This window comes from Caulobacter sp. 1776, from assembly GCF_040545685.1.
Lineage (GTDB): Bacteria > Pseudomonadota > Alphaproteobacteria > Caulobacterales > Caulobacteraceae > Caulobacter.
In genome coordinates this window covers 558056-670006 of record NZ_JBEPMI010000002.1, presented here as the reverse complement: position 1 = coordinate 670006, position 111951 = coordinate 558056, and the positions used below count along the sequence as shown (strand labels likewise).

Annotated in this window: 107 protein-coding genes, 4 pseudogenes and 1 riboswitch (2 of these 112 only partly in view); of the genes and pseudogenes, 65 read left to right on the top strand and 46 right to left on the bottom strand. The window is 67.9% G+C overall.

Annotated features, from left to right (window positions below; translation table 11 throughout):
• The 3 genes in view from xdhB to guaD are tightly spaced (each overlapping or abutting the next) and all read left to right on the top strand, a layout consistent with a single transcriptional unit that may run on beyond the window.
• On the top strand, positions 1-226 hold the 3' portion of the coding sequence (gene xdhB, locus ABIC66_RS08560) for a xanthine dehydrogenase molybdopterin binding subunit (protein ID WP_354069367.1). Its footprint begins 2114 nt before the window's first position; 226 of the gene's 2340 nt are visible here — the last part of the coding sequence; its start codon lies off the left edge, out of view; the stop codon is at positions 224-226.
• The gene (xdhC, locus tag ABIC66_RS08555; RefSeq protein WP_354069365.1) at positions 219-1235 is read left to right on the top strand and encodes a xanthine dehydrogenase accessory protein XdhC; all 1017 of its coding nucleotides are present in this window, start codon (positions 219-221) and stop codon (positions 1233-1235) included. The genes xdhB and xdhC overlap by 8 nt, the downstream gene beginning before the upstream one ends.
• Positions 1222-2505: a guanine deaminase gene (guaD, locus tag ABIC66_RS08550; protein ID WP_354069364.1), complete on the top strand. Its 1284-nt coding sequence runs from the start codon at positions 1222-1224 to the stop codon at positions 2503-2505. Before xdhC ends, guaD begins: the two co-directional genes overlap by 14 nt.
• A 151-nt stretch (positions 2506-2656) precedes the next feature.
• On the opposite strand, the gene ABIC66_RS08545 is transcribed toward guaD, so the two are convergent.
• The 4 genes from ABIC66_RS08545 to ABIC66_RS08530 are packed head-to-tail and all read right to left on the bottom strand — an operon-like array spanning position 2657 to position 5661.
• A complete protein-coding gene (locus tag ABIC66_RS08545; protein ID WP_354069363.1) occupies positions 2657-3628 on the bottom strand; it encodes a nucleoside hydrolase in 972 nt (323 codons plus the stop codon).
• A 10-nt stretch (positions 3629-3638) separates the two neighbouring features.
• Positions 3639-4055: an oxalurate catabolism protein HpxZ gene (gene hpxZ / locus ABIC66_RS08540; protein WP_354069361.1), complete on the bottom strand. Its 417-nt coding sequence runs from the start codon at positions 4053-4055 to the stop codon at positions 3639-3641.
• Positions 4052-5446, bottom strand: coding sequence for an AtzE family amidohydrolase (locus ABIC66_RS08535; protein WP_354069359.1), 1395 nt, complete (start codon positions 5444-5446; stop codon positions 4052-4054). The genes hpxZ and ABIC66_RS08535 overlap by 4 nt, the downstream gene beginning before the upstream one ends.
• Positions 5443-5661 (bottom strand): hypothetical protein, encoded by a 219-nt coding sequence (locus ABIC66_RS08530; protein WP_354069357.1) that lies wholly within the window; start codon positions 5659-5661, stop codon positions 5443-5445. Before ABIC66_RS08530 ends, ABIC66_RS08535 begins: the two co-directional genes overlap by 4 nt.
• 221 nt (positions 5662-5882) lie before the next feature.
• Here ABIC66_RS08530 and ABIC66_RS08525 point away from each other — a divergent pair, with 221 nt between their 5' ends.
• The 4 genes from ABIC66_RS08525 (at position 5883) to ABIC66_RS08510 (ending at position 11560) form a co-directional block, all read left to right on the top strand.
• The gene (locus ABIC66_RS08525; protein WP_354069355.1) at positions 5883-6836 is read left to right on the top strand and encodes an acetamidase/formamidase family protein; all 954 of its coding nucleotides are present in this window, start codon (positions 5883-5885) and stop codon (positions 6834-6836) included.
• A gap of 147 nt (positions 6837-6983) precedes the next feature.
• Positions 6984-7127: a hypothetical protein gene (locus tag ABIC66_RS08520; protein ID WP_354069354.1), complete on the top strand. Its 144-nt coding sequence runs from the start codon at positions 6984-6986 to the stop codon at positions 7125-7127.
• Positions 7128-7381: 254 nt separating this feature from the next.
• Entirely contained in the window at positions 7382-10723 is a 3342-nt protein-coding gene (locus ABIC66_RS08515) for a hypothetical protein (protein WP_354069352.1), read from the top strand.
• A 117-nt stretch (positions 10724-10840) separates the two neighbouring features.
• On the top strand, positions 10841-11560 hold the full coding sequence (locus ABIC66_RS08510; protein WP_354069350.1) for a YceI family protein: 720 nt from the start codon (positions 10841-10843) through the stop codon (positions 11558-11560).
• A 3-nt stretch (positions 11561-11563) separates the two neighbouring features.
• Here the strand turns inward: ABIC66_RS08510 and ABIC66_RS08505 are convergent, their stop codons facing one another.
• The 7 genes and pseudogenes from ABIC66_RS08505 to ABIC66_RS08475 all read right to left on the bottom strand — a co-directional run bounded on the left by ABIC66_RS08505 (position 11564) and on the right by ABIC66_RS08475 (position 17491).
• Entirely contained in the window at positions 11564-12250 is a 687-nt protein-coding gene (locus ABIC66_RS08505; RefSeq protein ID WP_354069349.1) for a TetR/AcrR family transcriptional regulator, read from the bottom strand.
• Positions 12247-13434, bottom strand: coding sequence for a urate hydroxylase PuuD (locus ABIC66_RS08500; protein WP_354069347.1), 1188 nt, complete (start codon positions 13432-13434; stop codon positions 12247-12249). Before ABIC66_RS08500 ends, ABIC66_RS08505 begins: the two co-directional genes overlap by 4 nt.
• Entirely contained in the window at positions 13434-13958 is a 525-nt protein-coding gene (uraD, locus tag ABIC66_RS08495; RefSeq protein ID WP_354069345.1) for a 2-oxo-4-hydroxy-4-carboxy-5-ureidoimidazoline decarboxylase, read from the bottom strand. Before uraD ends, ABIC66_RS08500 begins: the two co-directional genes overlap by 1 nt.
• 18 nt (positions 13959-13976) lie before the next feature.
• A pseudogene (locus ABIC66_RS08490) lies at positions 13977-14062 on the bottom strand (hypothetical protein); the annotation flags it as partial.
• A 47-nt stretch (positions 14063-14109) separates the two neighbouring features.
• Complete coding sequence (gene puuE / locus ABIC66_RS08485; protein WP_354069344.1) at positions 14110-15024, bottom strand: allantoinase PuuE; 915 nt, start codon at positions 15022-15024, stop codon at positions 14110-14112.
• Positions 15021-16241, bottom strand: coding sequence for a pyridoxal-phosphate-dependent aminotransferase family protein (locus ABIC66_RS08480; RefSeq protein ID WP_354069342.1), 1221 nt, complete (start codon positions 16239-16241; stop codon positions 15021-15023). The genes puuE and ABIC66_RS08480 overlap by 4 nt, the downstream gene beginning before the upstream one ends.
• Positions 16238-17491 carry an allantoate amidohydrolase gene (locus tag ABIC66_RS08475; protein ID WP_354069340.1) on the bottom strand — a complete coding sequence of 418 codons (1254 nt, stop codon included), beginning with the start codon at positions 17489-17491 and terminating at the stop codon, positions 16238-16240. Before ABIC66_RS08475 ends, ABIC66_RS08480 begins: the two co-directional genes overlap by 4 nt.
• Before the next feature lie 261 nt (positions 17492-17752).
• On the opposite strand from ABIC66_RS08475, the gene ABIC66_RS08470 reads away from it, so the two are divergent.
• The gene (locus tag ABIC66_RS08470) at positions 17753-18139 is read left to right on the top strand and encodes an EF-Tu C-terminal domain-related protein (RefSeq protein ID WP_354069339.1); all 387 of its coding nucleotides are present in this window, start codon (positions 17753-17755) and stop codon (positions 18137-18139) included.
• Here ABIC66_RS08470 and trmFO read toward each other — a convergent pair.
• Complete coding sequence (trmFO, locus tag ABIC66_RS08465) at positions 18136-19539, bottom strand: methylenetetrahydrofolate--tRNA-(uracil(54)-C(5))-methyltransferase (FADH(2)-oxidizing) TrmFO (protein WP_354069337.1); 1404 nt, start codon at positions 19537-19539, stop codon at positions 18136-18138. The two genes, ABIC66_RS08470 and trmFO, sit on opposite strands and share 4 nt — an antisense overlap.
• Before the next feature lie 96 nt (positions 19540-19635).
• Between trmFO and ABIC66_RS08460 the strand changes: the two genes are divergently transcribed.
• The 4 genes and pseudogenes from ABIC66_RS08460 to ABIC66_RS08445 form a co-directional block, all read left to right on the top strand.
• Positions 19636-20574 (top strand): hypothetical protein, encoded by a 939-nt coding sequence (locus ABIC66_RS08460; protein ID WP_354069335.1) that lies wholly within the window; start codon positions 19636-19638, stop codon positions 20572-20574.
• 202 nt (positions 20575-20776) lie between these two features.
• On the top strand, positions 20777-21538 hold the full coding sequence (locus ABIC66_RS08455; RefSeq protein WP_354069334.1) for a hypothetical protein: 762 nt from the start codon (positions 20777-20779) through the stop codon (positions 21536-21538).
• Positions 21539-22423, top strand: a complete 885-nt coding sequence (locus ABIC66_RS08450; protein ID WP_354069333.1) for a hypothetical protein — start codon at positions 21539-21541, stop codon at positions 22421-22423.
• Between the two features lie 31 nt (positions 22424-22454).
• Positions 22455-22579, top strand: a pseudogene (locus ABIC66_RS08445) (hypothetical protein); the annotation flags it as partial.
• Positions 22580-22592: 13 nt separating this feature from the next.
• On the opposite strand, the gene ABIC66_RS08440 reads toward ABIC66_RS08445, so the two are convergent.
• The gene (locus ABIC66_RS08440; RefSeq protein WP_354069332.1) at positions 22593-23207 is read right to left on the bottom strand and encodes a glutathione S-transferase family protein; all 615 of its coding nucleotides are present in this window, start codon (positions 23205-23207) and stop codon (positions 22593-22595) included.
• 170 nt (positions 23208-23377) lie between these two features.
• Between ABIC66_RS08440 and ABIC66_RS08435 the strand changes: the two genes are divergently transcribed.
• Positions 23378-24286 (top strand): hypothetical protein, encoded by a 909-nt coding sequence (locus tag ABIC66_RS08435; protein ID WP_354069330.1) that lies wholly within the window; start codon positions 23378-23380, stop codon positions 24284-24286.
• Positions 24287-24531: 245 nt separating this feature from the next.
• Here the strand turns inward: ABIC66_RS08435 and uvrA are convergent, their stop codons facing one another.
• Together uvrA and ABIC66_RS08425 are read right to left on the bottom strand one after the other, a co-directional pair.
• Positions 24532-27441: an excinuclease ABC subunit UvrA gene (gene uvrA / locus ABIC66_RS08430; protein ID WP_354069329.1), complete on the bottom strand. Its 2910-nt coding sequence runs from the start codon at positions 27439-27441 to the stop codon at positions 24532-24534.
• A 183-nt stretch (positions 27442-27624) separates the two neighbouring features.
• Complete coding sequence (locus ABIC66_RS08425; RefSeq protein WP_354069327.1) at positions 27625-28305, bottom strand: DUF1223 domain-containing protein; 681 nt, start codon at positions 28303-28305, stop codon at positions 27625-27627.
• Between the two features lie 209 nt (positions 28306-28514).
• On the opposite strand from ABIC66_RS08425, the gene ABIC66_RS08420 reads away from it, so the two are divergent.
• On the top strand, positions 28515-28673 hold the full coding sequence (locus ABIC66_RS08420; RefSeq protein ID WP_354069326.1) for a hypothetical protein: 159 nt from the start codon (positions 28515-28517) through the stop codon (positions 28671-28673).
• 4 nt (positions 28674-28677) lie between these two features.
• Here the strand turns inward: ABIC66_RS08420 and ABIC66_RS08415 are convergent, their stop codons facing one another.
• Positions 28678-29142: a DUF1203 domain-containing protein gene (locus ABIC66_RS08415; protein WP_354069324.1), complete on the bottom strand. Its 465-nt coding sequence runs from the start codon at positions 29140-29142 to the stop codon at positions 28678-28680.
• 134 nt (positions 29143-29276) lie between these two features.
• Here ABIC66_RS08415 and ABIC66_RS08410 point away from each other — a divergent pair, with 134 nt between their 5' ends.
• The 4 genes from ABIC66_RS08410 to ABIC66_RS08395 are packed head-to-tail and all read left to right on the top strand — an operon-like array spanning position 29277 to position 32922.
• Entirely contained in the window at positions 29277-29390 is a 114-nt protein-coding gene (locus ABIC66_RS08410; RefSeq protein ID WP_354069323.1) for a hypothetical protein, read from the top strand.
• Positions 29347-30954 (top strand): ABC-F family ATP-binding cassette domain-containing protein, encoded by a 1608-nt coding sequence (locus ABIC66_RS08405; RefSeq protein WP_354069322.1) that lies wholly within the window; start codon positions 29347-29349, stop codon positions 30952-30954. The genes ABIC66_RS08410 and ABIC66_RS08405 overlap by 44 nt, the downstream gene beginning before the upstream one ends.
• A gap of 33 nt (positions 30955-30987) precedes the next feature.
• Positions 30988-32274, top strand: a complete 1287-nt coding sequence (locus ABIC66_RS08400; RefSeq protein ID WP_354069320.1) for a DUF3422 domain-containing protein — start codon at positions 30988-30990, stop codon at positions 32272-32274.
• 15 nt (positions 32275-32289) lie between these two features.
• Positions 32290-32922, top strand: a complete 633-nt coding sequence (locus ABIC66_RS08395) for a class I SAM-dependent methyltransferase (RefSeq protein WP_354069318.1) — start codon at positions 32290-32292, stop codon at positions 32920-32922.
• Here ABIC66_RS08395 and ABIC66_RS08390 read toward each other — a convergent pair.
• Genes ABIC66_RS08390 through ABIC66_RS08380 form a run of 3 tightly spaced genes read right to left on the bottom strand, consistent with a single transcriptional unit; the run spans position 32919 to position 34834 of the window.
• Complete coding sequence (locus ABIC66_RS08390) at positions 32919-33368, bottom strand: flagellar basal body protein (protein WP_354069317.1); 450 nt, start codon at positions 33366-33368, stop codon at positions 32919-32921. The two genes, ABIC66_RS08395 and ABIC66_RS08390, sit on opposite strands and share 4 nt — an antisense overlap.
• A 6-nt stretch (positions 33369-33374) precedes the next feature.
• Positions 33375-33722: a rod-binding protein gene (locus ABIC66_RS08385; protein WP_354069315.1), complete on the bottom strand. Its 348-nt coding sequence runs from the start codon at positions 33720-33722 to the stop codon at positions 33375-33377.
• A complete protein-coding gene (locus tag ABIC66_RS08380) occupies positions 33722-34834 on the bottom strand; it encodes a flagellar basal body P-ring protein FlgI (protein WP_354069313.1) in 1113 nt (370 codons plus the stop codon). The genes ABIC66_RS08385 and ABIC66_RS08380 overlap by 1 nt, the downstream gene beginning before the upstream one ends.
• Before the next feature lie 232 nt (positions 34835-35066).
• Between ABIC66_RS08380 and fliX the strand changes: the two genes are divergently transcribed.
• Positions 35067-35501 carry a flagellar assembly regulator FliX gene (gene fliX / locus ABIC66_RS08375; protein ID WP_354069311.1) on the top strand — a complete coding sequence of 145 codons (435 nt, stop codon included), beginning with the start codon at positions 35067-35069 and terminating at the stop codon, positions 35499-35501.
• A gap of 212 nt (positions 35502-35713) precedes the next feature.
• Positions 35714-36142 carry an RNA polymerase-binding protein DksA gene (dksA, locus tag ABIC66_RS08370; RefSeq protein ID WP_354069407.1) on the top strand — a complete coding sequence of 143 codons (429 nt, stop codon included), beginning with the start codon at positions 35714-35716 and terminating at the stop codon, positions 36140-36142.
• Between the two features lie 123 nt (positions 36143-36265).
• On the opposite strand, the gene ABIC66_RS08365 is transcribed toward dksA, so the two are convergent.
• Positions 36266-36448: a DUF5808 domain-containing protein gene (locus tag ABIC66_RS08365; RefSeq protein ID WP_354069309.1), complete on the bottom strand. Its 183-nt coding sequence runs from the start codon at positions 36446-36448 to the stop codon at positions 36266-36268.
• An 88-nt stretch (positions 36449-36536) separates the two neighbouring features.
• Positions 36537-37553 carry a sensor histidine kinase gene (locus tag ABIC66_RS08360; protein ID WP_354069307.1) on the bottom strand — a complete coding sequence of 339 codons (1017 nt, stop codon included), beginning with the start codon at positions 37551-37553 and terminating at the stop codon, positions 36537-36539.
• Between the two features lie 136 nt (positions 37554-37689).
• Between ABIC66_RS08360 and ABIC66_RS08355 the strand changes: the two genes are divergently transcribed.
• On the top strand, positions 37690-38121 hold the full coding sequence (locus tag ABIC66_RS08355; protein WP_354069305.1) for a thioredoxin domain-containing protein: 432 nt from the start codon (positions 37690-37692) through the stop codon (positions 38119-38121).
• Positions 38122-38233: 112 nt separating this feature from the next.
• Here the strand turns inward: ABIC66_RS08355 and ABIC66_RS08350 are convergent, their stop codons facing one another.
• Positions 38234-39118: a LysR family transcriptional regulator gene (locus ABIC66_RS08350; protein WP_354069303.1), complete on the bottom strand. Its 885-nt coding sequence runs from the start codon at positions 39116-39118 to the stop codon at positions 38234-38236.
• Positions 39119-39227: 109 nt separating this feature from the next.
• On the opposite strand from ABIC66_RS08350, the gene speB reads away from it, so the two are divergent.
• Entirely contained in the window at positions 39228-40034 is an 807-nt protein-coding gene (gene speB, locus ABIC66_RS08345) for an agmatinase (RefSeq protein WP_354069301.1), read from the top strand.
• Positions 40035-40141: 107 nt separating this feature from the next.
• Here the strand turns inward: speB and ABIC66_RS08340 are convergent, their stop codons facing one another.
• From ABIC66_RS08340 to ABIC66_RS08330, 3 genes are all read right to left on the bottom strand, one after another.
• Positions 40142-40273, bottom strand: coding sequence for a hypothetical protein (locus tag ABIC66_RS08340; protein WP_354069299.1), 132 nt, complete (start codon positions 40271-40273; stop codon positions 40142-40144).
• A gap of 2 nt (positions 40274-40275) precedes the next feature.
• Positions 40276-40635, bottom strand: coding sequence for a DUF6481 family protein (locus ABIC66_RS08335; RefSeq protein ID WP_354069297.1), 360 nt, complete (start codon positions 40633-40635; stop codon positions 40276-40278).
• Positions 40636-40719: 84 nt separating this feature from the next.
• Positions 40720-40932, bottom strand: a complete 213-nt coding sequence (locus tag ABIC66_RS08330) for a cold-shock protein (RefSeq protein ID WP_354069295.1) — start codon at positions 40930-40932, stop codon at positions 40720-40722.
• A 264-nt stretch (positions 40933-41196) separates the two neighbouring features.
• On the opposite strand from ABIC66_RS08330, the gene ABIC66_RS08325 reads away from it, so the two are divergent.
• The 4 genes from ABIC66_RS08325 to ABIC66_RS08310 all read left to right on the top strand — a co-directional run bounded on the left by ABIC66_RS08325 (position 41197) and on the right by ABIC66_RS08310 (position 44766).
• Complete coding sequence (locus tag ABIC66_RS08325; protein ID WP_354069293.1) at positions 41197-41466, top strand: hypothetical protein; 270 nt, start codon at positions 41197-41199, stop codon at positions 41464-41466.
• 98 nt (positions 41467-41564) lie between these two features.
• Positions 41565-42737, top strand: coding sequence for a putative lipid II flippase FtsW (gene ftsW / locus ABIC66_RS08320; protein ID WP_354069291.1), 1173 nt, complete (start codon positions 41565-41567; stop codon positions 42735-42737).
• 1 nt (position 42738) lies between these two features.
• Positions 42739-43824, top strand: coding sequence for an undecaprenyldiphospho-muramoylpentapeptide beta-N-acetylglucosaminyltransferase (gene murG / locus ABIC66_RS08315; RefSeq protein WP_354069289.1), 1086 nt, complete (start codon positions 42739-42741; stop codon positions 43822-43824).
• Positions 43825-44427: 603 nt separating this feature from the next.
• The gene (locus ABIC66_RS08310) at positions 44428-44766 is read left to right on the top strand and encodes a hypothetical protein (protein WP_354069287.1); all 339 of its coding nucleotides are present in this window, start codon (positions 44428-44430) and stop codon (positions 44764-44766) included.
• A gap of 78 nt (positions 44767-44844) precedes the next feature.
• Here ABIC66_RS08310 and ABIC66_RS08305 read toward each other — a convergent pair whose 3' ends face one another.
• Positions 44845-45354, bottom strand: coding sequence for a hypothetical protein (locus ABIC66_RS08305; RefSeq protein WP_354069285.1), 510 nt, complete (start codon positions 45352-45354; stop codon positions 44845-44847).
• Here ABIC66_RS08305 and murC point away from each other — a divergent pair.
• The 7 genes from murC (at position 45353) to ftsZ (ending at position 54504) form a co-directional block, all read left to right on the top strand.
• Positions 45353-46771 (top strand): UDP-N-acetylmuramate--L-alanine ligase, encoded by a 1419-nt coding sequence (gene murC, locus ABIC66_RS08300; protein ID WP_354069283.1) that lies wholly within the window; start codon positions 45353-45355, stop codon positions 46769-46771. The two genes, ABIC66_RS08305 and murC, sit on opposite strands and share 2 nt — an antisense overlap.
• A gap of 11 nt (positions 46772-46782) precedes the next feature.
• Complete coding sequence (gene murB, locus ABIC66_RS08295) at positions 46783-47685, top strand: UDP-N-acetylmuramate dehydrogenase (protein WP_354069281.1); 903 nt, start codon at positions 46783-46785, stop codon at positions 47683-47685.
• Positions 47686-47767: 82 nt separating this feature from the next.
• Positions 47768-49171 (top strand): M28 family peptidase, encoded by a 1404-nt coding sequence (locus tag ABIC66_RS08290; protein ID WP_354069279.1) that lies wholly within the window; start codon positions 47768-47770, stop codon positions 49169-49171.
• 225 nt (positions 49172-49396) lie between these two features.
• Complete coding sequence (locus tag ABIC66_RS08280) at positions 49397-50353, top strand: D-alanine--D-alanine ligase (protein ID WP_354069277.1); 957 nt, start codon at positions 49397-49399, stop codon at positions 50351-50353.
• Positions 50322-51230, top strand: a complete 909-nt coding sequence (gene ftsQ, locus ABIC66_RS08275) for a cell division protein FtsQ (protein ID WP_354069275.1) — start codon at positions 50322-50324, stop codon at positions 51228-51230. The genes ABIC66_RS08280 and ftsQ overlap by 32 nt, the downstream gene beginning before the upstream one ends.
• A 31-nt stretch (positions 51231-51261) precedes the next feature.
• Positions 51262-52587, top strand: a complete 1326-nt coding sequence (ftsA, locus tag ABIC66_RS08270) for a cell division protein FtsA (RefSeq protein WP_354069405.1) — start codon at positions 51262-51264, stop codon at positions 52585-52587.
• A 375-nt stretch (positions 52588-52962) separates the two neighbouring features.
• A complete protein-coding gene (gene ftsZ, locus ABIC66_RS08265; protein ID WP_354069273.1) occupies positions 52963-54504 on the top strand; it encodes a cell division protein FtsZ in 1542 nt (513 codons plus the stop codon).
• An 87-nt stretch (positions 54505-54591) separates the two neighbouring features.
• Here ftsZ and ABIC66_RS08260 read toward each other — a convergent pair whose 3' ends face one another.
• The 4 genes from ABIC66_RS08260 to ABIC66_RS08245 all read right to left on the bottom strand — a co-directional run bounded on the left by ABIC66_RS08260 (position 54592) and on the right by ABIC66_RS08245 (position 58991).
• Positions 54592-56304: a response regulator gene (locus ABIC66_RS08260; RefSeq protein WP_354069271.1), complete on the bottom strand. Its 1713-nt coding sequence runs from the start codon at positions 56302-56304 to the stop codon at positions 54592-54594.
• A complete protein-coding gene (locus ABIC66_RS08255) occupies positions 56301-57803 on the bottom strand; it encodes an ATPase domain-containing protein (RefSeq protein WP_354069269.1) in 1503 nt (500 codons plus the stop codon). Before ABIC66_RS08255 ends, ABIC66_RS08260 begins: the two co-directional genes overlap by 4 nt.
• A 73-nt stretch (positions 57804-57876) precedes the next feature.
• Entirely contained in the window at positions 57877-58776 is a 900-nt protein-coding gene (locus ABIC66_RS08250) for an SPFH domain-containing protein (RefSeq protein ID WP_354069267.1), read from the bottom strand.
• Positions 58773-58991: a hypothetical protein gene (locus ABIC66_RS08245; protein ID WP_354069265.1), complete on the bottom strand. Its 219-nt coding sequence runs from the start codon at positions 58989-58991 to the stop codon at positions 58773-58775. The genes ABIC66_RS08250 and ABIC66_RS08245 overlap by 4 nt, the downstream gene beginning before the upstream one ends.
• A 133-nt stretch (positions 58992-59124) precedes the next feature.
• Here ABIC66_RS08245 and ABIC66_RS08240 point away from each other — a divergent pair, with 133 nt between their 5' ends.
• From ABIC66_RS08240 to ABIC66_RS08215, 6 genes are all read left to right on the top strand, one after another.
• Positions 59125-59592 carry an Lrp/AsnC family transcriptional regulator gene (locus tag ABIC66_RS08240; RefSeq protein ID WP_354069263.1) on the top strand — a complete coding sequence of 156 codons (468 nt, stop codon included), beginning with the start codon at positions 59125-59127 and terminating at the stop codon, positions 59590-59592.
• A gap of 134 nt (positions 59593-59726) precedes the next feature.
• The gene (locus tag ABIC66_RS08235) at positions 59727-60917 is read left to right on the top strand and encodes an amino acid aminotransferase (RefSeq protein WP_354069261.1); all 1191 of its coding nucleotides are present in this window, start codon (positions 59727-59729) and stop codon (positions 60915-60917) included.
• Entirely contained in the window at positions 60914-61987 is a 1074-nt protein-coding gene (gene hppD, locus ABIC66_RS08230) for a 4-hydroxyphenylpyruvate dioxygenase (protein WP_354069260.1), read from the top strand. The genes ABIC66_RS08235 and hppD overlap by 4 nt, the downstream gene beginning before the upstream one ends.
• A 137-nt stretch (positions 61988-62124) precedes the next feature.
• Positions 62125-63405, top strand: a complete 1281-nt coding sequence (hmgA, locus tag ABIC66_RS08225; RefSeq protein WP_354069258.1) for a homogentisate 1,2-dioxygenase — start codon at positions 62125-62127, stop codon at positions 63403-63405.
• Between the two features lie 42 nt (positions 63406-63447).
• Positions 63448-64455 carry a fumarylacetoacetate hydrolase family protein gene (locus tag ABIC66_RS08220; protein ID WP_354069257.1) on the top strand — a complete coding sequence of 336 codons (1008 nt, stop codon included), beginning with the start codon at positions 63448-63450 and terminating at the stop codon, positions 64453-64455.
• Positions 64452-64829: a Rieske (2Fe-2S) protein gene (locus ABIC66_RS08215; protein ID WP_354069255.1), complete on the top strand. Its 378-nt coding sequence runs from the start codon at positions 64452-64454 to the stop codon at positions 64827-64829. The genes ABIC66_RS08220 and ABIC66_RS08215 overlap by 4 nt, the downstream gene beginning before the upstream one ends.
• A 15-nt stretch (positions 64830-64844) precedes the next feature.
• Here the strand turns inward: ABIC66_RS08215 and ABIC66_RS08210 are convergent, their stop codons facing one another.
• The 4 genes from ABIC66_RS08210 to ABIC66_RS08195 form a co-directional block, all read right to left on the bottom strand.
• On the bottom strand, positions 64845-65432 hold the full coding sequence (locus tag ABIC66_RS08210) for a cation efflux transmembrane domain-containing protein (RefSeq protein ID WP_354069253.1): 588 nt from the start codon (positions 65430-65432) through the stop codon (positions 64845-64847).
• A gap of 211 nt (positions 65433-65643) precedes the next feature.
• Positions 65644-66126 (bottom strand): RidA family protein, encoded by a 483-nt coding sequence (locus ABIC66_RS08205; protein ID WP_354069252.1) that lies wholly within the window; start codon positions 66124-66126, stop codon positions 65644-65646.
• Between the two features lie 41 nt (positions 66127-66167).
• Positions 66168-66575 (bottom strand): c-type cytochrome, encoded by a 408-nt coding sequence (locus ABIC66_RS08200; protein ID WP_354069251.1) that lies wholly within the window; start codon positions 66573-66575, stop codon positions 66168-66170.
• Between the two features lie 15 nt (positions 66576-66590).
• Positions 66591-68192: a flavin monoamine oxidase family protein gene (locus ABIC66_RS08195; protein ID WP_354069249.1), complete on the bottom strand. Its 1602-nt coding sequence runs from the start codon at positions 68190-68192 to the stop codon at positions 66591-66593.
• A 270-nt stretch (positions 68193-68462) separates the two neighbouring features.
• Here ABIC66_RS08195 and ABIC66_RS08190 point away from each other — a divergent pair, with 270 nt between their 5' ends.
• The gene (locus ABIC66_RS08190) at positions 68463-69020 is read left to right on the top strand and encodes a GNAT family N-acetyltransferase (RefSeq protein ID WP_354069248.1); all 558 of its coding nucleotides are present in this window, start codon (positions 68463-68465) and stop codon (positions 69018-69020) included.
• Between the two features lie 59 nt (positions 69021-69079).
• On the opposite strand, the gene ABIC66_RS08185 is transcribed toward ABIC66_RS08190, so the two are convergent.
• Both ABIC66_RS08185 and ABIC66_RS08180 read right to left on the bottom strand, forming a co-directional pair.
• Complete coding sequence (locus tag ABIC66_RS08185) at positions 69080-71605, bottom strand: TonB-dependent receptor plug domain-containing protein (protein ID WP_354069246.1); 2526 nt, start codon at positions 71603-71605, stop codon at positions 69080-69082.
• 297 nt (positions 71606-71902) lie between these two features.
• On the bottom strand, positions 71903-72253 hold the full coding sequence (locus ABIC66_RS08180) for a hypothetical protein (RefSeq protein WP_354069245.1): 351 nt from the start codon (positions 72251-72253) through the stop codon (positions 71903-71905).
• Between the two features lie 81 nt (positions 72254-72334).
• On the opposite strand from ABIC66_RS08180, the gene ABIC66_RS08175 reads away from it, so the two are divergent.
• The 6 genes from ABIC66_RS08175 (at position 72335) to ABIC66_RS08150 (ending at position 80515) form a co-directional block, all read left to right on the top strand.
• Positions 72335-73318: a helix-turn-helix transcriptional regulator gene (locus ABIC66_RS08175; protein ID WP_354069243.1), complete on the top strand. Its 984-nt coding sequence runs from the start codon at positions 72335-72337 to the stop codon at positions 73316-73318.
• 8 nt (positions 73319-73326) lie between these two features.
• Entirely contained in the window at positions 73327-74160 is an 834-nt protein-coding gene (rlmJ, locus tag ABIC66_RS08170) for a 23S rRNA (adenine(2030)-N(6))-methyltransferase RlmJ (protein ID WP_354069242.1), read from the top strand.
• A gap of 1 nt (position 74161) precedes the next feature.
• A complete protein-coding gene (gene chrA, locus ABIC66_RS08165; RefSeq protein ID WP_354069240.1) occupies positions 74162-75445 on the top strand; it encodes a chromate efflux transporter in 1284 nt (427 codons plus the stop codon).
• Between the two features lie 101 nt (positions 75446-75546).
• Positions 75547-76281, top strand: coding sequence for a phasin PhaH (gene phaH, locus ABIC66_RS08160; protein ID WP_354069239.1), 735 nt, complete (start codon positions 75547-75549; stop codon positions 76279-76281).
• 349 nt (positions 76282-76630) lie between these two features.
• Positions 76631-79642: a TonB-dependent receptor plug domain-containing protein gene (locus ABIC66_RS08155; RefSeq protein ID WP_354069237.1), complete on the top strand. Its 3012-nt coding sequence runs from the start codon at positions 76631-76633 to the stop codon at positions 79640-79642.
• Between the two features lie 87 nt (positions 79643-79729).
• Complete coding sequence (locus tag ABIC66_RS08150; protein WP_354069235.1) at positions 79730-80515, top strand: hypothetical protein; 786 nt, start codon at positions 79730-79732, stop codon at positions 80513-80515.
• A gap of 14 nt (positions 80516-80529) precedes the next feature.
• On the opposite strand, the gene ABIC66_RS08145 is transcribed toward ABIC66_RS08150, so the two are convergent.
• A complete protein-coding gene (locus ABIC66_RS08145; protein ID WP_354069233.1) occupies positions 80530-80847 on the bottom strand; it encodes a heavy metal-binding domain-containing protein in 318 nt (105 codons plus the stop codon).
• 180 nt (positions 80848-81027) lie between these two features.
• On the opposite strand from ABIC66_RS08145, the gene ABIC66_RS08140 reads away from it, so the two are divergent.
• Positions 81028-81492: a DUF4112 domain-containing protein gene (locus tag ABIC66_RS08140; protein WP_354069403.1), complete on the top strand. Its 465-nt coding sequence runs from the start codon at positions 81028-81030 to the stop codon at positions 81490-81492.
• A 36-nt stretch (positions 81493-81528) separates the two neighbouring features.
• Positions 81529-81990, top strand: a complete 462-nt coding sequence (locus ABIC66_RS08135) for a DUF4112 domain-containing protein (protein WP_354069231.1) — start codon at positions 81529-81531, stop codon at positions 81988-81990.
• Between the two features lie 7 nt (positions 81991-81997).
• Here ABIC66_RS08135 and scpA read toward each other — a convergent pair whose 3' ends face one another.
• Positions 81998-84151 (bottom strand): methylmalonyl-CoA mutase, encoded by a 2154-nt coding sequence (gene scpA, locus ABIC66_RS08130; RefSeq protein ID WP_354069230.1) that lies wholly within the window; start codon positions 84149-84151, stop codon positions 81998-82000.
• Positions 84152-84154: 3 nt separating this feature from the next.
• On the bottom strand, positions 84155-85540 hold the full coding sequence (locus ABIC66_RS08125) for a methylmalonyl-CoA mutase family protein (RefSeq protein ID WP_354069401.1): 1386 nt from the start codon (positions 85538-85540) through the stop codon (positions 84155-84157).
• Positions 85541-85774: 234 nt separating this feature from the next.
• On the opposite strand from ABIC66_RS08125, the gene ABIC66_RS08120 reads away from it, so the two are divergent.
• The 6 genes and pseudogenes from ABIC66_RS08120 to ABIC66_RS08100 all read left to right on the top strand — a co-directional run bounded on the left by ABIC66_RS08120 (position 85775) and on the right by ABIC66_RS08100 (position 92656).
• Positions 85775-86782 (top strand): NAD(P)H-dependent flavin oxidoreductase, encoded by a 1008-nt coding sequence (locus ABIC66_RS08120; protein WP_354069229.1) that lies wholly within the window; start codon positions 85775-85777, stop codon positions 86780-86782.
• A 106-nt stretch (positions 86783-86888) separates the two neighbouring features.
• Positions 86889-87629, top strand: a complete 741-nt coding sequence (locus ABIC66_RS08115) for a DUF2793 domain-containing protein (RefSeq protein ID WP_354069399.1) — start codon at positions 86889-86891, stop codon at positions 87627-87629.
• A gap of 33 nt (positions 87630-87662) precedes the next feature.
• Positions 87663-87774: riboswitch (yybP-ykoY riboswitch) on the top strand.
• A gap of 87 nt (positions 87775-87861) precedes the next feature.
• Positions 87862-88437, top strand: coding sequence for a TMEM165/GDT1 family protein (locus ABIC66_RS08110; protein WP_354069227.1), 576 nt, complete (start codon positions 87862-87864; stop codon positions 88435-88437).
• A pseudogene (locus ABIC66_RS24185) lies at positions 88438-88516 on the top strand (hypothetical protein); the annotation flags it as partial.
• Positions 88517-88595: 79 nt separating this feature from the next.
• Entirely contained in the window at positions 88596-92186 is a 3591-nt protein-coding gene (locus ABIC66_RS08105) for a hydantoinase B/oxoprolinase family protein (protein ID WP_354069225.1), read from the top strand.
• On the top strand, positions 92183-92656 hold the full coding sequence (locus ABIC66_RS08100; RefSeq protein ID WP_502910329.1) for a low molecular weight protein-tyrosine-phosphatase: 474 nt from the start codon (positions 92183-92185) through the stop codon (positions 92654-92656). Before ABIC66_RS08105 ends, ABIC66_RS08100 begins: the two co-directional genes overlap by 4 nt.
• Positions 92657-92774: 118 nt before the next feature.
• On the opposite strand, the gene ABIC66_RS08095 is transcribed toward ABIC66_RS08100, so the two are convergent.
• The 4 genes from ABIC66_RS08095 to ABIC66_RS08080 all read right to left on the bottom strand — a co-directional run bounded on the left by ABIC66_RS08095 (position 92775) and on the right by ABIC66_RS08080 (position 95128).
• A complete protein-coding gene (locus ABIC66_RS08095; RefSeq protein ID WP_354069221.1) occupies positions 92775-93260 on the bottom strand; it encodes a hypothetical protein in 486 nt (161 codons plus the stop codon).
• Between the two features lie 142 nt (positions 93261-93402).
• Positions 93403-94041, bottom strand: a complete 639-nt coding sequence (locus tag ABIC66_RS08090) for a DUF1190 domain-containing protein (RefSeq protein WP_354069219.1) — start codon at positions 94039-94041, stop codon at positions 93403-93405.
• Between the two features lie 10 nt (positions 94042-94051).
• Positions 94052-94465: a DUF350 domain-containing protein gene (locus tag ABIC66_RS08085; protein WP_354069218.1), complete on the bottom strand. Its 414-nt coding sequence runs from the start codon at positions 94463-94465 to the stop codon at positions 94052-94054.
• A 15-nt stretch (positions 94466-94480) separates the two neighbouring features.
• Positions 94481-95128 carry a YjfK family protein gene (locus tag ABIC66_RS08080; protein ID WP_354069216.1) on the bottom strand — a complete coding sequence of 216 codons (648 nt, stop codon included), beginning with the start codon at positions 95126-95128 and terminating at the stop codon, positions 94481-94483.
• Between the two features lie 156 nt (positions 95129-95284).
• On the opposite strand from ABIC66_RS08080, the gene ABIC66_RS08075 reads away from it, so the two are divergent.
• From ABIC66_RS08075 to ABIC66_RS08055, 5 genes and pseudogenes are all read left to right on the top strand, one after another.
• Positions 95285-95956 carry a YjfI family protein gene (locus tag ABIC66_RS08075; RefSeq protein WP_354069215.1) on the top strand — a complete coding sequence of 224 codons (672 nt, stop codon included), beginning with the start codon at positions 95285-95287 and terminating at the stop codon, positions 95954-95956.
• Positions 95957-95981: 25 nt separating this feature from the next.
• A complete protein-coding gene (locus ABIC66_RS08070) occupies positions 95982-96740 on the top strand; it encodes a PspA/IM30 family protein (protein WP_354069213.1) in 759 nt (252 codons plus the stop codon).
• Positions 96740-97903 (top strand): glutathionylspermidine synthase family protein, encoded by a 1164-nt coding sequence (locus tag ABIC66_RS08065; RefSeq protein WP_354069212.1) that lies wholly within the window; start codon positions 96740-96742, stop codon positions 97901-97903. Before ABIC66_RS08070 ends, ABIC66_RS08065 begins: the two co-directional genes overlap by 1 nt.
• 118 nt (positions 97904-98021) lie before the next feature.
• Positions 98022-99332: a pectate lyase gene (gene pelA / locus ABIC66_RS08060; protein WP_354069211.1), complete on the top strand. Its 1311-nt coding sequence runs from the start codon at positions 98022-98024 to the stop codon at positions 99330-99332.
• Positions 99333-99364: 32 nt separating this feature from the next.
• Positions 99365-99436 (top strand): annotated as a pseudogene (locus ABIC66_RS08055) (hypothetical protein); the annotation flags it as partial.
• Between the two features lie 41 nt (positions 99437-99477).
• Here ABIC66_RS08055 and ABIC66_RS08050 read toward each other — a convergent pair.
• Complete coding sequence (locus ABIC66_RS08050; RefSeq protein ID WP_354069209.1) at positions 99478-100215, bottom strand: copper homeostasis protein CutC; 738 nt, start codon at positions 100213-100215, stop codon at positions 99478-99480.
• Between the two features lie 55 nt (positions 100216-100270).
• Between ABIC66_RS08050 and ABIC66_RS08045 the strand changes: the two genes are divergently transcribed.
• The 4 genes from ABIC66_RS08045 to ABIC66_RS08030 all read left to right on the top strand — a co-directional run bounded on the left by ABIC66_RS08045 (position 100271) and on the right by ABIC66_RS08030 (position 105864).
• Positions 100271-101314, top strand: coding sequence for a glycosylasparaginase (locus ABIC66_RS08045; RefSeq protein ID WP_354069208.1), 1044 nt, complete (start codon positions 100271-100273; stop codon positions 101312-101314).
• A 62-nt stretch (positions 101315-101376) separates the two neighbouring features.
• Complete coding sequence (locus tag ABIC66_RS08040; RefSeq protein WP_354069206.1) at positions 101377-102240, top strand: dienelactone hydrolase family protein; 864 nt, start codon at positions 101377-101379, stop codon at positions 102238-102240.
• 8 nt (positions 102241-102248) lie between these two features.
• On the top strand, positions 102249-104228 hold the full coding sequence (locus ABIC66_RS08035; protein ID WP_354069205.1) for a TonB-dependent receptor: 1980 nt from the start codon (positions 102249-102251) through the stop codon (positions 104226-104228).
• A 130-nt stretch (positions 104229-104358) separates the two neighbouring features.
• The gene (locus ABIC66_RS08030) at positions 104359-105864 is read left to right on the top strand and encodes a GH39 family glycosyl hydrolase (RefSeq protein ID WP_354069397.1); all 1506 of its coding nucleotides are present in this window, start codon (positions 104359-104361) and stop codon (positions 105862-105864) included.
• Here ABIC66_RS08030 and ABIC66_RS08025 read toward each other — a convergent pair.
• Positions 105861-107207: a sigma-54-dependent transcriptional regulator gene (locus ABIC66_RS08025; RefSeq protein ID WP_354069203.1), complete on the bottom strand. Its 1347-nt coding sequence runs from the start codon at positions 107205-107207 to the stop codon at positions 105861-105863. The genes ABIC66_RS08030 and ABIC66_RS08025 overlap by 4 nt on opposite strands.
• A 2-nt stretch (positions 107208-107209) precedes the next feature.
• Positions 107210-109045 (bottom strand): sensor histidine kinase, encoded by a 1836-nt coding sequence (locus ABIC66_RS08020; protein WP_354069201.1) that lies wholly within the window; start codon positions 109043-109045, stop codon positions 107210-107212.
• 243 nt (positions 109046-109288) lie between these two features.
• Between ABIC66_RS08020 and ABIC66_RS08015 the strand changes: the two genes are divergently transcribed.
• Positions 109289-110644: a dicarboxylate/amino acid:cation symporter gene (locus ABIC66_RS08015; RefSeq protein ID WP_502910328.1), complete on the top strand. Its 1356-nt coding sequence runs from the start codon at positions 109289-109291 to the stop codon at positions 110642-110644.
• Between the two features lie 56 nt (positions 110645-110700).
• On the top strand, positions 110701-111951 hold the 5' end (the start) of the coding sequence (locus ABIC66_RS08010; RefSeq protein WP_354069199.1) for a TonB-dependent receptor plug domain-containing protein. The gene runs 1818 nt beyond the window's last position; 1251 of the gene's 3069 nt are visible here — the first part of the coding sequence; its start codon is at positions 110701-110703; its stop codon lies off the right edge, out of view.

Genomic DNA, 111951 nt, shown 5'->3' with positions numbered 1-111951 from the left:
GGACGTCCGCCTCTGGAAGGCCGGCCGCAATGTCGAGGCGACGGTGCACCGCTCCAAGGCCGTCGGCGAGCCGCCGCTGATGCTGGCGATCTCGGTCTATTCGGCGATCAACCACGCGGTGGCCAGCGTGGGGGACTATCGGGTGTTCCCACAATTGGACGCACCGGCGACCCCCGAGGCGATCCTGATGGCGTGCGAGGATGTGCGGAGGAGGGTCCGTGCGTAACTGGGCCCGCGCCGCGCTCGCTCGCCTTGACGCGCATGACGAGGCCGCCCTGGTCACGGTCCTCGCCACCGAGGGCTCGGCCCCGCGCGAGGCCGGGACCAAGATGGTCGTCTGGCGCGATGGCCAGTCGGGCACGATCGGCGGCGGCAATCTGGAATACCGCGTCGCCGACCAGGCGCGACGGATGCTGGACGGCGGCCAGGCCCACTTCGCGATCCAGGACTATCCGCTGGGCCCGCTGCTGGCCCAATGCTGTGGCGGTCGGGTGCGCCTGTTCTTGGAGCGGCTGAACGACAACAGCCGCGACTGGCTGACAGAAGCGGCCAAGCGGATGGACGCGGCCCAGCCGTTCGAGGTCCGCACCCGCTTCGATCCCGGCCTGCTGACCAAGGTGGTCGCGCCGATCCTGGCTACCGACGCCGAAGGGCCGGCGGTCGTGTTCGGTGAGGCCCCGGCCACCGCGCGCGGCGCGCGTCCGGCGCTCGGCGACGTGATGGTCGAGCGCGCCGACGCCCCGCGCCCGCCGCTGCTGCTGTTCGGCGCCGGCCACGTCGGCCAGGCGATCGCCAAGGCCTTCGAGCCGCTGCCCTTTCGGCTCTTCTGGTACGACAGCCGGCCGGAGACCGCCGAGATCGCCGGTGTCCGCGTCGCCGAACCCGCCGAGATGGCCGCCGCGGCCATGGGCGCCGGCCCCGACGCCTACGGCCTGGTCCTGACCCACGACCACGCCCTCGACTACGCCCTGGTCTCGGCCGGCCTGGCGGGCGGCGGGTTTTCATACTTCGGGGTCATAGGTTCGAAGACCAAGCGCGCCCGTTTCATGAGCCGGTTACGCGATGATGGTTTCTCGGAAGCCGTGCTGACCCGCCTGACCTGTCCCATCGGCCTGCCGCATTTGAAGAGCAAGGCGCCGGAGGTGATCGCGGTCTCGGTGGCGGCCGACCTCTTGATGCGCCAGGAAGCGGCGCGGATCCGCAACGACGAAAGCATCGCTAGTGCAAGCCTATAGGGCGTCGATCCTCCACCTGCTGGATGATCCGACCAAGAACGCGGAGGCGGTCGCCTTCCACGACGACGGCCTGTTGCTGGTCGAGAACAGCCGCGTGGCCGCTTGCGGCAGCTATGCGGAGCTGTCGCCTCGGCTGGGCGGCGAGGAGCCGCACGACCTGACCGGCCATCTGATCACGCCGGGCTTCGTGGATACCCATATCCACTTCCCGCAGGTCGATGTGATCGCCGCCCACGGCAAGCAGCTGCTGGACTGGCTGGAACAGCACACCTTCCCGGCCGAGAAGGCGTTCGCCGACCCCAAGCACGCGACCGACACCGCCGCCTTCTTCATCGACGAGTTGCTGCGCAACGGCACGACCACGGCCCTGGTGTTCGGCTCGGTGCACAAGGTCTCGGTCGACGCCCTGTTCGCCGAGGCCTTCGCGCGCGACATGCGGCTGATCGCCGGCAAGTCGCTGATGGATCGCAACGCGCCGGAGGGCCTGACCGACACCGTCGAGAGCAGCCGCGCCGACATGGAGCAGTTGATCGCCGACTGGCACGGCAAGGGGCGGCTGGGCTACGCGGTCACGCCGCGCTTCGCGATCAGCTGCAGCGACGAACAGCTGGCCATGGCCGGCGAGGTGCTGGCCGCGCATCCCGACGTGTGGATGCAGACCCACCTCTCCGAGAACCTCCACGAGATCAAGGAGACGGCCAGGCTCTTCCCCAAGGCCAACGACTATCTGGACGTCTACGACCGCTTCGGCCTGCTGCGCCAGCGCTCGGTCTTCGCCCACTGCGTCCACCTGAAGGGCGAGGCGTTCCAGCGGATGGCGGCCAAGGGCGGGGCGGTGGCGTTCTGCCCGACCTCGAACCTGTTCCTGGGCTCGGGCCTGTTCCCGCTGGAGGAGGCCTGCGCCCTGGGCGTCAAGGTCGGCATGGGCACCGACGTCGGGGCCGGCACGACCTTCTCGATCCTCCACACCCTGGGCGAGGCCTACAAGGTGGGCCAGTTGCGCGGCGACGCGCTGGACCCGTTCCACGCGCTGTACTTGGCGACCCTGGGTGGGGCGCGAGCGCTGGATCTGGGCGATCGGATCGGCAATCTGGCGCCAGGCAAGGAGGCTGACTTCGTGGTGCTCGACCTGGCCGCGACGCCGCTGATGGCGCGACGTCTGGCGGGGGCCAAAAGCCTGGAGGATCGGCTGTTCGCGCTGACCGTGCTGGGGGACGACCGGGTGGTGGCTCGAACCTATCTGGCGGGCGTGGAGCGGTGGCGGAAGTAGCGCCTAGCACGCAAAATCGACCGTCATCCCGCGACTTGTTCGCGAGACCCATTTGTCCGCCGCACGGGCGGAGCTAGCTCACGCGCTCACGTGACAGCTGAACCATGGGTCCCGCGCATAAAGCGCGGGATGACGGGTTTTGGATGAGAACCTAAGCCGCCCCCATCGTCTCCGCATACAGCTTCAACAACCGCGCCCCATCGACGGCCACCGTCGCGGCCTGGATCGGCTGGTCGTCCCAGGCCGAGGGGCCGAACAGTTCGCCTTCGACCTTCTGGCAGGTCTGGCCAAGGGCCACGCCCTCGGTGACCACGCGCACCGAGCCGCGCCGCACCGTGAACAGGGTCGGGTCGATCACGAACGCCACCGCCGCCGCGTCATGCACGCAGCAGCCGACGATGCCGTCGCGACCGCCGTAGAAGGCGGCGTAGGGCTTGGAGATTTCGTTGAGGAACACGCCGGCGTCGCCGCCCGACGCGGCCAGGGCTTCCATGTACTCCGGCGACATCACCACCTGAGTGGTCACGTCCAGGCTGACGGCGGCCAGGTTCCAGGGGGCGGTGAACACCTGGTCGGCCGCCTCCGGGTCGTTCCAGATATTGGCCTCGGCCACCGGGGTGACGTTGCCCGGCTTGCCGGCCACGCCGAACGCGCCGCCCATGATCACCACGGCCTTCAGCAGGGTCGCGACCTCGGGATCGGCCTTCAGGGCGAGAGCCAGGTTGGTCAGCGGTCCGACGGCGCACAGCACCACCTCGCCCGGATACTGGCGGGCCAGGTCGATGATCGCCTGGTGGGCCGGCTTGGCTTCCGGCTGGCCGGGAACCAGCCCCGTCAGCTCCACATCGCCCAGGCCGTTCTCGCCGTGCACGAAGGTCGGCGACGGGTTGCGCGGCCGGGTCAGCGGTTTGTCGGTTCCCTTATAGACCGGCGCCGACAGGCCAAAGCGCTGCTTCAGATAGAGTGCGTTGCGCGTCGTGGTCTCGATGTCGGAATTGCCGAAGACGGTCGTCACCGCGATCAGGTCGAGGGCGGGGCTCGCCTCGATGAACAGCAGCGCCATGGCGTCGTCGATGCCGGGATCGGTGTCGAAGATGATCTTGGTCGGGGTCGCAGTCGTCATGGGGCGGGCTCTAGCGCTTTTCTTCTTGTGACGCGAGGCGTTGGTCGGCGCCGCCCTGCATCAGCGAAACGTGGGCCGAGGCGACCTTCCAGCCGTCCTCGACGCGGATCCAGGTTTGGCTCTGGCGGCCGATCTTGCCGCTGTCGTCGCGGCGGAATTCGACATTGGCGATCGCGAAGTCGGTCCCGAAGGTGGTGATCTCGGTCCGCAATCGCGTGCGCGGCGGCGAGCCGCCTGCTCGGCCGAGGCGGAAGGCGGCGATCTCGGCGAAGCCCCACAGGTTCTCGGCGACGCCCAGCCGCACCGTGTGCGGCGAATTCCAGAAGGCGCCGTCCAGGGCCTCGACGTCATTGGTCATCAGCGCCGTCTCGTAGGCGTCGACCAGGGCGGTGACCTGCGCCAGCACGGCGGGATCGTTGACGATCATAGGGCGCCTTTCGGAGGATGGGCGGCCACGACGCCGGCGCGCTGCAGGCGCGCGGCGGCGGCGAAGGCCAGGTCCTCGCGCCAGGCCGGGGCGATGATCTGCACGCCGATCGGCAACTGGCCCGGCCGGTTCACCGGCGCGGCCAGCACTGGCAGGCCGATATAGCTGATCGGCTGGGTGAAGGCGCCGAGGTTCTTGCGCACCGAGACGGGAACTCCGTCCATCTCCATGGTCGCCTGGCCGATCGGCGGGGCGGGGCAGACGGACGACGGGGCCAGCAGGATGTCGTAGCGCTGGAACGCCTCGCGGACCTCGTCGCGAAAAATCGTACGATAGCGTTGCGCCGCCTTGTGGACGCCCTCCGGCAGCAGGGCGCCGGCCAATAGACGATCGCGGACGGCCGGATCGTAGTCCATGGCCCGGGCGGCCAGGTCGTCGTGATGCAGTTCGCCGCCCTCGAAGGCGGTCAGGCTGAACGCGGCGGCGCGCGCGGCCTGGGCGCCCGCGAGTTGAACGATGTCGTCGGCCTTCAGCGCCACGGCCACGCGGCCCAAGGCCTCCAGCACCTCGGGGAACGCGCCCTGCTGGAACCAGCCGCCCAGCACGCCGACCCGCAGGGGCTGGTCCGCGAGCGCCTCGAGACGATCGCTCAGCGGCTCGGCCTCGCGGACGCAGATCGTGTCGCCCTGCGGATCGGCGCCCTGCAGGACGTCATAGGCCAAGGCCAGGTCCTCGACCGACCGCGCGAACGGGCCGACATGGTCCAGGCTCTCGACGAATGGGAAAACGCCCTGGCGTGACAGGCGGCCATAGGTGGGCTTCAGGCCGAACACGCCGCACAGGCTGGCGGGAATGCGGATCGAGCCATTGGTGTCCGAACCCAGGGTCAGCGGAACCAGGCCCGCCGCCACGGCCCCCGCCGAGCCGCCCGACGAGCCGCCGGCGATCCGGGTCGGGTCGTGCGGATTGCGCACCGGCCCGTCGTGGGCGTTCTCGGTGACGAAGCCGTAGGCGAACTCGTCCATGTTCAGCGCGCCGATCAGGATCGCGCCGGCGGCGGTCAGGCGCTCGACCAAGGTCGCGTCATGGGCGGGCGGCGCGGCCTCGCGGCGAATCTTGGAGCCGGCCAGGGTCGGCAGGCCCTCGATGTCGAACAGGTTCTTGACCGCGAACGGCACGCCCGCCAGGGGACCCACGGGGCGACTGGCGGCCAGGTCGGCGTCGACCGCGTCGGCGCGCGCCAGGGCGCGGTCGGCGGTCACGGCGGTGAAGGCGTTGATGCCGCCGTCCAGCCGCGCCACGCGCGACAGGGTGGCCTCGGTCACGGCGCGGGCGGTGACGTGGCCGGCGCGGACCTCGCCGGCGATCTCGACGACGCTGCAGAAGCTCACGGTTCGAACCTCTCCGGGATCTCGCCGGCGTGCTCGGCCAGCGCCGCGACGAACAGGGCGCTCTGGGCGCGGAGCAGGGCGACGTTGTCGATCACGCCGGGCAGGATGGCGGGCGGAAGGGTCAGCTCGCGCTCGGCGGCGCGCGCGGCGGTCCAGGGACCGATCTCGGCGTCCTTCAGGTCGAGAAAGCCTTGCGTTTCCGCGTCCAACGCCATGCTGGCCAAGCTCCATAAGTAAGAAAAAACTTCATACACCGGGGTTCGCCGGATGCGCCAGCCCCGCTTAGTGTCGTGACCTATTCCGCCCAAGCCCGCGCCACTCCGCGCACAGATCGCCCGTCGAGCGGGCAGGCGAGGAGGATCGCCGCCGCCAGCGACCGCCGAACCTTGGTTCGCGCCCGCGTCGGCGCGAGATGATCAGGTAAGGAAAGGCTTACTTGATGGCGCATCACCACCTGGCTTCGGCCCCCGACACCGTCCGCTTCGGCATGTTCGACGCGGCGTTCGATCCCGTGCTGACGGTGAACTCGGGCGACAGCGTCACCTTCGAATGCGTCTCGGGTGGCGTCGAGGTGATGCCGCCGCCGGGTTCGCCCTACGCCGTGCCCACCGCTCTCCGGGCGATCCACGACAGCAACCCGGCGCGGATCGGCCCGCACATCCTGACCGGCCCCGTCGCCATCGCCGGCGCCGAGCCGGGCGACATGCTGGAAGTCCGCATCGAGGCGGTCGAGCCGAACAACGACTGGGGCTACTGCGCCGTGCGGCCCTTGGCCGGCACGCTGCCCGAGGACTTCCCCGACCGCTATGTCAGCCACATCGCCGTCGACCGGGCGCGCGGAGTCTGCAAGCCGGACTGGGGCCCGGAGCTGCCGCTGGCGCCGTTCTTCGGCACCATGGGCGTGGCCCCGCCGGCCAAGTACGGTCGGCTCTCCAGCCGCGAGCCGCGCGAGCACGGCGGCAACATGGACAACAAGGAACTGGTCGCCGGCTCGACCCTCTATCTGCCGGTGTGGGTGTCGGGCGCCAACTTCTCGGTCGGCGACGGCCACGGCCGTCAGGGCGACGGCGAGGTCTGCGTCAACGCGCTGGAGATGGGCCTGACCGGGACCTTCACCTTCGTGCTGCACAAGGCGGCCGACGCGGGCGCCTTCGCCTGGCCCCGCGCCGAAACCCCGACCCACGACATCCTGATGGGCTTCAACGAGGACCTCGACTTGGCCATGAAGCAAGCCCTGCGCCAGACGATCGACTTCATCACGGCCCGTTCGGCCCTGACGCGTGTCCAGGCCTATCAGTTCTGCTCTCTCGCCGTGGACTTCCGCGTGACCCAGACGGTCAACGGCGAGAAGGGCGTCCATGCCCTGCTGCGTAAGGGCCTGCTGTTCTGACCGGCGATCAATGTTAACCTATGGTTGCCTTTTATAATTATCGCCTAATGGAAGAAAAATTCACTTGAGATCCATCTTGGGTTGATCGCGAATGCGCCCGCCCCGATCCGGGGCTGGAGGGTCTGTGCGCTCTTCGCTGATTCCGGCGTGCGCTATGTGGCCATGCAGATGGGCGGGGACGTCTTCCTCTACGCCGATACCGGCGACGAGGGGACGACCTACGACCAGCTCGTCATCCTGACCGGAACCAACCTCTCGTCCATCGACGCCGGCTCGATCCTGGGACTCTAGGACTACCTCCGCGCGTGGCGTCGCGACGGTCCGAAGCAACCAAACTTACGGATCGCCGCGACGCCATCGAAACGAGTCGCGACGTTTATCAACCCTTTTCCCCGTAAGGATTTCCTGTGTCGAACCGGCACAGTTCCCGTGCGACGCGACGGATTTCATCGTTAATATTCCCGTTATGACTGAAAGCGGTTCGGCCCCGCTCTTGCACTCCCTAGATCACGCTGAGGTTGCGGCATGGTCAGGGGAACTCGAAAATGGAACTGCAAGGCACGCAGGGCGCCGACGTCCTAGTTGGCGGCGCGGACAACGACACCCTCTACGGCTATGCCGGCAACGATACGCTGAAGGGCGGGGCGGGCGACGACGTGCTCGCTGGCAACGACGGCAATGACATCCTGCAAGGCGGCGACGGCGACGACTACCTGCTGGGCGGGGCGGGCAACGACACCCTCGACGGCGGCGCCGGCAACGACTGGGCGGCCTACGAGGACGCCACGGCCGGCGTGAAGGTCGACCTCAACATCACCACGACCCAAAACACCCTCGGCGGCGGGACCGACAAGCTGATCGGCATCGAGAATGTCTACGGCTCGGACTTCAACGACACCCTGATCGGCAACGCCGAGGCCAACATGATGGTCGGCGGCCTGGGCAACGACAGCGTATCGGGCGGCAAGGGCGACGACACCCTGTGGGGCTCGGCCGGCGCCGACATCCTGGATGGCGGCGATGGCGACGACTACCTGGTCGGCGGCGCCGGCGACGACGCGATCAAGGGCGGCGCGGGCTGGGACTGGGCCTCGTACGAGGACGCCACGGCCGGCGTGAGCGTCGACCTGAACAAGACCACGGCTCAGAACACCGGCGGCGCGGGGACCGACACCCTGACCGGGATCGAACACCTCTACGGCACGAAGTTCGACGACACCCTGACCGGCGACGCCAAGGACAACTTCCTGTGGGGCGACGCGGGGAACGACAAGCTCTACGGCGGCGCCGGCGACGACCACCTGTCGGGCGGCGCGGGCGTCAATGTCATCGACGGCGGAGATGGGTTCGACACGGTCGATTATGCGTTCAGCGACGTGGGCGTCTCGATCAATCTGCAACCCGCCGTGCCTCCCCTCTTCAGCGGGCCCTTAAGCCTTGACGTCATCACGTCGATCGAGGCGGCGATGGGCTCGGCCTTTGACGACGTCATCATCGGCAACACGTCCGAGAACTACCTGTTCGGCGACGCTGGCGACGACGTGCTCCAGGCCGTGGGCGGAAACGACACGCTGGATGGCGGCGACGGCGACGACTACCTGTTCGGCAGCAATGCGGGCGGCGACCTGCTGATCGGCGGCAGGGGCGACGACGTCCTGTCGGTGTCCACCGGCCTGACCATCCTCGACGGCGGCGAGGGCATCGACACGCTGCAGATCGCTCCGGCCATGGCCGACACCTTCAAGGGCTACAAGGTCGACCTGCGGATCACGGGCGAACAGGAGATCACCGTCGGCGTACGCGTCCAGATGAGCGGCGTCGAGAACATCACGGGTGGCGCGGGCAACGACATTCTCATCGGCGACGCCAAGGACAATGTCTTGATGGGCGGCTCGGCCGGCGACGACACCCTGGACGGTGGCGCGGGTTCCGACACGGTCAAGTATCTCGATGACGGCAAGCTGGGCTCGGTGATCATCGATCTGGGCAAGAGTGTCCAAGTGCTGACCGATGGTCGCGGGACCGACACCTTGATCTCGATCGAGAACGTGATCGGCACGTCGGGGAACGACCAGATCACCGGCAACGCCGCGGCTAACCACCTGCAAGGCGGCGACGGCAATGACTGGCTCGAGGCGATCGGCGGCAACGACCTTCTGGAAGGGGGCTACGGCAACGATACGCTGATCGCCACGCGAGAAGGCGTTTCCAGCGACCGTCTATTCGGCGGCGCGGGCGACGACCAACTGGTCACGAACAAGTCTGGGGCGATGCTGGACGGCGGCGAGGGCGACGATCGTTTCAACGTCTCGCACTTCGCCAACCTTGTCGGAACCGTCGTGATCGACGGCGGCGCGGGCAATGACACGCTCGACATGCGCGGCGCCTACGGTCCCATCGCGGACCTGACGATCAGCCTGGCCGCCCAAGGGCGCCAGGATGTCGGCCAGGGTCAGTACCTCGACATCAAGGGCGTTGAGAACATCCTGGGCGGTTCGGGCAACGATCACCTGACCGGCGACGCGGGCGACAACCTGCTGGCCGGGGGCGCGGGCGACGATGTCCTGGATGGCGGCGCGGGTGTCGATATCGCCAGCTACGACGACTACAATTTCCAGACCGCCGTGAAGGTCGACCTGCGCAACGCCGTGCAGTCCGACTTAGGGGGCCGGGGAACCGACACCCTGAACTCCATCGAGGGCGTGCGCGGCACCGGCTACAACGACACGCTGATCGGCAACGACCAGGACAATATCTTCATCGGCGGCGCCGGCGACGACGTTATCGATGGCGGCGCGGGCAATGACACGATCAGCTTCATGGACGGCTTCGATGGCGATGTATGGGTCGACTTGGGCAAGTCGGAGCAGGTCCTGTACAACGGGCGCGGTACCGATACCCTGATCTCGATCGAAAACGTGATCGGCGGGAAGGGCACCAACGTCCTTATCGGCAACAGCGTGGTCAACCACTTGGTCGGCGGCGACAAGTGGGACGCGCTTTACGCTGTGGGCGGCGGCGACCTGCTGGAAGGCGGAGGCGGCAACGACATCTTCCACGCCAGTGAGACGGCGGGCGGCGACCGCATGTCCGGCGGCGCGGGCGACGACACCTTCTTCGGCTGGACTTTCGCGGTGACCATGGACGGCGGTGACGGCAACGACCTGTTCTATGTCGAGCGGACCCCCCAGATGGTGGGGACGGTCGTAATCGACGGCGGCGCCGGCCTCGACACACTGAACCTCGGTAACGGCCACACCTATTACGCCGATGCGACCTTTGACCTTCGCATCACCACGGCCCAGGATGTGGCCGAGGGGCAGATGGTGCAGGCCAGGAATGTCGAGAACCTAGTCGGCGGCTTCACCAACGACCGCCTGACCGGTGACGACAACGCCAACGTCATAGATGGCGCCAACGGCAACGATACGCTGAGCGGCCTGGACGGCAACGATACCCTGCTCGGCGGCCAGGGAGCCGACACCCTGACAGGCGGCAAGGGCCAGGACATCTTGAACGGCGGCGCCGGCAACGACATCTTCAAGTTCGCCACCGGCGACTCGGTCGCCACGAACAATTTCGGCGACGGTGCCGACGTGATCCAGGACTTCACGGCAGGCGACAAGCTGGCCTTCGCCGAGGATTTCACGCACGACGTCAGCCTGGTCCAGGGCACGGCGACCAGCTACGCGGACGCCCTGACCATGAGCATGGTGACGATCAACAGCTCCGGCACGGCGACCCGATTGGCCGCCTATCAAGTCGGTACGGACGTCTTCGTGTTCGTCGGCCATTCGGACGCGACCGGCGGGCACCTGGACAATGTGGTCAAGCTGACGGGCGTCAATGTCGAGACGCTGCCCATGACGATCTTCATGACCGCCTGACGCGGACCTCTCCCGCAACCTCCACCGCATCCCTACGTTGACGTTACGTCGGCGTAGGGGCTTGCTGCTCCCGTCGGGCGCCCGGCTTCCAAGTCCGGGGTCATTGGAGGGAAGCGTATGAAATCAATCCTGCCCGTCGTCGCCTTGCTGGCGCTGGCCGCCTGTTCGCCCCAACCCGCCGACAAAAAGACCGAGGCGCCCGCCGCCGCGGCGCCGACGGCGACCGCGCCCAAGCCGCCCAAGGCCGACATCCCGGCCGGCGACTACACCCTGGACAAGCACCACGCGACCCTGGTGTTCCGGGTCGATCACCTGGGCTTCTCGCACTACACGGCCGCCTTCGCCGACTTCGACGCCAAGCTGCATTTCGACCAGAACAACGCCGCGGCCAGCACGTTGGAGGCGACGATCAATCCGAAGTCGCTGACCCTGCCGGCCCCGCCCGAGGGCTTCCTGGCCGAGCTGACCGGCCCGCAGTGGCTGAACGCGACGACCTATCCGGCCATCACCTTCAAGTCGACCAAGGTCGAGACGACCGGCCCCGACACCGGCAAGGTGACCGGCGACCTGACCCTGCACGGCGTCACCAAGCCGGTGACCTTGGACGTGACCTACAATGGCGGCTATGCCGGTCACCCGATGGATCCGCACGCCCGCGTCGGCTTCTCGGCCAAGGGCAGCTTCAAGCGTTCGGACTTCGGAATGGCGTTCGGCGTGCCCGCGCCGGGTACGACCATGGGCGTCGGCGACGAGGTCCAGGTGACGATCGAGGCCGAGTTCAGCGGCCCGGCGCTGGCGACCGCCCCGGCCGCGCCCGCCGAACCGCCGAAGTCCTAAGCGTTAGCGCGCCCCGCGCGTGAGATAGCCTTCGAGCAAGGCCAGGGCGTGGTCCAGCCGCGCCCTGCGCCACTCGGGGGCGCTCATGTCGGTGTCCAGGGTCGCCGACAGCGAATAGCCGTTGGCCAGGTGAAAGCGGCTCATGGCGGCGATGGTCACATAGATCTGCACCGGATCCAGGTTGGGGCCGAACAGGCCGCGATCCTGACCGCTCTTGATCAGCTTCTCGATCGTGCGACGCAGCGGGAAGGCGGTCTCGGTGACCACCCGCGACTGGGCCGCGAACTTGCCGTGCTGCAGGTTCTCGTTGCGCAGCAAGCCCTCGAAGCGGGGGTTCTTCTCGAAATAGTCGAACGTGAAGCGCTGCAGTTCGAGGAAGCCCTCGAGCGGCTTGTCGAAGTCGATCTTCAGCTCGGCCTCGCGGGCCCGCAGGTCCATATAGGCGCTTTCGAGGACGGCCATGTACAGGCCCTTCTTGTCCCCGAAGTAGTGGTACAGCATCCGGATGTTGCACTTGGCGGCCTTGACGATCCGCTCGATGCGCGCCCCCGCGAAACCGGCCTGGGCGAACTCCTTCAGGGCCGCGGCGAGGATCGCCTTGCGGGTGCGTTCGGCGTTGCGCTTGCGCGGCGCCCCCGAAGCGTCATTGGCGGCGTCGGTCTTGGTCGCGTCCAGAACGGCGTCGGTCACGGGATCTTGGCTCCCTGTTTGATCCAGGCGCCCAGCTGGGCGCGCTCCTCTTCGGTCATGCCGGTCTCGTTGCCAAGGGGCATGCTGGTCGAAGCGACCGCGCGCTCGTGGATTTTCGGCGCATAGGTCTGGATATGCTCAGGCGTGTCGAAGGTCGCGCCAAGCGGCGGCGCCGAGAAGCCGGCGTGGGTGGGCGAGGCGGCGTGGCACATGACGCAGTGCTTCTGGACGATGGCCTGGGCGGTGGCGAAGGGGATCGGGCCCTCGACCTTGATCTCGTCCTTGGGCTTCGTGCTGGCGACCACCGTGGCGGCGAACACCAGCATCGCCCCGTAGAACAGGAAGTCGTGCCGGATCTTGCCGTGGTGCTTGAGCAGGAAGAACTGCCGGATCGAGATCCCGCCGGCGCTGATCATCGCCAGCAGCAGCCAGCTCAGCGGATGGCCCGTGACCAGCGGATAGTGGTTGCTGATCATGATGAAGATGACCGGCAGGGTCATGTAGGTGTTGTGGACCGAGCGCTGCTTGCCCATCGCGCCCAGGCGCGGGTCGACTTCGCGGCCCGCCAACATGTCGGCGACGATCTTGCGCTGGTTGGGGATGATCACCAGGAAGACGTTGGCGACCATGGCCGTGCCGATGATCGCGCCGACGTGGATGAAGGCGCCGCGGTCGCTGAACAGCTTGGACAGAAAATAGGCCGCCGCGGTCAGCGCGCCGAACCAGACGAGGCCGAACCAGAGGCCGCGCTGGCCCAGGGGTGAGCGACACAGCGCCTCGTAGACGGCTAGGCCGCCGAAGATGAAGCCCAGGCCCGTGGCGATGGCGGCGGGCTGGCTGAAGGCGTGCTTGGCCGTGTCGATCAGATAGACCGGCGCCTGCCAGTAGTAGAGCACGATCAGCAGGACGAAGCCCGACAGCCAGGTGGTGTAGGCCTCCCATTTGAACCAGTGCAGGTGGTCGGGCATGTGGGCCGGGGCCACCATGTACTTCTGGGAATGGTAGAAGCCGCCGCCATGCACGGCCCACAGCTCGCCCTTGACGCCGTCCTTTTCAGGCACGGGCGGGCGCAGGTTGTTGTCCAGCCAGACGAAGTAGAACGACGCGCCGATCCAGGCGACGCCGGCGATCACGTGCAGCCAACGCAGGGAGAGGTTCAGCCAGCCGGGAAGGTCGTAGTCCATCAGTCCGTCACCGCGTCGAGCAGTCTAAGCTTCGAGATCAGGCCGATCTGCTGGATCGCCTCGGCGATCTCGGTCGTCTCGTCGTTGGCGAGGCGCGCCTGCATGGCCGCCAGGATCGAGGCCTTGTCGTTCAGGCGCACGGCGATGATGAAGGGAAAGCCGAAGCGCGCGTTGTAGGCGGCGTTCAGCTGGTGGAAGCGCTCGAACTCCTGCGGCGTCAGCTTGTCGAGGCCGGCGCTGGCCTGTTCGGCGTTGCTCTCGGCGGTCAGCTGCTTGGCGATCGCGGCCTTGCCGGCCAGTTCCGGGTGGGCGCGGATCAGGGCCAGCTTGTCGGCGGTGGTCGCGGCGTCGAGCACGGCCATCATCGCGTCGTGCATCGCCTCGACGCTGGCGAACGGCCGCTCGTCCCAGGCGCGCTCGACGACCCAGGGCGACAGCTCGAACGCAAAGCCCAGGGCGGTGGCGAAGCCCGTCCGGTTCATGCTGTTCAGGATTTTCAGCGAGAGGGGGGGAGCCGAACTCACGCGTTCACCTCACTAAATGCCGTCATCCCGCGCTTCATGCGCGGGACCCATCTGTCCGTCGCAGGTGCGGAGAAGATCACTCTCTCACGTGAAAGCTGAACCATGGGTCCCGCGCATGAAGCGCGGGATGACGGCAAAGAGTTGGAAGCGTTCATTTGACGCTTCCGCTGTACGGATGCGTCGCGATCCAGTGCCTGGCGATGTCGATGCGCTTGGCCACCCAGACCCTGTCGTGCTGGGTCACGTGGTCGAGGAACCGTCGCAGCGCGCCGATGCGGCCGGGCTTGCCGACCACGCGGCAGTGCAGGCCGACGCTCATCATCTTCGGCGCGGTCTCGCCTTCCAGATAGAGGGCGTCGAACGCGTCGCGCAGATAGGTGAAGAACTGCTCGCCGGTGTTGAAGCCCTGGGCCGCCGTGAAGCGCATGTCGTTGGCTTCCAGGGTGTACGGCACGATCAGCTGGGCGCGGCCGTGCTGATCGTCCCAGTACGGCAGATCGTCGGCGTAGCTGTCGGCGTCGTAGACGAAACCGCCTTCCTCGGCGACCAGGCGGGCGGTATTGGGGCTGGTGCGGCCCTGGTACCAGCCCAGCGGTCGCTCGCCCGTCAGGCGCTTCTGGATCTCGATCGCCCGCTGGATATGCTCCAGCTCCTGCTCGGGCGTGAAGTGCTGATAGTCGATCCAGCGATAGCCATGGGTGGCGATCTCCCAACCCGATTTCATCATCGCCTCGACGGCGTCCGGGTGGCGCTCCATGGCCTGGGCGACGCCGAACACGGTCAGCGGCAGGCCGTACTCCTCGAACAGTCGCCGGATCCGCCAGAAGCCGGCCCGCGAGCCGTATTCGTAGAGGCTCTCCATTGACATGTTGCGCATGCCCTGGATGGGCTGGGCGCCGACCATCTCCGACAGGAAGAACTCGCTGACCGGATCGCCGTGCAGGATCGACCGCTCGGCGCCTTCCTCGTAGTTCAGCACGAACTGCACGGCCACGCGGGCGCCGTTCGGCCAGTGGGCCTGAGGCGGATGCTCGCCATAACCGATCAGATCGCGGGGATAGGTCATCCGAACACCTTCGCCGCCGCGTCGACGCCGGCGCCGGCCGGAGCGCCGAAGCCTTCCCAGCGCAACACCGCCTCCAGCGCCGCCAGGGTCTGCAGCACCGCATGCTTGCGGGCGTTCACGCCCATGGTTCCGATCCGCCAGATCTTGCCGGCCAGGGGACCGAAGGCCGCGCCGATCTCGATCTCGAAGTCTGTGCGCATCCGCGCCTTGACCCGGTCGTAGTCGACGCCGCTGGGCGTGATCACGCCGGTGACGTTGGTCATCTTGTGGGCTTGGTCGCCATAGACCGTCAGGCCCAGCGCCTCGATCCCGGCGGCCATGGCCGCGCCGGCTTGGGCGTGGCGGGCGAAGCGGGTCTCCAGGCCTTCCTCCAGCACGATCCGCGCGCACTCGCGGGCGGCGAACAGCATGCTGGCCGCCTCGGTGTGGTGGTTCAGGCGTTTCTCGGACCAGTAGTCCATGATCATCGCCAGGTCGAAGTAGTTGGAGGCGATCCGCCGGCCGTTGCCGATGGTCCCAGGGCCGGCCAGACCCTTCTCGACATGGCGGCGGGAAAAGATGTGATCGGCGGCGCGGTCGCTGATCGTGATCGGGGCCGAGCCCGAGGGGCCGCCCATGCACTTTTGCAAGCCGGCGGTGACGATGTCCGCCCGCCAGTTATCCACAGGCACGCTCATGCCGCCGAGAGTCGCGGTGGCGTCGACATAGAGCAGGGCGTCGTGGCGACGGCAGATCTCGCCGATGGCCTCGATCGGCTGGGCGATGGTGGTCGAGGTGTCGCCATGCACGCAGGCGACCAGGCGCGGCTTGACCCGCGCCACGGCGTCCTCGACGGCCTGCGGATCGACGACTTGGCCCCATGGACCCTCGACGAAGGTGACCTTGGCGTCGCAGCGCTCGGCGATCTCGGCCAGCAGCAGGCCGAAGCGTCCGGCATTGACCACCACCACGTCATCGCCCGGCGCCAGGGTCGAGACCAGCGCCGCCTCGATGCCGGCCCGCGAGGTGCCATCGATCAGGAACGTCCAGCGGTTCGACGTCTGGAAGACGCCGCGATACAGCGCCATGACCTCGTTCATGTAGCCGGTGAACTCGGGGTCGAACTGGCCCAGCAGCTGCACCGACATGGCCCGCAGCACGCGCGGGTGCACGTTGATCGGGCCGGGGCCCATCAGCAGGCGGGCGGGGTGGTCGAGCTCTTTAAACGTGTCGGTCATGCGCGTTCGCGTCGTTCTAGCTTGTCGATGAAATGGAGCATGGCTTGGGCCGCCAGGGCGCAGTCGGCCTCGGTGACGGCTTCGGCCGGGTTGTGGCTGATCCCGCCTTCGCAGCGGATGAACAGCATGGCGACCGGGCAGAGCTCGGCCATCACCATGGCGTCGTGACCCGCGCCCGAGGGCAATCGGCGGGCGGGCAGGGATAGGTCGGCGAGAGCTTCGTCCAGCAGGTCCATCAGCGCCGGATCGCAGGGGCTTTCGGCCAGGGCCTGCATCAGGTGGATCTCGACCTGGAGGCCCCTCGCGGCGACGATCGCGTGGATCTCGGCGCAGACCGCGTCGACGGCCGTGTCTCGGGTCGCCGAGGTCTCGGCGCGGATGTCCATCGAGAACTCGACCGCGCCGGGGATGACGTTGAACGCGCCGGGCAGCGCGGTCATGCGGCCGACCGTGCCGACCAGACCATCGGTCCCGGCGCGGCAGATCCGCTCCAGCGCCAGCATGCACTCGGCGGCGGCGGGACCTGGGTCCTTGCGCAGGTTCATCGGGGTGGTGCCGGCATGGCCGGCGGTCCCGATGATCTTGACCATCAACCGCTTCTGGGCGGCGATGGCGGTGACGACGCCCAGGGCCAGACCTTCGGCCTCCAGCACCGGACCCTGCTCGATATGCGCCTCGAGGAAGGCCAGCACGTCCTCGGGCTTGCGCGCGGCGCTGGCGACATCGGCCGGATCGCCGCCGAACGCGGCCAGGGCCTCGGCGACGGTGACGCCCTCGGCGTCCTTCATGTCCAGGGCGGTGGTGTCCAGGACCCCGGCGATGGCCCGGCTGCAGCTCATCGAGGCGGGGAAGCGCGAGCCTTCCTCGTCGCCGAACGCCACGACCTCGATCGCGAATGGCAGGCGGCGACCGGCGCGGCTCAGCGCCTCGACCACGTCGATCCCGAGCGTGATCCCCAGAGGGCCGTCGTAGCGCCCGCCGTTGCGGACGCTGTCGATGTGCGAACCGATGATCAGGGCCTTGGCGCCCGGCGTCTCGCCCTCGTAGCGGCCGATCAGGTTGGCGGCGGCGTCGCGGCGCACGCTCATGCCGGCCGCCCGCATCCAGTCGGTCAGCGTGGCCAGGGCGGCCTCGTGGGCGGACGTCAGGAACCGACGCGTCAGCTGGCCCTCGACCTCGCTGTAGGGCGCGACGCCCAGCAGGTCGCAGCGCGCCTTGGCCCGAGCCCCCATGTCGACCGCTTCGCTCACCTTCGATTCGACCCCCGCATCACGACCGTCGAGACATCCGCGATAGCAGGAGAGACCCGGCAGGCCTTGCTTCGCAACCGTTCCACGCGCTCAATCACGCGCCGGCGCCTCGACAAGCGCCATCCGCGAACGGCGGCGCCTACGGCTAAGTCATAAACTACTTACTTAGCGCCGGCGAGTGGCGAGGGCGCGGCGAAAACCTCTTCTCCTCGGCGGCGCGATACGGCAGCTTCTCCATCGGCGGGGCGATCGGAGATGACGATGACGCCTGTATTCCGTGGCCTGGTCCTGGCGACCCTGATCACCGTTCCAGCCTTCGCGAGGGCGAGCGCGGCGACGCTGCCGGCCGGCGCCTCGATCCCGGCCAGGATCACCCTTCTGTCGCTGAATGGGCCGGTCGGCCGCCAGAACCCGTTCTACCGAGGCTATCGCCCGACGTTCGTGTTCGGCGGCGCCAAGGCCGAGGTGATGTGCGACATCGATCTGCCGGGCGCGCGCGAAAAGGTCGAGCCAGGCGAGACCGTCGAGGTCCTCCTGCGGTGCATCGAGCCCGTTTCCATCGACGCCGGCGCGCCAGCCTTCATCTTCCGCGAGGGCGGCCGCAAGGTCGGCGTGGGCGAACTCGAGCTCCCGCGGGCTGACCGCTAGGCCTGCAGCCAGGCGTCGAGATCCTTCAACGCTCGCACGCTCATCAGGCGCTTCTTGGCGCGGCCGCGCTCCTTGAGCGGGATCTTCTTGCCGTCCTCGTTGACCTTGGGGGCCTCCAGCGGCGGCAGCAGGCCGTAGTTGATGTTCATCGGCTGGAAGGAACCTCCATCGAGGTGGCCGCCGGTGATGTGCTGGACCAGCGCGCCCAGGGCGGTGGTTTCCGGCGGCGCCGCGATCGACGCGCCCTTGCGGTCGGCGGCGGCGAAGCGGCCGGTCAACAGGCCCATGGCCGCGCTCTCGACATAGCCCTCGACGCCAGTCACCTGGCCGGCGAAGCGCAGGCGCGGCTGGACCTTCATGCGCAGCGACTTGTCCAGCAGCTTGGGCGAGTTGATGAAGGTGTTGCGGTGCAGGCCGCCCAGGCGCGCGAACTGGGCGTTCTCCAGGCCCGGAATCATCCGGAAGGTTTCGGCCTGGACGCCGTGCTTCAGCTTGGTCTGGAAGCCGACCATGTTCCACAGCGTGCCCAGGGCGTTGTCCTGGCGCAGCTGGACGATGGCGTAGGCCTTGACCAGCGGATCGCGCGGGTTGGTCAGGCCCACCGGCTTCATCGGGCCATGCCGCAGGGTCTCGCGGCCGCGCTCGGCCATCACCTCGATCGGCAGGCAGCCGTCGAAATAGGGAACGTTCTCCCACTCCTTGAACTCGGACTTGGGGCCTTCCAGCAGGGCGTCGATGAAGGACTCGTACTGTTCCTTGTTCATCGGGCAGTTGATGTAGGCGGCCGCGTCGCCGCCGGGGCCTTCCTTGTCGTAGCGCGACTGGCGCCAGGCGATGTCCATGTTGATTGAGTCGAAGTGGATGATCGGCGCGATGGCGTCGAAGAACGACAGCTGGCCTTCGCCCGAAAGCTCCAGGATCGCCTCGGCCAGGGCCGGCGAGGTCAGGGGACCAGTGGCGACGATGACATTGTCCCACCCATTTGTTTCATCGGCCGCCGGCGGCAGGCCGGCGATCTCCTCGCGGACGATGGTGACCAACGGATGAGCTTCGAGGCGGCGGGTGACCTCGCCCGAGAAGCCGTCGCGGTCCACGGCCAAGGCGCCGCCCGCCGGCACTTGGTGCTGGTCGGCGCAGGCCATGATCAGGCTGTCGCAGCGGCGCATCTCGGCATGCAGCAGGCCGACGGCGTTGAATTGCCAGTCGTCCGAGCGGAACGAGTTGGAGCAGACCATCTCGGCCAGGCCGTCGGTCTGGTGGGCGTCGGTGGTGACGCCCTCCCTACGCATCTCGTGCAGGATCACCGGCACGCCGCTCTGGGCGATCTGCCAGGCGGCCTCGGAGCCGGCCAGGCCTCCACCAATGACGTGGACGGGTTTCAGGGTCGAATTCGTGGTCATGGGGCGCCCTATACCCCCGGCTGTCGCTCGGCGAAACCTGGTGTAGGCTGTCGTCATGGGCCGGGCCCTGCGCGCCTGGCTATCCTGGGAGGGGACATGGCGAGGTTTTCCGTGACCGAGGCGGCGACGGCCGGCTTCGGCGTGATCGGTCGCAAGCCTTTAGCGGTGGTGGGCTGGGCGATCGCCCTGGTGCTGGCGCTGATGGTTCCGGCCGTCCTTTGCTTCCTGGCCATGGGGCCGGAGTTCCAGAAGCTGATCCAGCTGGCCATGACCCAGCGCGGCGCCGACCCCAGCCCCGAGATGATGCAGCAGATGATGCGGGCCCAGTCGGGCATGACGGCGCTGAACCTGCTGTTCTGGCTGTGGTCCTCGTTCGTGAAAGCCGTGTTCTGCGCGGCGGTGTTCCGCGCCGTCCTGGCGCCCGGCCAGTCGGCCTGGGCCTATCTGCGAGTCGGCTCGCGCGAGATGTGGCTGACCCTGCTGCTGCTCGTGGAGCAGGTGCTGGCGATGATCGCCGTCTTCGTGATCGTGCTCCTGGTGGCGGTGCTGGCCGCCATCGTCGCGCTCGGCGGCGGCGAGAGCGGCCGTATGGCGGCGATCGCCACGGCCTGCGTCGGCGCGCTGGTCGCGTTCGGCGTCATGCTGTGGGTGGCGCTGCGGCTGTCGATGGCCGCGCCGATGACCTTCGTCGACAACCAGTTCCGGCTGTTCGAATCCTGGAGCCTGACCAAGGGCCAGGGCGGGCGGCTACTGGGCGTGGTCCTGCTGATCGTCGTCTTCGTGCTGGGTCTGGAGATCCTGGTCGGCGGCGTGGTGGTCGGTATCGCTGTGGCGGCCGGCGGCTCGCTGGCGGCGCTGCATGGCCAAGGCGGGCTCGAGGCCTTCATGGCCCGGCCGCCGATCGACCTGCTGCGCGATCTCTGGCCGTGGCTGGCGGCGTTCGGAACGATCGCGGCGCTGTTCAGCGCCGTGGTCCAGGCGCTGTTCTACGCGCCGTGGGCGGTCATCCACCGGGCTTTGACGACGGAAGCGTAGCGCCTGTCCGTTTCTGATGGAAACATCAGAAACGGATAAACAGGCTCTATCTCAAACCTTTAGAGCGTGGCGGGCGCCGAAACCGCTCACACTTTCAACTGCCGCGCTCTAGCGCCGCCATCGCCAGAACCGCGGCGAGGTCCTAGATTGCGCGAGACCGCCCGACTCACCGGTGAGACGGGCGCAGCAGGGACTTGATCAGATGGCGGACGGATCGGCGGGAGTCGGCGCAACCTTGCGCGCGGGCCTTTCCGACGTGGCGAGCGCGGCGCGCGACTGCTGGGGCGCCCTGGCGTTCGCGGTGGTGCTCAGCGTGATGGCCAGCGTCCTGCCGCCAGGCGCGCGTTTCGTCGCCGCCTTGCTGGCCGGCGTGATCGCCCAGGGCGCTCTGCTCCGCCGCGCCTTCGGTCGTCAGGCGGGTTTCAAAGGTCTGCGCTGGGGCCGAGACGAGTGGCGGCTGCTGGCCGCCCAGCTGATGATCCTGGCCCTGATGCTGTTGATCGGCGCGATCCTGATGGTCGTCGTCGGCGGCGTCGCCCTGGGCGTGGCCCGCACCGCCGCCCCCGGTTTCGATCCTGGCACGATCAACGGCTGGAAGGCCGCCTTCGCCAGCGCCGGTCCGGCCGGCTTCGTCCTGACCCTGGCGCCGTTGGCCAGCCTGGCGATCCTGATCTGGCTGGGTCTGCGCCTGTCGCTGTCGGCGCCAGCCACGGTCGAGCAGTCCGGCGTGCGGGTGCTGAGCGCCTTCCCGCTGACGAAGGGCCGCGTCCCGGCCCTGTTCTTGATCGGCCTGGCCATCGCCGTGCCAGTGGCGCTGCTCAGCGCGGTGCTGAGCCTGGCGCAAGGCCAGGGCCCCGCCGTCGCCGCCGTGCTGGCGGTCTGCACCTATTTCTACGCCATGCCGGCCTGGACCGGATCGCTGGCCCATTTCTACCGCCACAGCGCGGTCTCGCAGGACGCCTAGATGTCTGTTCGCCCCGTCGACGCCGCCCTCGAGGGCCTTCGCACCATGCGGCGCAAGCCGTTGCCGGTGCTGGCCTGGGCGACCTTCTCGCTGGTCATGCTGCCGATCCTGGGCCTGGCGGCCAAGATCCTGCTGGGCGAGGAGGGGCGCGCCGCCCTGGCCGGGCGCGGTTCGTCGGCCGATCCGCGCGAGATCCTCGACCTCGTCACCCATCTGGGCGGGGTGATGGTGCTGCTGATCGCTCTGGCCCTGGTGCTGGGCTCGGTGCTGCAGGCGGCGATCATCCGCGCGGTGATCGAGCCCCAGAACGACCGCTTCGCCTATTTGCGCCTGGGCAAGGAGGAGCTCCAGCTGCTGGTGGTTTCATTGATCACCTGGGCGGCGGCCCTGGGCGTCACGGTGATCCCGTCCGGCGCGGTGGTGCTGGGGACGTCCCTGCTGTCCGGCGCCGCGGCCGGCTGGTTCGCCACCCTGGGCGCGCTGGCCGTGATCGGCCTGTCGCTTTGGGTGGCCGTACGCCTGTCACTGCTGGGCCCGCACGCCTTCTCGCATCACCACATCGACATCCGCGAGGCCTGGGTCCAGACCCATGGCCAGTTCTTCCGCCTGCTGGGTATGTACGTCCTGGCCATCATCCTCAGCGCCCTGGTCTCGCTGATCGGGGCGACCCTGTCGAGCATCGTCGCCAATGTGATCGGCGGCGGCGTCGAGTCGACGAACGGCGACGTGGTGGCCAGCCATCCGCGCCTGATCCTGACCCTGCTGGCCAATCTGTTGCTGGCCCCGGTCTTCCTGACCCTGCAGACCGTGATCCTGGTCGCGGCCCCGGCCAAGGCCTTCGCCCATCTGAACCAGGACGAGATCGACGCGGGCCTGCACGACTAAATTCGCGCGTCGGCGGTCGCCTCGAAGCGCCTCAACGTGTCATCCCGGCCGTAGCGCAGCGGAGAGCCGGGACCCAGGGGCGACCGCATTGCGCTTGGTCCCTGGGTCCCGGATAGCGCTGCGCGCTTCCGGGATGACACGGAATTTACGGTCTAAGCAGCGAGAAGCCCTAAGCCCCCGCGCTGGGCCGCGCCGCCATGCGTTCGCGCCAGGCGATCACGTGCTTGGCCTCCGACGGCGTCGAAAGGCCCGTGAAGTCGGCGAAGTCCAGGGTGGTCTGGCCGGCGATGTCGGCGATCGTATAGGTGTCGCCAACCAGATACGGGCGGCCATCGGCCAGTTCGCGGTCCAACCACATCTGGATCTTGGCGACGACTTCGCGGTTCGACTCGCCGAACTCCTTGTTCTGTTGTAGCAGATGCGCCGTGAACGGATGGGCGTGACGCCAGAACATGCCGACCGGCACGGTCAGGCGAAACTCGATCCGGCGGGTCCACATCTCGACCTGGGCCTGCTCCAGCGCCGTGACGCCGAACATCGGCGGATCCGGATGTAGCACCTCGAAATAGCGGCAGATGGCGACCGTCTCGCTGATCGTGGTCCCGTCGTCCAGCTCGAGGACCGGCACCTGGCCCAGGCTGTTGCGGGCCAGGTGTTCGGGGGACTTGTGGCCGCCCTGACGCATGCCGATCGGGATCTCGGGCACGCTGAGGCCCTTCTCGGCCAGAAAGATCCGCACGCGGCGCGGATTGGGCGCCGGCATGGCCTCGCCATAGAGCTTCATCGTTCCCTCCCGGATCGCGGCGCGCTCGGGCGGCTCGCTTTTCAAACGGATGTTAGAATTATGCCGCACCCCACCGCAACCCCATATGAAAAAGCCGCGTTGCGCCCTGTCGAAGCGGCGCGAACCTTGTTAGGCCTACCGCCTGTCCGCCATCTGACGAGCCTGTTCCCATGTCCAAGTTTTCCGCCTCCGACGCGGCCTTCTCCGGCTTTCGCCTGGTGCGGGAGAACCTGAAGACCGTCGCCATCTGGGCGGGCCTCATGACGGTGCTGTCGATCCTGTCCAACACGGTGGCGATTCAGTTCTTCGGCCCCAAGCTGGGGGCCTTTCTCAACTACATTTCCGACAACAGCTCGCCCGACCCCGATGAGCTGATGCGTCGGATGGCCGACCTGGCCCCAATGATGCTGTGGTCGCTGCCCTACAGCCTGCTGGTCAACGGCGTGATCTTCGCGGCCCTGAACCGTCTCGTGCTGCGCCATCAAGACAGCCGCCTGGCCTATCTGCGCCTGGGCATGGACGAGGTGCGCCAGGCCGCCGTGTGGCTGCTGGCCAGCCTGGTGCTGATGGGCGTGCTGTTCCTGGGTTCGGCCCTGTCGGGTTTCCTGGCCGGGTTGGGCGGGCCGACCGGCGCGTTCCTGGCCCTGCTGTGCGCCGTCGGATCGCTCGGCGCGATGGTCTATTTGGCCGTGCGCCTGTCGTTCGCCTCGGCCGCGACCTTCGAGACCGGAAGGATCACCCTGTTCCGATCGCTGCCCGAGACCAAGGGCCAGTTCTGGCCGCTGCTCGGCGCTTATCTGCTGGCCGGGGTGATGAGCGTGATCGTTATCCTGCTGATCTGGATGATCGTCTACGCGATCGGTCTGGTCGCCTCGGGCGACTTCGCCGCCACGGGTAAGATGATGCGGGCCGACACCAGCTCGCTGAAGGCCTATTTCACGCCGGCCGGCATCGTCCAGGCGTTGTTCTCCGGCGTGTTCTCGGTGCTAACGACCCTGATCGTGTTCGGCCCCGCGCCGTCGATCTATCGCGAGCTCAAGGAAGGCCGGGCCGGGGGCTCGGCCGACGGCGGCTGGTAGGTTCAGCGCTCTCGCGAACTCAAACACCCCCGGAGATTGCTCTCCGGGGGTGTCTGTGTTTGGGCAAAGAACGTCGCCTTCCTCGCCCTTGTGGCGAGGACCCATGGTTCCGCCAGGCTCGACGATGATCAGCAGGCTCCGCCAGCGTGGACGAGCGCCGTCTAGCACAATGCCTGCCGAACCCTGGGCCCTAGGCACAAGGCCTAGGGAGGCAAGGTGAGGGAGCTTTCGAGGAATTCCGAACCCTAAGCCCGCTTGGCCTTCTTCAGTTCGGCCACCCGCGCCTTGCGGCGTTCCTCGTGGCGGTCGAGGATGTCCTTGAGGTAGCGGCCGGTCCAGCTGGCTTCGACCTTGGCCACGTCCTGGGGCGAGCCGGTGGCGACGATCTCGCCCCCGCCGTCGCCGCCCTCGGGGCCGAAGTCGATCAGCCAGTCGGCGGTCTTCACCACGTCCAGGTTATGCTCGATGACCACCACGGTGTTGCCCTGGTCGGCCAGCTCATGCAGCACCTCGAGCAGCTTCTTGGTGTCCTCGAAGTGCAGGCCGGTGGTCGGCTCGTCGAGGATGTACAGCGTCCGGCCGGTGGCCCGACGCGACAGCTCCTTGCTGAGCTTCACCCGCTGGGCCTCGCCGCCGGACAGGGTCGTGGCCTGCTGGCCGACCTTGATGTAGCTGAGGCCGACGCGCTTCAGCGTCTCCATCTTGTCGCGGATCGGCGGCACGGCCTTGAAGAAGTCGGCGGCCTCCTCGACGGTCATGTCCAGGACGTCGGCGATCGTCTTGCCCTTGAACACCACGTCCAGGGTCTCGCGGTTGTAGCGCTTGCCCTTGCAGATATCGCAGGTGACGTAGACGTCGGGCAGGAAGTGCATCTCGATCTTGATGACGCCGTCGCCCTGGCAAGCCTCGCAGCGGCCGCCCTTGACGTTGAAGCTGAAGCGACCGGGGCCATAGCCGCGAGCCTTGCTCTCCGGCAGGCCGGCGAACCAGTCGCGGATCGGACCAAAGGCGCCGGTATAGGTCGCCGGGTTCGAGCGCGGGGTGCGGCCGATCGGGCTCTGGTCGATATCGATGACCTTGTCGAACTGCTCCAGGCCCTCGATCCGTTCGTGCGGCGCCGGGGCGTCGCTGGCGTTGTTCAGGCGGCGCGCGGCGGCCTTGTAGAGGGTCTCGATCGTGAAGGTCGACTTGCCGCCGCCCGACACGCCGGTGATGCAGGTGAAGGTGCCGACTGGAATCTCGGCCGTGACGTTCTTCAGGTTGTTGCCGGTCGCGCCAACGACCTTCAGCACCTTCTTCTTGCTGATCGGGCGACGCTCTTCCGGCACCTCGATTTCGCGAACGCCGGTCAGATACTGGCCGGTGACGCTGTTGGGATTGGCCATGATCTCGGCCGGCTTGCCCTGGGCGACGATCTCGCCGCCGTGGACGCCGGCGGCCGGGCCCATGTCGATCACGTAGTCGGCGGTGAGGATGGCCTCTTCGTCGTGCTCGACGACCAGCACCGAATTGCCCAGATCGCGCAGGCCCTGCAGCGAGGTCAGCAGGCGGGTGTTGTCGCGCTGGTGCAGGCCGATCGACGGCTCGTCCAGCACATACAGCACGCCCGTCAGGCCCGAGCCGATCTGGCTGGCCAGCCGGATGCGCTGGCTCTCGCCGCCGGACAGGGTGCCCGAGCCGCGCGACAGGTTCAGATAGTCGAGGCCGACATCGACCAGGAACCGCAGGCGATCATTGATCTCCTTCAGGATCCGCCGGGCGATCTCCATCTGCTTGTCGGTCAGCTGACCTTCCAGGCCGGCGAACCAGTCGCGGGCCGGGCGAATGGCCAGCATCGAGACCTCGGCGATGTCCATGCCGGCGATCTTCACGGCCAGGGCTTCCGGCTTCAGGCGCTTGCCGTGGCAGGTCTCGCAGGGCGTGTCGGACTGGTAGCGGCCCAATTCCTCGCGCACCCAGCTCGAGTCCGTCTCGCGCCAGCGGCGTTCCAGGTTCGGCAGCACGCCTTCGAAGGGCTTCTCGACCTCGTACTTGCGGGCGTTGTCGTCGTAGACGAACTTGATCTTCGTCCCCTTCGACCCGTTCAGCACCACGTCGCGCGCGTCCGGCGACAGCTTGTGCCACGGCTCGTCCATCGAGAAGCCGTAGTGGCGGGCCAGGGCCTGCAGGGTCTGGGTGTAGAGCGGCGACGGACCCCGCGCCCATGGCGCGACCGCGCCCTTGTGCAGGCTCTTGTCCTTGTCCGGAATGACCAGGTCGGCGTCGAAGGCCAGCTTGGCGCCCAGGCCGTCGCAGACCGGGCAGGCGCCGGCCGGATTGTTGAACGAGAACAGGCGCGGCTCGATCTCGGCGATCGTGAAGCCGCTGACCGGACAGGCGAAGCGTTCCGAGAACAGGATCCGCCTCGGCTCGGTCTCGCCTTCTTCGATATTGGCGAACTCGGCGACGGCCAAGCCATCGGCCAGACGCAGGGCCTGCTCGATGGAGTCGGCCAGGCGCTGCTCCATGTCGGGCTTGGTGACCACGCGGTCCACGACAACGTCGATGTCGTGCTTGAATTTCTTGTCGAGGATCGGCGCATCCTCGATCGGATAGTATTCGCCGTCGATCTTCAGCCGCTGGAAGCCGGCCTTCTGCCACTCGGCGATCTCCTTCTTGTACTCGCCCTTGCGGTCGCGAACGACTGGGGCCAGCAGATAGAGGCGCGTGCCTTCGGGCAGGGCGGTGATCTTGTCGACCATCTGGCTGATGGTCTGGCTCTCGATCGGCAGGCCGGTGGCGGGCGAGTAGGGGACCCCGACCCGCGCCCACAGCAGGCGCATGTAGTCGTGGATCTCGGTCACCGTGCCGACGGTCGAGCGCGGGTTGCGCGACGTCGTCTTCTGCTCGATCGAGATCGCGGGCGACAGGCCCTCAATCAGGTCGACGTCGGGCTTGCTCATCAGCTCCAGGAACTGACGCGCATAGGCCGACAGGCTTTCCACATAGCGGCGCTGGCCCTCGGCATAGATCGTGTCGAAGGCCAGGGACGACTTGCCCGAGCCCGACAGGCCGGTCAGCACGACCAGCTCGCCACGCGGGATGTCGACGCTGACGTCCTTCAGATTGTGCTCACGGGCGCCGCGAACGCGGATGAAGTTCAGTTGCTCAGCCATGTTTTCCGGAACGTTGGACCGCGACATTGGTCGCAGCGCAGCGGCTATATGTAGGGCTCAGGGCGCGAATTAACACAAGAACAAGATGCGAACAAATGTCGCGCGCGAGAGGCGCCGTTTCTGCTGACAGTGGATGTCAGCAACCCGCCTCTCGTAGGGCGCCGCTCGGCCGGGTAACGAGCCTTAATCCAACCGCGCCGCGGCCAGGATCGGGCCGCCGTCCGGCGCCTGGACCAGCACCGCCGTGCGATACGCGGGGTCGGGCGAAGCCGGCGGGGTGAAGCTGACGGCCGCGCCGTTCCAGGCGCCCAGGCGGGTCAGCTGCCGGACGATGTCGCGGTGGGGCAGGGTCTTGCCGCCGTTCTCGCCGCGCTGGATGGACACCCGCTGCACGCGCGGGTCGTAGCGCACCAGCCAGACGTCCGCGGGCCGGTTCGGCGTGCGGCCGGCGGCGATCTGGACACTGCCCGAGGCGCTGGCGATGCGGGTCTCGTTGACCGGGCGGGCGTTGCGCAAAGCGCTGTCCACCTGGCGCGGATCCATACCGACGACGCTGTCACGCCCTTCGATCACCATCTCGGGCGTGCCCAGCTGGACGCCCAGCGCCCGGGCATAGGCGCGCTGGCGGTCGGTATAGGCCTTGGTGGCGAAGGTGTCCTTCCAGCCCAGCTGATCCCAGTAGGTGACGCCGAAGCTCAGGGCCAGCACATCGGGGCGGCCGGCGATGGCGTTGAGATTGGCGTTGGCCGGCGGGCAGGACGAGCAGCCCTGGCTCTGGAACAGCTCGATCACGACGGGTCGGTCAGCGGCGACGGCCGGGGTGGCGGCGGACAGCAGAGCGAGGGCGGCGAACACGGGCTTCATCGGAAACCTCCGAGGGTACTGGAGGTGATTACGAAGCGCGCAAGGTCGAGGTTACAGGGGCGCGCGACGAAAAAGCGACGAACCCGCTTCTCCCCGCCCACCTTGGCCGTTGAGACTCGTTAAACCCTGTTTGGAAGCGGGTTCTTCAGTCCACGCATGATCTAACCGCCACGATCGGGCGGGGGCTCGACCTACTAAGGGACCGAGCCATGGCCAAGAAGGCCGCCAGCGAAAAGCAGGAAGCCAAGCAGGACGCGTTCGACGCGCTGAAGGGGCCCAAGCAGCGCTCGATCATCATCGACATGATGGTGTTCTGCGGCGGGATCGGCTCGCTGGTCTGGGTCCTGCGCGAGATGGCGGCCTCCTAGGCCCTCAAGCCCTGTCGATCCGCGCGGCGTAGCAGCCCCACTTGGCGTAGTGGGCGTGCAGATAGGCGATCTGCGGATCCTCGAACAGCGTCGCGATCAGGGCGTCGGCCTGGGCGCCCTCGACGATGTCGGCGGCGCGCATCATGCCGTCCCGGTCGAAGGCGCGCAGGGCCAGCAGGCGACGGCGCAGGGCGGGCGGCATCTCGTCGACCGTAGCGACCGGCTCGACCCCTTCGCGCACGAAGATCGCGTGGCTGGCGCGGAACGGCGTCGGCGCGGACTGGTGCTCGTAGTTGACCAGGATCAGGGTCTCGCCCGGCTTGGCGTCGTCCAGGCTGACGCGGCAGGGAAAGCCCAGCGGCGCGTCGGCGACGACGCGGCGGGCGCCGTGGGCGACCAGCGTTTCGTCGTCCATCGAAAACAGCGGTGCGAACGGCTCGGCGGGCAGGCTGGTGACGGCGTAGGTCATGGGGGAACTCCTCTGTCGCCACTGTTGTCGCGCCGCGGAGCGTCTGGCGACACCCGATCCTTGCGGTTGCCGTTTGCGGCGGCTCCGCTTGCTCAACTGGGCCCACGGGCGTAGAAGCCGCCCCTTCCCATTCAATGGAGGCCGCCATGATCAGCAAGCCGGAAGACCGCTTCGTCCTTCCCGTTTCCCTGACCGTGGGGTCGCATGTCCTTCGTCACTCTGGACGCCGTTTCCGCTGCCACGCCTGACGGCCGAATCCTCTTCGACAATCTGAACCTTTCCATCGGGGCCGAGCGCATCGGCCTGGTGGGCCGCAACGGCGTGGGCAAGAGCACCTTGCTGGCGCTGACCGCTGGCCTGCGTCCGCCGCTGGCCGGCACGGTGGCGCGCGCCGGAACCGTCGCCACCCTGGACCAGACACCGGACCTGTCGCCCGGCGCGCGGCTGGTCGACCTGCTGGGCGTCGGGTCCGACTGGGATCGCCTGGCCCGCATCGAACGCGGCGAGAGCGACGAGGCCGACCTCTCCGACGCCGACTGGGACCTGCCCGCGCGGCTGGACCAGGCCCTGGCCGATGTCGGGCTTTCCGGCCTGGATCCCGAGCGGTCGGCCAGGGCGCTGTCCGGCGGCCAGGCGACGCGGGCCGGCCTGGCGCGGCTGCTGATCGCCCGGCCCGACGTCCTGCTGCTGGACGAGCCGACCAACAATCTCGACGCCGAGGCGCGCGAGATCGTCGGGCGGGTGCTGACCCGCTGGCGCGGCGGGGCGGTGGTGGTCAGCCACGACCGAAGCCTGCTGCGCGGCATGGACCGGATCGTCGAGCTCTCGTCCCTGGGCGCGCGATCGTACGGCGGCGGCTGGGACCTCTATGCCGAGCGCAAGGCCCTGGAGGCCGAGGCCGCTCAGCGCGACCTGGACCACGCCGAACGCGAGGTCCGCCGTGTCGCCCGCGAGGCCCAGGTCGCCCGCGAGCGCAAGGAGCGCCGCGACGCCGCCGGCAGGCGCTTCGCCGACCGGGGCGGCACGCCCAAGATCGTGCTGGGCATGATGGCTGAGCGGGCCCAGAACAGCGGCGCGCGCGAGGGCAAGCTCGCCGACAAGCTGGCGACCCAGGCCAGCGAGGCGAAAGCCTCCGCCGAGGCCCGCGTCGAGCGCGCGCGGCCCCTGGGCTTCGACCTGCCGTCCAGCGGTCTGCCGGAGGGGCGCGGCGTGCTGGCCTTCGATGAGGTCGCCTTCGCTTGGCCGAACGGGGCGCCGGTGATCGAGGGCCTGTCGTTCCGGATCGCCGGGCCCGAACGGGTCGCCGTCTCCGGTCCGAACGGAGCGGGCAAGACGACCCTGATCCGCCTGGCGACAGGCGACCTCACACCGACGGCGGGCGAGGTGAAGCTGTCCGTCCCCGTCGCCCTGCTGGACCAGCGGGCGGCGCTGCTGGACGACGACGAGACCATTCTCGAGAACTTCCGACGCCTGAACGCGAAGGCCAGCGTCAACGACGCGCACGCGGCCCTGGCCCGGTTCCTGTTTCGCAACACCGCCGCCCACCAGGTCGCCGGAACCTTGAGCGGCGGCGAGCGCTTGCGGGCGGCCCTGGCCTGCGTGCTGTGCGCCGCCGTCCCGCCGCAGCTGCTGATCCTGGACGAGCCGACCAACCACCTGGACTTGGCTTCGATCGAGGCCGTCGAGGCGGCGCTGTCCGGCTATGACGGGGCGCTGCTGGTGGTCAGTCACGACACCGACTTCCTGGCCGGGATCGGCGTGGACCGGACGATCGCGCTCAAACCTCGTGACGGCGTCAAGGATGTCCGCTAATTCTATGTGACCGGTAACATAAGGCTCGATCCGATGACCCGGCAACGCAGGGAAGACGAGATGGACGGCGGTCGGGACCACCCGCTTCGGGTGACATTGAGCGAGTTGATGCACTTGCGGGCGCTGCCTTTGGACCGGGCGCCGGTCCGCCTGCGCCAGTGGGTCTATCTGGTCGAGGCCGAGGATCGCGCGCAGGAGGCGGCCTTCGTCGCGCTGTTCGCGCCGGGCCAGGATCCCGCCGCTGGCCGGGTCGTCGTCGCTAACGACGACGGCGGCTGGCTGTGGGAGCGCCACCAGGAGTTCTCGACCTGGACCTGGTTCGGCTATGGAGCGTTGGGACGCGAGCTCGGTTTCGAGCCCTTGCCCGAGGAGAGCTTCTTCTGGCTCGACGGCGCGCCGGGCCAGGTGTTTCGGGGCGTGGAGATCTCGGTCTCGGCCCCGGGGGCGAAGCCGCCGACGGATGCGGCCTTGGGCCGCCACATCGATCTGCAGCGCTGCGTCTCGTGCGAGGCGTTCGACGGCGCCGCGCGGATCTGGACCGACTTCCGCCTGCGCGAGGGCGGGACGGGACGCATCCATGTCCACAATGTCAGCCTGGCCAATGACGAGGTCTCGCGGCTGGTCCAGACCCTGCTGGAGATCGGCAACTATCGGAAGCTGGCCCTGATCGGCTTTCCGCCGGCCCGCGAGCTGCTGGCCTGGCTGGATGGGGCCGAGGCGCGGCTGGCGGCCATCACCAGCGGCCTGGCCGCCGGCGAGGACAGCCAGAGCGTCCTCGCCCATCTCCTGGCCCTGTCGGCCGAGGTCGAGCTGAGGGCGGCCAGGAGCCGGTTCCGGCGTGGCGCGACGGAGTCCTATCACCGCCTGACCATGGATCGGCTGGAGGCTCTGCGCGAGCGACGCGTGGCCGGCCATTCGACCATGAGCGAGTTCATCGCCCGCCGCCTGCTGCCCGCCATGCGCACGCGCGAGGCGGCCGACCGGCGCCTGGACGACCTGTCGCTGCGCGTGGCCCGCAGCGGCGACCTACTGCGCACCAAGCTGGGCCTGGCCCAGGACCGCCAGAACCAGGAGACCCTGCGCGGCATGGACGCCAGCCTGCAGCTGCAGACCAAGCTTCAGGGCTTGGTCGAAGGGCTGTCGATCTTCGCGGTCGGCTATTACGTGCTGGGGCTGCTGGGCTATCTGCTGAAGCCGTGGCTGCATAACTGGCCGGGCGGCGCCGAGCGGGTGCTGTCGGCCCTGGTCCCGCTGGTGCTGATCGCGGTGGCCGCCAGCCTGCACCGGCGCAAGAAGCGGTTGATCGACGGGGCGGAGTAGAGGCTTAGTCCGCGCTTGGACCTTGAAGCCTTCATCCAAGACCGCCTGCCGCTGGAGCCCGCGCCCGGCGTCCCGGAGATCCGCCTACATCGGGCCGGACCTCGCAGCGGGCTGATGCGCTTGGCGGACGCCGATCCGGACTTCGGTTCGCCCTATTGGGCGCGGCCCTGGGGCGGTGGATTGGCCTTGGCGCGGCACGTCCTGGACCATCCGGAAGTCGTCGCCGGCAAGCGCGTGCTCGACCTCGGCGCGGGCTCGGGCCTGGTGGCCATCGCCGCCGCCTTGGCTGGGGCGGGGGAGGTGAGCGCGGCCGATGTCGACCCCTATGCGGTGAGGGCCACCCGCCTGAACGCCGCCGCCAACGGCGTCGCGGTCGAGGCGATCCACGACGACCTTACCGCCGCCGAGCCGCCGGACGTCGATCTGATCCTGGTGGGAGACCTGTTCTACGATCCGGATCTGGCGGCGAGGGTCTCGGGCTTCCTGGCGCGCTGCCTGGCGAGCGGGATCGAGGTGCTGATCGGCGACCCCTGGCGCACAGCCCTGCCGACCGACCGCCTGGGGGTCGTGGCCGAGTATCCGGTAGCCGACTACGGCGACCCCGACGGCGCGACGCGGGCCGCGGCGGTGTTCGCGTTGAAGGCTTAGGCTTTCCGGTTCAGCGTGATCGCCGAGCCGACCTGCGGGCGGTCGTTGATCATCGCGCCGGCGCCGTAGGTGGTGGCCGGGGCGGCGCGTTGGTTGGCGATTTCCTGGGCCACGGCGTGGACCAGGCCCTCGGTCACCGTCTTGGCGGCGCTTACAGCGCGCGCCTGGCGGGCCAGGACGGCGTCGAAGGCCTCGGTGGCGCGCATCAGGCGCTGGCGCAGTTCGGGCCGGGCCATCTCGACCAGGGCGACATTGGCCCGCACTCGCATCGACTCGTGCCGATAGACATTGGCCAGCTTGGCGGTCTCTTCGACGTACTGCGCCGCCTCGTGCGGGCGGTGGGTCTCGAAGGCGTTGGCTTCCTTGGCGATCAGGTCGGTCAGGCGTTCGGTCAGCAGGATCAGCTGATGGACGCGATCGTCGGCGTCGACGGCGGCGATGGCCATGGCGGGTTACTCCTTCAGACCCTGAAGCTTCAGCATTTCGCGCTGGATGGTCGAGGCCAGGCCGATGCCGCCGGCCTGGGTGACCTGCTTGGACATCGCATCGGTCAGCACCGACTTGAACATCGCCTCGCCCTGGCCGCCGCCGAACGGTTCGGAGGTTTTCACGCCCTCGAACATTTGCTGCATCATCACGTTCATGAACGAGGACTCGAAGTCCTTGGCCGTCTGGCCGATCTTGGCGCGCTTGGCCTTTTCCTCGGCCGACATCACGACCTGCTTGCCAGCCACTTGGGCGGCGGCGGCGACCGCGTCGATCTTCGAGGCGACGTTGGTCAGGGCGGAGAGGGCGCTCATCACATCACCTCGATGTCGGCTTGCAGGGCGCCCGCGGCCTTCACGGCCTGCAGGATCGAGATCATGTCGCGGGGCGTGACGCCCAGGGCGTTGAGGCCGCCGACCAGGCTCTTCAGCGACGGCGAGCCGCCCAGGGTGATCAGCTTCTTGCCCTTCTCCTCGTCGACGCTGACCGTCGATTGCGGGACGACCCGGGTCTGGCCCTGGCTGAACGGGGCCGGCTGGCTGACGGCCGGGTTTTCCTGAACCGAGATGGTCAGGTTGCCCTGGGCGATCGCCACTTGGCTGATGCGGACGTCGTCGCCCATGACGATCACGCCGGCCACTTCGTCGATCACCACCTTGGCCGGGCCGTCGGGCTCGACTTCCAGGTTCTCGATGTTGGTCATGAAGCTGATCATGTCCGTGCCGGGAGGCGGGCGCGTGGCGATGATGGTCGGGTTCTGGGCCTGGGCGCAGCCGGGAAACTTGCCGTTGATCGCGTCGGCGATGCGGCGGGCGGTGGTGAAGTCCGGATTGCGCAGGGTCAGGCGCATGATGTCCATATTGACCATCTGGAAGCCGGTTTCGCGCTCGATGACGCCGCCGCCGGCGATCCGGCCAGCGGTCGGAACGCCCTTGGTGACCGAGCTGCCAGAAGCGCCGCCGGCCGAGACCGAGCCGGTCTGCACGGTGCCTTGGGCGACGGCGTAGGTCTGGCCGTCCGCGCCTTGCAGGCTGGTGACCAGCAGGGTGCCCCCCAGCAGGCTCTTGGCGTCGCCCAGGGTCGAGACGGTGACGTCGACCTTCGAGCCCGAGGCCGAGAACGGCGGCAGGTTGGCGGTGACCATGACGGCCGCGGTGTTCTTGGTGTTCAGATTGCCGTCGCGGACGTTGACGCCCTGGCGCTCCAGCATCGCTTCCAGGCTCTGCTTGGTCATCGGCGCGTTGCGCAGGCTGTCGCCCGAACCGTTCAGGCCGACCACGATGCCGTAGCCGATCAGCTGGTTCTCACGAACGCCCTCGAAGGCGACGATGTCCTTGATCCGCGACTTGGCGAACGCCGGGCCCGCGACCAGGGCGGAAACGGCGGTCAAGGCGATCAGAGCGGTGCGAAAGAATGAACGCGGCATGATAGTCCCGTGGCGGGGAGACGTCCCCGCGCCGCCCCATGCCAGAAGCGGGCCAGTTTCCCGAACGCCCTCAGGGCCTTGTGACTCAAGGGATTCCGGATTCGGCGGTGGTCCGCCCGGCGCCGAACGGCAGATTCTGCCCGGCATTAACCATACTTCAAGCGCCCCATCGGATTATGATCCGGCATGTGAGATGAGTGACTCGCACGCGTAGGCTTTTTGGAGCTGTCGGATGAAGGTTTCCAGCACGGGGGGCGTAGGCGCGACGGGCGCGTCGCGGGCCAAGCCCGCCGGCGGTTCGTCGAGCTTTTCCCTGCCTTCGGTCAACGCCGCCAGCGGCGCGGCCAGCACCGCCTCGGTGGGCGGGCTGTCGGGGGTCGGTTCGGTCGACGCCTTGCTGGCGCTGCAGGAAATGGGCGCGGTCGGCAATCCGCTGGAGCGCAAGCGCCGCGCGGTGCGTCGCGCCGAGCACATCCTGGACCTGCTGGGCGACGTGCGGATCGCGCTGATCGACGGCGACATCTCGCACAGCACCCTGGATCGCCTGTCGAAGGCGATCCGCGAGCAGCGCGAGGCCACAGACGATCCCGGCCTGGAGGGGATCCTCAACGAAATCGAGACGCGAGCGGCGGTCGAATTGGCCAAGCTTCAGGCGCGGGGACGCTGACATGGCGAGGGCGGGGATCAAGAACGTCGTTCGATCCTGCCACGCTTGGCCTTCCCACGCGTTTTACATTTGTCGCCGCCGCGATCGCGGGCCTGGCGTGCGTCTGGCGCGAACTGAACGCGCCACTCACGCGAGGTTCATTGAACGCGGCTCACCTTTTGCTATAAGCACGCAGCCTTCGAGGGCTGAGTTCATTGGGGCGTGAGGCGTTGATGCAGACGGCCACTGTTCTAGCAGAGAAATCGGACTACCGTCCTTCCGAGGACGAGCCTTTTATGAATGATCGGCAGCTTGAGTATTTCAAGAACAAGCTGCTGGCCTGGAAAGAAGAGATCCTCCGCGAATCTCGCGAGACGGTTTCCCATCTCCAGAAAGAAACCGAGAACCACGCCGATCTCGCCGATCGCGCGTCCTCGGAAACCGACCGGGCTCTCGAGCTCCGCACGCGCGACCGCCAACGGAAGCTGATCTCCAAGATCGACCAGGCCCTGCGCCGCGTCGAAGACGGCTCTTACGGCTATTGCGAAGAGACGGGCGAGCCGATCGGCCTGGCCCGGCTGGACGCCCGCCCCACGGCGACGCTCAGCCTGGAAGCCCAGGAACGCCACGAGCGCCGCGAACGCGTCCACCGCGACGACTAAGCGCTTCTTACGGCGACTGATGTGTTTCCGAGCGGCCTTGGGGGAGACCCCGGGGCCGCTTTTGTTTGGGCGCGCGGTTCTGAGGTCGGCTTTCGACCCGTTGTCGGCCTAAGCGGATACCGCTTAAGCAAACGCCTTCGCCAGTATCGCCGCGACGATCGAGCCACCGAGTACGAGCCCGACGATGGGCGCGCGGGGGTGCGCCACATTGATCGTCCACCCCATCACGGGAATACGTTTGGGAACGAGAAGCCGAGGGTCGTCAGGCCCATGGTAAAAGCCGAAACCGTCGTACCAACCGTTCATCTCGACATCTCCGAACCGCCGGATTTTGCCAGACCAAACGTCCGCTAGCCACCCAAACCCGCCACTCAGAACGGCCGTCGAAACGCCCTCACCCCAGCGGCATGAACGCGTCGATCTTGTCCAGCGCCGACAGCGGCGAGCGGATCGAGCAGCGCAGGCCTTCGGCGCGGTATTCCACCGCGACCGCGCCGCCCAGCTCGTTGGGCAGGGCCATTTCGACGATCCGCGAGCCGAAGCCGCGGCGCTCGGGTTGACGCACGGGCGGGCCGCCGCGCTCGGCCCATTCGATATAGAGCTCACCGCCGTCTTCGATCGACCAGCGGATGTCGACGTGGCCGGCGGGCGCGGAGAGGGCGCCATATTTCAGGGCGTTGATCGCCAGCTCGTGGAAGGCCAGGGCCATGACCACGGCCGGCTTGGGCGAGACCTTCAGATCCTCGCCGGTGATGGTCAACTGGCCGGGATTGGAGCGGTAGGGGGTCACCGAGCCGTCGACGATCTGGCGAAGGCTGGCCGCCGACCAGTTCTGGTCGGTCAGCACGTTGTGAGTCGCGGCGATGGCCATCAACCGGCCCTCCAGCGCGTCGCGCACCGAGGGCTCGACCCCGGCGTTGCGCAGCGACTGCTTGGCGATCGACTGCACGGTGGCCAGGGTGTTCTTGACCCGATGGTTCAGCTCGTTGACCAGCAGCTGGCGGTGCGCCTCGGCGGTCCGTTCGCCCGTGACATCGCGCGAGGTGGCCAGGACCCGGGTGACCTGGCCGTTCTCCAGGATCGGCGAGACGGTGGTGTCCCACCAGCGCGGATGGCCCTTGGCCGTGGGGCAGAAGGCGCGAAAGGCGACGGCGTTCCCGGCCTGGGCGGCCCGCAGCGCCTGCTCGACGGTGTCGCGGCTCTCGGGCGGCCACATATCGGGCCAATAGCGCCGCCGGTTGCGCCCGTCGAAATCCTCGATCTCGAACAGCGACTTGCCCTGGGCGTTCATATACTCGATGACGCCGTCGGCGCTGATGACGCGAATACAGTCCTGGCTGGCCTCGACGACACTGAGGAAATAGACCCCGGCGCCCTCTAGAACGGTCTTGTCAGATCCCTCGTCGGCCACCACTTGCCCCTGTCACCATGGCCATGATCACCGGCTGGCGAACGAATTCAAGCTGCGCCATTCGTCTTTCGCGGGAACATGCTTAAGGCGAGGCGTGTTCGCGATGAACGGTGAAGCGGCGAAGGAGGCTCGATCCATGTCCCAGGTCGTGTGCGTGGCGTGCGGCGCCGGCAATCGCCTGCCGCAGGATCGCGACCCGTTGTCGGCCAAGTGCGGGCGTTGCAAGGCGGCCCTGTTCACCGGCGCGCCGACGGCGGTGACCGGCGCGGACCTCGATCGCCATCGCCGCCTGACCCGAGGCGTCGCTCTGCTGCTGGACGTCTGGGCGCCGTGGTGCGGGCCGTGCCGGACCATGGCGCCGAGCTTCGAGGCCGCCGCCCGCCAGCTGGAACCGGCCGCGCGGTTGTTGAAACTGGATTCCGAGGCCGAGGGCGCGGCGGCTGGCGCGTTGAACGTCAGCAGCATCCCCACCCTGATCCTGTTCAAGGATGGCGCGTCGATCGCGCGACAGGCCGGGGCGATGAGCACCGCCCAGATTGTCGACTGGACCGGGCGGGCCCTGGGTTAGGGCGGATCGACATTCATCGACGTCGAGAGGCTCTTCGTCTTCCAAGCCCGCTCATCCCCGCTTTCGCGAGGATGAGCGAATTTTTGATAGCCAATCCCGATGTCGATCCGCCCTAGGCCGTCAGCGCCGCGATCAGCGCCTTCACCCGCGCCGTGTTCGCCAGGGTGGAGCGGGTCACGGCCTGGATACGCCGGGTCAGGGTCAAGTCCGCGACGGGCCGGCCGACGACGCCCTCCGCGCCCGAGAACGCGAGGGCCATCTCCGGCGCGAAGCCGACGCCCAGGCCCGCCGCTACCATCCGCAGCATCAGATCATAGTCGTCGATCGTGTGGACGATGCGTGGGGAAAAGCCGGCCAGGGCGCAGGCGCGCTCGGCCAGACGATGGTCGTCCGATTGTCGCGAGCCGACGATCCAGTCGGCGTCCGCCAGGTCGCGCAGGTTGACCGGCCCTTCGCCCGCCCGATCGATGGGCACGGCCAGCAAGACAGGCTCTTCCAGGATCGGAAAGGCCGACAGCCCTGCGGCGTCGCCACGCGGCGTCAGGCTGTAGGCGAAGTCGATCACCAGATCGCGGCGGCCCTCGCGCACGGCCTCCAGGGAGTCGATCGGCTCTTCCTCGCGGATCGTCACGCGCAGGCCAGGCCAGCGGGCGCGCAAATCCAGCATGGCAGGCAGCAGCCGGGCCTTGGCGAAGCTGGGGAAGGTCGCGACCTCCAGATCGCCGTCGGGGACGTCGCGGCCGGCGCGGAGATCGAGCTCCGCGGCTTCGACGGCCTGCATGATGGTCTCGGCATGGGCGGCCAGGCGCCGGCCCTCGGCGGTCAGGCGTACGCGGCGACCGATACGCTCCAGCAACGGGGCGCGGGCCTCGCGCTCAAGGATCGCCAGTTGCTGCGACACGGCCGAGGAGGTCTGACCCAGGGTGTCGGCCACGGCGGTCATGGTCCCGAGGCGAGCTAGGTCGCGCAGCAGGCGCAGGCGGGCGAGGTCGAGCATGGCGCGGCACATCTCGTAGAAAATCTTACATTTACCCTTAGCTCATCGAAGTGGAGCTAACAAAGCGTCAGCCGTAAACGCGGGCCTCCACGTTTCTTCGAGGCTCCGAATGACCACCATCTCCCTGCTGGGCGCACCCCACGACGACTATTCCTCCCACCTGAAGGGCGCGGCCGCCGCGCCGGGGCCGATCCGCGAGGCGCTGTGGTCGGAGGCCTATGGTTTGGTCAGTGAAACGCGCGTCGACCTCGGCCAGCCTGGTCGATTGGTCGATCATGGCGACGTGATCTTTGGCGAGGGCATCGATCCCTGGGACGCCATCGAGGCGCGTGTCGGCGAAGTGCTACAGGCTGGCCATCCGCTGATCTGCCTGGGGGGCGACCACGCGGTCAGCCATCCGATCCTGCGGGCCGTCCGCCGGCGCCATCCGCGCCTGACCATCGTGCACATAGACGCTCACAGCGATCTCTACGACGTCTACCAGGGCAATCCGCGCTCGCACGCCTGCCCGTTCGCGCGGATCATGGAGGAGGGGCTGGCCGATCGGTTGATCCAGATCGGCATCCGCTGCGTGAACCCGCACCACGACGCCCAGATCGCCCGGTTCGGCGTCGAGGTGGTCGAGGCCTACCTGTGGCGGCGCAGCCTGCCGCTGAGGCTCGATGGCCCGGTCTATATTTCGCTGGATCTGGACGCCCTGGACCCGGCCTTCGCGCCGGGTGTCTCGCACCCGGAGCCGGGCGGTCTGTCGACGCGGCAGGTGATCGACATCATCCAGGCCATCGACCAGCCGATCGTCGGCGCGGACATCGTCGAATACAATCCCAGTCGCGACGTGAACGGCCTGACGGCCGGGGTCGTCGCCAAGCTGCTGAAGGAGGTCGCCGGGATGATGGTCCGGACGAACGCGTCCTAGAGCCTGTCCATTTCTGATGGAAACACCGGAACGGATAAACAGGCTCTATCTCAAACCTTTAGGGCGTGGCGGGCGCCGAAACCGCTCACACGTTCGGCTGCCACGCTCTAGGTGTTGTCGTCCGACGGTTGATCGTCGACGGGCGCGGGGCGTTTGGCGGCGGCCTTTTCAGCGGCCTTGGCCGCCTTCTGGCGCTCGCGTTCCTTGCGCTCGAAATCGTAGTTGGGTTTGCGGGCCATCCTTAGGAGCGCGCCTTGCGGGCGGCGTAGCGGGCGTCCCGCTTGGCCTTGGCTTCGGCGTTCGAGAGCGCCTTGCGCTCCTTGCGTTCGCCGCGCTTGGCCGTCAGGGCGTCGGCGGCGAGGGCGGCCTCGGCGTCGACGATCGCCTGGGCGCTATCGGCGGCGGCTTGCCGAGCGGCGGCCTTGGCGAGGGATCGGTCTGTCCGCACCTGAGTCAATTCGGCGGCGCGCATCGCGGCGCGTTCGGCGAATTGCGGATCGACGCGGGTCGCTTGCGGCTTGAACTTGGCCAACAGGGCCGCCTTGGCGTCCGCGGCCGTCTTCTGGCGCTGCGTGTGGCCGATGTCTTGAGATGGATTCATGGTCGCTTTCGTTTCCGGTCGCGCGAGGCGATCGGCGAAAAGGGGGAGACCGGCCCGGACGATCCGTCCGAGCCGGATCGATCCTTAGGCGGCGGCGGTCAGCTGGCCGGCCGACATCTTGCCGCTGCGCTGATCGCGCTCGAGCTCGAAGTTGACCTTCTGGCCTTCGTCCAGCGAGCCGAGGCCCGAGCGTTCGACGGCCGAGATGTGCACGAAGACGTCAGCGCCGCCGTCGTTGGGTTGAATGAAGCCAAAGCCCTTGGTGGAGTTGAACCACTTCACGGTGCCGGTAGCCATGGATGTATTCCTTGCATGATAGGAGACGCGCAGCCCGAGACGAGCCGCGTGATCAAATTTTCGGAGAGGATTTGGAGAGGCTCGGGGCTCGATCCGAAGAGCAAGCATGGAGAGCGGCCGAACCAGTTCGATATTCGATGAAATATACCATGCGCCGTCCCGCGACAAACGGCAAGCGGTTTTCGAATATTATTCTACATCGGCCGATATTATCCTGTAGCAATAAGGCATGACGTCCAGTTTTACGCCGTTTATCTGATGCCCATGGCCAAGATTCAGAAGATTCCACGGACCGGAAATGGCGCGCTGACCGTGGCGCGCGAGCAGGAAGCGGTGCTCTTCTCGCTGCTGGTCACCAATGGGCCCGCCGGGCGCAAGGCGGGCAAGGGCAGCCTCACCGGCGAGCCCGAGGTCCTGCGGCAGGCGTTCCGAGCCGGCGACTGTCGTCTGACCTTGGACGACGGCGTGGCGCTGAACATCGCCGTGGTCGCCCATACCGACGGCGGCGACACGGCCTATTTCGAGCTGCGCTAGGGGGCGATCGCGGGTCTGACCGCGCTTTTCGACGCATGTCCACGGGCTTATAATGGCCCAGCAAGCTTTGATTAACCCTGCGGTCCGACTCTCCGGCCATGGCTTCCAACGCGACACACGCCTTTGCCCGCACCGACCGCACCGCGCTCGGCATCTGGTGGTGGACGACCGATCGCTGGCTGCTGGGCGCGACCGCCCTGCTGGTGACCCTGGGGATGCTGCTGTCGTTCGCCTCCAGCCCGGCGGCGGCCCAGCGGATCGGCATCGACGACCAGTTCCACTTCGCTTTGCGCCAGTGCGTGTTCGCCAGCGGCGCGGCGGTGATCCTGCTGACGACCTCGATGCTGTCGCCCAAGGGGATCCGGCGGGCGGCGTTCTTCATCTATCTGGCGGCGATCGCCATCATGATCGCCCTGCCGTTCATCGGCCACAACGCCAAGGGCGCCACCCGCTGGCTGCAGTTCGGCGGCTTCACCCTGCAGCCGTCCGAGTTCATGAAGCCAGCCCTGATCGTGCTGGTCTCTTGGATGTTCTCCGAAGGCCAAAAGGGTGAAGGTGTGCCGGGCGTATCGATCGCCTTCCTGCTCTATTTCATCGCCGTGGCCCTGCTGCTGATCCAGCCCGACGTCGGCCAGACCGTGCTGATCACCATCGCTTTCGGGGCCGCCTTCTGGATGGCCGGGGTGCCGATCTCGTGGATCATGGGCCTGGGCGCGGTCGCCCTGGCCGGCCTGGGCTCGACCTATTTCCTGTTCGATCACGTGCACGCCCGCGTGCAGAAGTTCCTCAGCCCCGACCAGGCCGACACCCATCAGATCACCCGCGCCGCCGAGGCCATCCGGGCCGGCGGCCTGTTCGGGCGAGGCCCGGGCGAGGGGGTCATGAAGCGCCACGTGCCCGACCTGCACACCGACTTCATCTATTCGGTGGCGGCCGAGGAATACGGCCTGATTTTCTCGTGGGCCCTGATCGGCCTGTTCGCCTTCGTGGTGGTGCGCGGCCTCTACAAGGCGATGAAGCTGAACGACTCGTTCGAGCAGGTCGCGGCGGCCGGTCTGTTCGTCCTCCTGGGCCAGCAGGCCATCATTAACATCGCGGTGAACTTGAACATGATCCCGACCAAGGGCATGACGCTTCCGTTCATCAGTTACGGGGGCTCTTCCATGCTCGCGATGGGTTTGACGCTGGGCATGGCCCTGGCCTTGGTGCGCAAGCGCCCCGGCGCCTACGGGGCGAGCGGCGAGTTCGGCCTCGACGGCGCTTTCGCCTGACATGAGCAAGCTGGCCGTCGTCGCCGCCGGAGGAACCGGCGGCCACATGTTCCCCGCCCAGGCCCTGGCCGAGGTCTTGGCCGCGCGCGGCTGGCGCGTCGTGCTGGCCACGGACGACCGCGGCGCGCTCTACGCCGACAAGTTCCCCGCCGAGGAGCGGCTGGCCCTGTCGGCCGCCACCGCCAAGGCCAACGACCCTCTGGGCATGGTCAAGGCCGGCTTCGTCGTCATGCAGGGCGTGATGGAAGCCCGCGCGGCCTTCAAGCGTCTGGACCCGGCCGTGGTCGTCGGCTTTGGCGGCTATCCCGCCCTGCCGGCCCTGCTGGGCGCGCTGAGCCAGAAACGCCCGACGGTGATCCACGAGCAGAACGCGGTCCTGGGCCGCGTGAACCGCTTCCTGGCCCCGCGCGTCGATGAAGTCGCCTGCGCCTTCCCGACCCTGCGGATGGCCAAGCCCGCTGTGCAGGCCAGGGCGCATGTGGTCGGCAACCCCGTGCGTCCGCCGGTGCGCGCGCTCTACGACGTGCCCTACATCGCGCCGGAAGTGCAGCTGCGCATCCTGGTCACCGGCGGCAGCCAGGGCGCGCGCCTGCTGTCCGAACTGATCCCCGAGGCGATCGCCAAGCTGCCCGAGGAACTGCGCTCGCGCCTCAAGGTCTTCCAGCAAGCCCGCGCCGAAAGCATGGAAGGCGCGCGCAAGATCTATCGCAACGCCATGGTCGACTGCGAGGTCGCCCCGTTCTTCCGCGACATGGCCGGCTATCTGCGCCAGTCGCACCTGGTCATCGGCCGCTCGGGCGCCTCGACCTGCACCGAGCTGGCCGTGGCCGGCCGGCCCTCGATCCTGGTGCCGCTGAAGATCGCCGCCGACGACCACCAGCGCTTCAACGCCAAGCTCCTTGAAGAGGCGGGCGGCGCGGCCGTGTGCCTCGAGGACGAGCTGACGGTCGACGCCATGGCCGGCGCGCTCAACGCGCTGCTGAAGGACCCCGAGCGCCTGGGCCGGATGGCGGCGGGCGCGCGGAGCGTGGCCAAGCCGAACGCGGCTGAGGAGCTGGCGGACCTGGTGGAGAAGACGGCGCGGTAGGATGTGCGTTGCTGTTTTGTTCTTGTCGAGCTAAGGTTCTATAACCTGGGAAAGTCGAAGCAAAACGGGAATTGACCGCCGCCCTATCCCCGTTGTGCGGGCTACGTCGGCGAGGCCGAAGGCGCGGCGGTTGTTCACGCCTGCTGGTCAGGCGGCCCGCCGCCTAGTGAGCCATCCGAAACCGCGCTCGGCGCTCGTGCCATTGGGCTGCCGGCGGTGGGCGCTGGGATTGCACTGAGCCGTGCGTTCGGCGAGTTCGATCAACAGACAACCGGTCGGGACAAGACGCCGTTCCTGAAACTACCGGCAGGAAAGTTGGACCTTCGCGTCACCTCGGACGCCCGCCCAAAGGCCTCAGGAAACTGGCGTGGGCGCGCATACTCTCCGAGGGAACGTGGACGCATTGATGACGAATGCGGCGACCTGGAGCGCGAAGATCAGATCAAGTGCGCCACCTATGCAGCGATGTACGCCCGGGCGAAAGCTGATCGCAAGCGCATAGCCCGCATTTGCTACTCAACGGCGGCAGAACGGTGGTCCGAATGTAAGAAGAACGGTGGAGTGGCTGGCGTTAATACGCCCTTGTTTACAGGAGCTCGCTAGATGGACGGTGAGTACGTCTACTTCTCCGAACATCTTGTTCGTTATGAAGACCAGGATGGCGAGGAGCAAGAATTCGCCATCACGTTCGAATTCGGCTCTGACCATGAAGTCGAGGCCGACGGCGACGTGATCCTCGCCATGCGAACAGGCCGTGCACGGTTCGAATTCCTTGGCGACTCCTTTTCAGTTAGGGCTCTTGGTGAGAATGAGGTCCAACTCGTCTATCGCCTGATGAAGATTTGCGGCAGCCAACTGCTGTGGGTTTCGGAAAACGGACCCTTCGAGCTCTATCAATACCAACCTGGTGACGCGAAGGACGCGCTGGACTTCTTCAAGTGAAGGGAAGGGCGGTCGCTTCCGCCCCTCTGCATCCAGCCGGCGAATGAAACGGCGGCGTGGGATGAATGGTGCGAGTCTTCAAGGCTCTGCGCCCGTCTCGATCAGCGGCCGCCCGATCTTCACTGCCTCTTCGACGCTCTCCACCACCGCGACCTTCGCGAACGGCTTCCATCCATCACACACCACCTTGGCCACCGCCTCGTCCGCGCCGCCAGCCGGCAACGGCGCGAAGGGGCGCTGGTCGCCGGTCACCGGTCCCTCGCGGCCGCCGGCCCGGATGCCGCCGAACCCCGCATGGGCGATCGTGCGGGCGTCGCAGTCGATGACCTCGTGACGCCAGCCGCCCCAGAATTCTTCGGCCCCGGCCTTGAAGCCGCCCTCGGTGACCTGGAGGACGCGGAGCTTGGCGGTGCGGCCGGTCCACTGAACGCTTCCCAGGTCGACGAACACGGCGAAGCGGCCGACATCGGCCAGGCGCAGCTCAAGCGGGGCCGGAAGCGGGGCTCGGGCTAGGGCGGGCGTCGTCCACAAACTCAGCGCCAGGAGGGCGTTTCGCGGCGCGCGCAAATGGTCTAATCGGCTTTTCATGATCCAGCGTCGACGCCCCGTCCCCTTCGAACTCGGCCCCGTGCACTTCATCGGCATCGGCGGCATAGGCATGTCCGGCATCGCCGAGATCATGCTGCGTATCGGCTACACCGTTCAGGGCAGCGACGCCAAGGCCAGCGCCAACACCGAGCGGCTGGAAAAGCTGGGCGCGCGCATCTTCATCGGCCACGAGGCCAGCCACGTCGAGGGCGCCTCGGCCATCGTCTATTCCACGGCCGTCAAGGCCGACAACCCCGAGATGGTCGCCGGCCGCGACAAGCGCTTGCCCCTGGTGCGCAGGGCCGAGATGCTGGCCGAGCTGATGCGACTGCAGTTCTCGGTCGCCGTCGGCGGCACGCACGGCAAGACCACCACCACCTCGATGGTCGCGGCCCTGTTGGACGCCGGCGCCCTGGACCCGACCGTGGTCAATGGCGGCATCATCAACGCCTACGGCACCAACGCCAAGGTCGGCGAGGGCGACTGGATCGTCGTCGAGGCCGACGAGAGCGACGGCTCGTTCCTGAAACTGAAGTCGACCGTGGCCATCGTCACCAACATCGACGCCGAGCACCTGGACCACTGGGGCGACTTCGACGCGGTGAAGAAGGGCTTCCAGGATTTCATCGAGAACATTCCGTTCTACGGTTTCGCGGCGGTCTGCACCGATCACCCCGAAGTCCAGGCCCTGACCTCGCGGATCGAAAACCGTCGCCTGGTGACCTACGGGACAAACCCGCAGGCCGAGGTGCGGGTCTCGAACATCGAGATGGGTCCCGAGGGCGCGACCTTCGATATCGTGGTGTCGCCGCGCGACGGCCAGGTCGTCCGCTATGACGGCCTGAAGATGCCGATGGCCGGCCACCACAACGTGCTGAACGCCACCGCCGCCGTGGCCGTGGCCCGCGAGCTCGGCGTCGACGCGGAGTCGATCCGCAAGGGCCTGGCCGGCTTCGGCGGGGTCAAGCGCCGCTTCACCACCACGGGCGTGGCAAACGGCATCCGCGTCGTCGACGACTATGGCCACCACCCGGTCGAGATCGCCGCCGTGCTGAAGGCCGCCCGCGCCGTGACGCAGGGCAAGGTGATCGCCGTGGTCCAGCCGCACCGCTTCACCCGCCTGCGCGACCTGATGACCGAGTTCAGCAGCTGCTTCAACGACGCCGACACGGTGATCGTCGCCGACGTTTACACGGCCGGCGAGCAGCCGATCGAGGGCGTCGACCGCGACCACCTGGTCGACGGCCTCAAGAAGTTCGGCCACCGCCGCGCCCTGCCGCTGGAGAGCCCCGCGGCCCTGCCGGCCCTGGTCGCGGCCGAGGCGACCAGCGGCGACCTCGTTGTCCTGCTGGGCGCGGGCGACATCACCTCGTGGTCCTACGCCCTGCCAGGTCAGCTGGAAGCGCTTTCCAAGTGAAGGATGGCGAAGTGAGCTGGAAAAACGACCTTCCCGCCGTCCGGGGCAAGCTGCTGCTTGACGAGGCCCTGGCGCCGTTCACCTGGTTCCGGGTCGGCGGTCCGGCCGACGTGGTGTTCCTGCCGGCCGACGAGCAAGACCTGTCCGACTTCCTGAAGGCCCTGGACCCGACGGTTCCAGTGCAAGCGATCGGCGTCGGCTCGAACCTGCTGGTTCGCGATGGCGGCGTGGAGGGCGTGATCATCCGTCTGGGCAAGGGCTTCAACGGCGTCGAAGCCCTGGGCGACAACCGCATCAAGGCCGGCTCGGCCGTGCCGGACGCCATCCTGGCCCGCAAGGCCGCCGAGGCCGGCATCGCGGGGCTGGAGTTCTATGCCGGCATCCCCGGCACGGTCGGCGGCGCGGTGATCATGAATGCCGGCTGCTACGGCTCCGAGACGGTCAACGTCATCAAGTCGGCCCGGGTGATGAACCGCGCCGGCCAGGTGTCCGAGATCTCTGGAGAGAGCTTCGGCTACACCTACCGCCACAGCGCCCTGATGGGCGCCGATCTGATCGTGCTGGACGCGATCTACGAAGGGACGGCCGACCAACCCGAGGCGATCAAGGCCCGGATGGCCGAAATCACCAGCCGACGCGAGACCACCCAGCCGATCCGCGAGAAGACCGGCGGCTCGACATTCAAAAACCCGCCGGGCCACTCGTCGTGGAAGCTGGTCGACGAGGCCGGTTGGCGGGGAAAACTGTTTGGCGGCGCGATGTTCTCGCCGCTGCACAGCAATTTCCTGATCAACACCGGCGAGGCCACCGCCGCCGACCTGGAAGGCCTGGGCGAGGCGGTCCGCGCCGACGTCCTGGCCAAGACCGGCGTGCAGCTGGACTGGGAGATCAAGCGGATCGGGCGCCTCGCCTAGGGCGCCTGCCATGGTCCTGCTCATTGCTGACTCCCCCTGGCGCGAACCGGTGCTATGACTCCCGCGCCATTGGGGAGAATCCTTGCTCATGTACCGTCGTCTGTTGGCCGCCTCCGCCACCCTCGCTTTGATTTCGGGCGTTGCTCATGCCCAGGACACCAAGACCGCCGAGGGCCTGCGCGACAAGGCGCTGCTGGATCGCACCGCCTGGGAGATCACCGAGGATCTCACCACCAGCATCGGCCCGCGCATCGTCGGCTCGCCGGCCATGGAGCGCGCCAAGGGCTGGGGCGAGGCCAAGCTGAAGGCCCTCGGCTTCACCAACATCAAGGTCGAGCAGTTCGCCAAGTCGTCGTGGACGCGCGGCGAGGAGAGCGCCTGGCTGGTCGGCCCGTATCCGCTGAAGCTGAACATCGTCGGCCTGGGCCGCACCCTGCCGACCCCGGCCGAAGGCATCGAGGCCGACGTCGCGCTGTTTCGCACCTATGCCGAGATGATGGCCGCGCCGGAAGGCTCGCTGAAGGGCAAGATCGCCGTCATCACCCAGCCGATGGTCCGCGCCCAGGACGGCTACGGCTATGGCGTCGCCGGCGTCTCGCGCCGCGCCGGTCCGGCGGAAGCCGCCAAGCGCGGGGCCGTGGCCCTGCTGATCCGCTCGGTCTCGACCTCGGACTCGACCGTGCCGCACACCGGCGTCACCGGCTTTGGCCCCGACGTCGTCACCATCCCGGCCGCCGCCATGGGCGTGCCGGAAGCCGAGCAGCTTGAGCGGCTGGCCAAGAAGGGCCCGCTGCGCATCAAGCTGAAGCTGGCCTCGACCACCGACGCCAATGACGTCGCCTGGAACATCTCGGGCGAGATCAAGGGCTCGGAGAAGCCGGACGAGGTGATCGTTATCGGCGGCCACCTGGACAGCTGGGATGTCGGCACAGGCGCCCTCGACGACGCCACCGGCGTCGCCATCACCACGGCCGCGGCCAAGCTGATCGGCGAGCTGCCCAAGCACCCCAAGCGCTCCATCCGCGTGGTGATGTTCGGCTCGGAAGAGAGCGGCGGCTCGTCGGAAGCCTATGTCGAGGCGCACAAGGCCGAACTGCCCAAGATCGTCCTGGCCGGCGAGAGCGACACCGGCGCCGACCGCATCTATTCGCTGAAGCTGCCGGCCGGCGCCCAGAAGCACCCCATCGCCACCACGGCCGGCAACCTGCTGGCTCCGTTGAAGATCTTCGTGAACCGCGACCCGTCGGCCCACGGCGGTTCGGACATCGAGGGCCTGGAAGCCGCCGGCGTGCCGTCGATCGAGCTGGAGCAGGACGCCTCGCGCTACTTCGACTACCACCACACCATGGACGACACCCTGAACAAGGTGCGTCCGGACGAGCTGGCGCAGAACGTCGCCGCCTGGGCCAGCTTCATCTATCTGGTGGCCGACAGCGACATCGACTTCCGCGCGATGAAGCCGGCGAGCGCGCCCGCGGCGCACTAAGCGCTCGGAGCGCCCCCTCCGTCACGCGGCTTCGCCGCGCGCCACCTCCCCCGTTTCACGGGTGAGGAGAAACGGCCCATCCTCCCTCGTGAAACGGGGGAGGTGGATCGGCGCGAATACGCGACGAGACGGAGGGGGCGCTACAGCGTCTTCCTGTTGGCAGGCGCGCCGAGGCTGACTAGGAGTGGCAGACCATCCAGTCCCCTCCGAAGAGTCACCGCCTCCATGACCCAACCCCTGTCCGGCCGCCACATCGCCGTGCTGCTCGGCGGCCCTTCGTCGGAGCGCGAGGTCAGCCTGGTTTCGGGCCGCGAATGCGCCGATGCGCTGGAGCGGCTGGGGGCGAAGGTCACGCGGATCGACCCCGGCGCGGACATCGCCCAGGCGCTGACCGCGGCCAAGCCGGAGCTCGTCTTCAACGCCCTGCACGGCGAATGGGGCGAGGACGGTTGCGTCCAGGGCGTGCTGGAGACGCTGAAACTACCCTATACCCACTCGGGCGTGCTCGCCTCCGCCCTGGCCATGGACAAGGCCAAGGCCAAGGCCGTGCTGGCGGCCGCCGGCGTGATCGTGCCGGGCGGCGGTCTCTACAACCGACACGATGTCGCGCGCGACCATGTGTTGCAGCCGCCCTATGTCGTGAAGCCCAACGCCGAAGGATCCTCGGTCGGGGTGTTCATCGTCAAGGAAGGCGCCAACCGCCCGCCGGAAGAATTGGCCTCGCCCGCCTGGACTTTCGGCGAGGAGGTGATGGTCGAGCCCTATATCCGCGGGCTGGAATTGGCCGTGGCGGTGATGGGTGAGCCAAAAGGTCCCAGGGCGCTGGCGGTGACGGATATCCGTGCATCCACAGGTTTCTATGACTACGAGGCCAAGTACTCCGAAGGCGGTTCGATCCACGTCCTGCCGGCTCCAATCCCTGATGGCGTAAGGGATCGCGCGATGCGGATGGCCGAATTGGCCCACTCGGCTCTTGGTTGCCAAGGGGTGACCCGGTCCGACCTCCGTTATGACGACATTAACGACATTCTGGTCCTTCTAGAGGTCAACACGCAGCCCGGCATGACACCGACTTCGCTCGTTCCCGAGCAAGCCGACCACGTCGGGATCCCGTTTGACCAGTTAGTTTTGTGGATCGTGGAGGACGCTTATGCCCGCTGTAGTGCGGGGGGGACCGCCTAAGCCTAGGCGACCCCGGGCCGAAGCGCCCGCAAGTCCGAGCAAAGGCAAGCCGGCGCCCAGGGGGGCGCAGCCGGCCGCCAAGCTGCACGCCGCCAAGGGCGTGGGCCTCTCGCCCACGGTGGCCTTGACGGTGGCCGGCGCGGCCCTGGGCCTTGGGCTTGTGGTGATGTTGGCGACGGGACACCGCGCCGAACGGATCGGCGCGTCCATGGTCCATGGCGTCGACAACGGCTTCGCTTCGGCGGGCTTCAAGCTGAAGACCGTCCATATCCGCGGCGCGTCCTCGACGGCCCAGGCCGATATCCTGAAGGCCTCGGGTCTGTACCTGGACCAGCCGACGCTGGGCATGGACCTCGCCGATGTGCGCCAACGGGTGCAGGGCGTGGGCTGGGTCAAGGACGCCAAGGTGGTGCGCATGCTGCCCGACACCGTGCTGATCGCGGTGGAAGAGCGGCCGGCGCTGGCGGTCTGGCAGAACCAGGGCCGCATGAAGGTGATCGACGGCGAAGGCCGGGTGATCAGCGAGGCCGACCCGGCCCGCTTCCCCCAGCTGCCGCTGGTGGTGGGGCAGGGCGCGGACCAGGCGGCCAGCCTGATCCTGCCGGCCGTGGCCTCGCGACCGCGTCTGCGCGACCGTCTGGAAGCGCTGGTGCGGGTGGATGACCGTCGTTGGGATCTTCGACTGAAGGACGGCTCGCTGATCCAGCTGCCGGCCATTGACGAAGAATCCGCGCTGATTCAATTGGATCAGCTCGACCAACGACAGCGAATCCTCGACATGGGTTTCGCGCGGATCGATCTGCGCGACCCCGAAATGGTGGCTGTGAGACCTCGCGACGCGGCGCTGCCTGGGCAGCCAGCCGCGGGCGGGGCGTAGACGACTGAAGAGTGCTGAGGTGACGATAGCGATGTCGCGATTGGAGGAACGGAAGCAGGCACGTGAGGGCCTGAAGGCCACGCTCGTGCGCCAGCCCGCCATCGCGGCCGTCGACCTGGGCGCGTCCAAGGTCACCTGCTTCATCATGAAGGCCGACGGCGTCCACCGCGACAACCGCACCCTGACGACGGCCGGCGTCGGCTATGTCCAGTCGCGCGGCGTCCGCGGCGGCGCGATCGTCAATCTGGACGAGGCCGCGCAAGCGATCGCCCAGGCCGTGGAGCGGGCCGAGACCGTGGCCGGCGTCAACGTCCAGGGCGTCAGCGTCTGCACCGCCGGTGGCCAGCTGGCCAGCAACCGCGTCCACACCCAGGTTTCGCTCGGCGCCCGCCCGATCGGCGACGGCGACCTGTCGCGCGCCATCGCCTCGGCTCTGGCCCAGGTCCGTCTTCCCGGCCGCAAGCCGATCCACCTGCTGCCGATCGCCTGGTCGGTCGACGGCCAGCGCGGCATCCGCGATCCGCGCGCCATGTTCGGCCGCTCGCTGGGCCTGGAGCTACTGGTGGTCTCGGTCAACGAGAACATCTTCCACACCCTGGCCCACTGCGTCGAACGCGCCCACCTCAGCTTCGAGGGCGTGGTCGCCGCGCCGTTCGCCTCGGCCCTTGCGGCCCTGGAAGAGGACGAAATGGACCTGGGCGCGGTCTGCATCGACATGGGCGGCGGTTCGACCTCGGTGGCCGTGTTCAACAACGGCGCCCTGTGCCACGTCGACAGCCTGTCGGTCGGCGGCGGTCACGTCACTCAAGACATCGCGCGCGGCCTGCAGACCTCGGTGGTCGGCGCCGAGCGCATCAAGACCCTGCACGGTTCGGCGATCGCCTCGGCCAACGAGGACCGCGAGATGATCGAGGCCCCGCCGCGCGGCGACGATCCGGGCGCCGGTCCGGTCATCGCGCCCCGCTCGCTGCTCAAGGGCATCATCCAACCCCGCGTCGAGGAAACCTTGGAGCTGCTGCGCGAGCGCCTGAAGGCCTCGGGCGCGCCGGTCGAGCCGGGCGCGGGCATCGTCCTGACCGGCGGCGCCAGCCAGCTGGCCGGCGTGCGCGAAGTCGCCGTCCGCGTGTTCGATCGCCCGGTGCGTCTGGGGCGTCCGCGCCGGGTGCCGCACCTGGCCGACGCCGCCTCGGGTCCCGCCTTCTGCGCCGCCGCCGGCACGCTGCACCGCACGGCCTTCGGTCCGCGCGAGGCGGTCTCGTCCAAGGCGCTGGCCGGCGGCCCGGTCCGTAAGCGTCCGCTCGATCCCAACGCCAGCCCGATGGCCAAGGCGGCCGCGTGGCTGCGTGACAACCTCTAGCTTGAGCAGTCAGCCAAGCTTCGAAGTTTTAAGCGTGATTAACTCTACAGTTTAACCTTATTGGCCCGGTCGAGCTTCTCGGCCGGGCCTTTTGCTGCTGGCCCGCGCCCACATCGGGCAGATTCTACATTCAGCGTCGTTCGGTCGCACGCGCCTGTGGATTCCCGGGGAACCCTTGGTTCGCCTGGAGATTCTGTTGATAGACCACAATTTATCCCACGGCCGCGCTCGACCCGACCACGACTCAGATTATGCAGTTAACTGCCGATTAACGATGGTGGTTGTTCTGTTAACACGATCGTCGAGGCAAACCTGGGCGATGGGTGTCGCCGAGGTCTAGTTCGACGATTTCGGCGTTAAGGACGCGAGGGTCCCATGGCTATTTCTCTTTCCGCGCCGCGTACGACTGAACTGAAGCCGCGTATCGTGGTGTTCGGTGTCGGTGGCGCTGGCGGCAACGCTGTGAACAACATGATCGAGGCGGGCCTCGAGGGTGTCGAGTTCGTGGTGGCCAATACGGACGCACAGCAGCTTCAGTTCGCCAAGACGGACCGCCGCATACAGCTTGGCGTACAGGTCACGCAGGGCCTGGGCGCCGGCGCGCACCCGGAAGTCGGCATGAGCGCCGCTGAAGAGTCGTTCCCGGAGATCGGTGAGCACCTCGACGGCGCGCACATGGTGTTCATCACTGCCGGCATGGGCGGCGGCACCGGCACCGGCGCGGCCCCGATCATCGCCAAGTGCGCTCGCGAGCGCGGCATCCTGACCGTCGGCGTCGTGACCAAGCCCTTCCACTTCGAAGGTCGTCACCGCATGCGCCTGGCCGACAGCGGCATCCAGGAGCTGCAGCGCTACGTCGACACCCTGATCGTCATTCCGAACCAGAACCTGTTCCGCGTCGCCAACGAGCGCACGACCTTCGCCGAAGCGTTCGGCATGGCCGACCAGGTGCTGCACTCGGGCGTTCGCTCGATCACCGACCTGATGGTCCTGCCGGGCCTGATCAACCTCGACTTCGCCGACGTCCGCACGGTCATGACCGAGATGGGCAAGGCGATGATGGGCACCGGCGAAGGCGCTGGCGAAGACCGCGCGCTGATGGCCGCCCAGAACGCCATCGCCAACCCGCTGCTGGACGAAGTCTCGCTGAAGGGCGCCAAGGCCGTTCTGGTCAACGTGACCGGCGGCATGGACATGACCCTGCTGGAAGTCGACGAGGCGGCCAACGCCATCTCGGACCAGGTCGATCCGGAAGCCAACATCATCTTCGGCGCGGCCTTCGACCCGTCGCTGGAAGGCGTGATCCGCGTGTCGGTGGTCGCCACCGGCATGGACGGCGCCTCGATCGCCCAGATCGAGCCGAAGCCGGTCACCCGCAACACCACGACCCAGCCGCTGATCGCCGACACCGCGCGCGCGCCGGCTCCGCAGCCGGAACCGGCTCGCCCCACCGCCCGCTACGAAGCCGCCCGCCCGGCCGAGCGCCCATCGTCGGCCTTCGGGATGCAGCCGGAAGCGACGCCGGCTCCCGAGCCCGAAATCGTCATGGCCGCCCCGCAGCCGGAGCCGGAAGCCGAGCTCTACTACGACGAGCCGGTTGCTGAAGAGCCCCGCATCACCCAGCCGGCCCCCCGGCAGGTGACCCGCATCGTCGACCCGATGGTCGATGACGGCGCTTCGGACGAGCCGCTGTTCCCCGAGAACAACTATTACGAAGAGCGTCGTCCCCAGAAGCAGGGTGGGTTCTTCTCGATGTTCGGAGGCGGTCGCCAGCGCTACGAGCAGCCCTCGGCTCCGCAGCCGCAGGCCCGTTCGACCCAGAGCGCCCGTCCGCAGCTGACCCCGATCGAGACGCCGCAGGCCGACGACGGCGAAGACCTCGAGATCCCGTCCTTCCTGCGCCGCCTGGCCAACTGAAAGACGGACCCTAAGCGGGGACCAGAATGATCCGAGGACGCCCCGGGGAAACCCGGGGCGTTTTTGCATTCGAAGACCGTCGTATCGCTAGGGAGCGACGTCCAACTCGACCGGGGTCTTGCGGCTGAGCGTCAAGGCGTTCGACAGTTTCTCGGCGAGTTCAGCCTGGCGGAACGGTTTGCGGATCAGGCGATCCTCATGCGTGAACGCCAAGGCGTCGGCGCCCGCGTAGCCAGTCGAGAACAGGATCGGGACTTCGGCGCGACGCGTGCTCATTTCCTTGGCCAACGAAGCGCCGTTCATGCCGGGCATCGCGAAGTCCAGGATCACCGCTTCGATATCCGCGCGCGCCTGGAAGGTCTCCAGCGCGGCGCCGCCGCTTCCAGCCTCGACGACCCGATAGCCCAGATCGCGAAGATATCCCGCGGTCACCTGACGGACGGCGTCGTCGTCGTCGACCACCAGGATCAGCGCCTGCGCGCCATGATCCGCCTCGTGACCGTGACGTTCGATCGGCGGCAGGCTGGGAACGGATGCCGCCTTGGGAAGGTAGACGCTGATCGTGGTGCCGTGGCCCACCCGGGTCTGGATCTTCACCCCGCCGCCGGACTGCTTGGCCAGGCCGAACACCTGGCTCAAGCCGAGGCCTGATCCCTTGCCGACCTCCTTGGTCGTGAAAAAGGGCTCGAACGCGCGCGCCAGCACTTCGTCCGTCATCCCCGAGCCGTTGTCGGTCACCGAGACGACGACGAAGCTTCCCGCCGGAGGATCCTCGGGCGCCTGGGGCGGGCCGGTCACGACGTTGCGCGTGCTGATCAGCAGCGAGCCGCCGACGTCCATCGCGTCGCGGGCATTGATGGCCAGGTTCAGGATCACCAGCTCGATCTGCGTGGGATCGATCATCGCCGGCCAGAGGTCGGCCGCGAGATCGGGATCTCGGATCTGGACGCTGCCGCCGATCGTGCTTTGCAGCAGATCGCGCATGCTGCTGACCGTATCGTTCAGGTCGACTGGACGCGGTTCCAGCTTCTGCCGTCGGGAAAAAGCCAGCATCTGCGCGGTCAGCCGCGCGCCGCGCCGCGAGGCTTCGCTCATCAACAAAAGCCGGCGCGTCAGGTCCGGATCATCGATCCGCTTCAGCATCTGCTCGATATTGCCGATGATGACGGTCAGCAGATTGTTGAAATCGTGGGCTACGCCCGAGGTCAGCTGGCCCACCGCTTCGAGACGCTGGGCTTGGCGCAGCGCCGTTTCGACCTTTTCACGCTCCTCGATCTGGTCCGCGAGCTGACGGTTGGCGGCCTCGAGTTCGGCGGTTCGCTCGGCGACGCGGCGCTCCAGTAGGGCTTCGCCGCGACGGATTTCTTCGAGCCGCTCGCGGGCCTCGTACTGGCGGCTGCGCCCGCGCAGGGCGGTGCGGACGGCGCTGACAAGCGTCGTTGGATGGAAGGGCCGCTCCAGGAAGCTGACATTGCCCAAGGTCGCCGACAGGCGCTTGGCGACCGGATTGCGCTCGACGCTGCCGCCGCGCTGGGTGAGCACCAGGAACGGAAAGTCCGACCAGGAGGGCTGGCCCTGAATCCAGCGCGCCAGGGGCGCGAGGTCGGCGTTGCGCAAGGCCTCGTCGACCACGATCGCGAGGCCCGCGCCGTCGTGGATCTCGAGATGCAAGGCTTCCAGGTCCTTGCAGATCGTCACGGCCACCTCGGCCTCGCGCAAGACGGCCGCGGCGATTTCGGCGTCCCGTCCGGCCGGCGCCAGCACCAGGGCGCGCTGGGAATAAGCGCCGCCTTCGCTCATGCCGAGGCGTCGCCCAACAGCCCGCTACCGTGGCCGACGAAGTTCGGAACGCCGCGCAGGATGCCCTGGAACCCCTTCAGAGGATCGCCCAGCGTTAGGCCGCTCGGGCCGATATTGAATTCGCGAATGGTCTTTTCGTGTTCGCCCGAACGTTTCTTGATCACCGAGACGGCGCGGCGAACATCTCCCAGCGCTTCGAAATAGCGCAGGAGAATGACGGTGTCGGCCAGATAGGTGACGTCGACCGGCGCCTTCATCTCGCCGACCAGCCCGTGCTGGGCCACCGTCAAGAAGGTCGAGGCGCCTTGCCGGTTCAGATATTGCAGCAGCTCGTGGATGTGCAGGACCAGGAACTGCTCCTGCGGCATCGCCGCCTGATAGCCGTTCAGACTGTCGATCACGACGGTCTTGATGCGCTGTTCGTTGACGCAGCGGCGAACGCGGGTGGCGAACTCGCCCGGCGAGAGTTCGGCGGCGTCGATCTGCTCGATGACCAGATTGCCGTCGTTCTGCATCGCCTGAAGATCAATGCCGAGCTTGTTCATCCGATCGTAGAGGAGGCCTAGCTCCTCGTCGAAGATGAACAGCGCGGCGCGTTCGCCCCGGGCGACGGCGGCGGCCGCGAAGCTGATGGAAAACAGGGACTTGCCCGTGCCGGCGGGGCCGAGGATCAGCGCGCTCGAGCCGCGTTCGATGCCACCGCCCAACAGAGCGTCCAGTTCCGGCACGCCGCTGGACACGCAGCTGCGGTCGAACGCGGTACGGTGTTCGGACGCGACGATCCGCGGATAGACCTCCAGGCCGCCGGTCTTGATTGTGAAGTCGTGGTAGCCGCCGCGGAACTGACGCCCGCGATATTTGATGATCCGCACCCGCCGGCGCTCGGCTCCATATTCCGGGGCCAGCTCCTGAAGCTGGATGACGCCATGGGCGACGCTATGCACGGTCTTGTCGTTGATGTCGGTCGTCAGGTCATCGAGCAGGAGCACGGTGGCCCCATGCTTGGCGAAATAGTGCTTCAACGCCAGCACCTGGCGGCGGTAGCGCAATGAGCTCTGCGCCAGCAGGCGGATCTCCGAAAGACTGTCGATCACGACCCGGCGCGGCTTCTTGGCCTCCACGGCCTCGAAGATCATCCGGGTCGTTTCGCCGAGCTCCAAGTCGGACGAGTAAAGCAGGCTCTGCTGCTGCTGCTCGTCCAGCAGGCTTTCGGGCGGCACCAGTTCGAAGATGTCGACGCCGTCGAGGGACCAGTTGTGCGACCTCGCCGTCCCGCGCAGCTCGAGCTCGGTCTCCGATAGGGTAATGTAGAGGCCCGTCTCGCCCAGGCGTGCGCCTTCGATCAGAAAGCTCATGGCGGCCGTGGTCTTGCCCGTGCCGGGAGCGCCCTCGAGGAGATAGACGCGGTCGCGTTCCATCCCGCCCGCCAGGACATCGTCAAGGCCCGGTATCCCGAAGCCCGCATCTCGCGTAAGCCCGCCGGCCTGGTGTCCGTCCATCTGTCTCGTCGTCGGTTTTGACCGAATAGCAACGCTCGGAGACGGACTTGGTTACATGGAAGCGCGCAGCGCTTTAGTCGATCTTCACGAACGGGGTCGAGCCGCCGGTGACCTTCGGCAACTCGCCGTTCCACTTCTCGATGGCCAGCTGTTGCAGGACCTGGGGATTGGCGCGCAGGGCCTCGCCCTTGATGCGGATCGACTCGGCCTCGCCGCGGGCCTTGGCGATGGCGGCGTTGGCCAGGGCGGTCTCCTTGGCCTCCAGCGCCTTGGCGGCCAGGGCTTCTTGCTCCAGCTGGGTCTTGGCCTGCATCTGCTGGATGATGGCGGCCGGGTAGCGGATCGAGCCGATCCAGTCGAGCTGCGAGACCGTCACCCCATGGCGGGCCCATTTGCTGGCGACGCGGGCATAGGCCTTCTGGATCACCATCTGGCGGCCGCCGCTGTACAGGGTCTCGACCCCGACCTTCTCGGCCTCGGCGGCGACGGCCGAGCGGACGTCGTTGCGGATGGGCCCGTCCAGCAACTGGTCGAACGACAGGCGATAGGTCTGGTAGAGGTTCGGGGCCGAGGCCGGATTGACCTGCAGGGTCACCGAGATGTCGGCCGTCATCGGCAGGCCGGTGTTGTCCGAGAAGGTGATCTCCTCGTTCTCGTTGCCGCGCTCGTCCTTCTCGCGGGTATAGCTGTAGGTGCGCTGGATCACCGGATATTGGATGATCCGCTCGCCGACGCCCCGGAAGTACCAGCGGGCGGGCAGGGGCTCGGGCGCGACGCCGGCCGACGAGCCCAGGGTGCGGATCTTGACCCCGACATTGCCGGGCTCGACCGTGGTGCTGTGCGACAGCACGCTGCACGAGCCCAACAGCAGGATCAGGACGGCGACCACGCCGACCAGGATCATCTGGCCTTGGCGCTGGAAGGGCGTCTTGAGCTTGCGGGACGGCGAGGCGAAGGGGCTGCTGTCGGTCATTCGGGGTCCTTGATCCTCAGGGTCTTGGAGAGGTCGCGCAGCAGGATGGACGCCAGCTTGCCGAGCGCCAGAACGCCCGCCGCGAAGGCGGCCGGCGCGGCGATCAGGCCAAGATCGGTTCCCGACCCCCACAGCGGGCCGACGATCACGCGCAGCAGAACGATCGCCAGGAACACCCAGCCGATCAGATAGGCCGTGGCCTTGGCGTAGATCACCGGCCCCTCCGCCCGTTGAACTCTCCCTATGGTAGGCCCGTAAGCTGGGCCGGACGCAAGGGGCGTCTCGCGGTCGCGGTGCGTTTGGGTTAGCCTGGCGCCTTCTGCCAACTTTCGCTGAAAACCGGTCACGATGAAGCTCACCCGCGCCGATCGGAAGATCCTTCAGATCCTGCAGGCGGACGGCAAGATCTCGAACGTCGACCTGGCCGAGCGGGTGGGTCTATCGCCCAGCCCCTGCCTGCGGCGGGTCAAGCAACTGGAGGCCTCGGGCCTGATCAGCGGCTATGTCGCGCTGCTGGATCGCCGCAAGGCCAGGCTGGACGTGCTGGCCTATGTCGAGGTCCAGGTCGACCACAAGGAGGGCGCGGCCGAGGCCTTCCAGCAGGCGGTGCTGCGCGAGCCCGAGGTGGTCAGCTGTCATGTGATGACCGGCAATTTCGACTACCTGCTGAAGGTGGCCGTGCCCAACCTCGACGCCTACGCCGATTTCACCATGAAGCGGCTGCTGAAGATGCCGGCGGTGAAGGACATCCGCTCGTCGTTCGTGCTGGAGACGATCAAGGATTCCACGGCGCTGCCATTGGACTATCTGGAATGATCATATTTGGCCGATGCTCCCGAGCTTAGTTGGCAGGATATGACCGAAACCGTACCCATAAACGTCATCATCGCCACGTTCTGACTTCCGTCTGCCGATAAGCTGCCTTCCGTCGATCATTCGCGGAAAGCGCCATGACCTCTTCCTCCGTGTTCGCCGGCCTGACGCCCAAGGCGCCGGACTCCCTGCTGTCACTGATCGGGCTCTACCGCCGCGATCCGCGCGCCGACAAGATCGACCTGGGCGTGGGCGTGTTCCGCGACGACCGGGGCGCGACGCCGGTGCTGGAGTCGGTGAAGGCCGCCGAGCAGCTGCTGCTGAACGGTCAGTCGACCAAGTCGTATCTCGGCCCTGAAGGCGACATCGGCTTTCTGGATCTGCTCAAGCCGATCATCTTCGGCGATCGCGTCAGCCACGAGGTCTTCGCGGTGCAGACGCCTGGCGGCACCGGCGCGGTTCGCCTGGCCTGCGAGCTGCTGCGGGCCGCGCGCCCGGAAATCCGCGTCTTCGTCGGCGCGCCGACCTGGCCCAACCACACCCAGATCTTGGATCAGCTGGGCCTGGAGACGGTCACTTTCCGACACTACGACCAGCGCGCCCAGCGCCTGTGCTTCGACGAGATGATGACGACGCTGGAGACGGCGCGCGCGGGCGACGTCGTCCTGCTGCACGCTTGCTGCCACAACCCGTCCGGCGCCGACTACAGCCTGGACCAATGGCGCGCCATCGCCGAGCTAGTCGGGCGCAAAGGCCTGACGCCGCTGATCGACCTGGCCTATCAGGGCCTGGCGCTTGGCCTCGAGGCCGACGCGGCTGGCGCGCGCCTGGTGCTGAAGGCGGCCGAGGACGGCCTGCTGGCCTATTCCTGCGACAAGAACTTCGGGCTCTATCGCGAACGGGTCGGCGCGCTCTACACCCTGACTCGCGACGCCGCGATCCTGGACCTGGCCGCCAGCAACATCCGGGCCCTGGCGCGCACCAACTGGTCGATGCCGCCCGACCATGGCGCGGCCACGGTGCGGATCATCCTTGAATCCGAGGCCCTGACCGCCATCTGGAAAGCCGAATTGGAAGCCATGCGCAGCCGCGTGGCCGACCTGCGTCAGCGTCTGGCCAAGGCGGTTCCGGCGCTGGCGCCGCTGGCCGGCCAGCACGGTCTCTTCGGGCTGCTGCCTCTGTCTTCCGCCCAGGTCGCCCAGCTGCGCGAGGAGCACGCGATCTACATGGCCGGCTCGGGCCGCATCAATCTGGCCGGCCTGACCGTTGATAACATCGACACGTTCGCGCGGGCGCTCAACGCCTGCCTGCAGGGAGAACCCGCATGACCCTCGTGACTGAACAGAACCCGCTGGGCCTCGACGGCTTCGAGTTCGTCGAGTTCACCAGCCCCGATCCGGCGACGATGAAGGCTCTGATCGAGCAGCTGGGCTTCGTCGCGGCCAGCAAGCACCCGACCAAGCCGGCGACCCGCTACAAGCAGGGCCGCATCAACCTGATCGTCAATGACGACACGAGCGGCCAAGTCGCCGAGTTTCGTAAGGCGCACGGCCCGTCGGCCAATGGCATGGCCTTCCGCGTCGAAAGCGTCGAGCACGCCTATGCCGAGGCGCTGAAGCGCGGCGCCAAGGCGGCCGACGCCTCGCGCTCGCTGCTGGGCGCTGACGCCAAGGTGCTGGAAGGCATCGGCGGGTCCTTGCTCTATCTGGTCGACCGCTACGGCGACGCCGGCACCATCTATGACGGCTGGGAGCAGGTTCCGGGCGCGGCCCTGGCCGAGGCCAAGAACAATGTCGGCCTGGATCTGCTCGACCACCTGACCCACAACGTCAAACGCGGCCAGATGCGCACTTGGTCGACCTTCTACCACCAGGTCTTCGGCTTCGAGGAGCAGAAGTACTTCGACATCAAGGGCCAAGCGACCGGCCTGTTCAGCCAGGCGATGATCGCGCCCGACAAGGCCATCCGCATCCCGCTGAACGAGAGCCAGGACGACAAGAGCCAGATCGAGGAGTTCATCCGCCAGTACAACGGCGAGGGCATCCAGCACCTGGCTCTGACGACCGAGAATATCTACGACACCGTCGAGAAGCTACGCGCCCGGGGCGTTAAGCTGCAGGACACGATCGAGACCTATTACGAGCTGGTCGACAAGCGCGTGCCCGGCCACGGCGAGGACCTGGAGCGGCTGAAGAAGAACCGCATCCTGCTGGACGGCAATGTCGGCGAAGAAGGCCTGTTGCTGCAGATCTTCACCGAGAACCTGTTCGGCCCGATCTTCTTCGAGATCATCCAGCGCAAAGGCAACCAGGGCTTCGGCAACGGCAACTTCCAGGCCCTGTTCGAAAGCATCGAGCTGGACCAGATCCGCCGGGGCGTGATCACGGTCGAGGCTTAGGCTTCTAACCTGTCATCCCGGCCAAGCGCGAAGCGCGCCGAGCCGGGACCGCCGGAAGCGCCGGCGCGTGCGGTGGTCCCGGGTCTGCGCTACGCTCCGCCCGGGATGACACCTTTCAAAGATCCAAGGACCCAACCATGGACCTCCGCTACCAAACCGGCTTCGGCTCCCACTTCGCCACCGAAGCCGTGGCCGGGGCCTTGCCCGTAGGCCAGAACTCGCCACAGCGCGTGCCGTTCGGCCTCTATGCCGAGCAACTGTCGGGCGCGGCCTTCACCGCGCCGCGGCACGAGAACCGCAGGAGCTGGCTCTATCGCCTGCGGCCCAGCGCCGGGCACGGTCCCTACCAGCCCTATGCGCAAGGCAAGCTGGCCAGTGGTCCGTTCGACGGCCCGGTGACGCCCAACCGCCTGCGCTGGGATCCGCTGCCGATCCCGGCGGAACCGACCGACTTCGTCGACGGCCTCGTGACCCTGGCCGGCAATCGTGACGTGGCGACCCAGGCCGGGATCGGCATCTGCGTCTATCTCGCCAACGCCTCGATGCGGAACCGCGTGTTCTATGACGCCGACGGCGAGCTCTTGATCGTGCCGCAGCAGGGCGTGCTGACCCTGGTCACCGAGATGGGCGTGCTGACGGCCGGACCCGGCCATATCGCGGTGATCCCGCGCGGCGTGCGCTTCCGGGTCGAGGTCGACGGCCCGTCGCGCGGCTATGTCTGCGAGAACCACGGCGCGGCGTTCAAGCTGCCGGACCTGGGACCGATCGGCTCCAACGGCTTGGCCAATCCCCGCGACTTCGAGATTCCGGTCGCGGCGTTCGAGGACATCGATACGCCGACCCTGGTGATCCAGAAGTTCCAGGGTCAGCTGTGGGCCGCCGAGTGGGACCACAGCCCGCTGGACGTGGTCGCCTGGCACGGCAACCTCGCGCCGTACCGCTACGAGCTGGCGCGCTTCAACACGATCAATACGGTCAGCTTCGACCATCCCGATCCGTCGATCTTCACGGTCCTGACCTCGCCCAGCGAGATCCCCGGCACGGCCAATTGCGACTTCGTGATCTTCCCGCCGCGCTGGATGGTGGCCGAGCACACGTTCCGCCCGCCGTGGTTCCACCGCAACGTGATGAGCGAGTTCATGGGCCTGGTCCACGGCGCCTACGACGCCAAGGCGGGCGGCTTCTCGCCGGGCGGGGCGTCCTTGCACAACTGCATGAGCGATCATGGCCCCGACGTGGCCAGTCACCAGAAGGCGACGGAGGCCGAGCTAGGGCCGCACAAGATCGACGGGACCATGGCCTTCATGTTCGAGAGCCGCTGGGTGATACGGCCGACGAAGTTCGCGCTGGAGACTTCCGCGCTTCAGGGTGACTATGACGCCTGCTGGACGGGCTTCCCCAAGGCCAAGCTGCCTTAACGAGAAGCCTGCCGTAACTAGAAGAAACAAAAGGAAGCGCCCATGAAGCTCGCGTCTCTCAAGGGCGGCCGCGACGGCCGTCTGGTGGTGGTGTCCAACGACCTGGCCTGGTTCACCGACGCCGGGACGGTCGCGCCCACCTTGCAGGCGGCGCTGGACGACTGGGGACGCTGTGGGGCGCTGCTGCAGGGCCTGGCCGACAGCCTCGAGCACGGGGCGGTGCCCAAGGAGCGCTTCCACGAGCACGACGCCCTCAGCCCGCTGCCGCGCGCCTATCAGTGGGTCGACGGCTCGGCCTATGTGAACCACGTGCAGCTGGTGCGGAAGGCGCGGGGCGCCGAGATGCCCGAGACCTTCTGGACCGATCCGCTGATGTATCAGGGCGCGTCCGACGGCTTCTTGGCCCCGCGCGATCCGATCCCGCTGGCCGACGCGGCCTGGGGCTGCGACTTCGAAGGCGAGGTCGCGGTGATCACCGACGACGTGCCGCTGGGCGCCAGCCGCGAGGAGGCCTTGGCCGCCATCCGCCTGGTCATGCTCTGCAATGACGTCAGCTTGCGCAGCCTCATCCCGGACGAGCTGGCCAAGGGCTTCGGCTTCGTCCAGTCCAAGCCGGCCAGCGCCTTCTCGCCGGTGGCGGTGACGCCCGAAGCGCTCGGCGACGCCTGGAGAGACGGCAAGCTGCACGGCGCCCTGCTGATCGAGCTGGACGGCAAGGATTTCGGCAAGGCCGACGCCGGCGTCGACATGACCTTCGACTTCGGGACCCTGGTGGCCCACGCGGCCAAGACCCGGTCGCTGAGCGCCGGCACGATCGTCGGCTCTGGCACGGTCAGCAATCGCAGCGCCGACCAAGGCCCGGGCAAGCCGATCGCCGAAGGCGGCGTCGGCTATTCGTGCCTGGCCGAGCTGCGCACGGTCGAGACCCTTTTGACCGGCAAGGCCAAGACGCCGTTCCTGTTGGGTGACGACACCGTCCGGATCGAGATGAAGGACGCCAAGGGCCACTCGATCTTCGGGGCCATCGAGCAGACGGTCGAGCGGGTTTGAGCGAAAACGCGCCCGCCGTCGTCGGAAGGGTCTGGGAGACGCGCGCCGGTATTAATCTCGGCCCGCTGGACCTGATCGCCGACGGTGGAGCGCGGAACTACGTGCTGCAGATTGGCGACAAGCGCTTCCACGGCTTCGTGGTCCGCAAGGGCGAGGCGGTGTTTGGCTATGTCGACCGCTGTCCGCACGCCGGCCTGCCGCTGGCGCAGCAGCTGGACCAGTACATGACGCCGGACGGCGGCCTGATCGCCTGCTCCTGGCACGGGGCGGTGTTCACGGTGGAGAACGGCGCCTGCGTCGGCGGTCCTTGCGTGGGCGCCAGGCTGACGCCGTGGCCGGTCGAGGCGCGGGACGGGCGGGTGTTTACGGCGTAGGGCCCGATCCAAACCTCAGGCGCGAGCGTCCTCGGCGTCCCGCCGCGCGGCGCGCCAGACGGCGCGGGCGGCGTCCAGGTTCATGACCGCGATGCCGAGCCCCGCGAGGATGTCGGGCCAGATCGAGCGAGTCACGACGGTCAAGAGGCCCGCCAAGATGATGGCGATGTTGGCGACCGCATCGTTGCGCGCCGACAGGAAGGCGGCCTTCGACAAGCTGCCCGCGACCGCGCGGTGGCGGGCCAGGACGAAGGCGCAGACGAGGTTGACGGCCAGGGCGCCGAGACCCGTGGCGCTCAGAGCCAGCGGTTCGGGCGGCGTCGGGGCGCCCAGCTTGCGCCACAGCGTCCATACGAAGGCCAGAACCGGGATCAGCAGGATCGCCGACAGCGCCGTTCCGACCTTGGCGCGGCGAGAGGCGCTCCAGCCCAGCGCGGCGAGGATCAGGAAATTGACCGCGGCGTCCTCGAAGAAGTCGGCGCTGTCGGCCAGCAGCGACACCGAGCCGATGCGCAGCGCCACGACCATCTCGACCGCGAAATAGGCGAGGTTGAGCAGGGCGACGAGACGGACGGCGGATCGGAACGCGGGGCTCTGGCTCATCGGCCGTCCACTACCACGCGGGCCGCGCGCGCGATATCGCCGCCGCCCGGGCAAAAGAACGGCCGCCCTCCAGGAGAAGAGGGCGGCCGAGTCATTGGGAGGAAACGCCCGAAAGGGCTGATTTCCATATAGCTGTTTGAATCGGATTTGACAACGTTGTCACGAAAATAATTTCGCGGAACGGTGAAATACGAAGCTCAGGCTGTCGCGGCTACTTCTTCTTCGCGGCCTGGACCTCGATCTCGACCAGCATGCCGTCCTGCACCAGCGAGGTGATCTGGCTGGTGATGCGGGCCGGCTTGTTGGGCTGGGTCGCGGTGCCGAAGTAGGTCTTGTAGCCTTCCATCATGCCCATGAAGTCCATCTTGCCCTCCTTGGCCGGATCGCCGACCAGCAGGACACGCATCATCACGACATCGGCCATGGTCGCGCCCTGGCTCTTCAGGGCGGCCTCGATGCGGCCCAGCACGCCCAGGGTCTGGGTCTTGGTGTCGCCGAACTTGGCCACGCCAGTGGCCTTTTCGTCGATCACGGGCGGAGTCATGCCGCTGACATAGATCATGTCATAGCCGGCGGGCACGGTGACGACGCTGGCGATCGGCGACTTGGGATCGCCGCTGTGGACGACTTCCTGAGCGTTGGCGGCGCCGGCGAGGGCGCAGAGGCCGGCGGCGAGGGCGACGAGGCGTTTCATGGGTCTCTCCGGAACAAGGTTGGGATTTCGGTTCAAAGGGATCAGTGGGCCTGTAGGCCGCGCGACTTGGCGCCGGCCTTGGCCGCGGCGCGGGCTTTGGCGACGTCGGCGGGCGTCACGGCCGAGGCCTTGTTGCCCCACGACGAGCGAACATAGGTCAGGATGGCCGAGAGATCGGCGTCGGTCAGATCGTCCTTGAAGGACGGCATGCCGGCGCGGCCGTTCAGCACGGTGGTCATCACGATCTTCGGATCGCCCTGCACGAACGGCGAGCCGGCCAGGGCCGGGAAGGCGCCCTTGACGCCCTTGCCCGTGACCTGGTGGCAGGCCGAGCAGTTGTCCATGAACAGCGACTTCCCGTCGGCCAGGGCGAGCGCGGGGACCGCGACGCCAGCGCTCCCAATCAGCAAGGGGAGAGCCAGGGCGGCGAGACGATAGGCAAAGGTCATCCGGTCCTCGAGGTCTTAGGCCTGCTGCACGCGGGCGTGAATCTTGGCGATCTGTTGCCAGGCCGACTCGATGGCGCCGGCCTGCCAGCCGCCAAGGTAGCTGAGGTGTTCGCCGGCCAGATAGAGGCGACCGTCCGGCTGGCAGAGCAGCGGATACGACTCCTTTCGCCCGTTCTCGCCCCACTCGGCCCAGCCCCCCAGATTGTACTCGGCCAGGTGCCAGCTGAAGGAGAAGGCGTTGTCGAAGTTCTCGGCATATTCCGGGAAGATCTTCTGGCCCGCCGCCACGGCGAAGGCCGCGCGATCGGCCGGGGTCTTGGCGCTGATCCGCGCCGCCTCGCCGCCGAACGCGTAGTAGCCCAGCAGCACGCCCTTCTGGCCCTGCCAGCCGTAGGAGGGCAGGGTGATCGTGTTGATCCCGGGAATGTCGTTGTAGATGTGGCCGCCGTAGATGTGGTGCTTGTCTTCCCAGAAGCGGGTCTTCATCTGCAGGCCGATCTTGTTGACCGGCGCGTAGGAGACGCCTTCCATCGCCGCCTTGAACGGGGCCGAGGCGTCCAGGTCGATCTGCTTCAGCACGCTGAGCGGGATGGTGCAGACGCAGTAGTCGGCGGTGACCTCGGCGGGCTTGCCGTCGGCGCCCTTGTACGAGACCGTGACGCCGGTCGGCGACTGCTTGATCTTCTCGACGACCGCCCCGTAGCGGATCATCGGCGCGACCTGCTTCTCGAAGGCCTTGGCGATCTGGTCCATGCCGCCGATCGGCTGCAGCATGGTGCGCTGCTGCTCGAAGCCGGTGACCGAGCTCAGGACCCGCCAGGCGTTGCTGTCCAGCACGTCCTTGAACGCGTAGGGCGGCAGCTCCTTGCCGGGGCCCGGATCGACGCCCGCGCCGGGATGAACCGCGAAGCCGCGCCCTTCCGTGCCCTTATAGGCCAGGTCCTTGGACAGGCGGCCTTCATTGACCAGGTAGGCGACGAACCGCTCGCGGTCGATCCCCGACAGCGGCGCGTCCAATTGGCCCTGGCTGGCGGCCTTCGCGACCAGTTCCGCGGTGTAGCCCCTGATATCGGCGGCGATCTCGCCCTTGCGCACCGGCTTGCCGGCCAGCGGGCCCGCCCCCTTTTCGAAATAGACGTAGGAGGCGTCGTTGTCGTTGACGAAGCTCTCCAGCGGCACGCCGAACTTCTTGGTGTAGTGCAGGGTCGAGCGGTGGTGGTACGGGATCCGCCAGGGGCCGTGGTTGATGTAGTGGCCGTCGTCGAATTCGCAGGTCTGTTCGTGGCCGATCAGGTCGGTGTGCTTGAAGCCCTTGCGCGCCGTCTGGCAGCGGCCGCCGGCGAAGGCGCGGGCCTCCAACACCTGCACCTGATAGCCGGCCTTGCTGAGTTCGTAGGCGGCGGTCATGCCCGCCAGGCCCGCGCCCAGCACGATGATCTTGGTTCCCTTCGCGCCGCCGGTCAGCTCGGGCGGCAGCTCGGTCGCCGAGGCCATGCCGAAGCCCAGGGCCTCCATGCCGGACAGGACCAGCGACATGCCGCCGACCGCGGCCAGGCTTTCGAAGAACCGACGGCGTGTGAGTACGCCACCCGCCGAAGACGCGTCCAATCCACTCATGAAATCCCCGCCGTCCTTGTTGGTCGGCCAGCGTCGCCTTGGCGCCGGCCTCGTTCCGGCGATCACGTCGCGCCGGGCGGGGACATCTCGAAATTCCAGGCCGGACGACGCAATCCGTTTTCAGTCGAGACGGAGACTGACAGTGTGGAAGCCTCGCCATTGGGCGCCTGGGGCGCGCTTTGAGCGATCGGTGTGCGTGGACGAAAGATCGCCGCGGACTCGACGAATCCCTGTTTTTCTCGCGCGCCGCGACGTCGTCATGGAGCCCTTATGAATTCGTCCGCACCCAACCCCAATCCTAGCTTGCGCCTGCGCCTGGCGCGTCCCGACGACATGCCCGTCCTGTCGGCGCTGATGGACCGTGCGATCGGCGAGCTGCTGCAGGCGTTTCTGCCGCCAGAAGGCGTGAAGGCCTCGTTCGAGATCATGGGGCTGGACACCCAGCTGATCGCCGACGGCACCTATTTCGTGGTTGAAGAGGGCGAGGCGATCGCCGGCTGCGGCGGCTGGAGCCGGCGGGCCACGCTGTTCGGCGGCGATCACTCGTCCGGACGCAACGCGGCGCTGCTGGATCCAACGACGGACGCGGCGAGGGTTAGGGCGATGTACACCGACCCCGCCCACACCCGCAAAGGCGTCGGCCGCCTCGTGCTGAACGCTTGCGAGGTGGCGGCGCGAGCCGAGGGCTTCTCCCGCGTCGAGATGGCCGCGACCATGGGCGGCGCGCCGCTGTACAGGGCGTGCGGCTATCACGACATCGAGCCGTTCGAGGCGGTGACCTCGACGGGGTATCGGGTGCCGCTGGTGCGGATGGGCAAGAGGCTCTGACAAGCAAAAGGGGCGGACCTTTCGGTCCGCCCCTTCGCGTTTCAGCCGGTCACCTCGCCTTAGAAGGCGAAGGTCAGACGGCCGTAGTAGTAGCCGCCGTTGATGCCGTACGGCGAGAAGCCCGGATACTGGGTCACGCAGCCGCCGCCGGAGGCGACGCAGGCGGTCTGGAACGCGGCCGTGAACTTGTCCGGATACTTGTTGAACAGGTTGTTGGCCCCGATCGCGGCGGTGACGCCCATCGGGAACTTGTAGGACAGCTCGGCGTCGGTGATCGCCGTGGCGCTGGCCACGGTGTTCAGCAACGGACCGGTACCCGGATCCGACAGGGCCTCGGCCTTGCCGTAGAAGGTCTCGGTCAACGACAGCGAGACCTTGCCGAAGGTGTAGAGGCCGTTCAGGCCGATCTTGTACTTCGGCGCGGCCTTCTCGAGCAGCGAGGCGGCGTTGCCGGCGAACAGGACCTGACCCGTCGGGAAGGCCGCGCTGGTGGTCGCCAGGGCGGTCGGAGCCGACTTGACCTTGGTGATCTTGGTCTTGTTGAAGTTGCCGCTCAGCGTCCAGTCGACGCGGCCGTAGTCGCCCAGGTCGGTCGGATAAGCGACCACGAAGTCCAGGCCGCGCGTGCGGGTGTCCAGGCCGTTCGAGAAGATGTTGATGCCGGTGCTGGCCACCGTGCTGTCCAGCACGTTGCCGTTGGCGGCGATCGCGGCGTTGACGTTGCTGTTGACCACCACGCCGTTGCGCAGACCGTAGACCGAGCTGGAGCCGAAGATGCGGTCCTTCAGATTGATCTGATAGGCGTCGATCGTCGCCGTCATCTTCGGGATCGGGTGAGCCACGATGCCCAGGCTGTAGTTCTTCGACTTCTCGGGCTTCAGCGCATCGATGCCCAGCAGGCGGGCCGCCGGCGAGTTCGGGGCCAGCTGCACGAAGGCGCTGGTGGGCGAGACGTTGGTGGCCGAGTAGTACGACTCCGCCAGGGTCGGGGCGCGGAAGCCGGTCGAGGCCGTGCCGCGGATCGCGAACATCTCGCTGAAGTCGTAGCGGCTGGTCAGCTTGGCGACGGTCGTGTCGCCGAAGTCGCTGAACTTCTCGTAGCGAACGGCCGCGTCGATCTTCCAGGCGGTGACCGGCGTGACGGCGACGTCGCCGTACAGCGCCCAGCTGGTGCGCGAATGGCCGCCGGCGTCCGTCTTCTGGAAGCCGGGATACGACTGCGAGCCTTCCTTGTAGGTCGAGGCCGTATCGCCTTGGCCGATGCGATACGTGTCACGGCGCTGTTCGTAGCCGACGGCGACGTCCAGCGGCGCCTCGAAGCCGACGTCGAAGCCGCGACGCAGATCGACGTTGTTGGTCCACTGGGTGGTGCGCCAGCTGCCCGCGTGGAACGAGGTCGGAGTGAAGCCCTTGGTCGTCAGGGTCGAGGTGTCGGTGTAGAGGCTGGCGTTGGCCGAGTCCTCGACGCGAACCTCGATGTCGTCCTTGCCGTAGGTCGACGAGACGTCGAGATCCCAGCCGACAAGCTTGCCCGACACGCCCAGGGTCATGGCGTAGTCGTCTTCGATGATGCGTTCACGCGGGCTGAAGCCCAGCGGGAAAGGCCTGTCGGCCGCGCCCTGCTTGCCCTGGATGCGGTTGTAGCGGCGGTAGTTTTCGTAGGCCGAGGCGTCCTTGTGCCCCAGGGTGCCGAACGAATAGACCTCGAAGTCGGCCGGAAGTTCGATGCCGGCGTTGTAGGTCAGGTTGTTCAGGCGGTACTCGGCGTCGCCCGAAATCAGGTTCAGGTTCGGATAGCCCGGGATCTGGCTCTCGACGGCGTTGTTGGCGGCCGAATAGCTGGGGCTGGCGGGATTGAAGACGCGCTGGTCGGGTAGGCCGCGGTTGGAGAAGCCGTGATATTTGCTCTCGACCGTGATGTTCAGATAGCTCTTCTCGGTCGGCGACATGCCGATGTTGATCGAACCGCCGGCCGTCTTGCCGCCGCCGTCGAAATATTCACCGCCAGTGGCCGAGATCGAGCCGCCAGAAGCGTTCTTCTTCAGGATGATGTTGACGACGCCGGCGATGGCGTCGGTGCCGTATTGGGCCGCGGCGCCGTCGGTCAGCACTTCGATGCGACCGATGCCGGCCATCGGGATGAAGCCCAGGTCCGCGGCGGCGGCGCCTTGATAGACGCCCGAGAGCACGGCGAGGTTGCCGGTGGTGTGGCGGCGTTTGCCGTTGACCAGCACCAGGGCCTGGTTGGGCGAGAGGCCGCGCAGGCGGGCCGAAAGGGTCAGGTTGGCGGTGTCGCCGCCGAACGCCTGGGCGTTGAACGAGGGCACCAGGTTCGCGAGGCCGACGCGCAGGTCGACCGCGCCCGTGCGCTCCAGCGTGCTGGTGTCGACGACTTGAACGGGGGCGGGGCTGTCGATGACACGCAGGCCCGTCTGGCGCGTGCCGGTGACAATGATGGTGTCGACTTCGGTCTGGTCGGGCGGCGTCGCCGTAGCATCAGCGGCAAAGGCGTGTGCAGAGTAACCGATAGTAATGGACAATGCCGAAATGCCCGCCAACAGTGCGGGTTTGAAACGCCGAGTCATTAATAACCCCCTCTTTGTGTTTATTGACGCGTGTTGAATGCTCCATCCATGGCGTTTTTCTCCCGACGTTTATATTTTTTGACGCAGTCACCAAAAATGCATCGGATACTCCCCGATCTATTCATGGGGAGGCACGTTCTGGCGTTCGGCAATGGGAGGGTGTCAGGAAACCGCCACAACCGCGCCGACGCCCGGTGGGCGCCGTTTTGCGCGGCGGCGGAACTCGGATTTTAGGCAGATGCGCGCGTTTCGAGCACGCGCGGAGGTCGCGCCGGGCGTCCGGCGGACCCCCAAGGTTCAGGCGACGAGGCGCATCGGTTCGGCCATTTCGTCGGTTTCTTCGGTCTCGAACAGTTCGAAGGCCTCTTCCCAGGCGGCCATCCGGGAATCGCGCAGTTCGGCGTCGTCGGTGACCCGCACGATCTGATCCTCGCGGTCGTTCCACACCAGGCCGATGTCGGTGACGCGCTCGACGTCGCGGCCTAGCAGCAGGAACATGTCGGCCTTGGCGGCGCGTTCGTGGCTGATCCGGCGCAGGGTGCGCCCGCCGCCCAGATCGCGGTGGATGTCGGCGAAATCCAGCACGGCCGAGATCATAGCCTGGTTGACGGGGGCGGCGGCCCAGGGGGAGCAGGCGAAGCGCGACATCAAGGCGTCCTTAGGTTCTCCAGTCTCGACATCCGCAGAATGTCTGGGCATTGCGACAAAAACGGTCGTATATGTCTCCTCATGAGACACGAGAAAGCGACACGCCTTCTGGACTTGGCCCGGATGCTGGCGGGTTCGGCCGAGGGGCTGACCCTGGACGAGATGGCTCAGGCCCTGGACGTCGGCCGTCGCACGGCCGAGCGGATGCGCGACGCCGTCTGGGCCGCCTTCCCGCAGATGGAAGCGATCGACGATCCGCCGACCAAGCGCTTCCGGATCCCCTCGGGGCTGGACGGCCTGTTCCAGACCCCGACCGCCGAGGAGCTGGCGGCTCTGCGCACGGCGGCCGATTCCTACAAGGCGTCCGGCGCCGAGAGCCGCGCCGCCTCGCTTTATGCTCTGGAGGCCAAGCTGCTGTCGGCCCTGCGCGGCTCGGCGCGCCGGCGCGTGGCGCCGGACGTCGAGGCGCTGGTCCAGGCGGAGACGATCGCCGTCCATGCCGGGCCCAGGCCGTTCGAGGACCAGGCGCTGCTGGCCGCCATCCGCACGGCGATCAAGGGCCTTTCGGCCCTGTCGTTCCGCTATGAGGGCGGCAGCACGCCGGGGCGGACGCGGGAGGTGACGCCGCTGGGCGTCCTGTTCGGTCGCAGCAACTATCTGGTGGCGTCGGAGGGCAAGAGCGGCAAGCCGCGCTCCTGGCGCCTGGACCGGATGAGCGATCTGAAGGTCCTCGACAAGCCGGCCCCGCCGCCCGAGGACTTTTCGCTGCAGGCCTTCGCCGACGAGAGCTTCGGCATCTATCACGACGAGATCCAGGACGTGGTCCTGCGCATCAAGAAGGAGCGCGCCGAGGACGCCTTGCGCTGGCGCTTCCACGCCACCCAGAAGGTGACGCCGGAGCCGGACGGCTCGGTGCTGGTCACCTTCCGCGCCGGCGGCATGCGCGAACTGTCCTGGCACCTGTTCACCTGGGCCGACGCGGTCGAGATCATCGCGCCCCAGGCCTTGAAGGACATGATGGTCCAGGAACTGCGCGAGGCTGGTCGCGCGCACGGGGCGTGGTAGGGACGAGGATGAACTACCGCCACGCCTTCCACGCCGGCAACTTCGCCGACCTGCACAAGCACGCGATCCTGTTGGCCATGCTCTCTGCCCTGCAGGGCGAGAGCGACGCCGTGTCGGTGATCGACACCCACGCGGGCGCGGGCGGCTACGACCTGTCCGGCGAGATGGCCCGGCGCTCGGGCGAGGCCCAGGCCGGCGTCTTTCGTCTAAAGGCGGCGATGGACGCCCCGTCGGTGTTTGACCCGTTGCTGAAGGCGGTGGCCGAGATGAACGCCGGCCCAAACGGCAGCAAGCACGGTGATCTTTATCCTGGCTCGCCGCTGCTGATGGCGCGGGCTCTGCGGCGGGCGGACCGCTACGCCGGCTGCGAGCTTCGGCCCGACGACGTCCAGATTCTGCGCCAGACCCTGGCCCCCCATGCCGGCGCGCAGGCCCTGGAAGCCGATGGTTATGCGACCGCCGTCCAGCAGGCGGGGCGGGGCGGGCGGGCCTTCGTGGTCATCGATCCGCCGTTCGAGCGGCCGGACGACTACGCGCGGATCGCGGCGACGACCCGGGCCGTCCTGGCCCGGGCCAAGGACGCCGCCCTGGCGATCTGGCTGCCGATCAAGGATCTGGAGACCTTCGACGCCTTCCTGCGCGCGATGGAAACCGTCACGGACCGGCTGCTAGTCGCCGAGCTTCGCCTGCGACCTCTGACGGATCCCATGAAGATGAACGGCTGCGCGATGGTGATGATCGGCGCGCCGCCTGCCGTGGACGAGGCGGCGACACAGGCCGGCGACTGGATCGCCGCCCGGCTGGGCGAGCCCGGCGGGCGTTCGCGCGTCTGGCGGACCTGACTTGACCGCCAACCCGCCCAGCCTTGGCGAGGCCCTGCGTGTCTGGCTGAAGATCGGCCTGCTAGGCTTTGGCGGTCCGGCCGGTCAGATCGCGCTGCTGCATCGCGAGGTGGTCGAGACCCGCGACTGGGTCGACGATGACGAGTTCGCGCGCGCGCTGAGCTTCTGCATGCTGCTGCCCGGTCCCGAGGCCCAGCAGCTGGCCACCTGGCTGGGCTGGCGGCTGCACGGGATCCGGGGCGGGCTGGCGGCGGGCCTGCTGTTCGTGCTGCCGGGCCTGGCGGTCATGCTGGGCCTTTCGGCGCTCTACGTTGTCCATGGCCATTCGGACTGGGCGGCGCCGGTGCTGCTGGGTCTCAAGGCCGCGGTCGTGGCGCTGGTGCTGCAGGCCCTGCTGAAGATCGGCAAGCGGGCGATCAAGGATCGCCTGGCCGCCATCGTCTGCGGCGCGGCCTTCGCCCTGCTGGCCTTCACCGTCGTGCCGTTCCCGTTGGTGGTGCTGGGGGCGGGCGTATTGGGCTGGGCGACGGCCAAGGGCGATGACGGCGCTTCGGCCATTGAGCCCGCGCCGTCAAAGGGGCAGGGGCGCACGGCCCTGGTCTGTCTGGCGCTATGGCTGGCTCCGATCGCGCTGGCCTGGCTCGTCGCGCCGGGCTCGACCCTGGCCTGGATGGGGCTGTCGTTCGGCGGGTTGGCGGCGATCAGCTTCGGCGGCGCCTACGCCGCGCTCGCCTATATCGGCCAGGCCGCCTCGGCGTTCGGCTGGCTGTCGGCGACCCAGATGCTGGACGGCCTGGGTCTGGCCGAGACCACGCCGGGACCCCTGATCCTGGTCTTCGTCTTTGTCGGCTTCGTCGGCGCCTTCCAGACCGCCGCGCCGGAATGGGCCTGGGTCCTGGGCCTGCTGGGCGGGTTGATGGCGGCCTGGACCACGTTCGCGCCTTCGTTCCTGTGGATCTTCGCTGGCGGGCCGCTTTTCGAGCGCTGGGGTCGGCGCCCGCGTCCGTCGCGCGCCCTGGCCCTGATCTCGGCCGCCTCGGTCGGGGTGATCGGCCAGTTGGCCCTGTGGTTCGCCATTCACCTGCTGTTCCGTGGCGGCCAGACCCTGGAGGTCGCGGAGCTGATCCGTGTTTTGCTGCCGGACCTCGCCAGCTTGAACTACGGCGCGCTGGGCCTGACCGTGCTGGCCCTGATGCTGGTCTTCGCCACGCGCCTGCCGATGCTGCTCATGATCGCGGTCCTGATCGGCGCCAGCCTGTTGTTGAAGGTGTTCGGCCTGACTTGACCCGAGGCCAGAATTTTTGCGCTTGCGAACGTATTTTCCGTGTTATGTTGCACCGCAATAGATCGCTGTTGCCCATATTCCTTGATCTTCGGGAGCGCGCCATGGTTTCGATCTTCTCCTTCCTTCCCGAGTACAAGGCCGACGAAGCCGAGGCGCGGACCGCCCCGCACCTAGCGATCGGCGCGGCCTCGCCGCTGTGGCTGATGTTCGGCGGCGCGGCCGCGGCCGGCGCGACCTACTGGTGGTGGGCGTCGCGCTGGCGTGAAGCGGTCAACCTCGAAGCCCTGATGGCTCTGACGCCGGAGCCCGTCGCCCCGCCGGCCGAGACCGTGGCCGAGCTGGAAGCCGCGCCCCCGCTGGTCGAAGCGATCGCCGAGCCGGTCGTCAGCGCCGTCGCCTTGGCCGTCCAGACCACCGAGACGGTACTGGACGCGGCCCAGGAGGTCGTCGAGACCGCCGCCGCCAGCCTGGATGTCGCCGAACCGCTTGTCGAACCGGTGGCCGAGGCCGAACCGGCGATCGCCCAGGCGGCCGAAGTGGTCGTGGAGGCTCCGGCCGAGATCGCCGAAGCGGTCACCCCCGTCGTCGAGACCGCGTCTGAAGCCGTCGCAACCGCCGCCGAAACCGTCGGTGACGACCTGACCCGCCTAGTCGGCGTTGGGCCCAAGCTGGCCGCGTCCCTGGCCGAACTGGGCGTAACGACCTTCAGCCAGATCGCCGCTTGGACGCCGGACGAACTGGCCTCGTACGACCAACTGCTGAACCTGAAGGGCCGGGCCGAACGTGACGCCTGGATCGCCCAGGCCAAGCGCTTCGCCTCGCCCGCCGAAGCCTGACTTCATCCACATTTGGCGAGACAAAGAAGCCGCCGGGCGACCGGCGGCTTTTTTTCATTCGGCGGGCAAATCTCGGACTTGTTATGCGAGGCGATCAAGCAACGCACGCACCCGTAACTGGCGGCTTGCCGTACGCGTAAAGTGTTCGGGAGGTCGCGAACCGGTCAACAGAGACGGCCACTGCGTGTCGGATGCAACAGTTCGTTCAAAATACGACGAATATGCGACGGCAAGATTGCGGCGATGTCGCGAAGCGGGTTGGGTGCCAGTGCGGTGAATCGTCGCGCCAGCGGGGGCTTGGTGGGGAGGCGTGCCGCGTAGTCCGCAATTCAAGGCGAAAAATCCTCCAATGCTCATCCATCGCAGACATCTTCTGGCCTCGACGATCATCGCGGGGCTGGCGGCGGGCGGGGCCGCTCCGGCCCTGGCTCAGACCGCGCCGCCGTCGCCGACCGATCAGGCCCAGACCGAAGTCGAGGCCGTGGTGGTCACCGGCTCGCGCATCAAGCGCAGCGCGTTCAACAGCCCCGACCCGATCCAGGTGATCTCGGCCGAGCAAGGCCAGCTGCGCGGCATCGCCAGCGCCACGGGCCTGCTGCAGGCGTCGACGATCGCCTCGGGCTCGCCCCAGGTCACGTCAGCCATCTCCAGCGCTTTCGTCACCGACGGTGGCCCAGGCTCGGAAACCGTGTCGCTGCGTGGTCTAGGCCCGAACCGCACCCTGGTGCTGCTGAACGGCCGCCGCGCCGGTCCGGCCGGCACCCGCGGGGGCGTCTCGGCCTTCGACCTGAACGTCCTGCCGCTGTCGGTCATCGACCATGTCGACATCCTGAAGGACGGCGCCTCCTCGATCTACGGCTCGGACGCCGTGGCCGGCGTGGTCAACATCATCACCAAGCGCGACACCGACGGCATCGACGCCGAGATGTTCTACAGCCAGCCGCAGAAGCACGGCGGCGAGCAGTACTCGGCCAGCGCCAGCTGGGCCAAGACCTTCGATCGCGGCTTTCTCAGCATCTCGTACGAGTACTTCAAGAAGGCCGAGCAGACGAACGGCCAACGCCCCTACACCAACTGCGGCCGCTCCTACATCACCGACTCCAACGGCAAGCGCCGGGACCCGATCGATCCGCGCACCGGCCAGATCCAGTGCCGTGACCTGCTGTACGATCAGATCTGGCTCTACGACTTCAACTTCTCCGGCTTGGACGGCAAGTTGCAGTACGACTACACCGGCAAGATCAAGGGCCTGATCCCGCAGGTTCCGGCGGGCGGCGGCTATCCGGGCATGCCGGCCGGCTTCTACACCGTCGGCTACAGCGCCGACCCGCAGGCCCCCGACAACGGCGTGCTGGACTATACCAGCCCGTTCTACCTGGCCTCGTCCCTGACGCCGCGCACCGAGCGCAACACCGTGTTCGCCCAGGGCGCCTTCAAGATCACCGATAGCGTCGAGGCGTATGGCGAGATCCTGCTGAACCGCCGGGCGACCAAGACCAATGGCTATCGCCAGTTCTGGAGCTATCAGTACACCGGCGACTACGATCCGTTCTCCGCCGGCTTCACGGGCGACTACATCCTGTCGCCGACCCCGGTCACCAACCGTTACCGCTCGGGCCAGCGCGTCGACTATCAGCGCTACCTCGGCGGGCTTCGCGGCGACTTCGGCAAGATCGATTTCCTGAAGAGCTGGGATTGGGACATCTTCACCCAGTACAGCCACAGCAAGGGCCTCTATTCGCACGACGTGCTCCTGCAGGACGCCGTCGACAGCGCGGATGGCCGGCGTGACGGCGACCCCAGCGATCCGACCACCTGGGCGACCGGGCTGGGAGCTCGCGGCAATTCGATCATCCGTCCGACCGCCTCGTGCGTCGGCTACGTCACGCCGATCAGCAAGCGTCAATGCGTCGATGTCTCATGGGTCACGCCGGACTTCCTGGCCGGCAAGTACACGCCGCAGGAAGAGGCCTTCCTGTTCGACACCGAGACCGGCAAGACGGTCTACAAGCAGCTGATCATCGAGGGCTCGGTTTCGGGCAACGTATTCTCGCTACCGGCCGGCGAGGTCGGCGTCGCCTTGGGCTTCCACTACCGCAAGGACTCGATCAACGACGTCCCGGGCCCGATCACCCTGGCCGGCAACATCTGGGGTGACTCGGCTTCGGGGGTCACCAAGGGCGACGACTTGGCGCGCGAAGTGTTCGGCGAAATCAGCATCCCGATCTTCAAGGACATGTTCCTGGCCAAGAACGTCGAGCTATCGCTGTCTGGCCGTCACACCAAGGTCAATTCCTACGGCGAGGACGACACCTACAAGATCGGCCTGAACTGGCAGATCGTCCCGTCCCTGCGCTTGCGCGCCACGCGCGGCACTTCGTTCCGCGCCCCGGCCTTGTTCGAACTCTACAAGAACGCCGAGACGGCCTTCGCCAACCAGCGCGCGATCGATCCTTGCGTGCGATGGGGCCAAAACCTGACGCAGGGCAATATCACCCAACGCGTCGCCGACAACTGCCGGGCGGACGGCGTGCCGGACAACTATACGGGTTCAGGCGCTCAGGCGACCGTGACCTCGTCGGGCGGCAAGGGCGCGCTCGAGGCTGAGACCTCGCTGGCCAAGACCTATGGCGTGATCTGGACGCCAAAGTTCGCCGATCTGCAGGTCGCGGTCGACTACTTCGACATCGACGTCAAGAACGAGGTGACACAGCTGGGCGCGGCGACGATCATCAACCAGTGCTACAAGTCGCTGAACTTCCCCAAGGATCGGCTCTGCGGCCTGTTCACCCGCAACGCCGGGTCGCATCTGATCACGACGGTCACCAACAACTACATCAACATCGCCGAACAGATTAACCGCGGCATCGACCTGACCGTCCAGTATGGTGTCGACCTGCCTTGGGACGTCCGTATGACGACCGAGCTGCAATCGACTTGGCAGCTGAAGGACACCGAAGCCAAGTTCGCCGACACCGTCGTCGACCAGAACGGCTTCGTGGGCGATCCGGACTGGACCGGTCAGCTGAACCTGAGCTTCCAGAAGGGCGACTGGACGGGGTTCTGGGGCGTCGACATGATCGGCAAGGCCTCCGACGCCGAGACCGAGGTGGACAAGAACACGACGGGGACCTTGTTCTACAAGATCCACACCGAGTTCACCGCGTACCACAATGTCTCGCTGCGCAAGCAGTTCGAAGGCTGGTCGATCACTGGCGGCGTCTCGAACCTGTTCGACGAGCAGCCGCCGGCCCTGACGATCGGCCAGGGCAAGTACAACACGGTCGGGACCTCGGTCCTGTCATCGCAGTACGATTATCTGGGGCGTCGCGCCTTCCTGAACATCAAGGCGCACTTCTAGTCCCGACCCGATCCTCTAAGATGACGGCGGCGGAGCGATCCGCCGCCGTTTTTCTGTCGGCTTCCTTCAGTTTCAAGGCTCCACAGCGTGAACGCCATCATCCGCGGCAAGCCCGACAATCTCGACGCCATCGGCGAGCGTTTCGACCGCGCGCGGCTACAGCGGCCGGTCTTCCTGAACAGCGTGCCCAAGGCCGGCACTCACTTGATCCGCAATATCCTGCGGATGTTCGTCGCCCCCGATCAGCACTGGCGGCGCGAGTACATCCAGCACGCCCTGCTGTCGCGCAGCCTCGGCGCCTTTTCGCTCGACAAGCCGATGATCAGCTGGGGGCACATGCTGTTTTCCGACGAGTCGGCGGTGGCCCTGCGCGACACTCGCCACATCGTGCTGGTCCGCGACCCCTACGACTGGGTGCTGGCGCGGGCGCGCTTCTACCTGTCCGACGAATTCCAGGGGAACCTGAACCACATCAAGGACGGCGGCGCCTCGGTCGAGGATGTCATCATGATGATGATCCTGGGCGCGCATGGCCGCGTCCCCGATCTGAAGGACATCTACGCCATGAACGCAGTGGCCTGGATGGGCTCCAGCGCCGTAATCGTCCGCTACGAGGATATCGTCGAGAACCTGAAGGACCTGGGCTCCAAGCGGGCCGAGGCCTTCTTCCGCCAGTTGTTGGCCGACTGCGGCCTGGACCTGCCCACCGACTGGCGAGACCGCGTCGAAGCCGGCGCGGACCGCCGCGAGAGCCGCACCGCCAGCGAGAACCTCAAGGTCACCGCCGAGGTGCCGGCCGTGCTGTCCGACATCCACAAGCGGGTCGTCGATTTCCACGCGCCGGGACTGCGGGCGCTGCTGGGATATGATTGACGCCGTCGAGCCGCCTAGAGGACGACCGCCGTCCCGGAGACCGAAACCATCATCATCTGGGCGTTGGGGCCGACGGTGTTGTAGTCGAGGTCGACGGCCAGGATGGCGTTGGCGCCGACCTTCTCGGCTTCCTTGATCAGCGCCTTCATGGCGTCCTCGCGGGCCCGGGCCAGGACGCGCTCGTACGACTTGGAGTGACCGCCGACGAAATCGCGGATGGCCGCCAGCAGATCGAGCACGACATTGGCGCCCAGGATCGACTGGGCGTAGATCGCGCCCTTGTACTCCCGGACGGGGTGGCCCTCGATGAACGGCGTGGTCGTGATCAGCATCCGGGAATCCTGGCCGATAGTCGCGTCAACTTAGGCGCAAACACCGCCATTCGCGAGGGGCTCTCCTGCGAAGGAACACTTTCGATCACGAGGTTCGCTCAAAGGGGGAATCTGGCTGGGCGGCCCTTCCTGCATGGCCACGCTTCAGGCAGATTGCCGGCGTTTACCATCCGGAGCCGCCTGGTGATCTTCGCGAAGTCGCACATCGAGCTGCACAACATCCGCAACAATGTCGAGCGGGTGAAGAAGCTCTCCGACAATGTCGTCGGCGTCGGGCCGCTGGGCATCGGCCTGGATGGCCTGCTGACCTGGATCCCGGGGGCGGGCGAGCTCTACAGCCTGGGCGCCGGCGGCCTGATCGTGCTGGACGCCGTGCGGGCCCGGGCCGCGCCGATGATCGTCATCCAGATCGTCGCCATCATTCTGATCGACACCGTCGCCGGATCGATCCCGGTGGCCGGCAAGGCGATCGACGTGCTGTTCACCGGCCACAAGTGGTCGGCCGACATGCTGACCAAGCACATGGACGACACGATCTATTTCGAAGGCTCGCGCAAGGACGTGCAGGCGACCCAGGAATATCGTGAACTGCTGGCCCGCATCCAGTCGGGCAAGGAAAAGCGCCGGGTCGTCTTCCTGGGCTAGTGGCAACGACAAAAGGGGCGGGGCGTTCAGCACAGCATGACCGACGACATCTCCGTCACCACCGCCTATTCGGACCGCCACGAAAGCCGGCGCGCCAAGGCCCACCGCGCCTGGCGCTCGGCCGAGACGGTCAAGCGCCTGTCGGACCGGCTGATCGGCATCGGGCCGCTGGGCATCGGCCTGGACGGCGTGCTGGCCTGGGTGCCTGGCGTGGGTCTCGCCTATGGTCTCGGCGCCGGCGCCCTGCTGATGGTCCACGGCTTCCAGGGCGGCGCCTCGCCCGCCACCCTGGCGCGGATGGCGGCGTATCTGGCGGCCGACAACCTCTCCGATACCGTGCCGGTCCTGGGCTGGGCCGTCGACACCCTGTTCCCTGGCCACCTGATGGCCGCCAAGGCGCTCCAGAAGGACATCGAGGCGCGCCACGGCCTGCCCGAGGACGTGGCCCTGGAACGGTCGAAGAGGAAGCGCGGCCTGTTCCGTCGCAAGGCCGGCTAGCGGATCGCTAAGCCGCCGTTTCCTGGCTGTAGCCCAGCTGGACGTTCAGTTTTTCCAGCACCTCGATAGCGGCGTCGGCGATGACCGTGCCCGGCGGGAAGATGCTGGCGGCGCCGGCGTCCAACAGGGCCTGAAAGTCCTGGGGCGGGATCACGCCGCCGACCACGACCACGATGTCGGATCGATCGCGCTTGGCCAGTTCGGCCTTCAACTCGGGCACCAGGGTCAGGTGACCGGCCGCCAGCGACGAGGCGCCGACCACGTGCACGCCGGCCTTGATGGCCTCGTCGGCGGCTTCGGCGGGAGTCTGGAACAGCGGGCCAATCTCCACCTGGAAGCCGAGATCGGCGAAGGCGCTGGAGATCACCTTCTGGCCGCGGTCGTGGCCGTCCTGGCCCATCTTGGCGACCATGATCCGGGGCGCGCCGCCATGGGCCTCGCGGAACGCCGCGACCATGGCGCGGACACGGGCGATCTTGGGATCGGCGCCGGCCTCCTTGCCGTAGACGCCTTCGATCGCCTTGATCTCGGCGCGGTGGCGGCCGAACACCTTCTCCATGGCCAGGCTGATCTCGCCCACCGTGGCCTTGGCGCGCGCGGCGTCGACGGCCAGGGCCAGCAGGTTGCCCGTCCCGCGCGCGCCGTTCTCCAGCGCCTTCAGGGCGGCCTCGGTCGCGGCTGGGTCGCGCTCGGCCTTCAGACGCGCCAGCTTTTCCAGCTGTTGCGCACGCACCGAACCGTTGTCGACCTTCAGCATCGGGATGTCGTCGGCGACCTCGGGCTTGTAGCGATTGACGCCGACCACGCTCTGGCGGTTTGCGTCGATGCGGGCCTGGGTCTTGGCGGCGGCTTCCTCGATGCGGAGCTTGGGGATGCCCTGCTCGATAGCCTTGGCCATGCCGCCGGCCGCCTCGACCTCCTCGATATGGCCCAGCGCCTTGCGGGCCAGCTCGTAGGTCAGGCGCTCGACGTAGTAGCTGCCGCCCCACGGGTCGGCGACGCGGGTCGTGCCGCTCTCCATCTGCAGGAACAGCTGAGTGTTGCGGGCGATGCGGGCCGAGAAGTCGGTCGGCAAGGCCAGGGCCTCGTCCAGGGCGTTGGTGTGCAGGCTCTGGGTCTGGCCGTTCACGGCGGCCATGGCCTCGACGCAGGTGCGCGAGACATTGTTGAACACATCCTGCGCCGCCAGCGACCAGCCCGAGGTCTGGCTGTGGGTGCGCAGGGACAGCGAGCGGTCGTCCTTGGGATCGAACTCGCGCTTCATCAGGCGGGCCCACAGCAGGCGCGCCGCGCGCATCTTCGCGACTTCCATGAAATAGTTCATGCCGATCGCCCAGAAGAACGACAGGCGCGGGGCGAAGACGTCGATGCTCATGCCGGCCGCGACGCCGGCCCGGGCGTATTCGATGCCGTCGGCCAAAGTGTAGGCCAGCTCCAGGTCGGCCGTCGCGCCGGCTTCCTGCATGTGATAGCCGCTGATCGAGATCGAGTTGAACTTGGGCATGTTCGCCGAGGTGAAGGCGAAGATGTCCGAGATGATCCGCATCGAGGGCGCGGGCGGATAGATGTAGGTGTTCCGCACCATGAACTCTTTGAGGATGTCGTTCTGGATCGTTCCCGACAGCTTGTCGGGGGAGACGCCCTGTTCCTCGGCCGCCACGATGTAGAGAGCCAGGATCGGCAGCACCGCGCCGTTCATGGTCATCGAGACGCTCATCTTGTCGAGCGGGATGCCGGAAAACAGCGTGCGCATGTCCAGGATCGAGTCGATGGCCACACCCGCCATGCCGACGTCGCCCTTCACCCGCTCGTGGTCGCTGTCATAACCGCGGTGGGTGGCCAGGTCGAAGGCCACCGAAAGACCCATCTGACCCGCCGCGAGGTTGCGGCGGTAGAAGGCGTTGCTGTCCTCGGCGGTCGAGAAGCCCGCGTACTGCCGCACCGTCCAAGGATTGGTCACGTACATGGTCGGGTAGGGGCCGCGCACATAGGGCGCGACGCCGGGATAGCCGCCGGTGAAGTCCAGATCGGCCACGTCGTCGGCGTCGAAGGCCGGAGCGACCGCGACGCCCTCCGGCGTGTTCCAGATCTCGCCCTCCGGCGCGGGCGCGGTGGCGACTTCGGCGAAGTCGATGGTGGTGAAGTCGGGGAACTTGCTCATGGCTCAGGCTCCCTCGAACGCGGCGGCGAAACGAACCGGCGTCAGCGCCGGGCAATGGCTGTCAGGACCGGGCAGGCGGACGTCGGGACCGGCCACGGCGACGGCATCGGGGGGCTCGACCTCCGGCGTCTTGTCGTCGGCGTTGGGGAAGACGGTGACGCCGAGGATCTTGCGGCTCTTGTCGGCGAAGGCCGCTTCCTGCGCGGCCCGGGTCTTGGCCACCGCGTCGGCGACCAGGCCGCTCTCCAGCGCCTTGATGACGCCGCCGGCGCCTTCGATGGCTTGGAAGCCGCCCCAGGCGGCGCGAGCCATCTGGTCGGTCAGACTGTCCAGGTACCAGGACCCGCCGGCGGGATCGGCGACGCGGCCCAGGTGGCTCTCCTCCATCAGAACCAGCTGGGTGTTGCGGGCCTGGCGGCGGGCGAAGGCGGTGGGCAGGCCGATGGCGTCGGTGAAGGCGTCCAGCAGGATCGCGTCCGCCCCGCCGACCGCGCCGGCGAACCCGGCCGCGGTCAGGCGCAGCAGGTTGGTCCAGGCGTCGGCCTTGGCCAGCATCCGGCGCGAGGAGCGGGCCTCGATCCTCGGCGCGATCGAGACGCCGCAGGCTTGCGTGAGCCGCGCCCACATCGCCTTGGCGGCGCGGACCTTGGCGACGCCGGTGAAGTACTCGCCGTCCAGGCTGACGCCCAGCACGATGCGGCCGAAGGCCTCTTCCATCGAAAGCCCGGAGCGCACCAGGGCCTTGGCGTAGGCGAGGGCGCTGGCGGTCATGACGGCCAGCTCTTCGGTGTTCGAGCCGCCGGCCTCGTGGGCGGCGCGACCGGTGGCCAGGAACAGGGTGGCCTTGGCATAGGTCTCGGCCAGGCGCGCGCCGACCGTGGCGGCGTTGAACACGTGGCTCTCGATCGGGCCGGGGCTGGTCCCCGCCTGCGCGAAGGCGGTCAGCGGATCCATGTGGAAGGCCAGCGGCGCGTTCGGCGCGGCCTTGGCCAATGTCGCCAGCCAGTCGGCGGCCCTGGGGCCGAGGAAACCGGCGTCGAGGGCGACGGGGGCCAGGTCGACCAGAACGCCGGACAGCGCCAGAGAAAGATCTTCCGCCGAGCCGACGGCGACGCCGTTCGCGCCGGTCGGGTCGATGGCCAGCAGCACTGACGCCGCGCCGCCTTCCAGGTCGGTCAGGATCTCTTTCGCCACGCGGGCGGGATCGGGATGGGCGGCGCGGACGCGCAGGTCCCAGGGGCGTTCCGGGTCACGGGCGCGCAGGTCGCGGGCCACGGCGACACCGTCCTTGGCCGTGTAAAGCGGCTGGATGGTCAGGCCGTCGGGCGTGACGACGGTCAAAGCCTCGTCGAAGCTCTGGCCCTTCAGGGTCTTCTCGACCAGGGCCATCCAGCGCGCACGCGTCGCGTCATCGCCTTGGGCGCCAAATTCCTCGGCCAGGGGCGTGGTCGCCACGGTCAAAGTGTCTCTCTCCTGCGGTGCAGCATTTTTTGTCTTTTGGACCGTGATGCGCTCCTGCCCTTGCGGCCGTCAAGCCTTGCGCGGATGCCAAACGCTCGTTTAATCTGAACGGCGATCATATATGTCGGCGCCGCAAGCCGACCTCCGAAGGGGAGCTTCTCCATGGCCTTGCCGCCGATCCTGCGCGACCGCCTCCGTTTGCCGGTCATCGCTTCGCCGCTGTTCATCATCAGCAATCCCGATCTGGTGATCGCCCAATGCAAGGCCGGCATCGTCGGCTCGTTCCCATCGCTGAACGCCCGGCCGCTGTCGCAGCTGGACGAGTGGCTGGCCCGGATCACCGAGGAGCTGGCCGCCCACGACCGCGCCCACCCCGAAGCGCCCTCGGCCCCGTTTGCGGTCAACCAGATCGTCCACAGGACCAACAACCGCCTCGAGGACGACATCGCCCTCTGCGTCAAATACAAGGTCCCGGTGGTCATCACCTCGCTGGGCGCCCGCGAGGACCTGAACCAGGCGATCCACTCGTACGGTGGGATCACCCTGCACGACGTCATCACCGACCGCTTCGCCCGCAAGGCCATCGAGAAGGGCGCCGACGGCCTGATCCCGGTCGCGGCGGGCGCGGGCGGCCATGCCGGCACCCTGTCGCCGTTCGCCCTGATCCAGGAGATCCGGCAGTGGTTCGACGGGCCGGTGGCGCTGTCGGGCTCGATCGCCTCGGGCCGCTCGATCCTGGCCGCCCAGGCCATGGGCGCGGACCTGGCCTATGTCGGCTCGGCCTTCATCGCGACCCAGGAGGCCAACGCGGTCGAGGGCTACAAGCAGATGATCGTCGACAGCAAGGCCGACGACATCCTTTATTCGAACCTGTTCACCGGCGTGCACGGCAACTACCTGCGGCCCTCGGTGATCCGGGCGGGCCTGGATCCCGAGAACCTGCCGGTCAGCGATCCGTCGAAGATGAACTTCGGTTCGGGCGGCAACCAGGACGCCAAGGCCTGGCGCGACATCTGGGGCTGCGGTCAGGGCATCGGCGCGATCGACACCGTGCTGAGCGCGGCCGAACTCATCGCCAAACTCTCGGCGGAGTATGAGCAAGCCAAGGCGGAATTGGCGGCCAAGACGGCGCTTACCTCTGGAAATCATTTGGCTTTCGCCGCCGAATAGGCGGGTGAGGCGCGGGGACGGAGCGTGATCCGTCCCCGGCCTTCGCGGCGGCGTGATGCTCGGAGCGTGTTCAACCGCTCCCGGAGCCGCCCCAATGCCCGACCAGATCTTCGACGACGTCACGCCCCGCCTTGGCCTGCCCTATGTGGTCGCCGCCCAGGCCCAGAAGCACATTCCGATCAATGAGAGCCTCGCCCGGCTGGACGGCCTGGTGCAGCTGGCCGTGGAGAGCCGCGCGGTCACGGCCCAGCCGACCAGTCCCATCGCGGGCGCCGTCTGGATCCTGCCGGCCGGCGCGACGGGCGCGGCCTGGACGGGGCAGGCCGCTGGAACCCTGATGCGCTTCGAGGCCGGCGCCTGGCAGGCGCTGGTCCCCGCCGAGGGCGTGCTGGCCTGGGTCAAGGACGAGAACCAGATGCTCGCCTTCGACGGCGCGACCTGGACGCCGCTGTCGGCGACGTTCCGAAGCCTGACCGCCGCCGCCTCGCCGGGCCTGGCCAATACGCGACTGGAGATCCTGGAGCAGGAGGTGACCGTGAGCGGGGCCTCGACGGCGACCAGCATCGCCATCCCCAACCGCGCCATCGTGCTGGCGGTCTCGACCCGGACCACGGCCGCGATCACTGGCGCGGCCTCGTACAACTGCGGGGTTTCCGGCGACGCCAGCAAGTTCGGCGGTTCGCTGGGCGTGGCCAAGAATTCCAGCAACATCGGCGTGGTCGGACCGACGGCCTACTATGCCGACACGCCGGTCCTGCTAACGGCGGTGGGCGGGAATTTCGTGGCGGGCAAGGTGCGCGTGGCGATCCACCTGCTGCGGTTCGACGCGCCGGCGGCGGTCGCCTGACGCGTTGACGGCGCGGGCGCGAGCGGTTAAACGCCGCCCACCTTTGGGGAGTAGCCGCCCGCGCCTATCAGCGGGCCCCGCCGTCAACATACTTGATCCTTCCGGATCATGGCGCGGGGAAGGGAAGCGGAACACCAGCTTCCTTGGCGAGACCAATGGCGCCGATCTCCATCCGGGCCGGGTGGGGTGTCGACGCTGTTGGCATGCCCGGCCCGGAAGGTTTTAGAGTTCCATGGAAGCCCTGCTCGTCTCGACCCTGGTCGTGGCCATCGCCGAGATTGGCGACAAGACCCAGCTCCTGGCCATCATCCTGGCCACGCGCTTCAAGAAGCCCATTCCGATCATTCTTGGCATCCTGGCCGCCACCCTGGCCAACCATGCCCTGGCCGCCACGGCCGGTTACTGGGTCGCCGACCTGTTGAGCGGCGCCGGGTTCAAATGGGCCATCGCCGTCTCGTTCATCGCCATGGCCGCCTGGGCCCTGATCCCCGACAAGGCCGACGACGAGGAGGCCGGCGGCGCGGGCCGCTACGGCGTGTTCCTGACCACGACCATCGCTTTCTTCCTGGTCGAGATGGGCGACAAGACCCAGATCGCCACCGTGGCCCTGGGCGCCAAGTTCCACGCCATCGCCTGGGTCGCGGCCGGCACCACTCTGGGCATGATGCTGGCCAACGTCCCGGCCGTGTATCTGGGCGAAGCGGCGACCAAGATCGTGCCGCTGAAATACGTCCGGATCGGCGCGGCGCTGATCTTCCTGACGCTGGGGCTGTGGCAGGTGGCGGAGCTGGTGGGGGTTTTCAAGTAATCTTGTCATCCCGGCCGCAGCGAAGCGGAGAGCCGGGACCCAGGGGCGGCCTCAATGCGCTTGGCCCCTGGGTCCCGGATAGCCTCTGCGAGGCTTCCGGGATGACACGACTTTTGAAGACGCTATGAGGTGATGGAGCCAAGGAGACCCGCCGCCTCATGACCGCCACCGACCAACACCCTCGCGGCTGGGAGTTCTGGATCGACCGGGGCGGCACCTTCACCGACATCGTCGCGCGGCGGCCGGACGGCTCGCTGGTCACTCACAAGCTGCTGTCGGAAAACCCCGAGCGCTATGCCGACGCGGCCGTGGCCGGCGTCCGGGCCTTGCTGCCCGAGGGCGCGGCGATCGACGCCGTGAAGATGGGCACCACCGTGGCGACCAACGCCCTGCTCGAGCGCAAGGGCGAGCCGACGGTGCTGGCCATCACGGCGGGTCACGCCGACGCCCTGCGCATCGGCTACCAGGCGCGGCCCAAGCTGTTCGAGCGCCACATCGTCAAGCCCGAAGCGCTCTACGACCGCGTCGTCGAGATCGACGAACGGATGAGCGTCGAGGGTCAGGTGTTGCGGCCGCTGGACGAAAACGCGGCGCGGAACGGCTTGCGGGCGGCCTATGACGCGGGTTTCCGCGCCGTGGCCATCGTCTTGCTGCATGGGTTTCGCTTCACCGACCACGAGACGCGGGTGGCGGCGATCGCGCGAGAGATCGGCTTCACCCAGGTCTCGGTCAGCCACGAGGTCAGCCCGCTGATGAAGCTGATCGGGCGGGGCGACACCACGGTGGTCGACGCTTATCTGTCGCCGATCCTGCGCCGCTACGTGGATCAGGTGTCGGAGGCTTTGGGCGCGGACACGCGCCTGCTCTTCATGCAGTCGAACGGCGGCCTGACCGACGCCCGGGCCTTCCGGGGCAAGGACGCCATCTTGTCCGGCCCGGCCGGCGGGGTGGTCGGCATGGCGCGGACGGCGCGAGAGGCCGGGTTCGAGCGGGTGATCGGCTTCGACATGGGCGGCACCTCGACCGACGTCTGCCATTTCGCCGGCCAGTATGAGCGGGCCTTCGAGACGGTGGTGGCCGGCGTGCGGATGCGCGCGCCGATGATGAATATCCACACGGTGGCGGCCGGCGGCGGCTCGATCTGCTCGTTCGACGGCGCCCGCCTTCGGGTCGGCCCGGCCTCGGCGGGCGCGGTTCCAGGACCGGCGGCCTATCGCCGGGGCGGACCGCTGACCGTCACCGACTGCAACGTCATGCTGGGCAAGTTGCGGCCAGAGTTCTTCCCAAAGGTGTTCGGCCCGAACGGCGACGAACCGCTGGACGCGGAGGCGGTCGCGAGCGGCTTCGAAACCGTCGCCGAGCGGATCGCCGTCGCGACCGGCAAGGGCATGACTGCCCAGGAGGTCGCGGAAGGCTTCATCACCATCGCCGTCGAGAACATGGCCAAGGCGGTGCGGCAGATCTCGATCCAGCGCGGCTACGACGTCACCCGCTATGTGCTGGCCTGTTTCGGCGGGGCGGGGGGACAGCACGCCTGCCTGGTCGCCGACGCCCTGGGCATGACCCAGGTGATGATCCACCCGTTCGCCGGGGTGCTGAGCGCCTATGGCATGGGCCTGGCCGACTTGCGCCTGATCCGCGAGGAGACGGTCGAGCGGCCGCTGGACCAGGCGGGCGATCTCGCCGAGCGCGCCAAGGTGCTGGCGGGGGAGGCGGAAGCGGCCTTGCGCGCCCAGGACGTGCCGATGGCCTCGGTTGAGACGGTCGCCAGTCTGCGCGTGAAGTACGCCGGGACCGACACGCCGTTGGTGGCGCCGTTCGGCGACCGCGTCCGCGAAGAGTTCGAAGACCTGCACCAGCGCCGGTTCGGTTTTACCTCGCCCACGACGCCGCTCGTGGTCGAGACCTTGTCGGTCGAAGCGATCGGGCATTCGGATGCTGGTGACGCAGCGGACAGCAAATCCGCAGCGTCGGGTGAAGCTGCGCCTTTGGCGACCATCGAAACCCGCATGGCTGGCGCCAGCCATGCCACCCCCGTCTTCGACCGCGAAGCCTTGGCCATCGGCGCCGAGATTCTCGGCCCCGCGATCATCCGCGAGGCCACCGGCACGACCGTCGTCGAGCCCGGCTGGCGCGCCAAGGTCGACGCGCGCCTGAACCTGATCCTCGACCGGATCGTGGCCCTGCCGGCCCGCAAGGCGATCGGCACGGAAGCCGATCCGGTCATGCTGGAGGTGTTCAACAACCTGTTCATGGCCGTGGCCGAGGAGATGGGGTTCGCCCTGCAGAACACCGCCTATTCGGTGAACATCAAGGAGCGGCTGGACTTCTCCTGCGCCCTGTTCAGCCGCGATGGCGACTTGATCGCCAATGCTCCGCACATGCCGGTGCATCTGGGCTCGATGGGCGACAGCGTCCGGGCCATCCGTGACGCGCGCGAGGGCGACGGGCGCGGGATGAAGCCCGGCGACGTCTACATGCTCAACGCGCCCTACAACGGCGGGACCCACCTGCCGGACGTGACCGTGGTCATGCCCGTGTTCGACGCGGCGGGGGCCTTGCTGTTCTACGTCGCCGCGCGCGGCCACCAGGGCGACATCGGCGGTATCACGCCCGGCTCGATGCCGCCGACCAGCAAGACGGTCGAGGAGGAGGGGGTCCTGATCGAGAACTTCCTGCTGGTCGAGGGCGGGCGGTTCCTGGAGGTCGAGACCCGCGCCCTCCTGGCCTCGGGCAAATGGCCGGCGCGCAATCCCGACCAGAACATCGGCGACCTCAAGGCCCAGATCGCCGCCTGCGCGCGCGGGGCCGAGGCCCTGACCGCCATGGTCGCCGAGTTCGGCCAGGACGTCGTCGAGGCCTATATGGCTCACGTCCAGGACAACGCCGAGGAGGCCGTCCGCCGCGTGCTGGCGACGATGAAAAGCGGATCGTTCGCCTATGAACTGGACGATGGTTCGGTGGTGAAGGTGGCGATCACCGTCGACCAACGGGCCCGCACCGCGCGCGTCGACTTCACCGGAACCAGCGACCAGGTCCCGACCAACTTCAACGCGCCGGCCTCGATCTGCCGGGCGGCGGCGCTGTACGTCTTCCGCACCCTGGTCGACGACGAGATCCCGATGAACGACGGCTGCCTGCGGCCGGTCGAACTGGTCATTCCGGAGGGCTCGATGCTAAGGCCGCGCTATCCGGCGGCGGTGGTGGCCGGCAATGTCGAGACCAGCCAAGTGGTGGTCGACGCCCTCTATGGCGCGCTCGGCGTGATGGCCGGGGCGCAGGGGACAATGAACAACTTCACCTTCGGGGACGACCGGCGGCAGTACTACGAGACCATCTGCGGCGGTTCCGGCGCTGGGCCGGACTTCGCCGGGACCGACGCGGTCCAGACCCACATGACCAACAGCCGCCTGACCGATCCCGAGGTGCTGGAGACCCGCTACCCGGTGCTGGTCGAGGCCTTCTCGATCCGGCGCGGTTCGGGCGGGGCGGGGGCGCATCGTGGCGGCGACGGGGTCGTGCGCAGGATCGCCTTCCGCGAGCCGATGACCGCGACCCTGCTGTCCAACCGGCGGCGAGTCCCGCCGTTCGGCTTGGCGGGCGGTGGTTCCGGCGCGGTCGGCAAGGCGTGGGTCGAGCGCGCCGACGGAACCGTCCGGCCGATGGGCGCCACCGATCTGGTCGAGGTTGGGGCGGGCGACGCGGTCGTCATCGAGACGCCGGGCGGCGGCGGTTGGGGGACGGCGTGAAGGCCTCGGTTCTCTTCGTCTGCCTCGGCAACATCTGTCGCTCGCCCCTGGCCGAAGGCGCCTTCCGGGCGGAGGCCCAGCGTCTGGGCCTGGAGGTGATGGCTGACTCCGCCGGCACGGGCGGCTGGCACGCGGGCGATCCGCCGGATCCGCGCTCGGTCGCCGTCGCCCGCCGCAATGGCGTCGACATCAGCGGCCAGCGGGCCCGCAAGGTGAGCAAGGACGACTTTCGAACCTTTACCCACATCTACGCGCTCGACCACGACAACCTCGAAGGCTTGCAGGCCATCGCGCCGCGCGACGCGACGGCGGAGTTAGGCTTGCTGCTGGATCTCGCGCCCGGCCACGAGGGCAGGGCGGTGGCCGATCCCTACTACGGCGACGACGCGGGCTTCGACGTGACATGGCGCGATGTGACGATGGCGGCGAAGGCTTTGGCGCGGCGGCTGGTGGAAGAGGGCTGGCGGTAGGCTAAAAAAACCTGTCATCCCGGCCAAGCGCCTTGGCGCGCCGAGCCGGGACCGCCGGAAGCGCCGAGCCTGTCGCGGCCCCGGGTCTATGCTGCGCTTCGCCCGGGATGACAGCTGATTAGTGCAGCGTCGGCCGCCGCACCGGCGTCGCTACCGCCTCCGGCGCGTCGAACCGCATCGGCAGGGCCTTGCCGTCGTTGGCCAGCGCCGTGTTCAAGAACCGCGCCATCACCGTCACCGTCTCCGGCGTGACGACCATGTCCTCCAGAAGCCGGCCGGCGATCTCGGGCGAGGCAGGGCAGACGCCGCAGGCGGTGATCAGGCGCTGCTCGTCGTCGGCATAGCCGCCGCAGCAAGGCGCGGAGACGCAGAGCGGGCGGCGAACCTGGCCCTCGATGGCGGTCATCATCAGGATGAAGGCGGTGGCCACGCGGGCGGAGACCAGGGCGCCGGCCTTCTTCGACAGCCGCGCGCCGGGCTCTTCGCCGAGCACTCGGGCGGTGACCCACTGGCGCAACATCCAGAGCAGGACGCGTTCGCCGTCGGCCAGGCCCACGGGGCCGCAGTGGTTCAGATGGGTCTCGGAGAAAGGGTCGGGCCGCACGCCGTAAATCTCCTCGCCAAGCAGGGGGCCGACACCCGCCAGGCGAACCGATCTCGGTGAACGGCCCGACGCGTTCTTGCGAACACTTCTCAACTAGATGGGATGTCCAGTTGAGAGTCAATCGCAAAAATGTCGGACAGGCCTAGCCGCCGAAGCCGCCCCGGAAACTTCCGCTGTGGGCGTAGCTGCGGCCGCCGCCAAAGCCGCCGCGCGAGACGACCGAGGTCCGGGTCTGGATCTTGGGCGGGGCGCTGCGGATCGCGTCCGGCGGATCGATGCTGGACTTGCTGATGGTCGTCCGGCCGGTGCTGTAGTCACGGCCCAGGCGTCCGCCCCAGGTCGAGTAGTAGCCGCCGCCGTATGCATCGTCCCGGCGGTAGAGGCCGGTGCCGCGATAGCCGCCGCCGTCCAGCATCTGGCCGATCACGAAGCCGGCCAGCAGCGGGGTGAAGAAGTTGCCGCCATTGTTGTAGCTGCGCGGCACGCAGTTGCCCGGGCCGTAGACCTCCTCGCACGAGGCGCGAGCCTCGTAGCGCGGCGCGTTCTTCTCGTCGTCCTTCTGGGCGGCGGCGTAGGAGGTGTCGCACTGCGCGTCGGACACCTCGTTGGCGTCCTTGCACTCCTGCAGGGTCTTGTAGCTGAAAGCCTCGACCTGCTCGCCGCGATTGGGATCCCAGCTGGCCTGGGGGCTGTGATCGTCACAGCCGGTCAGGGTCAGCGCGGTGGCGCCGACCAGCATGGTCGAGAGTTTCAGCGAACTGGAGCGTTTGCGGGTGATCATCGCCTGATCCTCACGAGGTCATGCAGGCGGCGTTCAGCAGGCCGACCGCGATCGAAATGCCCGCCAGATAGATGCCGATCGAGGTCTCGCCATTCTCGATGCGCGCCTTGACGTCGGGCAGGGCGACCAGGCGCACGGCGGTGAAGGCGACGATCTGGATGACGCCAGCCAGGGCCGCCCAGGCGGCGAATTCCGGCAGGCTGACCGTGTGGCTCAGGGCCGAGGCTAGCGGCAGCACGTAGCCGATCAAGGCGCCGGCCAAGGCGATGGCGGCGGCGACATTGCCCTGCCGGATCAATGCCTTCTCGTTGTAAGGCGTGATCCACTGGTAAATGTACTTGAAGGCGATGGTGAACAGGCCGGCCGCGACGAAGGCCAGCAGGAAGGCGGTCGCGCCCTCCTGGAATCCGGTGAAGTCGAACATCGTGGTCTTGCCCCTCTAAGCTCGGAATTCGCCCACCGACAACGGCAGGCCGATCATCGTCTCGTGGCTGACGTCCTTGCTGTCCTCGGGCTCCAGCGTCAGGGCCAGCAGCAGCTCGCGGCCGTCGCCTCCCGCCAGGTCGCGGTGGAACAGCATGGTGGTCTGGAACAGGCGGCGGTCCGGCGCGCGGGCTTCGCGGTCGTAATAGACGTCTTCCCAAAGGGTCACCGGATCCTGCTCGGCGGTCTCTTCGCCAAACCACAGGCGGCGATACGGGGGCAGGCCCTCGGGCTGGAAGGTGCTGGCGCGCAGGCGCTGGCTCCAGAGATCGCGGTCGGCGCGGTCGCCGGGATACGCGCTGGCCCACGGAACGAAGACGGTGAAGTCGTTGGCCTTCTGGCCCTCGCGGTCGTCCGAGACGACCTGGAACAGGATCTCGTCGTCCGTATAGAAGCGATGGACGAACGCGCCGTCATTCAGCTGGATCAGGCCCTGGGCGGTGATCTCCAGCGTGTCGCGATCGAGCGCGAACTTGGTCTCGGTTCCGAACCGTCGCCAGGCCAGCGGGTCCAGCACCATGGTCCGGCCGATCGTCACATTGCGAATGATGGGCAGGGCGACGCGCGAGGCGTCGTCCCTATTGCCGAAAAGCTTTCCGAACATCGCGGTCCGCGAGCCCTCAAATACCTGGCCGGCATACCTATCCGAACACCGGCGCCAGCTCTACTTCAGAGCACGCTTGCCCCGAGGTGAAGTCGGCCGCAGGATGACGCCGATCGGCGCCTTGTCAAGCGTACATGTTATGCGTACATGTAACGCATGCCTGCTAAACCGACGAGAAGCGCCCAGGCCGCTGAAAGAACCCGCGCGTGGCGAGAAGCCCGCCGGAGCGCCGGCTTCGTGAAGATCGAGGTCTGGGCGCCGGTGGCGTGCAAGCCCGACATCCTTTCGGCCGTCCAGGCGATCGTCGTCGAGTCGGTCCGCGGGCCGACCCTGACCACCAACCCCCATCCTCCCAAGGGCGTCAGACACATGGACTCCGTTATCGACACCGCCTGGACGATCCACAGCCTGCGCGACGCGCTGGCCGAAAGCGCCCTCGTGCGTGAGGGCGAACTGACCGCCACGGCGGTCGAGGGCGTCGAGCCCGTGCTGCTGGTCGTCATGCACGAATTCGGCGACCTGCCGATCTATGTCAGCGGCGGGTCGCTGCAGATGGTCGTCTCGACGATCCTGTGGCCCTGCGACGAGCAGACCGACCGCGCGGCCTTCAACGAGTTTCTGCTCAAGGCCCAAAAGATCGTGCCGTTGTCGAACTTCGGCATCACCACGGTCGACGGCCGCGACTACTACGAGCTGATGGGCGAGATCTCGTCCAAGACCACCTTGCAGACGCTGATCATCGAGCTGCGCACCCTGGCGGCCAACGCCATCGCCGCCGCCAGCGACCTGCGCGAGTCCTTCGAAAAGAGCCGCGTCGCGGCCGCCTAAAGACAGAGACCTGGAGACTTATTCGATGTCGATCTGGAGCAAGCTCTCGGCGCTCTTCCGCGGGACCGCGCATGACGGCGCGCAGACCATCGTGGACGCCAACGCCTTGAGGATCCTCGATCAGGAGATCCGCGACGCGGACAACGCCCAGGGCAAGGCCCGGGACGAGCTAGCCAAGCTGGTGGCGCGTCGCCGCTCGCTGGAGACCGAAGTCGCGCAGCTGACCGACCAGTCGCGCAAGTACGAGTCCTCGGCCCGCGCGGCCATGAACAAGGGCGACCAGGCCCTGGCCCTGGAAGTGGCCCAGCGCATCGCCGACCTCGAAAAGGACGCGACCCAGAAGTCCGGCCAGATGACCGAGCTGCGCGCCGCCGAAGAGAAGATGCGCACCGTCATCTCGCAGACCGACGTCAAGATCGAGGCCCTGCGCCGCGAGATCGAGATGGTGAAGGTCAACGAGAGCGTCCAGAAGGCGCAAGCCGCCGTCATCTCGCGCTCGGGTTCGGCCAGCGGCGTCGTCGGCTCGGCCGCCGACAGCCTCAAGCGCATCAAGGAACGTCAGTCGGTCCGCGAGGAGCAGTTCAAGCTGCATAACGAGGCCGAGGAGCGCAAGACCGGCGCCGATCTCGACGCCAAGCTCGCGGCGGCCGGCATCCTGCCGGGCGGTGGCGGCGCCGAGGACGTGCTGGCTCGCCTGATGGCGCCGAAGGACGAGGCTCTGCCCGCCCCGATGCTGGCCATCGAGGACAAGCAGAAGGTTTCCAAGGACGGCTCGGACGCCTGATGCGCCGCCTCACCCTGACGCCTCGGCCGGACTGGAAGTCCAAAGCCGAGGCGGTCGGCTTCACCTGGCATCACGCCGACGGCCGTCGCTACTGGGACGAACGGGCGGCCTACGCCTTCACGCTGGAAGAGATCGAGGGCCATCTCGAGCCCGCGACCGAAGCGCTGCACAAGCTATGTCTCGAGCTGGTCGAGGACGCCGTCCAGAACGACGCCCTGATGGCCAGGCTGCGGATCCCGGAGGCTTCGCGCGACGTGGTCGCCGCCTCGTGGAAGGCCAAGGATCCGTCGCTCTACGGCCGCTTCGACTTCTTCTATGACGGGGCGGGGCCGCCCAAGCTCTACGAGTACAACGCCGACACCCCGACCAGCATCTACGAAGCCGGTGTGTTCCAGTGGCTGTGGCTGGAGGACCTGATCCAGCAGGGCGCGCTGCCCGAAAGCACGGACCAGTTCAACAGCCTGCACGACCGGCTGGCCGAGCGGTTCAAGGAGATTTTCCCGAACGGCGGCTTCGTCCATTTCGCCAGTGACGCCGACTTCGTCGAGGACCGCCAGACGGTGCGGTTCCTGGAGGACATGGGCCGGCTCGCGGGCCTGGAGCCCAAGTTCGTGCCGACGACGGAGATCGGGCTCGACGCCGACGGCCGCTTCGTCGACCAGGACAACTACCTGATCGGCGCGATCTTCAAGCTGCACCCTTGGGAGGAGATGCTGCGCGAGCCCTACGCCGCCAACATCGCCGCCAGCAAGACGCTGTTCCTGGAACCGCCCTGGAAGGCGGTTCTGTCGAACAAGGCCCTGTTGCCGCTGCTGTGGGAGCGCCATCCGGGCCATCCGAACCTGCTGGAAACCTATTTCGACGACGACCCCAAGGTCGAGCGCCTGGGATCGAGCTACGCCCGCAAGCCGTTGTTCAGCCGCGAAGGCGCCAATGTCGAGCTCTGGAAGGACGGCCGCAAGGGCCGGGTCCTGGACCAGGGCTATGGGGCGGAAGGCTGGATCCGCCAGGCGCTGAAGCCGCCGCCGAAGTTCGGCGTGAACTATCCGGTGGTCGGCTCGTGGGTGATCGGCGACCAGCCAGCCGGCATCGGCGTGCGCGAGGACCGAGGCCGCGTGACCCGCGATCGCTCCCGGTTCATCCCGCACATCATCGAAGGCTAGGGCGGGCGCGGCGAAGCGCCACAACAACGCCTGTTTTCTCCGGATAGGAAACCGGTATCATTCCTGTGAGAACAGGGCGTCCGGGATGTCACGGACGCGACCGGGGAGAGACATCCAGATGACCCATCGCGCCGCCGTCATAGGCCTCCTCCTGTCCGCCAGTCTGTTGGCCGCGCCGGCCCTAGCGGGCGTGATCGGGACCAATGTCCCGGCCCAGCCGATCACCGCCGAACGGATCGCCAAGCTGCCGGCCGCCCAGCAGCCGGCTTGGAAGGCCTATCTGGAGCGTTCGACCGCCCAGGAGAAGGCCGACCGCGCGGCGCTCGCCGCTGAGCTGAAGCCGGGCGATACCGCTCCGCCGCCGCCTCCGGCCGGCCACGGCGACGGCGGCATGGCGCTGAACAAGGACGCGGCCTGGTACGCCTCGCCCGAGGCCCGCCATATCGCCGACGTTATCGTCAGCTTCCAGACCCCGGCTGGCGGCTGGAGCAAGAACCAGGACCGCGAGAGCGCCGTGCGCCTGCCGGGCCAGCCCTGGGCCTCGGATAACAACTCCAAATATCTCAGCGAGAACGACTTCGACGCCGCCCGTGACCCCAAGTGGGGCTATGTCGGCACGCTGGACAACAACGCCACCATCACCGAGATGCGCTTCCTGGCGAAGGTCGCCGCCCAGGTCCCGGGCCAGGACGGCGAGGCCTATCGCCAGAGTTTCCTGAAGGGCGTGCGCTATCTGCTCACGGCCCAGTTCCCGAACGGCGGCTGGCCGCAGGTCTGGCCGCTGGAAGGCGGCTATCACGACGCGGTCACCTTCAACGACAACGCCGTCTCCGAGGCCGCCGCCTTGCTGACCGAGGTGTCCGAGGCCAAGCCGGAGTTCGCCTTCGTGTCCGCCGACCTGCGCGCCAAGGCGGGCGTCGCGGCCAGGCGCGGGCGCGAGGTCATCGTCGCCTCGCAGATCCGTATCGACGGCAAGCCGGCCATCTGGGGCCAGCAGGCCGATCCGTTCACCCTGGAGCCGGTCGCCGGCCGCAACTTCGAGCCGCCGGCCCTGTCGACCGGCGAGAGCGCCGACCTGCTGATGTACCTGATGAGCCTGCCCGACCCGACCCCGGCCGAGGTCGCCGCCGTCCATGGCGGGGTGGCGTGGATGAAGGGCGCGGCCATCATGGGCAAGGCCTGGACCGGCGGGAAGGGCGATCCCGAGGGGCGCCGCCTGGTCGACCAGCCGGGCGCGGGGCCGATCTGGTCGCGCTACTACAGCCGCACCACCGGCAAGCCCGTCTTCGGCGAGCGCGACAAGACCCTGCGCGACGACGTCAACGAGCTCTCGCTGGAACGTCGCAACGGCTATTCCTGGTTCGGCGCGCAGCCGGCCAAGGCGATCAAGGCCTACGAGACCTGGGCCAAGAGCCACCCGGCGAAATAGGGATCTCACCAAAACACTTGTCATCCCGGCCGAACCCCGGCGAAAGCCGGGGGCAGAGCCGGGGTCCAGGGGCAACCGCACTGCGCCGGCCCCTGGGTCCCGGATAGCCTCTTCGAGGCTTCCGGGATGACAAGGGTTTGGGGGCTTACCGCGTCCTGAGAATACGCACGGCTTCGGCCACCGCCACCTGATCCGTATCCCGCAGCTCGGGCGGCGCGAAGCCCATCGCGCCCACCTTCGAGGCCGGATCGGCGCCGGGGATCGGGCCGCTGAACGAGCCGTGCACCTCGCGAACGCCGGTGCGCCTCACCAGGTCGGCGACATTGCCGGGCTTTACGCCCGCGCCGGCGAGGATGCCGATCCGGCCGGCGGCTTGCTCCACCAGCGCCGCGATCCTTTCCGCGCCCGCCTGGGCGGTCAGCGCGCCGCCCGAGGTCAAGACGCGCTCGAAGCCAAGCTCGATCGCGACCTCCAGAGCCGCCGCCTGGTCCGGAACCAGGTCGAACGCGCGGTGCAGGCTCATGCCCAGGCCTTGGCTATGCGCGACCAGCGTCTCCAGCGCTTCGAGGTCGAGCTCGCCATCCGGGCGGTTCGCGCCGATCACCACCCCGGCCAGGCCGTAGGCGCGGACGGCGTCGATGTCGCGGCGCATGGCGTCCAGGTCGCCGGCGTCGTAGCAGAAGTCGCCGTTGCGCGGCCGGATCATCGGATAGATCGGGATCGGCGCCGCGGCCGCGATGGCCATCAGGCCGGGGGCGGGCGTCAGGCCCTGCAGCGCCAGGGCCGCGCAAAGTTCGATCCGATCCGCCCCGCCGGCGATCGCCGCCGCCAATCCGGCGGGCGTATCGACACAGACTTCCAGGAGGATGCGGTCGGCGGTCATGGTCTCTCTCCAGCCGTGTTACGGATTCGGCGCGGTCTTGTTGGAGCACACGAGCATGATGAATCGTAGGGGCCTGATCGGCGCGTCCTTGATGGGATCGGTGATGATCGGCGCGAGCGCGGCGCAAGGCAGAGAGATGGCGGCGGAGGGATCGGTGAAGCTGCAAGGGCCGTGCGTGATCTCCACCTGGGACTTCGGCGTCGCCGCCAACCAGGCGGCCTGGGCGGTGCTGTCCAACGGCGGCCGGGCGCTGGACGCCGTCGAGGCCGGCGCGCGCGTCCCCGAGCAGGACCTGAAGAACCACAGCGTCGGCCGCGCCGGCTATCCCGATCGCGACGGCCACGTCTCGCTGGACGCGTGCATCATGGACGAGCTGGGCAACTGTGGCGCGGTGGCGGCGCTGGAACATATCGCCCACCCGATCTCGGTGGCGCGCAAGGTGATGGAAAAGACCCCGCACGTGATGCTGGTCGGGGCCGGCGCCCTGCAGTTCGCGATCGAGCAGGGCTTTCAGTACGAGGAGCTGCTGACGCCGGAATCCAAGGCCGCCTGGGAAGCCTGGAAGAAGGACGCCAAGTACCAGCCCAAGGCCAACAGCGAGGTCGGCGACTATGGCAAGACCTCGGGCCAGTTGGGGACGCCTGGCGGCGCCAATAACCACGACACCATCGGCATGCTGGCCATCGACGCCAAGGGGAACATCGCCGGCGCCTGCACGACGAGTGGCATGGCCTGGAAGCTGCGCGGCCGGGTCGGCGACAGCCCGATCATCGGCGCGGGCCTCTATGTCGACAACGAGGTCGGCGGCGCCACCTCGACCGGGGTTGGCGAGGAGGTGATCCGCAACGTCGGCAGCTTCCTGGTGGTCGAGCTGATGCGCCAGGGCCGCTCGCCCGAGGCCGCCTGCCGGGAGGCCGTCGAGCGAATTCTGAAGAAGAAGCCCCAGGCCAAGGACATCCAGGTCGGCTTCCTGGCGGTGAACAAGGCGGGCGAGGTCGGGGCCTGGGCGATCCAGTCCGGCTTCAGCTACGCCCTGTGCGACGGCCGCAAACAGGACCTGCTCCTGCCCGGCAAGGCGACTTATCAGGTCGCCTCGTAAAGTGGGTAGGCGGCGGCGAAACGCGGTTATAGCGTGCCGCTCCAGTTCAGGAGGAGACCGCCATGTGCGATGACGAAATCCACCCCGGCCTCATACAAGATCCCACCCTTTCGCGGCGCAAGTTCGGTCTGCTGGCGGCGGCCATGACCGGCGTCGCGACGGTGGCCCACGCCGACGACGCGGTCGAGGAGAAGGACGTCGAGATCAAGACGCCCGACGGCGTCGCCGACGCGGCGCTGTTCTATCCGAAAGGCAAGGGCAAGTGGCCGGCCGTGCTGATGTGGCCCGACATCTGGAGCCTGCGCCCGGTGTTCCGCCAGATGGGTCGCCGACTGGCCGCGGCTGGCTATGTCGTGCTGGTCCCCAACCTGTTCTATCGGACCAAGAAGGCGCCGGTGATGGAAGGCGCGATGAACTTCGCCGATCCCAAGGATCGCGACACGATCATGGCCCTCGCCAAGACCGTGACACCCACGACCGCCGTGGTCGACGCCAAGGCGTTCGTCGCCTTTCTCGATACGCAACCCCAAACCAACAAGGCCGAGCCGATCGGGACCCAGGGCTACTGCATGGGTGGGCCGCTGGCCTTCCGCACGGCCGGCGCCATTCCCGAGCGCGTCGGCGCGGTGGCCAGTTTCCATGGCGGCGGCCTGACGGCGGACGGCGCCGATAGTCCCTATCTGCTGATCCCCAAGACCAAGGCCGCCTATCTGGTCGCCATCGCCGACAACGACGATCAGCGCGATCCGGCCTCGAAAGACAAGCTGAAGGCCGCCTTCGCCGAGGCCAAGCGGCCGGCGACCGTCGAGGTTTATGCGGGCGCCAACCACGGTTGGACCGTCCCCGGCAGCCAGGCCTACAACGAGGCCTCGGCCGAAAAGGCCTGGAGCGAGCTGCTGGCGCTGTACAAGAAGGCCCTGGCCTAACGATCACGGTGGGACTCGAAGCGCCGCCCGCCCCGGTCTCGGCGATCGTCGTCGAGGCGCCGCGGTTGCCGCCCTTGGCCGGGCAGGAAGCCTTTTCCACGGCGACCTATGACGCCGAGGCCCTGAGCGCCTCGGCGCGGCTGGACGACGTCCTGAAGACGACGCCCGGCGTCTCGCTGTTCCGCCGCACCGGCAGCGACGCGGCCAATCCGACCATCCAGGGACTTTCTCTTCGGGCTGTCGCGCCGTCCGGCGCGGGCCGGGCGCTGGTGACCCTGGACGGCGCGCCGCAGAACGATCCGTTCGGCGGCTGGGTGATCTGGACCGCCTTGCCAGGCGAGGGCCTGTCGGGCGCGACCGTCGTGCGCGGCGCTGGGGCGGGGCCCTACGGCGCCGGCGCCCTGACCGGCGTCGTGGCCCTGCGCGAGCGAGCGGCGGGCGGCGGTCTGACCAGCTTCACCGCCCAGGCCGGCCAGCGCGACAGCTGGCGGGCGGCCGGAACCTACGGAACCGACCACCTGCTCCTGACCGCCAGCGGCTCGCGCACCGACGGCTATCGGCCCGTGCGCGGTTCGGCGGCTGGCGCGGCCGATACGCCCACGACCTTGGAGGACGGCTCGATCGCGGCTCGCGTGCAAGGCCAGCTCGGCGGCGTTCGCTGGGCCGTCCGCGCGAGCGCGTTTCAGGAGACGCGCGACGCTGGCTTGGTCGGCGCGCGGTCCAACGCCACCGGCGGCTCCTTGACCGTGACCCTGGCCGGCGAGACTTGGCGGGCCCAGGCCTGGGCCCGGTCCAGCGACTTGGAGAACGCCTCGGCCGCCGTCGCCGCGGGGCGCGTCGGGACGACGCCGGCCAACGACCAGTACTCGACCCCGGCCAGCGGCTATGGCCTCAACGCCGCCTGGCAGCGCAAGGCTGGCGACTGGTCGTGGGAGCTGGGCGGCGACGTTCGCGCGACCGAGGGACGGACAAACGAACGCTTCCGCTACATGGCCGGGGCCTTCACCCGCCAGCGGACGGCCGGCGGCCGCACCTTGGTCGGCGGGGTCTATGCCGAGACGGCCTATAGCAGGCCCGACTTCTCGCTGGCCGCCGGGGCGCGGCTGGATCGCTGGCGGTCCTATGACGGCGTGCGGCGCGAGCGGGATACGGCGACCGGCGCCCTGACCCTCGACGCACCGCCAGCGAACGCTTCAGGCGCAACCCCGACGGGCCGGATCGGCGTGCGACAACGTCTGTCGGGCCAGACCTGGTGGCGCGCGGCGGCCTATGCCGGCTTCCGGCCGCCAACGCTCAACGAACTGCACCGTCCGTTCCGGGTCGGCAACGACGTGACCGAGGCCAATGCGGCGCTGAAGCCCGAGACCCTTTACGGCGTCGAGGCCGGACTCTCGGGCGAAGGAGCGGTGCGCTGGAACATCGGCGCGTTCTACAACCAGGTGCGGGATCCGATCACCAATGTGACGATCGGCATCGGGCCGGGGACCTTCCCGGTGGCCGGCTTCATCCCGGCCGGCGGCGTGCTGCGCCAGCGGCGCAATGCCGGCGAGATCAACGCCCACGGCTTGGAAGGCGACGTCGCCGCCGACCTATCGCCGGCCTGGACGGTGCGCGCGGCCTTCTCGGCGACCCATGCCCGTGTCGACGGCGGCGCGACCGCCGCCCAGCTGACCGGCAAGCGCCCGGCCCAGGCGCCGGCCTTGACCGTCACCGCCGGCGCGCGCTGGCGGCCGATCGCGCGCCTCAGCCTCGACGCCGATCTGCGCTACGAAGGCCGCCGCTACGAGGACGACCTGAACCTGCGGACGCTGAAGGCGGGCGCGAGCCTTGACCTGCGCGCCGGTTGGAAGGTCTCGCCGGCCAGCGAGATCTATCTGGCCGCCGACAACGTCCTGAACGCCGACCTTGCCGTGGGCCAGACCGCCGACGGCGTCACCAGCTATTCGGCGCCGCGCACGGTCTATGTGGGCTTCGCGGTCCGTCGCTGAGGCGTAATTGTCCTACAATAACGATTGATAGCGCTATCATGGCCGTGTAGCCCTGCTTCCAACGAAGAAGGAGGACTCCATGCGTCTGTCACGCCGCGCCCTGATGGCCGCCATCTCCAGTCTGCCGGCGATGGCCCACGCCGCGCCGGCCAGTCCGCGTGTTATCGCGCTGGACGTGATGAAGACCACGGGGCCGGTGGATCGCTTCTTCGACCTGTCGGTCGGTTCGGACTATCCGGGCACCCTGATCCGCGACGACAGCCAGGCTCAGTTGAAGACGACCGTGGACGAGCTGGGTTTCCGGTACATCCGCTTCCACGCGATCTTCCACGACGTGTTGGGCACGGTGAAGGTCCAGGACGGCAAGATCGTCTACGACTGGACCAAGCTCGACCAGCTGTACGATGCGCTGCTGGCCAAGGGGATCCGGCCCTTCGTCGAACTGGGTTTCACGCCCGACGCCATGAAGAGTTCGGAACAGACGATCTTCTACTGGAAGGGCAACAGTTCGCATCCGAAGCTGGAGCCCTGGCGCGACCTGATCGACGCCTTCGTCCGGCACGTCCGTCAGCGCTACGGCGTCGAGGAAGTCCGCAAGTGGTTCTTCGAGGTCTGGAACGAGCCCAACCTGGATGGCTTCTGGGAGAAGGCCGACAGGGGCGCCTATTTCGAGCTCTATGACGTCACCGCTCGGGCCATCAAGGCGATCGACCCGGCCTTGCGGGTGGGCGGGCCTTCGACGGCCGGCGCGGCCTGGGTTCCGGAGTTCCTGGCCCACGTGAAGCAGAGCGGCGCGCCCGTCGACTTCGTCACCACCCACACCTACGGCGTCGACGGCGGTTTCCTGGACGAGAAGGGCGTGCAGGACACCAAGCTGTCGCCCTCGCCCGACGCCATCGTCGGCGACGTGCGGCGGGTGCGCGAGCAGATTCAGGCCTCGGCCTTCCCGAACCTGCCGCTCTATTTCACCGAATGGAGCACCAGCTACACGCCGCGCGACAGCGTCCACGACAGCTACGTCAGCGCCGCCTACATCCTGGAGAAGCTGCGGCGGACGAAGGGCCTGGTCCAGGGCATGAGCTATTGGACCTATACCGATCTCTTCGAAGAGCCTGGTCCGCCGACCAAGCCGTTCGAGGGCGGTTTCGGCCTGATGAACCCGCAGGGGATCAGAAAACCCGCCTGGTTCGCCTACAAGTATCTCAACGCGGTCCGGGGCCGCGAGATCGCCAGCGCGGACGATCAGATCTTCGCCGCCCGCGACGGCGACCGGGTAGCGGTGCTGGCCTACGCCTGGCGCCAGCCGGACCAGAAGGTCAGCAACCGGCCATTCTACACGCGCCCGCATCCGACCTTCGACGTCGAGCCGTTGAAGCTGACGGTGGCGGGGCTGAAGCCCGGATCCTATCGCCTGCGCGTGCGCCGCACCGGCTATCGCGCCAACGACGCCTACAGCGCCTATATCGACATGGGCGCGCCCAAGAGCCTCGCGCCCGAACAGCTTCGGACGCTGCAGAACATGACCCGGGACCGGCCGGAGATCGAAAGGGTCATCAAGGCCAGCGGCGGCCAGACCATCATCGATCTGCCCATGCGCGCCAATGACATCGTGTTGATCGAGCTGGCGCCGATCTAGCGCGAGGGGCGGCGGTAGCGGGCCAGGTCGATCCCGTGCCGCTCGACCTTGTCGTAGAAGGTCTTGCGGGGGATGCGCAGCACCTCGAGCGCCGCGCGGACATCGCCGCCGCAGCCAGCCAGGGCCTCCTCGATCACGTGCGCCTCGTAGGTCGCCACGCGTTCGGGCAACGGCGCCACGTCGGCCGCGCCACCCGCCGTGGTCTGGTCGGCCAGGCCCAGGGCGACGCGCTGGGCGTAGTGGCCCAGTTCGCGGACATTGCCGGGCCAGTCGTGATTGTGCAGCCGCCAGCGGACCCGGTCGTCGATCACCGGCTGCGGGCCATCCAGGCGCTCGCAGGCGCGGGCCAGGAAATGGGCGAACAGCAGCGGCACATCCTCGCGGCGCTCGCGCAGCGGTGGGATGCGGATGCGCACGACGTCCAGGCGGTGGAACAGGTCCTCGCGGAACGCACCGGCCGCGACGGCGTCGCCCAGGTCGGTCTTGGCGGCGGCGACGATCCGCAGGTCAAGGGTCTGGGCGCGGTTGGAGCCCAAGGGCGTGATCTCACGCTCCTCCAGCACCCGCAGGAACTTGCCTTGCGCTTCCGGCGCCAGGGTCTCGATCTCGTCGAGGAACAAGGTGCCGCGATCAGCCTGCTGGATGCGGCCCACACGCTGGCGGACCGCGCCGTTGAACGCGCCCAGCTCGTGGCCGAACAGCTCGCTGTCCAGCGTCCCGGCGGGCAGGGCGGCGCAGTCGACGGCGACGAACTCGCGATCACGGCGGCGGCCCCAGGCGTGAAGGGCCCGCGCCGCCAGCTCCTTGCCGACCCCGGTCTCGCCCTCGAGCAGTACGTCGACATCGGCGCTGGCCAACTGTCGCAAGGTGGCGCGCAAGCGCTCCATGACCGGGGTCTGGCCGATCAGCGGCCAGTCGCTCTGGGCCTGGGCGGCGAGGGCGCGCAGTTCGCGGTTCTCCAGGACTAGCCGGCGCTTCTCCATGGCCCGCCGCACGCTGCTGACCAGGCGTTCGGGCGCGTAGGGCTTGGCCACGAAATCGTAGACGCCGTCGTGCATGGCCTCGACCGCCTCGGAGACGTCGGCGTGGCCGGTGACCAGCAGCACCGGCAGGTCGGCGTCCTGCGTCTTCAGGCGACGGAACAGCTGGCGGCCATCCATTCCGGGCATGCGGATGTCGCTGACCACCACGCCGGGAAAGCCGGCGGGCAGGGCGGCCAGCGCCGTCTCGGCCGAGGTGAAGGCCAGCACCTCGAAGCCCGCCAACTGCAGGGTCTGGACGTTGGCGTCGCGCAGGACGTCGTCGTCGTCGATGAAGGCTACCTGGTTGACGGTCACGGGCATCTTTAGCGCGCCTTGGGCAGGGATATGACGAAGCGGGCGCCGCCGGGGCCGGCTTCGAGGGACAGTTCGCCGCCGAACTCGGCGACGATGTCGCGGCTGATCACCAGGCCAAGGCCGAGGCCGCGGGGCTTGGTGGTCGCGAACGGCGTAAACAGGGTCTTGGCCGCCTCCGGCGCGACGCCAGGGCCGTTGTCGGCGACCAGGATCCGCACCTGCGAACGCCTGACCGAGACCTGGACGCGGATCTCCGGATCGCTCGCGCCGTCCAGCGCCTCAAGGGCGTTCTGCAGCAGGTTGACCAGCACCTGCTCCAGGCGGAAGCGTTCGGCCATCACCAGGGCGGCCTCGTCGACTTCGTCGCGGATGACGCGCGCGCCTTGTTGGCGCAGGCGCGGGCCGACCAGCAGCAGGGCGCCGTCGACGGCTTCGCGCACCGCCACCGGCGCGGCCGGGGCGCTGGACTTGCGGGCGAAGGCGCGCAGCTCGTCGGTGATCAGGCCGATGCGGTCGGTCAGGCCCGCGATCAGGCCGAGATTGGCCTTGGCGGTCTTGTCGTCGGCCCGCTCCAGGAACACGGCGGCGTTGTCGGCGTAGGCGCGGATAGCCGCCACCGGCTGGTTGATCTCGTGCGCCACGCCGGCGGCGATCTGGCCCAGGGTGGCCAGCTTGTTGGATTGGACCAACTCGTCCTGCATCAGATGGATGTGCGCCTCGGCGCGACGCCGCTCCTCCATCTCGACGGTCAGACGCTGGTTGCTGTCGCGCAGCTCGGCCGTGCGTTCCTGCACGCGGGCCTCCAGCTCGAGGCGCGCGGCTTCCTGGCGGGCGGCGCGGACGGTGGCCTGGCCGCGCCAGCGCAGGACGGCGGCGGCCAGGGCGCAGGCGATCAAGCCCACGAGCAGGGCGATGGCGCGAGCGCCCGCCACGGCCGTGCGCAAGGCCGCGCCGACAGGTGTGAACGTGTAGACCGTCCAGCCCACGGCCCCCAGATCGGCGCTGGCCGCCATGAACCGAGTCTCGTCCTGACCCGGCGGCGCGACCGCGGTCAGGACGGGGACCCGTCCCGCGGCCGGCGGCGGAACAGCGCCCAGGACCTGAAACGGCGCGTCGCCGAAGCGATGCTCGGCGCGCAGCCGCTGCTGCTCGACCAGGGGCAGGGGCGTGAGCGTCGAGAATCGCCACGCGGGGACCGAGGTGACCAGGATCACGCCCCTCGGATCGGCGGCGAAGGCCGGTTCGGCGGCGGACCATTCGGCCTCAAGCGCCTCGAATTCCACCTTGACGACGACGACGCCCAAAGCCCCTTCGCGGCCGTCCACGCGGCGCGACATGAACAGGCCCGGTCGCCGACTGACCGTGCCCAGGGCGAAGAGCTCGGCGGCGCCGTGGGCCTTGGCGTCCTTGAAATAGGGCCGGAAGCTGTAGTCGGAGCCGACGAAGCTGGTCGGTTCGCGCCAGTTGCTGGCGGCGATGGTCATGCCCTTGGCGTTCAGCACGTAGATCGCCGCGGCGCGGATGCCCCCGCTCAGGGTCTCCAGCTTGCGGTTCAGGGCGTCGATCCCTCGCGGGTCGGCCGAGCGCAGCACCTCGGCCACGTCCGGGTCCTGGGCCAGGACGAAGGGGAGGGAACGGTGCTTGGCCAGTTCGCTGCGCAGCACCGCCGCGTGCAGGGCCGCCGACGCCTGGGCTTGCCGTTCGAGGTCGGCGGTGGCGCGGCGCTGGGCCAGGGCGCCGGCGAAACCCACGACGCCGGCCAATAGGATCACGCTGGCCGCGACGAAGGCCATCCAGCGCCGGACGATCGGATCGGCCAGGTTTGGCGGCGACGGCCGGTTCATGAACGCGCCTCCAAGGTTTGTGCGGATTTTCGCACAAACTGGATGATTGGCGTGAGGAATTTCGCCGCGAGCGTCGGCGCCTCCATCGACTTACAAGAAGAAAAGCAAATGTAAAACAAGGCTTTGAAGCTTTTTCCGAGGCCGCTTGCGCGGCGTCCTTCCGCACAGGATCGTCTATCCAAGCGGCCCGGCAAAGGGGCGCGGGGTGGAAACGCGGCCTTCGGGCCTTGCCAAGAGGCGACAGTGCAGACGATCCAACCGACCGCATCCCCGCGGCCCGAGGGGCGGCCTCCGGCGCGACCCAAGCCGTTCTTCCAGCACCTCTACTTCCAGGTGCTGCTGGCCATCCTGCTGGGCGGCGCGATCGGCCACTTCTATCCCGAGATCGGCCAGTCGCTGAAGCCGCTGGGCGACGCCTTCATCAAGCTGGTGAAGATGGTCATCGCCCCGGTGATCTTCCTGACCGTCGTGACCGGCATCGCCGGCATGCGTGACCTGGACAAGGTTGGCCGCGTTGCGATCAAGGCGCTGCTCTACTTCGTGGTCTTCTCGACCCTGGCCCTGGTCGTCGGCCTGGTGGTCGCCAATGTTGTCCAGCCGGGCGCGGGTATGAACATCGATCCCGCCACGCTGAAGGCCGGCAAGGTCGCCGAGTACGCCGCCAAGGCCCACGACCAGAGCGTCGTCGGCTTCCTGATGAACATCATCCCGACCACCGTGGTCGGCGCCTTCGCCGAGGGCGAGATCCTGCAGGTGCTGCTGATCTCGATTCTGTTCGGCCTGTCGCTGACCCTGGTCGGCGCGCCGGCCAAGCCGGTGATCGACTTCCTGGAGCTGGTGGCCCAAGCGTTCTTCAAGTTCGTGCACATCGTCATGAAGTTCGCCCCGATCGGCGCCTTCGGGGCCTTCGCCTTCACGATCGGCAAGTACGGCATCGCCTCGGTAACGAACCTGGCCATGCTGGTCGGAACCTTTTACCTGACCTCGCTGCTGTTCGTGGTCGTGGTGCTGGGGACGGTGGGCCTGTTCAACGGCTTCTCGATCTTCGGCCTGATCCGCTATCTGAAGGCCGAACTGCTTCTGGTGCTGGGCACCAGCTCGTCGGAAGCGGCTCTGCCCAGCCTGATCGAGAAGCTCGAGAAGGCCGGCTGCCCGAAGTCGGTCGTCGGCCTGGTGGTCCCGCTCGGTTACTCATTCAATCTGGACGGCACCAACATCTACATGACCCTGGCGGCGCTGTTCATCGCCCAGGCGACTGGCGTGCACCTGTCGTGGGAGCAGCAGGCGCTGCTGCTGGGCGTGGCGATGCTGAGTTCCAAGGGCGCGGCGGGCGTCACGGGCGCGGGCTTCATCACCCTGGCCGCGACCCTATCGGTCGTGCCCGCGGTGCCGGTGGCCGGCATGGCCCTGATCCTGGGCGTCGACCGGTTCATGTCCGAGTGTCGGGCCCTGACCAACTTCACCGGCAACGCGGTGGCGGCGATCGTTGTCTCGCGCTGGGAGCGCGGCCTGGATGTCGCGGCTCTCAAGTCGGCTCTCGACCCGACGAAACACCCGCCGGTCGCCGGCGGACCCATTCCGGATCCGGCGCGCCCCTGAGGCTCGCCGGACCGCTCAAGCACAGTCAAAACAAAAGAAACACGGGGGAGCTATTCGTGACGAACCAAGCCCATCGCCGACACCGCCGCCATCTCGTCCAGGGCGCGGCCCTGGTGGTCCTGCTGACCGCCGCTGGCGGTGCGGCCGCCCAGGAAGCGACCGACACGACCAAGGTCGAGGAGATCGTCGTCGTCGGCAGCCAAATCAAGGGCGCCAAGACCACGGCGGCCCTGCCGGTCACGGTGTTGGACAACAACCAGATCGCCGCCACCGGCGCGGTCTCGGGCGATGATCTGTTCCGCTCCATCCCGCAGATGGGGGACGTGTTCATCAACCCCAGCAACGCGCCGCAGACCAGCAATTCCACGCGCGGCGACGTCAACTCGATCAACCTGCGCAGCCTGGGCGTCGGCAACACCTTGGTGCTGCTGAATGGTCGCCGGCTGGTCTCGCACCCGACCAGCCAGTCGTCGGGCACCGTGCCGCTGCTCGGCTACAACGCCAATGCCATCCCGACCGCCAACCTCGAGCGCCTGGAAATCCTGCGCGACGGCGCGGCGGCCGTATATGGCGCCGACGCCGTGGCCGGGGTGGTCAACACCGTGCTGCAGACCGACTTCAACGGCCTGACCGTCGACGCCCAATATGGCTGGGCCGAGGGCACGCACCGCAAGGAGTACAGCAGCAACATCTTCGCCGGCCGCAACTTCGCCGAGGGGCGGGGCAACATCTCGCTGAACGGCAACTTCACCTGGCGCACGGCCCAGCGTCCCAGCGACCGGCCCTATACCGCGACCCAGGACTTGCGGCCGCTGTTCGCAGGCTATGCGGACTACGCCGCCAGCGCCGCCCCGGACAACCGCGGCAACCAGAACTCGTTCGCCAACTTCACGGTGTTCGGCGTCACCAGCGCGATCCGTCAAGGCACGGTCGCCCTGACGTCGGCGGCTGGCGCGACCCACGTGCAGCCCAACACCATCGCCGGCTGCGCGACCCAGCTGGGCAACGGCCTGTGCCTGGGCACGGGCAACCTGGCCACCGGAAGCACGGCCAACGCCTACCGCTACAACGCGCCGCAGAACGACGCGACGACCATCGCGCCGGAGATCGAGCGCCAGAACCTGTTCCTGAACGGCCACTACGACATCAGTGACAACCTGACGGCCTATGGCGAGCTCGGCTTCTATCACGCCACGTCCGAGGGCCTGACCACCCAGGGCACCAGCCTAGTCGCGATCGGCGTGCCGGCCAGCAACTACTGGAATCCCTTCGGCCCGGTGACTTTCGCCAACGGCCAAGCCAATCCG

Coding starts and splice junctions, on each gene's coding strand:
- ABIC66_RS08410 (WP_354069323.1), top strand. CDS start 29,277: ATGGAGGCCGCCATGATCAGCAAGCCGGAAGACCGCTTCGTCCTTCCC.
- ABIC66_RS08380 (WP_354069313.1), bottom strand. CDS start 34,834: ATGCCGCGTTCATTCTTTCGCACCGCTCTGATCGCCTTGACCGCCGTT.
- ABIC66_RS08340 (WP_354069299.1), bottom strand. CDS start 40,273: ATGGCCCGCAAACCCAACTACGATTTCGAGCGCAAGGAACGCGAGCGC.
- murG (WP_354069289.1), top strand. CDS start 42,739: ATGAGCAAGCTGGCCGTCGTCGCCGCCGGAGGAACCGGCGGCCACATG.
- ABIC66_RS08260 (WP_354069271.1), bottom strand. CDS start 56,304: ATGAGCGAAGGCGGCGCTTATTCCCAGCGCGCCCTGGTGCTGGCGCCG.
- ftsW (WP_354069291.1), top strand. CDS start 41,565: ATGGCTTCCAACGCGACACACGCCTTTGCCCGCACCGACCGCACCGCG.
- ABIC66_RS08405 (WP_354069322.1), top strand. CDS start 29,347: ATGTCCTTCGTCACTCTGGACGCCGTTTCCGCTGCCACGCCTGACGGC.
- ABIC66_RS08065 (WP_354069212.1), top strand. CDS start 96,740: ATGCGCCGCCTCACCCTGACGCCTCGGCCGGACTGGAAGTCCAAAGCC.
- ABIC66_RS08385 (WP_354069315.1), bottom strand. CDS start 33,722: ATGAGCGCCCTCTCCGCCCTGACCAACGTCGCCTCGAAGATCGACGCG.
- ABIC66_RS08190 (WP_354069248.1), top strand. CDS start 68,463: ATGAATTCGTCCGCACCCAACCCCAATCCTAGCTTGCGCCTGCGCCTG.
- ABIC66_RS08050 (WP_354069209.1), bottom strand. CDS start 100,215: ATGACCGCCGACCGCATCCTCCTGGAAGTCTGTGTCGATACGCCCGCC.
- ABIC66_RS08080 (WP_354069216.1), bottom strand. CDS start 95,128: ATGTTCGGAAAGCTTTTCGGCAATAGGGACGACGCCTCGCGCGTCGCC.
- rlmJ (WP_354069242.1), top strand. CDS start 73,327: ATGAACTACCGCCACGCCTTCCACGCCGGCAACTTCGCCGACCTGCAC.
- speB (WP_354069301.1), top strand. CDS start 39,228: ATGACCACCATCTCCCTGCTGGGCGCACCCCACGACGACTATTCCTCC.
- ABIC66_RS08145 (WP_354069233.1), bottom strand. CDS start 80,847: ATGCTGATCACGACCACGCCGTTCATCGAGGGCCACCCCGTCCGGGAG.
- ABIC66_RS08455 (WP_354069334.1), top strand. CDS start 20,777: ATGGCGGACGGATCGGCGGGAGTCGGCGCAACCTTGCGCGCGGGCCTT.
- fliX (WP_354069311.1), top strand. CDS start 35,067: ATGAAGGTTTCCAGCACGGGGGGCGTAGGCGCGACGGGCGCGTCGCGG.
- hppD (WP_354069260.1), top strand. CDS start 60,914: ATGACCCTCGTGACTGAACAGAACCCGCTGGGCCTCGACGGCTTCGAG.
- ABIC66_RS08120 (WP_354069229.1), top strand. CDS start 85,775: ATGGCCTTGCCGCCGATCCTGCGCGACCGCCTCCGTTTGCCGGTCATC.
- murC (WP_354069283.1), top strand. CDS start 45,353: ATGATCCAGCGTCGACGCCCCGTCCCCTTCGAACTCGGCCCCGTGCAC.
- ftsQ (WP_354069275.1), top strand. CDS start 50,322: ATGCCCGCTGTAGTGCGGGGGGGACCGCCTAAGCCTAGGCGACCCCGG.
- ABIC66_RS08185 (WP_354069246.1), bottom strand. CDS start 71,605: ATGACTCGGCGTTTCAAACCCGCACTGTTGGCGGGCATTTCGGCATTG.
- dksA (WP_354069407.1), top strand. CDS start 35,714: ATGCAGACGGCCACTGTTCTAGCAGAGAAATCGGACTACCGTCCTTCC.
- scpA (WP_354069230.1), bottom strand. CDS start 84,151: ATGAGCAAGTTCCCCGACTTCACCACCATCGACTTCGCCGAAGTCGCC.
- ABIC66_RS08335 (WP_354069297.1), bottom strand. CDS start 40,635: ATGAATCCATCTCAAGACATCGGCCACACGCAGCGCCAGAAGACGGCC.
- puuE (WP_354069344.1), bottom strand. CDS start 15,024: ATGACCTATCCCCGCGATCTGATCGGTTATGGCGAGCATCCGCCTCAG.
- pelA (WP_354069211.1), top strand. CDS start 98,022: ATGACCCATCGCGCCGCCGTCATAGGCCTCCTCCTGTCCGCCAGTCTG.
- uvrA (WP_354069329.1), bottom strand. CDS start 27,441: ATGGCTGAGCAACTGAACTTCATCCGCGTTCGCGGCGCCCGTGAGCAC.
- ABIC66_RS08250 (WP_354069267.1), bottom strand. CDS start 58,776: ATGACCGACAGCAGCCCCTTCGCCTCGCCGTCCCGCAAGCTCAAGACG.
- ABIC66_RS08205 (WP_354069252.1), bottom strand. CDS start 66,126: ATGAAACGCCTCGTCGCCCTCGCCGCCGGCCTCTGCGCCCTCGCCGGC.
- ABIC66_RS08330 (WP_354069295.1), bottom strand. CDS start 40,932: ATGGCTACCGGCACCGTGAAGTGGTTCAACTCCACCAAGGGCTTTGGC.
- ftsZ (WP_354069273.1), top strand. CDS start 52,963: ATGGCTATTTCTCTTTCCGCGCCGCGTACGACTGAACTGAAGCCGCGT.
- ABIC66_RS08500 (WP_354069347.1), bottom strand. CDS start 13,434: ATGGACTACGACCTTCCCGGCTGGCTGAACCTCTCCCTGCGTTGGCTG.
- ABIC66_RS08530 (WP_354069357.1), bottom strand. CDS start 5,661: ATGGCGTTGGACGCGGAAACGCAAGGCTTTCTCGACCTGAAGGACGCC.
- ABIC66_RS08255 (WP_354069269.1), bottom strand. CDS start 57,803: ATGGACGGACACCAGGCCGGCGGGCTTACGCGAGATGCGGGCTTCGGG.
- ABIC66_RS08030 (WP_354069397.1), top strand. CDS start 104,359: ATGGCCCACGCCGCGCCGGCCAGTCCGCGTGTTATCGCGCTGGACGTG.
- ABIC66_RS08210 (WP_354069253.1), bottom strand. CDS start 65,432: ATGAGCCAGAGCCCCGCGTTCCGATCCGCCGTCCGTCTCGTCGCCCTG.
- ABIC66_RS08480 (WP_354069342.1), bottom strand. CDS start 16,241: ATGACCGACACGTTTAAAGAGCTCGACCACCCCGCCCGCCTGCTGATG.
- ABIC66_RS08415 (WP_354069324.1), bottom strand. CDS start 29,142: ATGACCTACGCCGTCACCAGCCTGCCCGCCGAGCCGTTCGCACCGCTG.
- ABIC66_RS08450 (WP_354069333.1), top strand. CDS start 21,539: ATGTCTGTTCGCCCCGTCGACGCCGCCCTCGAGGGCCTTCGCACCATG.
- ABIC66_RS08090 (WP_354069219.1), bottom strand. CDS start 94,041: ATGATCACCCGCAAACGCTCCAGTTCGCTGAAACTCTCGACCATGCTG.
- ABIC66_RS08200 (WP_354069251.1), bottom strand. CDS start 66,575: ATGACCTTTGCCTATCGTCTCGCCGCCCTGGCTCTCCCCTTGCTGATT.
- ABIC66_RS08310 (WP_354069287.1), top strand. CDS start 44,428: ATGGACGGTGAGTACGTCTACTTCTCCGAACATCTTGTTCGTTATGAA.
- hpxZ (WP_354069361.1), bottom strand. CDS start 4,055: ATGATCGTCAACGATCCCGCCGTGCTGGCGCAGGTCACCGCCCTGGTC.
- ABIC66_RS08355 (WP_354069305.1), top strand. CDS start 37,690: ATGTCCCAGGTCGTGTGCGTGGCGTGCGGCGCCGGCAATCGCCTGCCG.
- ABIC66_RS08155 (WP_354069237.1), top strand. CDS start 76,631: ATGCTCATCCATCGCAGACATCTTCTGGCCTCGACGATCATCGCGGGG.
- ABIC66_RS08105 (WP_354069225.1), top strand. CDS start 88,596: ATGACCGCCACCGACCAACACCCTCGCGGCTGGGAGTTCTGGATCGAC.
- ABIC66_RS08220 (WP_354069257.1), top strand. CDS start 63,448: ATGAAGCTCGCGTCTCTCAAGGGCGGCCGCGACGGCCGTCTGGTGGTG.
- ABIC66_RS08025 (WP_354069203.1), bottom strand. CDS start 107,207: ATGCCCGTGACCGTCAACCAGGTAGCCTTCATCGACGACGACGACGTC.
- ABIC66_RS08365 (WP_354069309.1), bottom strand. CDS start 36,448: ATGAACGGTTGGTACGACGGTTTCGGCTTTTACCATGGGCCTGACGAC.
- ABIC66_RS08280 (WP_354069277.1), top strand. CDS start 49,397: ATGACCCAACCCCTGTCCGGCCGCCACATCGCCGTGCTGCTCGGCGGC.
- ABIC66_RS08175 (WP_354069243.1), top strand. CDS start 72,335: ATGAGACACGAGAAAGCGACACGCCTTCTGGACTTGGCCCGGATGCTG.
- ABIC66_RS08195 (WP_354069249.1), bottom strand. CDS start 68,192: ATGAGTGGATTGGACGCGTCTTCGGCGGGTGGCGTACTCACACGCCGT.
- ABIC66_RS08435 (WP_354069330.1), top strand. CDS start 23,378: ATGTCCAAGTTTTCCGCCTCCGACGCGGCCTTCTCCGGCTTTCGCCTG.
- phaH (WP_354069239.1), top strand. CDS start 75,547: ATGGTTTCGATCTTCTCCTTCCTTCCCGAGTACAAGGCCGACGAAGCC.
- ABIC66_RS08390 (WP_354069317.1), bottom strand. CDS start 33,368: ATGGCCATCGCCGCCGTCGACGCCGACGATCGCGTCCATCAGCTGATC.
- ABIC66_RS08425 (WP_354069327.1), bottom strand. CDS start 28,305: ATGAAGCCCGTGTTCGCCGCCCTCGCTCTGCTGTCCGCCGCCACCCCG.
- ABIC66_RS08075 (WP_354069215.1), top strand. CDS start 95,285: ATGCCTGCTAAACCGACGAGAAGCGCCCAGGCCGCTGAAAGAACCCGC.
- ABIC66_RS08470 (WP_354069339.1), top strand. CDS start 17,753: ATGACGCCTGTATTCCGTGGCCTGGTCCTGGCGACCCTGATCACCGTT.
- ABIC66_RS08460 (WP_354069335.1), top strand. CDS start 19,636: ATGGCGAGGTTTTCCGTGACCGAGGCGGCGACGGCCGGCTTCGGCGTG.
- ABIC66_RS08235 (WP_354069261.1), top strand. CDS start 59,727: ATGACCTCTTCCTCCGTGTTCGCCGGCCTGACGCCCAAGGCGCCGGAC.
- ABIC66_RS08350 (WP_354069303.1), bottom strand. CDS start 39,118: ATGCTCGACCTCGCCCGCCTGCGCCTGCTGCGCGACCTAGCTCGCCTC.
- ABIC66_RS08420 (WP_354069326.1), top strand. CDS start 28,515: ATGGCCAAGAAGGCCGCCAGCGAAAAGCAGGAAGCCAAGCAGGACGCG.
- ABIC66_RS08135 (WP_354069231.1), top strand. CDS start 81,529: ATGACCGACGACATCTCCGTCACCACCGCCTATTCGGACCGCCACGAA.
- ABIC66_RS08110 (WP_354069227.1), top strand. CDS start 87,862: ATGGAAGCCCTGCTCGTCTCGACCCTGGTCGTGGCCATCGCCGAGATT.
- ABIC66_RS08545 (WP_354069363.1), bottom strand. CDS start 3,628: ATGACGACTGCGACCCCGACCAAGATCATCTTCGACACCGATCCCGGC.
- ABIC66_RS08305 (WP_354069285.1), bottom strand. CDS start 45,354: ATGAAAAGCCGATTAGACCATTTGCGCGCGCCGCGAAACGCCCTCCTG.
- ABIC66_RS08510 (WP_354069350.1), top strand. CDS start 10,841: ATGAAATCAATCCTGCCCGTCGTCGCCTTGCTGGCGCTGGCCGCCTGT.
- ABIC66_RS08020 (WP_354069201.1), bottom strand. CDS start 109,045: ATGAACCGGCCGTCGCCGCCAAACCTGGCCGATCCGATCGTCCGGCGC.
- ABIC66_RS08325 (WP_354069293.1), top strand. CDS start 41,197: ATGGCCAAGATTCAGAAGATTCCACGGACCGGAAATGGCGCGCTGACC.
- ABIC66_RS08400 (WP_354069320.1), top strand. CDS start 30,988: ATGACCCGGCAACGCAGGGAAGACGAGATGGACGGCGGTCGGGACCAC.
- ABIC66_RS08515 (WP_354069352.1), top strand. CDS start 7,382: ATGGAACTGCAAGGCACGCAGGGCGCCGACGTCCTAGTTGGCGGCGCG.
- ABIC66_RS08125 (WP_354069401.1), bottom strand. CDS start 85,540: ATGGCCCTGGTCGAGAAGACCCTGAAGGGCCAGAGCTTCGACGAGGCT.
- ABIC66_RS08085 (WP_354069218.1), bottom strand. CDS start 94,465: ATGTTCGACTTCACCGGATTCCAGGAGGGCGCGACCGCCTTCCTGCTG.
- ABIC66_RS08070 (WP_354069213.1), top strand. CDS start 95,982: ATGTCGATCTGGAGCAAGCTCTCGGCGCTCTTCCGCGGGACCGCGCAT.
- ABIC66_RS08440 (WP_354069332.1), bottom strand. CDS start 23,207: ATGAAGCTCTATGGCGAGGCCATGCCGGCGCCCAATCCGCGCCGCGTG.
- hmgA (WP_354069258.1), top strand. CDS start 62,125: ATGGACCTCCGCTACCAAACCGGCTTCGGCTCCCACTTCGCCACCGAA.
- ABIC66_RS08180 (WP_354069245.1), bottom strand. CDS start 72,253: ATGTCGCGCTTCGCCTGCTCCCCCTGGGCCGCCGCCCCCGTCAACCAG.
- ABIC66_RS08040 (WP_354069206.1), top strand. CDS start 101,377: ATGTGCGATGACGAAATCCACCCCGGCCTCATACAAGATCCCACCCTT.
- trmFO (WP_354069337.1), bottom strand. CDS start 19,539: ATGACCACGAATTCGACCCTGAAACCCGTCCACGTCATTGGTGGAGGC.
- ABIC66_RS08240 (WP_354069263.1), top strand. CDS start 59,125: ATGAAGCTCACCCGCGCCGATCGGAAGATCCTTCAGATCCTGCAGGCG.
- ftsA (WP_354069405.1), top strand. CDS start 51,262: ATGTCGCGATTGGAGGAACGGAAGCAGGCACGTGAGGGCCTGAAGGCC.
- ABIC66_RS08045 (WP_354069208.1), top strand. CDS start 100,271: ATGATGAATCGTAGGGGCCTGATCGGCGCGTCCTTGATGGGATCGGTG.